This is a genomic window from Kitasatospora sp. NPDC051164, assembly GCF_044455625.1.
In the GTDB taxonomy this organism is placed as follows: Bacteria; Actinomycetota; Actinomycetes; order Streptomycetales; family Streptomycetaceae; genus Kitasatospora.
On sequence record NZ_JBITFB010000010.1, the window covers coordinates 1 to 112989 of the forward strand.

Consider the following 112989-nt stretch of genomic DNA (forward strand, 5'->3'; position numbering starts at 1 on the left):
CGCCGACGGCCGCATCGTCGACGAACTCCACACCCCCACCGCCGACACCGTCCTGGACCGCATGCGCCGCTTCGACGCCAAGGGCCGCACCAGCTAGGGGCCACACCAGCTGACACCGCGACAGCCCGAAGCCCCGAAGCCACCCGTCCCAACGAGCACCCCAGGACTGACAACCCCTCATGTTCCGCACCGCATTGCGCAATGTGCTGGCCCACAAGGGCCGACTGCTGATGACGACACTCGCCGTCATGCTCGGCACCGCCTTCGTGGCCGGCACGCTCGTCTTCACCGACACGCTCGGCAGCGCGCTCAGGTCCCAGAACTCCAAGAGCTACACCGACATCGCCGTCACGGTCAGCGACCGGGAGGCGGTCGGCCGCGGCTACGACCACGGCAGCAAGGCCGGCACCGGCCCCACCCTCACCGAGGACACCCGCAAGGCCGTCGCCGCGCTGCCCGGCGTGGCCGAGGCCCGCGGCGTGATCAGCGGCTTCGCCGGCATCGCCGACAAGAAGGGCGCGCTGATCGGCAACGGCTTCTCCACCACCGGCACCAACTACGTGCCGGGCGCCGACGGCACCGACCCGCGCTACCCGCTGGTCGAGGGGCGCGGCCCGAAGGACGCCACCGAGATCGCACTGGACGCCAAGACCGCCGAGAAGGGCTCCTACAAGGTCGGCGACACGGTGCGGGTGGCCGTCAACGGCCCGGTGATGGAACTCAAGCTCACCGGCACCCTGCGCACCAACGACCCGCGCGTGACGGCCGGCGGCTCGCTGGCCGCCTTCGACAGCGCCACCGCCCAGCAGCTCTACCTGACCCCGGGCCGCTTCGGCGAGCTGGACGTCAAGGCCAAGCCGGGCACCGACGACGCCGCGCTGCTCACCGCCGTCAAGCAGGCCGTCCCGCACGGCGACACCATCGAGGCCAGGACCGGCCGCGAACTGGCCGACAAGCAGGACCGGATGATCCAGCAGGGCACCAAGGGCATGAGCACCGCCCTGCTGGTCTTCGCGGGCATCGCGCTCTTCGTCGGCATCTTCATCATCGCCAACACCTTCACCATGCTGGTCGCCCAGCGCACCAGGGAACTGGCCCTGCTGCGCGCCATCGGCGCCAGCCGCAAGCAGATCACCCGCTCCGTCAAGATCGAGGCGGGCCTGGTCGGCCTGACCGCCTCGGTGGCCGGTCTGGCCGTCGGCATCGGGATCGCCGCCGGACTCCGGGCACTGCTGAACGGCCCGCTGGAGGCCAACCTGCCGGACGGCCCGCTGGTGATCGCCCCGGGCACGGTCATCGCCGCGATCGCGGTCGGTGTCCTGGTCACCCTGCTCGCCGCGTGGCTGCCGGCCCGCCGGGCCTCCCGGATCGCGCCGGTGGCGGCGATGAGCTCGGCCGAGCAGCCCGCCACCCAGAAGAGCCTGGTGGTCCGCAACAGCATCGGCCTGGCCCTCGCCCTGGCCGGCGCGGCCGGCCTGGCGGCGGGTGCGGCGAACAAGGAGGTCAAGCTGGTCGGCGTCGGCGCGGGCACGCTGCTGATCGGCGTGTTCGTGCTGACCCCGCTGCTGTCCCGGCCGCTGATCGCGCTGTTCGCCCCGCTGCTGCGCGGGCTGTACGGCACCCCGGGCCGGCTGGCCAAGGAGAACGCGATCCGCAACCCGCGGCGCACCGCCGCCACCGCCTCGGCGCTGACCATCGGCGTCACCCTGATCACCGCGCTGACCGTGGTCGGCGCCTCGGTGAACAAGGCCGTCGACAGGGCGACCGCGAGCGACCTCAAGGCCGACTTCACGGTCACCATGCAGAACTACTCGATGCTCTCCCCCGAGGTCGCCACCCAGATCGCCAAGGCGCCCGGTGTCAGCGCGATGAGCGTGGACCGCACCGTCCCGGTGACGATCGGCGCGACCGGAGCGGCCGGCACCGCCGTCCCCGGGACCGCGGACGGCGCCGACACCGAGTGGCTGACGAGCGTGGACGCCGCCGGCATCGACCAGCTGGCGACCATCAAGGTCAAGGAGGGCGACGCGGACGCCCTCAGGCAGGGCAAGCTGCTGGTGAGCGCCGGCTCCTCCGGGAACAGCCGCTACAAGGTCGGCGACACCCTCGCCGTCACCTACCCGGACGGCACCAAGGCCTCGCTGACCGTCGGCGCCGTGCAGGAGCCCAACAGCGCCCTGGCCGGGATCGTCGCCCCCGACGCCGTGGTCGGGCCGCACGCCGCGCCCGGCACCGGTCCGAACAAGGTCCTGGTCAAGGGCGCCGACGGCCCGACCGCGAAGCTGAAGCAGGCGCTGCGCGACGCCACCGGCGGCAACCCGCTGATCGCCGTCAAGGGCGAGAAGGACATCAAGGCGGAGAACCGCCAGATCGTCACCGACATCCTGAACATGATGTACGGGCTGCTCGGGATGTCCGTGGTCATCGCGGTGCTCGGTGTGGTCAACACCATGGCGATGTCCGTGTTCGAGCGCCGCCGGGAGATCGGCATGCTGCGGGCGATCGGCCTGGACCGGCTCGGCATCCGCCGGATGGTCCGGCTGGAGTCGCTGCTGATCGCTCTGTTCGGCGGACTGGTCGGCGTCGTCCTCGGCATCGTGGTCGCCTGGGCGGGCCTGCGCACCCTCGCGGACACGTTCAAGGGCCTGACCACCGAGGTCCCGCCGGTGCAGATCCTCTGCTTCCTGCTGGCGGCCGCCGTGGTCGGCCTGCTGGCCGCGCTCTGGCCGGCCCACAAGGCCGCGAAGCTGGACATCCTGGACGCCATCAAGAGCGAATAGCCCGGGCGGCGCACCGACAGGAGCCCCCCGGGGCGGTCCGAACGGACCACCCCGGGGGGCTCCTTCGCGTCGTCACGTGATCACATGGTCGCCGCATCGCGTCACGGCGTCACGTGACCGCGTCACGGCCCGGCGAACACCACGCCCTGGTTGGAGGGTTGCAGCGAGCCGGTGGTGAGCCCGGCCGCGGAGACCAGCAGTTGGACGACCGGCTTGCCGTCCAGGCCGATCACCTCGGTGGTCAGCGGCTTGGTCTCGTCCGGCGGGGTGAGCTGCAGACCGGCGACCACGTGGCAGGTCGGGTCGGCCTTGTCGCAGGAGTTCCACTTGAGGCCCGCGAAGGCGCTCGTCTTCGGCTTCAGGGTGGCCGCGGTCGGCGGTCCGGGGTGCGCCTCCCGCTTGACCGCGATCGTGTCCGCGCTGTTGTCGGGCCGCAGGCCGCCGTATCCCGGGTAGCCGAACAGGGTGCAGCTCCGGCTGCCCTTGTTGGTGAGGATCAGCATCGCCGAACCGGCGTCCTGGAGCTGGACGGTGGCTTCGAGTTCGTCGGCCTTGCACCGCGCGCCGGCCGACTGGGTCACCATCGGCCCGGCCGGTGTCGCCCCGGGGACGGTCACCTTGCCGGCGCTCGTCGGCGCGGCGGGCGTCGTCGCGGTGACGGTCACCGTCGGCGCCGGCTGCGCCCCCGTCCCGGCGTCGTCGTTGCACGCGGTCAGCAGCACGGCGGCGGCGAGCGCCGTCACACCGGCGGCCGCGAGCCTGGCAGGCCTACGAACGGTCATGTTCCCCCCACGGGTACGCGATCGGCACTTCCACCCCCAGCACGCCGCCCACGACCGAACCGGTTCCGGCTGTGACGGACTCATGACGAAACCGCCCCGCCCGGCGGGTGCCGGGCGGGGCGGTGAGGTGTGGTGGGGTGCGGTGGGGTGCGACCTGCCTGGTCAGGCGGCCGGCTTGGCGGTGGCGGGCTTGGCGGGCTTGCTCTTGCTGCCGCTGCCGCCGCCGAGGACGTTGAAGAAGACGGCCAGCGTCGGGATCAGGTAGAGGAGCCAGACGACCAGTTGCAGCACCGTCGGGTCGGGCTGGAAGTTGAACACGCCCTTCAGCAGGGTGCCGTACCAGCTGTCCTTGGGGATGGTGCTGGAGATGTCGAAGGCCGTGCTGTGCAGGCCGGGCAGCCAGCCGGCCTCCTGCAGGTCGTGCACGCCGTACGCGAGGACGCCGGCCGCGACCACGACCAGCATCGCGCCGGTCCAGGTGAAGAACCTGGCCAGGTTGATCTTCAGCGCGCCGCGGTAGAACAGCCAGCCGAGCACCACCGAGGTGAGCAGGCCGAGCGCGGCGCCGATCAGCGGGTTCCAGCCGTCGCCGGTGGCCTGCACGGCCGACCAGATGAACAGCGCGGTCTCCAGGCCCTCACGGCCGACGGCCAGGAAGGAGGTGACGACCAGGGCCGTGGTGCCCATCGCGATCGCCGCGTCCAGCTTGCCGTGCAGCTCGGTCTTCAGGTGCCGCGCGGTGCGCCGCATCCAGAACACCATCCAGGTCACCAGGCCGACCGAGATGATCGACAGCGAGCCGCCGAGCGCCTCCTGGGCCTCGAAGGTGAGCTGCGAGGAGCCGAACTGCAGCACCGCGCCGAAGGCCATCGAGAGCACCACGGCGGCGGAGACGCCGAGCCAGACCGGGGGCAGCTTGTCCCGGCGGTCGGTCTTGACCAGGTAGGCGATCAGGATGCAGACGACGAGGCTGGCTTCGAGGCCTTCGCGCAGGCCGATCAGGTAGTTGCCGAACACGCGGGCTCCTGGGGTGTCGAGGTGGTACTGGGGAACGCGGTCGGGGTGTCAGCCGAACAGGGCCTGGCCCCACCACTCCCCCGGCTTGCGCACGCCCGCCGGGCAGGCGAAGTGGGCGGAGCCGACGTGCTGGATGTACTCGTTGAGCTTGTCGCTCGCCGCCAGGCGGGTCTGCAGCGGCACGAAGGCCTTGCGGGTGTCGCGCTGGTAGGCGAGGAAGAACAGGCCGGCGTCCAGGCGGCCGAGGCCGTCGGTGCCGTCGGTGAAGGAGAAGCCGCGGCGCAGGATCATCAGGCCGTTGTTGGCGTCCGGGTGGGCGAGCGCGACGTGGGAGTCGGCGGGCATCGCCTTGAGGTCGGGTGCGTCGTGCTCCTTGGCCTTGCCGTACGGGGCGCCCTCGCCCTTGGTGCGGCCGAAGACGTCCTCCTGCTCCTTGAGCGAGGTGCGGTCCCAGGTCTCGATGTGCATCCGGATCCGCCGGGCGACCAGGTAGGAGCCGCCGGTCATCCACTCGGGGCCGTCGCCGGGGGCGGCCCAGACGTGGTCGGCGAGCTTCGCGGTGTCGGTGCCCGCGATGTTGTGGGTGCCGTCCTTGAAGCCCATCAGGTTGCGCGGGGTCTGCGCGTCCGGGGTGGTGGAGGAGGTCTTGCCGAAGCCGAGCTGGGACCAGCGGATGTTGACGGTGCCCATGCCGATGCGGGCCAGGTTGCGGATCGCGTGCACGGCGACCTGCGGGTCGTCGGCGCAGGCCTGGACGCAGATGTCACCGCCGCTGCGGGTGGGGTCGAGCTTGTCGCCCTTGAAGCTCGGCAGGTCGATCAGGCCCTCGGGGCGCTTGGCCTGCAGGCCGAAGCGGTCCACGCCGTCCTTCTCGAACAGGCTCGGGCCGAAGCCGATGGTGAGGGTGAGCCTGGAGGCGGGCAGGCCGAGGGCCTCGCCGGTGTCGTCCGGGGGCGCCTCGGGCAGGCCGGTGGCGGCGCCGGTGCCGACCTCGCGGCCGCCGGTCATGGCGGCGGCCGCCTTGGTCCACTCCTTGAGCAGCTTGACCAGGGACTCCCGGGTGGCCTTCTCGGAGATGTCGAAGGCGGCGAAGTGCAGCCGGTCCTGGACCGGGGTGGCGATGCCGGACTGGTGCTCGCCGTAGAACGGCACCTCGGCGCCGGCCGGGGCGGCGGCCACCGGGGCGGGGTCGTCCTGACGGGTGGCCGCGGCGACCGAGCCGACGGCGGCGGCACCGAGCGCGACGCCCGCGCCGGCCCAGCCGATGACGGCGCGCCGGCTGACCGCGCCCTTGGTCGCGGTGGCGTCGGTGGTGGCGTCGGTGGTGGCCGGCGTCCCGTTCTGCTGCTCGTTCTCGGCGTCCATCGGCGGGCGGGCCCTTCTCGGTACTGATCTGCTCGGCGTGCTGTGCGGTGCTGAACTGCTGTGGGGCGCTGAACTGCGCTGCGTTGAACGGCTGTGCGCTGAACTGCTGTGTGCTGAACTGCTGTGCGCGGACTCACGGATACCGCGGCGGCCGGTCGGGCCGCCACGGCGTCGGTGGGGTGGGTGCTTCCGGTGGCGGGTCGCCGGTTACTTGACGACCACGGCGGCGGCCAGCTTCGACAGCGGCTCGCCCAGCGAGTTGACCGCGTCGGAGAAGGTCTTGCGCTCGGCCTCGGTGACCTTGTCGTAGGAGGTGAAGGTGCCGTCGGCCTGCTTGTACTTGGCGAGCAGGGCGTTGATGGCGGCGAACTCGGAGTCCAGGGTCTTGGCCAGCTCCGGGTCCTTCTCGGAGGCGACCGGCTTCAGCAGCTCGTAGGCCTTCTGCGCGCCCTCGACGTTGGCCTGGAAGTCGGCCAGGTCGGTGTGGCTGTAGCGGTCCTCCTCGCCGGTGATCTTGTTGGTGGCGACCTCGTCCAGCAGTTCCTTGGCGCCGTTGGCCATGCTGGTCGCGGTGATCTCGGCCGCGGGGATCTTCTTCTGCCAGTCCTTGAGGTCGTTGACGAGCTGGTCGGCGAGCTTCTTCTCGTCGTCGCCGATCTTGGCGTCGGCCCAGAGCGACTTCTCCAGCTTGTGCCAGCCGGTCCACTGCTGGCCGGCCTCGACCTTGTCCTCGCGGGTGTCGGTCTTGGGGTCGACGTCGCCGAAGCTCTCGGCGACCGGCTCGGTGCGCTCCCAGCCGGTGCGCGAGGCCGCGTACAGCGACTTGGCCTTCTCCGGGTCGCCGGCCTTGATGGCGGCGGCGAAGGCCTCGACGGCCGGGATGGTGGCGTCGGCCTGCTCCTGGGCGTACGTGCGGTAGGCGTCGACGGCGGCGGCCAGGCGCGGGTCGGCGGGCGCGGCGCTGCCGCTGTCACCGGTCACGGTGATCTTCTGGCGGATGCCGTCGCCGACCATGCCGGGCTTGCAGGCGACCTCGTACGAGCCGGCCTTGATCTCGGCGTTGATGCTGGCCTTGGTGCCCGGGCCGATGTTCTCGCGCTCGGTGATGATCTTATCGCCGTCGCCGTAGACGTAGACCTCGGTGGTCTTGGAACCCTTGTTGCTGATGTCCAGGACGACGTGGCCGGCCGGGAAGGTGGTCTTGGAGACCTCGCAGGCGCTGTCGCTCGCGTTCACCTTGACCGCGTCGGAGGAGCCCGCCTTGTCGTCGTTCTTGGACGAGCAGCCGGCCAGGGTTGCGGTCGCCACGGCGAGGGAGAGCAACGCTGCTGCGGTGGAACGGCGACGGGCGGACATGCGGGCTCCAACGGAAAAGGGCATGGGAGTGCCAAGGCAGTGCGGTGGTCGGCGGGGCGGGCCCCGTCGTTAGCTAAGGCATACCTTACGTAAGGATGTCCGAACGTCTACACCCACCCCCCTGAACCGTTACCTTCCCGGTGTGCGGCGCGCGGCGGCCCGGGCGGTCCACCGGCCCTCGTGGCGGCTGATCCGGATCGGGTGGCCGAAGGTCGCGCTGATCAGCTCGGTCGTCATCACCTCGTCCACCGGCCCGGCGGCCACGCACTCGCCTCCGCGCAGCAGCAGGGCGTGGGTGGTGCTCTCCGGCAGCTCCTCCAGGTGGTGGGTGACCAGCACGCTGGCCAGGTCCGGGTGCTGGTGGCGCAGCAGGTCCAGGCTGTCGAGCAGCAGTTCGCGGGCGGTGAGGTCCAGCCCGGTGGCGGGTTCGTCGAGCAGCAGCAGGCGGGGGCTGGGCATCAGGGCGCGGGCGATCAGGGCCCGGCCGCGCTCGCCCTGGGAGAGGGTGGTCCACGGGGCTTCGGCCATCGCGCGCATGCCGAGCGTCTCGATCAGCCGCTCGGCCCGCTCGAGCACCTCCGGAGCCGGCTTGCGGTGCGGCTCGGGCTCGATGGTGTTGGTGTGCCCGGTCAGCACCACCTCGCGGACGGTCAGCGGCGAGCGCAGCGGGTGGCGCGGGTTGACGTGCCCGAGGTGGGCGCGCAGCTCGCGGATGTCGACCCGGCCGAGCCGGCGGCCGAGCACGTCGACCTCGCCGCGGGTGGGGTGGGAGACCGCGCCGAGCAGGGCGAGCAGGGTGGACTTGCCCGCCCCGTTGGGGCCGAGCAGCGCCCAGTGCTCGCCGGGGCGGATCTCCAGGCTGATCCCGCGCAGCAGGTGGCGGCCGTCGCGCACGACGTCCACCTCCCGGGTGCGCAGCAGCGGGCCGTCGAACGAGGGGGTGGGGGAACTCACGGTGGGGGGACTCCGATCGCGGCGCCGGGCAGGGTGCGGGCGGGGCGCCGCACCGGACGGTCCGGCGCCGTCCGTCCGCGTGCAGAGTACAACTGTCGGCCGGGGCGGGGTCGGTCCGTCCGACGGGTGGACGTGCCAGAACTCTGTTGCCCGAAGGGAGTTGGGAGGAGGATCGTGCCTTCGAGGGGACGTCTCGAAGGCACGCGGGGACCAGGGACGCGGGGACGCGGGACGCGGGGACGAGGGGGACGCGGGATGGGCGTGGATACCGGGCGGGCCGACACCCTGCACGGGCTGGTCGAGGAGCAGGCCCGCCGGGCGCCGGCCGCGGTGGCCGTGCGCTGCGGCGAGCGCGAACTGACGTACGGGCAGCTCGACGAGCGGGCGGACCGGCTGGCCGCCCTGCTGGCCGAGCGCGGACTGGCCCCGGGCGGCCGGGCGGCGGTCGCGCTGGGCCGGGGCACCGAGGTGTACGTGGCGCTGCTGGCCGTAATGAAGGCCGGCGCCGCGTACGTGCCGCTGGAGCCGAGCGCGCCCGACGCACTGCTGCGGCACGTCCTCACCGACGCCGCGCCGGACCTGGTCGTGACGGAGGAGGCGCACCGGGTCCGGCTGGCGGACGCGGGCGGCGCGCAACTGGTCTGCGTGGACTCGGCGGCGCGCCCGAAGGCGCCGTTCGCGCCGCCCCTGGTCGCGCCGGAGGACCTCGCCTGCGTCTTCTACACCTCCGGCTCCACCGGCCTGCCCCTGGGGACGCCAGTCGAGCACCGCAACCTGCTGGCCGCCCACGAGGGGTGGCGCACGGTGTACGGGCTGACCGCCGAGGACCGGATCCTGCAGACGGCGAGCCTGGAGTTCGACGTCTTCACCGCCGACTGGGTCCGCGCGCTCTGCACCGGCGCCACCCTGGTCGTCGCCCCGTACAACCTCACCCTGGACCGCACCGCCGACCTCGTCCTGCTGCCCGAGCTGGTGGCCGCCGAGCGGATCACCGTACTGGAGCTGAACGTCCGCACCGCGCGCCGACTGGCCGCCCTGCTGACGCAGCGCAGCGGCGCCCGGACCGGCGGCACCGGGACCGGCGGCACCCCGGCCGAGGGCGCGCTGCCCGGGGTGCGGCTGCTCACCGTGGGCGCCGAGAAGTGGTACCTGGACGAGCAGTTGGGCCTGCAGCGCCTGCTCGGCCAGGGGACCAGGGTGCTGAACGTCTACGGGCTGGCCGAGGCCACCGTGGACAGCACGTACTTCGACGCGCAGGGCACGGCCGTCGCCGACGGTGCCGAGCGGGTCTCGCTGGTCGGCCGCCCCTTCCCCGGCACCCGGGTGTACGTGCTGGGCCCGGACGGCACCCCGGTGCCGCAGGGGCGGCTCGGCGAGATCGCCGTCGCCGGCAGCGGCCTGACCCGCGGCTACCTCAACCGCCCGGTGGACACCGTCCGCCGCTTCGTGCGGGCGGACTTCGACCCGGACGGGCGGGTGCTGCTGACCGGCGACCTCGGGGTGCTGCGGGCGGACGGTGTGCTGGAGTTCACCGCCCGGGCCGCGACCGTGGTCGGGCCGCTCGGCGCGCAGCGGGCGACCACGGTGCTGGAGCGGGTCCGGGCGGCGGCCCGGGCCGAGGCGGCGCTGCGCGGGCACCCGGCGGTCCGGGAGGCGACCGTCGTCGAGGTGGAGCCCGCGCCGGGGCAGCGGCTGCTGGTCGGCTACGCGGTGACCGCGCCGGGAGTGGACGGCAGGGACGGCTGGTCGCTCTCGCAGTACCTGCGCAGGGAACTCGACGGCCGGTCGGCGCCCGCCGCCGTCGTCCCGCTGTCCGAGCTGCCGCGCACCCGGGCGGGCAAGCTGGACCGCGCCGCCCTGCCGCTGCCGGCCGTGCCGGCGTACACCGCCGCCCGCTCGGGCCCGGCCGGGTCCCACACGGCGGGGGCCCACCCGGCCGGGTCGCGGAAGGCCGGGTCCCGCCCGACCGGCTCCCGGAAGGGCGGCGGCAAGGCCGGGGGCGGGGGCGGCTCGGGGAGCGACTCGGGCTGCTCCGCCGTGGCGCTGACGGTGTTCGGGGCGCTCTTCGCCTGGGTCACCACCAACATCTTCTACCCGGGCTCCACGGACCTCTCGGCGGTGCCCTCCGACTACCACCTCGGGTTCGAGCTGCTCTACCTGTGCGAGAACCTGTCCTTCGGCGCCGGGATGGCCTTCCTGTTCCTCGGCCTCCCGGCGGTGCTGCGACAGGGCCGCTCGGTGCGGCTGTCCGTGCTCACCCACCTGTCGGTGTTCTGGCTGCTCGCCTCCTGGTGGCCGCAGGACAACCTCTACCGGCTCACCGCCGCCACGGACTGGCCGCGCGAGACCACGATGATCTTCGTCTTCAACGTCCCGCTGATGCTGGCGGCGGCCGTCGTGGTGACCTTCCTGCTGACCAAACCACGTACTCCCGCCAAGAACTGACGATACGTCATCGAAGCGCCTCGAACATCCCGGCCAGCCCGTCGTTCGCGGCGGCGACCAGCGCCTCGGCCGCGTCCAGCGCCTCGGCGTCCCGCCCGGCGAGGGCGAGGCCGACGACGGGCTCCGGGTCGTGGCAGGCGGTCGGGATCAGCGGCAGCAGGGTGACGCCGAGCCGGGCGCAGCGGGGCCGCAGCCGCTCCAGGTGGTCGTGCAGCGCCGCCGGGGCCAGCCGGGCGCCGAGCGGCATCCCGTCGAGGGTGCGGACCAGGTGGCCCGGACCGCGCACCCCGTCGAGGCGGGCGCGCAGCACGAAGGCGGCGGCCGGGCCGGTGAGCCGCAGGTTGATCTCGGTGGGGGCGAGCCGGCGCTGCCGGTCGGTGACGAAGTCGACGTCGTACCAGCCTCGGTAGCCCTCGGCTGCCAGCCGCTCCCCCACCGCCAGGGCGAACCGGCGGGCCGTCCCGGCGGCGTCGCGCGGCACCGTGCCGGGGCCGACGGTCACGCCCTGATACTGGGTGCCGGCCACGTCCATGACGCCCGTGCCGACCGGGTGGACGGTGCCGTCCGGGCCGACCAGCGCGTCGTAGGTGAGATCGCGCAGCCGGGCGGCCGGGCCCGGATCCACGTACTCCTCCAGCAGCAACTCGCCCTCGGGCGGCAGGATCTCGGCCCGGACCAGCCGCCGCAGCAGCGCCCCGCCGCCGCCCGCGGCGAACAGGTCGGCGGGCTCGACCACGACGGTGCCGTAGCCGCCGACGCCGTACGGGCTCTTCAGGACGGTGGTCAGACCCCGGACGGCGCGGACGGTCAGCCGGCGGGCGGCCCGGCGCCGGCCCGCCGGGCGCTCCTGGTCCGGCAGGCGGATCCCGGGGTGCCCGGGGGCGAGAGCGGCGAACAGGTCGTGCGCGGCGGCCTTGGACTCGTAGCGTCGGACGGCGGCCAGCTCGGGCCCTTCGCCCTGCGCGGCGGTCCGGCCCCAACGCACCACCGGGCGGCCGGAGTCGGCGATCCGCGCGGCCAGGGCGGGGCGGGCGGCGAGCGCCTCGGCGACCGTGCGGTCCGGCGCGACGCCACTGTGCACCTCGACCGGGCCCCAGGCCAACTCCCGGGCCAGCCAGTCGGTCCACTCCGGGGCGACCTCGGCGGGCAGTACCAGCAGCGCCGGTTCGGGGCTGTAGCAGACGGCCAGGCAGGCGTAGTGGTGCGCCTGCCGCAGCCGGCGCAGGCGCTGCGCCGCGTCCATGCCGGGGGCGAAGAACTGCGCGTTGAAGTCCGCGACGTCGCCCACGTGGACCGCCGCCCGCCCGCCGGTCCAGGCCCCCACCCATCCGTCCATGGACGCAGAGCCTAGAGCTTTCACGGGCCGAGCCACAGGTAGTCGATCGTCACGACCGCACGGTGGAGGGCTTGTTAATTTCTGATCACTTTTGACTATCCAAGGACACAACTTGGCAAAGTTATGACCTTTCCCCTAGCTGGACCTGACTGATCGCCGTCAATCTCTGACCCAGCTCCTTTCCCTGCAGCTAACCCCCACTGGAGTCAGAGTGACCCCCACGTCCTCCTTCCGCCGTGCCCGCGTGGCCGGAGCCGTCGCGATCGTCGCCGCCCTCGCCGGCGCGACCATCCCCGCCGCCACGGCCTCCGCCGCGCCCAACCCGCGCGAGGCCGCGATATCCCAGGCCCGCGTCAACGTGGCCCACAACGCCTCGGTGTTCGGCTTCGGCGCCGGCCAGGACCTCGTGCTCAAGGACGTCGTGCTCGACGCCGACGGCACCTCGCACGTCCGCTTCGACCGCACCTACCAGGGCCTGCCCGTGGTCGGCGGCGACCTGGTCGTCCACCAGGACGCCAAGGGCAAGCTCAAGGACACCTCCCGCGCGGCCGCCCACGACGCCGCCGTGAAGTCGACCGTCCCCAAGGTGCCCGCCCAGTCCGGCGCCGCCGACGCACTCTCCGCCGCCCCCGGCGTCCAGGACGCCGTCAGCACACCCGAACTGGTCGTCTGGGCCGCCGACGGCACGCCCCGCCTCGCCTGGCGCACCACCGTCGAGGGCACCGGCGAGCACGGCCAGCCGGCCGGCAGGGTCGTCGTCACCGACGCCACCACCGGCGAGCAGATCGAGGCCTACGACGCCGAGCACCAGGCCTCCGGCACCGGCAACTCCGAGTACACCGGCACGGTCACCATCGACACCACCCCGGTCAGCGGGGGCTACACCCTGACCGACCCGGTCCGCGGCACCGTCACCAAGGACGCCCACAACCTCGCCGCGAGCTCGATCAAGGCCTCCTCGGGCACCGCGTTCACCAGCGCCACCAACATCTGGGGCGACGGGAAGAAGTTCTCCACCGACCGCTCCACCGCGGCCGTCGACGCCCACGCCAACACCGCCTGGACGTACGACTACTACAAGAACACCTTCGGCCGGAACGGCATCAAGAACGACGGCAAGGGCGCCACCGTCTTCGTCCACGTCGGCACCAACTGGGACAACGCCCAGTGGTCCGACACCTGCTTCTGCATGATGACCGGCGACGGCGACGGCAGCCACGACCCCGAGCAGGTCGACCTCGACACCATGGGCCACGAGATGACCCACGGCGTCACCAGCGCCACCGCCAACCTGCGCTACAGCGGCGAGTCCGGCGGCCTCAACGAGTCCACCAGCGACATCTTCGGCACGATGGTGGAGTGGTACGCCAACAACAAGGTCGACACCCCCGACTACCTGTTCAGCGACCAGTCCACCCCGCCGTGGCTGCGCCGCTTCGACAAGCCCTCGCTGGACGGCCGCTCGGCCGACTGCTGGAGCAGCTCGGTCGGCAAGCTCGACGTGCACAACTCCTCGGGCGTCGGCAACCACTGGTTCTACCTGGCCAGCGAGGGCAGCGGCAGCAAGACCATCAACGGCTACACCTACAACAGCCCCACCTGCAACGGCTCCACGGTGACCGGCATCGGCAACCAGAAGGTCGCCAAGATCTGGTACCGCGCACTGACCGTCTACATGACCTCCACCACCAACTACAAGGGCGCCCGCGCCGCCTCGCTCAGCGCGGCCAAGGACCTCTACGGCGCGACCAGCACCGAGTACAAGGCCGTCGCGGCGGCGTGGAGCGGCGTCAACGTCAACTAGATTGTCAGGTCTAGTGGTTGAACCCCACGTGGCAGTGGTCGTGGTGGGTGTCGTCGGTGAAGAACCGATTGCCGGCACCCGGGATCGCCACCGGGCCACCCACGTTGTACGAACCGGCGGCGGCCGCGTCCCGCATGAAGGACTCGATCAGCTGCCGGGGCGTGGCCGGGTCCACCACGGCCATGCCGTCGATCCGCCAGACGTCGAAAGCCCGGCCCAGCGGATGGTCGCTGGGCCGGGTCGTCCCGAAGACGTCCAACGGATGGCCGGTCCGCACCACGCTCACCGACAGCGTGTACGGGCCGGCCATCCGCAGCATCGCCTCCGGCACGCTGTCGTGGACGGTGCCGCTGCGCAGGTCCGCCGCCGCCTCCGGCGGCAGCTCGATCCTCGGCTCGGCCAGCACCCGGGCCACCGCCGACGGCAATGCGTCGGCCGCCGGGCCCGCCACCCCCGGATGCAGCTCGGTCACCGTCCAGCGCGGCGCGGCCCGGCTCAGCCGCACGTCCACCGTCGTGCCGCCCCCGACCACCGAACCGTCCGGGCCCCGGGTCCACTGACGGCACACCACCAGCACACTCGCCGAATCGGCGAGGATCCCGCCGTACTGGGCGACGATCACCTCCAGGCTCGCCTCCGACGCCGCCGGCGCCAGCGGCCCCGCCTGGTCGGCCAGCGCGGGCGGCAAACCCAGCGCCGCCACCCTGGCCCGGGCCGCCTCCACCCCCTGCCCGCCGGGCGGCCAGGCACCGAGCGCCGCCACCAGCTCGACGGCCCGGCGCTTCACGTCCGGCTGGATCTCGGACGGGCCGGGCTGCCAGAGCGGCGGCTGGGGCAGCGGCGTGGGCGTCGGGGTGGGCGTGGGCGTCGGGGTGGGCGTGGGTGTCACGGTCGGTGTTCCCGGCGTCATCGTGCTCGAACTCGGCCCCGCCGCCTGCGGCTTGCCCCCGCTCGTACACCCCGCCACACCCAGCACCACCGCCGCCGCGCCCGCCCGCAGCACTCCGCGCCGGACCGTGCCCCGGCCGGCGTCTCCGCCCGTCATACGGTCAGTCATGCCGTCAGTATGCGACCCGGGGCGCCGCGACCGGCGGAGGCGTCAGCCCAGCCGGCCCCGGCCTCGGCGTCGGCCTCGGGAACGGCTGTCACACGGCGGCGGGCTGCGGGAGTCGGGTCCTCGCGCCGACAGCGAGGACCAGGCCGAGCAGACAGCCCGCCACCAGGCCGGCGCCGTGGTTGTTCCGCATCGCGCACAGGAACAGTCCCGCCGCGGGAATGAGCAGCACCGGCCAGTTGGCCCTGAGCCCGGGGCCCCGGAGGTCCCCGCGCAGCAGGCAGGTGACGGCGAGGGCCCCCAGCAGACCGCAGACGGCCACCGAGTCGCCGCCGCCGCGCGGCGACCAGCCGGACAGGCTCACCACGTGGGCGAGGACGCCGCTGACGAGGAAGACCGCCGCCGTCCGCCACCAGCCGAGCACCGACTCGGCGACGGCGCCGATCACGAGCAGGGCCGGCAGGTTGATCGCGATCTGCATCAGGCCGGAGGACTGCACCAGCAGCGCGGTGCCGGCCCGCCACCACTGCCCGTCGGACAGCGCATCCGGCTGCCGCATCAGATCGTCGATCACGGACGGCACCGCGTACTGGACCACGGCCATCACCGCCATGACGGCGAACAGCGCGGCGGTGACCCAGGGGCGACGTGCGAGGGCGGCGCGGACGACGGCGAGCACGTCGCCCGGCCCGCCGGCCTGCGCCGTGGTCGCGTCGGTGGACGCACCCGTGGATGCGCCCTTGGACGCGCCCGTCAAGCCCGCTGGGGATCCCGCCAGCACCAACGTCCGCAGCCCCGCGCCGATCACCACGGCAGCGCTCGCGTACAACCCGATCTCGTGCGGCGTCATCGCCGAACCCCCGTTGTCGAACAAGACCCGGGCGGTTCTGCCCGGTCACCCGGCCATCATCTCGACCGGGCCGGTTCCGGCGCCAGCTCGGACGATCATGGATCGGGCATGACAGCTGTCACAGCCGGAACCGGCAGCCGTCCGCGACCTGACCTACGGACGCGCCGGGGGCCGCAGGGCGTAGCCGTCCGCGGTCCGCTCGATCCAGGACGGCTCGCCGAGCTTCGCCCTCAGGACGGCCATCGGGTACCTCAGCTCCCGGGGGTGGAACGGTGCGTTGTAGACCTCCCACATGATCACGCGCGACTCGTGCACGCCCTCGCCCAGGGCGATCAGGCCGCGCAGCAGCTTGGTGTCGGCACGGGTGAGCTGCGCCGCGCGGCCGTCCACGGTGGCGATCCGGGTGTCCAGGTCGAGGATGAGGCGGCCGTCGAAGGCGGTCAGCGAGCCCTGCGGTTGCCGCGCCGGGTTCTGCCGGTCGCGGAGCAGGTCCGACAGGCTCCCGCCGTCGGCCGGGGCGCTGCCCTCCGGGCGGGCACTGCCCTCCGCATTCTCGCCGTCCACGCCGGCAGCCTAATCGGCGGCGCCCGAGGCCGACCAAGCAGCGTTCCAACCGGCCAGCTCGGCCGGGCGGTTGGTGATGATGCCGTCCACCCCGGCGTCCGCGAGGGCCTTCCAGCGGGCGGGCCGGTCGACCGTCCAGACGTTGACGGCGACCCCCGCGGCGTGCAGGTCCGTGACCACGCCGGGGCGGGCGGAGAGCGCGTCGTCCGAGGGGTTGTAGGCGGCCAGGCCGAGGTCGTGCGCGGTGGCGACCGGGTCGGCGTCCAGGGTGGCGCGGAGCAGGCCCAGCGGCAGTTCGGGGGCCAGCTCGCGGGTGTAGCGGAGGGCGTCCACCTCGAAGCTCTGGACGAGGACGCGGTCGGCCATGCCGTGGTCGCGCACCTCCTGCACGATCCGGGCGACTTCGTCGCGGGTGTGCGGCCCCTTGATCTCCAGCAGCAGCTTGCCGCCCCGGGTGTGCAGGTCCTCCAGCTGGGCGGCGAGGGTCGGCAGGCGGGTGCCCGTGTACGCCGGGGCGAACCAGGAGCCGGCGTCCAGCGTGTCGAGCTGGGCGGCGGTCAGGTCGCGGACGCGGCCGGTGCCGTCGGTGGTGCGGTCCACGGTGTCGTCGTGCAGCACGTACGGGACGCCGTCCTTGCTGGGCTGGACGTCGTCCTCGATCCACTCGGCGCCGGCCCGGCGGGCGACCTCGTCGGACACCAGGGTGTTCTCGGGCGCGGCGGAGGAGGCGCCGCGGTGGGCGTACACGGTCGGCGGCGCACCGGCCGGGCGCAGCCGGGCGTCGGACGCCGGGGCGGCCGACCGCGGTGCGGACTGCGGGGCAGGTGCCCCGGTGAGCGCGACGGCGCCGCAGGCGGCCCCGAGCAGCGTGGTGACGAGGACGGTCCGACGGCGGTGGCGGTGCCGGGGGTGCCGAATGGGTGTCATGCTCCCGCACGCTACGGGCGTCCGGCGGATCCGGCCCGACGACACCGGAATCCGGGGTGACATTACGGTAGGCGGAGGAACGGATGATCACCCCTGCGCCAGTGGCGCGAGCAGCGCCTCCGCCGAGGCCGTCCGCGCGTACAGCACCGACCGTCCGGCCCGGTGGGCACTGACCAGGCTGGCGTCCCGCAGGGCCGTCAGGTACTGGGACACGGCCGACGGCGACAGCCCGGTGCGCCGGGCGAGTTCGGTCGTGGACGCCGGGGCCGCCAGCTCCGTCAGCAGCCGGGTGCGGGAGCGGCCGAGGACGGCGGCCAGCGCCTCGGTGCCGGCCGCCGGGGCGGACGCCCACAGGGCGCCGATCCCGCGCGCCGGGTAGGCGAGTTGCAGCGGGTCCGGCGGGGCGAGCCGGGTGTAGAGCGCCGGGCCGGTGAACGCGGACGGGACCAGCAGCAGCCCGGCCCCGGCCGTCCGGCCCGACAGTGGGCGGGAGCGGTGGCGCAGCCGCAGGGTGTCCTCCGTCCAGCGGAGTTCGGTGTGCAGGTCGTTCAGGACCCGGGCCGCGCCGTGCTCGGCGGCCTGCCGGGCCCGGTGCAGCACGTCGGCGTCCAGGACAGCCCGGATCCGCGCCCAGTACGGGGCGAGCGCGAGCTCCCAGTACGCCTCGACCGCCTCGGTGAGCCGGCCCAGCCCGCCCGCCGGGTCGCCGTACAGGGCGCGCAGCCGGGGGCCGAGCCGGCCCCGGCCGTCCCGCAGCCGGTCGAGGTCGCGGCGCAGCCGCTCGGCCGGGGTGGCCCGGATCGCGGCCAGTTCCTCCGCCAGGGTGGGGGCGGGCCCGGCGGGGGCCGGGTTGACGAAGTCCGGCACGTACCCGGTGGGCGGGACGAGTTCGGCGAGCAGCGCGTACGCCGGGCCGAGCGCCGCCAGCCGGGGGCGCACCTGCTCCGCCCAGGGCCGGTGGACCGGGTGGGCGAGCCCCGAGCGCAGCAGCCGCAGGCTCGGGCCGACCTCCCACATCGGGGAGACCGCGAAGCGCATCCGCGCCAGGTCGCCCGCCGTGAACAGCAGCTCGGCCGCCAAGCGCCCACCCCCGCGGATTCAGACATGTTCGAATCTTTGGCGGTCAGGCTAGTGCATTGGCGATCATGACAGGCATGACCTCGGAGACCACCGTGAACACCACCGTGAACACCGCCCTGAGCACCGCCCTGAACACCCCCGTGTCCGCCGCCGCCTCCGGCACCTGGACCCTCGGCGACCGCGCCGTCCACCGCATCGGCTTCGGCACGATGCGCCTGCCGCAGACCGGCCCCGCACTGGTGCCGCACGCCGTGCCGCGCGACCGCGAGCAGGCCCTGCGGGTGCTGCGTCGCGCGGTCGAACTCGGCGTCAACCACATCGACACCGCCGCCTTCTACTTCTCCTCGCTGCGCTCCGCCAACGAGCTGATCAACCGGGCGCTCGCGCCGTACGGCGACGACCTGGTGATCGCCACCAAGGTCGGCCCGGCCCGCGGCCTCGACGGCCAGTGGGCGGAACACGCCCGCACCCCCGAGCGGCTGCGCGCCCAGGTCGAACAGAACCTGCGCGAACTCGGCCGCGACCACCTCGACCTGGTCAACCTGCGGATCCTCGGCACCGACTCCGTCGCCGAACGCTTCGGCGCGCTGGCCGAGTTGCGCCAGGCCGGGCTGATCCGCCACCTCGGCCTGTCCAACGTCCACCCGCACCAGCTCGCCGAGGCGCAGACCATCGCGCCCGTGTCCTGCGTGCAGAACCCGTACGGCATCGGCGCCTCGCTCGCGCAGGACGAACTGCTGCGCCTCTGCGGCGAGCAGGGCATCGCCTTCGTCCCCTTCTACGCCATCGCCGGCGCGGGCCGGGAGGGCGGCGCGGGGGCGGCCGAGCCCGCCCAGGTACGGGCGGTGGCCGAGGCGCACGGGGTGAGCACAGCGCAGGTGCGCCTGGCCTGGACGCTGCACCGCGGCCCGCACGTCCTGGCCATCCCGGGCACCGGCGACGAGGCGCACCTGGAGGACAACATCGCCGCCGGGGCGCTGCGACTGTCGGCGGAGGATCTCGCCCTGCTGGACGAGGCCCACACCGACGCCCACCCGGACGCCCACACGGACGCCCACACCGGCTGAGCCGGAACCGGGCGGGGCCCGGTTCGCGTCGCTCCGGGACGACCCGACGTTGATCCCTGTCGACTTGACGCTCAGCCCTGTCGACCGGACGTCGATCCCTGTTGAGGAGTCCCGGAGCATGACCGACACCACCGCCACCCGCTACCTCTACCTGGCCCGTCACGGCGAGGCCACGCCCGACGAGAGCGGGCTCACCGATGCCGGGCGCCGGCAGGCCGTCCTGCTGGGCCGGCGGCTGGCGGGCCGGCCGGTCTCGGCGGTGCACCACGGCCCGCTGCCCCGGGCCGCGCAGACCGCGCGGCTGGTCGCGGAGCAGCTGGACGGCGTGACGCCGGTGGTGTGCGAGGAGGCCGGCGACTTCGTCCCGTACGTTCCGGAGCGGGCGGAACTGCCCGAGGACAGCGCCGATTTCCTGCTGGAGTTCCTCTCGCACGCCACCCCTGAGGAGTGCGAGCGCGGTGCGGCGCTGGCGCCACGGGCGGTCGAGCGGTTCACCGGGCCGGCGGCGGGCGGCGAGGAGCGGCACGAGCTGGTCGTCACCCACGCCTTCCTGGTCGGCTGGCTGGTCCGGCACGCCCTGGACGCCCCGGCCTGGCGCTGGCTCGGCCTCAACGCCGCCAACGCGGCGCTGACCGTACTGCGGTTCACCCCCGGCCGCCCGTCCGCCGTCCTGCTGCTGAACGACCAGGGCCACCTGCCCGAGGAGCTGCGCTGGACCGGCTTCCCGCCCGCACTGCGCTGCTGACAGCGCCCCTGAGGTCTCGTCAACCCGCCGTCGACAGAATATGCAGACCGGTCTACTATCGCCGCATGGGAGTCAAGGGCGAGGAGACCCGGGCCCGGCTGATCGCCGGCACCAGGGACCTGATCGAGGCACAGGGCTACTTCGGCACCGGCCTCAACCGGATCGTGGCCGCCACCAGCGCGCCGCGCGGCTCCCTCTACTTCCACTTCCCCGGCGGCAAGGACCAGTTGGTGGCGGCCGCGCTCACCGAGGCCGGCCAGGAGGTCGAGGCGCTGCTCACCGCACTCGCCACCGAGGGCGCCGACACCGCCACCCTCGCCGAACGGCTCGTCGAGGCCTTCGCCGAACGCCTCGCACAGTCCGACTACACCAGCGGCTGCCCGATCGCGACCGTCGCCCTGGAGACGGCGGGCACCAACGAGCCGCTGCGGACCGTCTGCGCCGAGGTGTACGCGCGGTGGCAGCAGGTCCTGACCGGCCGACTGGAGGCCGAAGGCTACGGCCCGACCGAGGCCGAGACCGCCGCCGGCCAGACGCTCGCCCTCCTGGAGGGAGCGGTCCTGCTCGCCTCCGTCCGGCGCAGCCGCGAACCGCTGGACCACGCCCGGCACGCCGTCCGGCAGCTGCTCGGCAACCGCCACACGTAGGCGAGGGCGCGCCGCCGTTCGTGCGGCGCCTCCGCACGCCGTCGCATCCTCGCGCGTCCCCGCACGTCCAAAAAATATGCAGACCGGTCTACTGAATACCTGAACCCTGGAGCGCCCCATGACGTCCGCCCCGCACGCTCGTCCTCGGCGCCACCGGCTTCCTCGGCCGCTGGCTGGTCCTCGAACTCCTCGCCCGCGGCGAACCCGTGGCCGCCGCCGTCCGCGACACCGGCCGCGCCGCCGCCCTCCGCCGCTGGCTGCGCGCACAGCGGGCCGACGACTCGGCGCTCACCACCGTCACCGCCGACCTCACCCGCCCCGGCCTCGGCCTCTCCCCCGAGGACGACGCCCGGCTCGCCGACATCCGCGACGTCCACAACCTCGCCGCCCGCTACGACTTCGGCCTCACCCGCGCCCAGGCCGAACCCGCCAACGTCCACGGCGCCCTGCACGCGCTGCGGTGGTCCGCCACCCGCCCCCGGCTGCGCCGTCTGGTCCACCTCTCCGGCTACCGCGTCGGCCGCGACCCCGCCCCCCGGTACCCGCTCCCGGAGCGCGCCACCGCCGCGCTCTACACCCGCCTCGGCGCGTACGAGGCCTCCAAGCAGCTCGGCGACGCCGCCGTCCGCGTCACCGCGCCCCACCTCGGCGTACCGCTCACCACCGTCAACCCGAGCAGCGTCATCGGCCACTCCCGGACCGGCGAAGCCGGCCAGTACCTCGGCCTGGCCCAGCTGGTCCGCGAACTCCACCGCGGCCGCCTCCCCCTGCTGCCCGGCACCCGACGCACCTTCCTGCCCGTCGTCACCGTGGACCACCTGGCGCGCTTCCTGGTCGCCGTCCCCGACCACGACCGCGTCCCCGTCCAGGCCCACACCGTCCTCGACGCCACAACCCCCTTCCTCCCCGACCTGATCACCCTGCTCGCCACCCACCTCGGCGTCCGCCCACCCCGCGCCCTGATCCCCGTCCCCCTCGTCCGCCGCCTCCCCCGCACCCTCACCGGCGCCGACCCGGAAACCCTCACCTTCCTCTCCGAGGACCGGTACGACACCACCTCCGCCGACCACCTCACCACCGCAGCGGGCCTCGCCCACCCACCCCTCGCCCCCGCCCTGACCACCTGGGCGACCCGCCTCGTCGAGGAGGACTTCGGCGCACGGTAAAGCGGCACGGGAAGTCGGACAAGCCGACTTCCCGCGCAGGCCGCCACCGCAGGCCCCGGCCGGTCGTAGGTCCGTCAGTCGAAACGGGGACCGTACGCCTGAAGGACGATCGGTCGGATCTCGCCCTCGGCCAGGTCCAGGGTGCCGAATCCCCGCATCTTCACCTCGCGGCCCGTCACCATCCTGGTGAGGTACCAGTGCGAGAGGGGGGCAGGCTCAGGGGGGCGCCCTCGGCCACGATCCGACCGAGCCGGTCGCGGTCCTGGGGTGCGAGGTCGCCGAGTTCTTCCGGGGAACAGGTGTCCACTGCCTGGCCGGGCAGGCGGCGCCAGAAGTGATCCGCACTCACCCGCTCAGCCCAACGAAGTCCCGACGACCGGGTGGGGACGGTTCAGGCCTCGCCGGGGTGCCAGGCGGGCCATTCCCAGGGACGGTCGGCCCAGTGGACGCGTTGGGGGTCGCGCGCGTCGAGGTCCGGGAAGAGCTGATGGATGCGCGGTTCGAACTCCTCCGGCGCGAGCGGTTCCCAGCCGTGTCCCTCGAAGTGGACGAGCCGGTAGCGGCTGTCGGTCCGGAACTCGGCCACCTCGACCAGGGGTGCGGTCGTGCTGTTGGTCTCCATGACCCCAAGCATGTGGCGCGGTGGCAATCAACGCCCGTTCAGACCCCTCTTCCGGGTCATGTCCCGGCGTCGGCGCGCTCGTTGAGCACGGGAAGGTACGACGGGGGCCGACGGGGGGCCGCTGGAAGGACGAACACATGACTGGGCAGCCCACCGGAGGGCAGTGGCAGTGGCCGCAGAACGCGTGGCAGCCCCCTCCCGTCCCCACGCTTCCCCCGCCGCCGGTGCCTGCTCCGGCCCCACCGAGGCGCCGCTCGCGCAAGGCGTGGGCGGCCGCGGCGGTCGGGACGGGTGCGGTGCTGGCCTCGGTCCTGGTGATGTGCGGGCCGGGATCGGGCGACGACGTGCGGATGGTGGCGTTGCCGTCGGCCTCGCCCTCCGCCACGGCCCCGGGCTCGCACCTGCCGCCGGTGTCCCCGCCGCCTGCCACGCCCGCGCCTTCTCCGCTGCCGGCCCCGGTCCCGGGGGGCGGTGCGACGGGCACGATGGGCACGATGGGCACAACGGGCACGGCGACGGCGGCAACGGCGGCGACGGCGACGGCGGCCGATCCGGGGGCGGCGGACGCCCAGCACGGGTCGGCGAGCCCGCACCCGAAGACCGGCCGCAGCCCGCACGCCACTGCCCCGGCCCGGGGTACGTCGGGCGCGCCCGCCCCGGCGGTTCCGGGGTCGGGCGCGTCGGTGCCGGGCGTCGGACCGGGCACCATCTGTGACCAGGCCGAACGCGTCGGCCGCTGGCCGGCCGGCTCGGAGCAGGCCCGCCTCTGCCGAGGGGTCTACGGCTGAGCGGCCGGAACACCGGGAACCGCTGCCGCACCAGGCACCCCCGATACACCTGAAACCCCCAGCAGCCCCTTGTCCAGCCGCGGCGCCAGTACCCGAGCCAGCGTGTCGGTGATGTGCCCGGCGTCCCGGTACAGCACCACGCCCTCCAGGACCGCCGGGCAGGAGGTCCCGGTGCCGGGGCAGAGCAGTGGGCCGAGGTCGAGGGCCCGGACGCCGTACCGGGCGGCGAGCCCGCCGTCGAGCAGCGGGTCGGGTTCGAAGGCGGTGTCGCGCGGGAACGAGCAGGCGTCCGAGCGCCCGTCGGAGGCGGCGAGGCAGGTCGGGATGTCCTTGCCGGGCATCGGGGTGTCGCCGAGGTAGGCGAGCGGGGCGCCGAGCGCGGTGAGGCGGTCGAGGGTACGGGTCCAGCCTTCGGTGCGTTCCTCCTGGTTGCCGTAGCGGTTGAGGCCGGCCATCAGGACGAGGCGCGGCTTGGGTCCGGAGGTGAGCCGGGTGAGGGTGTGCTCGCGCCAGCGGTCGCATTCGTCGAAGGTGCGGCCGAGCACGTTGTTGCGCACGGTGAGGGTGGCCAGTGGGCAGCCGGGTTTGACGAGGACTTCCAGCGCCCAGTGCCGCTGTTCGGCCAGGGCGAGGGCGGCGGAGATCCACTGGCCGGCGTGTGAGTCGCCGAGCAGCACGATCCGGTCGGGGCTGTTGTCGGCGCCGAAGAGGCAGCGCGGGCTGGTGTCGGCGTTGAGCGGGATCTCGCAGCCCTTACCGGGTGGGAAGTCCTCCCGGGCGCGGGCCGGCGAGGGGGTCAGGGCGAGGACCCGGGTGCCGGGGGCGAGCAGGCCGGGCCCGTCGGCGGCTCCGGCGGGGGCGGCGGTGGGCCCGGTGGTGGCGGCTCCGAGGGCACGGACGGTGCCGCCGCCGAGGGTGAGCGCGGCGATCAGGGGGATGACGAGGGCGCTCGCGCCGACCGCGAGTCCGCGTCGGGGTGCCGGGCTGCTGCCGTAGCGCAGTGGCTGTTCGACCAGGCGCAGGGTGAGCCAGGCGGGGAGCGCACTGGCGGCGGTGAGCGCGGCCAGGGTGGCCCAGGGCAGCGCGCCGTACCGGGCCTGGGCGATGGTCAGCACCGGCCAGTGCCAGAGGTACCAGGCGTAGGAGAGGCGTCCGGCGGCGCGCAGCGGGCGGGTGGCGAGCAGCCGTCCGGCGTCGACGGCGCGGGGCGAGCCGTGTCCGGCGAGCAGGACGGCGGCGGTTCCGAGGACGGGCAGGAGTGCGGCGGAGCCGGGGAACGGCGTGCTGCGGTCGTACAGGAGGACCGGCGCGACGACGGCCGCCAGGCCGGCCCAGCCGAGCAGTCGGAGCGACCACCGCACCGGGCGCCGCGCGGTGCGGGAGGCGAGCGCCCCGCCGGCGAGGGCCGCGCAGGCGCCCGCCGCGAACTCCCAGAGCCGGCTGCCGGTGGAGAAGTAGGCGAGCGGCGCCGAGGTCTGTGTCCAGCGCAGGCACAGCACCAGCGAGGCGCCGCCGACGGCAACGGTGGCGAGGGTGATGGCGACGGTGCGGCGCCGCCCGTGCAGGTAGCGGGCGAGGCCGAGCAGCAGGATGCCCCAGAGCAGGTAGAACTGGTTCTCCACACCGAGGGACCAGAAGTGCTGCAGCGGGCTGGGGTCGCGTTCGGCGGCCAGGTAGTCGGTCTGCCGGCCGACGAAGCGCCAGTTGGCGAACTGGCCGGCGGCGGCGATCAGGTCGCGGGCGAGGTCGGTGCCGCGCAGCGGGTCGAGCAGGGCGCCGCCGGCGGCGGCGGTGGCGACCAGGACGGTGGCGGCGGCGGGCAGGATGCGCCGGGCGCGGCGGGCGGCGAAGTCCCACAGGCCGAGGGGGCCGCTGGTCAGCAGGCCGGTGATGAGGAAGCCGGAGATGACGAAGAAGATGTCGACGCCGACGTAGCCGCCGGTCAGGCCGGGGACGGCGGCGTGGAAGCCGAGGACGGAGAGCACGGCGATGCCGCGCAGCCCCTCGATGTCGGGGCGGAAGGCGGTGCGCCGGCGGGGTTGCCCGCTCTCGGCGACGGTGGCGCCCTTCGGGGCGGCGACCTGCCGGTCCACCCGGACGAGGTCGGGCAGCAGGTCGGAGGAGGCGACGGCGGATGATGACGAGGCGGACGGTGGGACGGCCGTGGACACGGCGGCGCTCCTTGCAGGGCTGGCAGCGGTGGTCGGGGCCGCCGGGCCGTTGGGGCGGCCGGGCGGAGTCCGCGCCGGTGGGGCGACGCGCAAGGAAACTCAGGGGGTGGAGCAGGGAATTGACTGAGTCTCAGAAGATCAGAAGATCAGCGGATCGGCCCAGCCCGACGCCAGCAGCCCACAGAGCAGCAGCACGGCGGTGACGGCGACGGCCTCGGCGCGTCCGAACCCGAGCTCGGAGCGGCTGCGTGCGGGGGCGACGACCTCACCGACGGTGGCACCCTTGCCACCATTCGCTCCGCCCGCTACCTTCGCACCGTTCAGGAGCGGCCACAGGGACCGGATCAGCGGGATCATGGTGTACGCGGTGAGCGCGAGCAGGGCGGTGAGCGCCCAGTACGGCCGCCAGCCGTGCAGCAGCGCGGCCCGGACCAGTCCGGCGGCGCCGGCAAGGACGACGAACCCGAGCCAGCCGACCCCGATCCGGGCGACCGCGCGGGCGAGTGAACTGCCGCCCGACACGGCGCCGGTGGGCACCCAGTCGGCGGAGCGGCGGCGCAGCGCGTGCGCGATGGCGACCACGTGGCAGAGCCCGCCGAGGAGTTGGACCCGGGTGACCTCGAAGCGCCAGCGGGTGCGGGACATCGCGGGCAGCAGCACGAGGGCGACCCAGATCGGCGGCAGGAAGGGGAGCACCTGCCAGGGTTCGATCTCCTCGGGCCGGAAGAACAGCATGATCAGGGCGGGCAGCGGCACGGCGAAGACGTTCACCGCGCTGGTGAGGTAGCCGAGGATGCCGTTCCAGAAGCAGAGCCGGGCGGAGCGGGAGAGCGGTCCGCGGCGGAAGTCCGGGTCGCGGACGAGGGCCAGGGAGCCGAGGCACCAGCGGTACTGCTGGCTGATGAAGGCGGGCAGGCCGGTGGGCGACATGCCCTTGGCGACCAGCGCGGGCACGTAGCGGGTGGCCCAGCCGGCGCGGGCGAGGGCGAGGCCGGTGTAGAGGTCCTCGCTGTGGTCGATCTCGGCGAAGCCGCCGATCCGCTGCAGGGCGGCGCGGCGGTAGAGGGCGTTGGTACCGCAGCAGACGGTGCCGTCCTGCGCGTCCCGGGAGGGCTGGATCCAGCGGTAGAAGATCTCCTGGGTGGCTCCCGCGGCGCGTTCGAGCCAGGACATGTTCGCGTCCGTGTCGAAGCACTGCGGGCTCTGCACGATGCCGACCCCGGGGCTGTCGAGGTAGGGCACCAGGTGGTGCAGGAAGTCGGCGCGGGGGCAGAAGTCGGCGTCCAGGACGGCGATGATCTCGCCGGTGCCCTCGACCAGGCCGTGGTTGAGATTGCCGGCCTTCTTGAAGCGGCCGCGGTCGGGGCGGGCGCGGTACTGGAAGCCGTAGGACTCGGCGAGTTCGCGCACCTCGGGGCGGTCCGCGTCGTCGAGGACCAGGACGGTCAGCTCGCCGGGCCACCGGACGGCGGCGGTGTGCCGGTAGGCGTTGTCGAGGACGGCCGGCGGTTCGCCGGCGGTGGGCAGCAGCAGGTCCACGCTCGGGTGGCGGGCGGGCTGCCAGGCGCGCAGCAGCAGGTCGTGCGAGTCGCGGGTGAAGCGGCGGGCTCGCTGGCCGTCGGTGAGCGAGAGCAGCCAGGTGACCGCGTTGAGCACGGTGAGCAGCAGGAACGGCCAGAGCAGCGGCTTGCTGAGGGCGAACAGGCCGAGCGTGGCGGTGGCTCCCGCGTAGGAGAGGGTGGCGCAGAGCAGCACCCAGCGGCGCTGCGGGCCGAAGTACCAGTAGAGCTCCTCGTCGTCGGGCGGGTCGGGCAGGCGCGGGTCGGGGTCCGCGGGTGTCCGGCGCGGACCGGCGTCGGGTGCGGGCATGGCGGTGCCATGGAGTACGGGCATGCGGAAATGGCCCCCCTGGGCATCGGACGGAACGTGGCCGTTCGACCTCAGCCTCTCACATTGGCCTAGACCAATCATGAACGAGGTATGACATCTCCGCATCGCCCCTGCTCAGTGACTTGACGCCGCATCACCTGCGGAATCCGGTCGAGCGCGCCTGAACCGAACCCCGACGACGGCCCGTTGACCAGGCCGCGAGCGCGGCCCCGCGTCAGGCGGTCTTCAGCTCCTTGACCAGGTGCTCGAACCGCAGGTCCGGCCGCAGCGGGATGCCGAAGCGCTCGTCGCCGTACGGGAACGGGCTGAACTCCCCGGTCCGGCGGAAGCCGCGCCGCTCGTACCAGGCGATCAGCTCGGCGCGCTGCTCGATCACCGTCATCTCCATCGCGCCGACGCCCCACTCCTCGCCGGCCAGCCGCTCGGCCTCGGCCAGCACGGCCCGGCCGACCCCGCCGCCCTGCAGGCCGGGGCGCACCGAGAACATCCCGAAGTACGCCCGGTCGCCGCGCCGCTCCAGCTGGCAGCAGGCGAGCAGCTCGCCGTCACGCTCGGCCAGCAGCACCAGTCCCTCGGGGTGGCCGACGGCCTCGGCGACGGCCTCGGGGTTGGTCCGCCGCCCGGCCAGCAGATCGGCCTCGGTGGTCCACCCGGCCCGGCTGGAGTCGCCCCGGTAGGCGGATTCGACCAGCTCGACGAGGGCCGGGACGTCGGCGGGCGTGGCGGCCCTGAAAGCGGGCTCCCCGACGGGCCGGGCGGTGTCGGTGGCGGTCTCGGTCATGGCTGGTCCCTTCCTCCGTACTGGGGTGCCGCCCGTGCCGGCCGGCCCGCGGGCATCGTGTCACAGCGTGCGGGCCGTCCCCGGGCCCGGGATCGGCAGAACCGGCAACGTGCGTTGCCGGTGGTGGCGATCCGGCACCTGCGACGCCGGTTCAGAAATGTGTTCCAAGATGCCTGGCGGCACTGGCGGGGACATGGCTACTCTGCGGTACGGCCGCGCCAACACCCGGCCGCACCGGGCCATTTGGGCCATCCCGCACCGGATCAGAGGAGTGCTCATGCCTCGCTCTTCCCGCTCCGCCCGCACCACTGGCACCGCCCACACTGCCCGCACCACCGGCACCACCCCCCGCCGCCGGCTGCCCGCCGTGGCCGCGCTCGCCGCCGCGACCGCCCTGGTCGCGGGCGTGGCCGCCCCGGCGTACGCGGCCGAGCCCGCCCCGGTCGCCCCCGTCGTCGAGGGCCGACCCGCCTTCCACCCGGACCGCGACTTCGCCGGCTCCACCGTCGCCGCCCACGAGGGCCGCGGCGCCACCGCGCCGCTCGCCTCCCTCGCCGTCACGCAGACCCCCGGGCTGGACGTCGCCAGCTACCAGGGCAACGTCAACTGGTCCTCGGTCGCCGCCAACGGCGCCAAGTTCGCCTACGTCAAGGCCACCGAGGGCACCGGCTACACCAACCCGTATTTCGCCCAGCAGTACAACGGCTCCTACAACGCCGGCCTGATCCGCGGCGCCTACCACTTCGCACTGCCGAACTCCTCCTCCGGCGCCACCCAGGCCGCCTACTTCGTGAACCACGGCGGCGGCTGGTCCGCCGACGGCAGGACCCTGCCGCCCGCCCTGGACATCGAGTACAACCCCTACGGCGCCACCTGCTACGGCCTCGGCCAGAGCGCCATGGTCAGCTGGATCCGCGACTTCAGCAACACCGTGCACTCCCGCACCGGCCGCTACCCCACCATCTACACCACCACCAACTGGTGGACCCAGTGCACCGGCAACTACGGCGGCTTCGGCGCCACCAACCCGCTCTGGATAGCCCGTTACGCCTCCACCGTCGGCACCCTGCCTAACGGCTGGGGCTACCAGACCTTCTGGCAGTTCGCGGACTCCGGCACCTTCCCCGGTGACCAGAACTACTTCAACGGCGCGGCCGACCGCCTCCGGGCCCTCGCCCTGGGCTGAGGCACCCGTGCCGGTGCGGGGCGCCGCAGCGCGCCCCGCACCGGCCGGAGTCGAGCCGAAGAGCCACCGGGCCCAAGCGGCCACCGGACCGAGGAGGTCGCCGGACCGAGGAGGTCACAGGGCCTTGAGGCCGTCCAGGAGCTGCCGGCCGCCGGGGCTGCCGAGGCCGGTGCACGGGTCCCAGCCGGGCCCGGAGGCGTACGCGCCGTTGCTGCCCCGGGTGACGTCCCGCAGGACCTTCGTCGCGAACTTCGCGTACAGCAGCGGGTTGAGGAAGCCGACCTGCGCGGAACCGGGCAGGGCCTGGTTGACCCGGGCGAGCAGGGCGGACCACATCGGGGCGGCGGCGCTGGTGCCGCCGGTCTGGTGGAAGTTCACACCGTCCACGCTCGGGACGACCACACCGGTCTCCGGGTCGGCGAGGGCGGCCACGTCCGGGACCCCGCGTCCCCGCCGGTGCAGCGGGTTGACCGAGGGCGGCACGTTGACGTGGTCCTGGTACGGCGGCACCGGGAAGATCGCGCTGACGCCGCCGCCGGTACGCCGGCCCGGACCGTCGTCCCAGACGGTCTCGCCGACGACCTGCCCCTGGCGCACCACCAGCCGGGTGCCGCCGACGGCGAGGACGTGCGGGTCGGAGGAGGGGTAGTCGGCGTGGGCGCGCTCGTCGTCGGCCTGGTCGCGGGAGCCGTCGTCGCCCGAGGCGCAGCAGATGCTGATGTTCCTCTCCGCCGCGCTCGCGAAGGCCCGGTCGATCCGGTCGACCGCGCCGGCGGTGAACAGGCTTCCGGCGACCAGCTCGGGGTTGCCGTAGCTGCAGGAGATCACCGTGGGCCGGTTGTCGGTGTCGTTGACGATCCGGGTGATCACGTCGACCCAGCCGCGCTCGGTGAACTTGGTGAAGTACACGACGATCTTCGCCTTGGGGGCCAGAGCGCCCACCACCGCGAGGTCGAGCATGATCTCGCCGGTGGTGTCCGACGTGCCGAAGTCGGCGTCCTGGCCCGGATCGTTGCCGGGGCTTCCGACGTTCGGGATCACCACGTCGGTGATGTCCGGCATCGGCTGGTGCAGGACGTCGACGAAGTAGTTCCGCAGGGCGTCGAGCGAGTAGCCCCCGGAGGGGACGCCCGGCGCGGTGTCCCCGTTGAAGGCGAGTACGGCGATGCACTGCCCGGTCCCGTCGGTGCCCTCGGGGTAGGCGTACGGGGCCTGCAGAGCCGGCGGGAGGAAGGCGCCCGGCCTCACCACCGGGGCGGCGTGGGCCACCGGGGTCGCCTCGGCGGTCCGGCGGATCAGCAGGCGGGAGCCGATCGGCCGGTCGTCCAGGCCGAACACTCCGGTGACGATGCCCTGCAGCTGGGCGGGCACGTAGACCTGGCCCTCCCGGCCGCGGTAGACCCGGGGCTTGCCCTGGGCGTCCTGGAAGCGGTAGCGGGCGAGGGTGACCCGGAAGGCGTCGGCGATGTCCTCGGTGGTGCCGGTCAGGTCGACGCTGCGGGCCAGCGGGTCCTCGTCGGAGAGGGCGAGGCGGTGCTCGGCGGCGAACGCCTCGAGCGTCTTGCGGTCGGTGTCGCTCCACCGGTGGGTGGCGGCGTACTCGTCGTCGGTGGGCACCGTGCGACGGGTCGGCGGTTGGAGCGCCAGCTCGTACACATCCGGGCGCGGGGGCGCGTCGGGGTCGCGTCGCAGGTAGACGGTGACGGTGAGGGGGGTTCGTGGGTCGGCCGGTCCGATGACCCGCGCTCCGCCGAGCGGAACGCGGGAGCTGTCCGGCAGCGCCACGTAGTGGGTGCTCGACATGATCGCTCCAGCGGTCGGGGTCAGCGCCGGGAGCTCGCGACGGTGGGTCGTGCGCTTTCGACTGTCCGTATACGGCACACGTTTATGTCGTACACGTACAGCGTCCCGCCGGTCCCGCGCGGCGTCAACCCGCATGGCGTCGAGCGCACCGCCCCCGGCCGGGACCGGGGGCGGTGCGGGCGGTCGGCGGATCGGCGCTGCCGCTCAGCCGTCGATGCGGTGCTGGCTCCAGAAGGAGGTCAGGTCCACGGTGGTGGCGGCCTGCGCCGCGGCCTTGAACTCCGCGGTGGTGGACACGCCGTACCAGTGCGACTGCGCGTAGTTGCGCAGCAGCGTGGTCATCGCGGTGTCGCCGATCGTCCGGCGCAGGTCGTGCAGGGCGCACTTGCCGTAGTCGTAGACGACCGTGGCGTAGCGGGAGGAGTTGGCGTCCCAGTAGGCCATCGAGTTGGTGATCTTCTCCGCCGACGAGGCCCAGGAGACGCTGTTCCAGCAGCCGTTGCCGGTCTTTCCGAGGGCGAGGTCGGTGGCGTAGTCGGTGAAGGCCTCGTCCAGCCAGGGCCCGTTGTACTCGTCGTCGCCGACGATGCCGTACCACCACTGGTGGCCGATCTCGTGGGTGAGCGCCGTGGTGCTGACCAGGTCGAGGACGAAGCCCGGGTACTCCATGCCGCCGAACCAGAAGCTGTTGTCGATCACCGCGTCCAGTTCGCCGTACGGGTAGGCGCCGAAGCGCTGGGCGTGGGCGTCGACGGCCGAGGTCGCGGTGGAGAGCATCGACTTGGCGTCCGCGCTGCTGATCCCCGCCACCGAGTAGACGTTGACCTTGATCCCGGCCGCCGAGGTGCCGGAGATCCTGGTGAACGGCCCGGCGCCCCAGGCGAAGTCGCGCACCTTGCTCGCGGTCGCCTTGGTGACGGTCCGGCCGGCCGCGCCGGGGGTGTCCACCGAGGTGCCGGTCGCGGGCACCAGCAGGCTCGTCGGGTGGTCCAGGGTGACGGTGAAGTCGGAGGCCACCGAGTAGAAGGACTCACCGTTGTTGGTGTACGGGTCGAGGTGCCAGCCGGCCGCGTCCCGGATCGCCAGCACGGGCAGGGCGTTGCCGAGGAAGTTGTACGCGCCGTCGTGGCCGAAGCGGTCCGCGCCGCTCGGCACGGTGATGCCGAGGTCGAAGCCGACGGTGCCGCTCTGGCCCTGCGCGAGCGGCGCCGGCAGGGTGATCTTGAGCGCCGTGCAGTTCACCGTGAGCGGGGAGGGCGTGCCGCCGGTCACGTTGGTCACCGTGATCGGGGTGCTGGGGCAGCTGCCGTGGGCGTTGTCCCACAGCCGCAGGTACACCTCGGTCAGCGGGGTGGGCGAGGCGTTGGTGAAGCTCACGCCCTCGTGCCCGGTCCAACTGCCGCCGGAGGCGTCACTGGTGAGGCTGACGGTGTAGCCGGGCGCGGCCGGGGTGCGGGTCGGGTCGCCGGGCTGGGGTGGGGTGGTACCGCCGGAGGCGTCCAGGGTGACGTCGTCCAGCACGAAGCTGGTCTGCAGACTGGAGTCCTCGACCCCGGTGAAGGAGAGCGTCCCGGTCTGGCCCGCGAGGGCGGAGACGTCGACGGTCTTGTGCACGTACCCGCTCTGGGCATCCAGGTTGGAGTACGTGGCCAGGGTGGTGGAGCCGAGCTTGACGGCCAGTTTGTCGTAGGCGGTGCTGGTGGTCGTCTCGGCGGTGTCGATGTGCAGCCAGAACCCGAGCGTCGCGGTGCCGCACCCGGCGGGGAGGGTGACGGACTGCGAGAGCGTGTCGGTGTGGGTGGAGCCGTAGCCGTCGAGCCAGGCGTAGGAGCCGCCGGAGTGCGCGCTCTGGCCGCTGTCGGCGGTGATCGCGCCGCTCGGTGCCGTCCAGGGCGAACTGCCGGACTCGAAACCGCCGTTGGCCACCACCTGGGCGGGTGTGCAGTCGGCGGCGCTCGCCACGTTGGGGGTGGCGAGCGCCGTGAGGCCGGCCGCCGCGAACAGGGCGGCGCCGGTCAGGGCGTGCAGGAGTCTTCTCATCGGAACCTCTCATGGGGGAGCGGGCCGGGAGGAGCAGCGTGACAGCAAACGCGTGCCGTTGAAAGGCTCATGACACCAGGTGAGACGGGAACGGGCCCCGACCAGGCCCGGAGCGAGACCGGTGCCGAACCCCGAGCGGGACCCCGAGCGGGACCGCCGCGGGCTCGGCACCGGCCCAGCACGGACTCAGCACCGGCTCAGCACCGGCTCAGCGCGGGTCGACCAGCTCCGGGGCGAAGACCGTGCCGAGCGGCTCCGGACCGATGTACTGCTGGCAGTTGCAGGGCCGCGCCTCGTACTGCAGCGGGCGGCGATCCGCGTCCCAGGCGGTCGGGGCCTCGACGACCTCGTGGCAGCGGCCCTGCTTGTCGTGCTTGGCCAGGTGGTGGGTGCAGCCGCAGACCGGCTCCGGCGGCCGGTTCCCCGCCTCGAGGGCCGCGTGCTGCCGCTCGGTGGCGGCGAGCAGCTCCATCTTGCGCTCGTGCCGCACCTTCAGTGCCTTCCGGGCGTCCTTGACGATCCATCCGCTGCCGTACAGGACAGCGGGCACCACCCACCACAAGTTGAAGACCTGGTCCATTGACTCTCCCCCGATCGGGCCGGTTCCGGCCGCTGATCATACTGCTGACCAGGGCTTACCGCCCCCGCCGGAAGGGCCGCCTCAGCGGATGACCGGCAGCACCGGCTGCACGCTGCGCCCGGTCGCCGCCTCGATGAAGGCCACCGGGTCGGCGACCTCCGCCAGCAGGGCACGGGTCGCGCGCAGGGCCGCGTCGGCGGGCGGCGGGCCGCCGACGGCCGCGATCAGGTCGAGCAGGTGAACGGTCGCCTCCATCAACGCCACCTCGCCGAGCGCGCCGACCGTCACGCTGCCGAGCAGCGGGTGCGCCACTGTCGCGCTCGGCGGCAGGTCGTCGAGCGCGGCCAGGGCGGCCGGGCCCTCGACCCCGAACCGGGCGAGCAGCAGCGCGGGTTCGGTCCGCCCCGCGGCCTGCTTCGCCGCGTCGGCGATCTGGCCGGCGGCGGTGTGCGCGAGGCCACCGGGCCGGTTGTAGGCGCGCAGGATCCCGGCGCCGGTGGTGATCTCGGCCGGCCCGTCGAGGACGGCCGTGCGCAGCCCGGTGAACATCTCCGGCACCGGCGCCGTGTGCGTGTACAGCTCCCGGACGGTCCACTCGGGCAGCCGGGTCGGCCGGTCCCAGTCCTCGGCGCTCAGGGCCGCGCCGCGCTCCGCCCAGGAGGCCCAGGCCTCCGCCAACATCGCGCGCACCGGGTCGTTCTGACTGATCATCGGTTCTCCTCGGGACAGTGGCTGCGAAACAGGGGCCGGGGACGGCCCCACGCTACCCGGCACCCCCGAAAACCACTTGCCGCCCCCGGGCCCCGACCACCACGATCGGCGCATGACCGACTCCGCCGCCCGCCCGCTGTCCGTGACCGCCGCCGCCCGCCCGACCGTGGTCCGACAGCAGCCCGGCCGCCCCCGGAGGCCCGACGCCGCACGCGCGTGAGGGCCGCGCTGGTCGCGGGCCTGCTCGCCGGGTACGGCGTCGCCGTCCCGGTGGGGGCTGTCGGGGCCTACCTGGTCGCGCTCACCGCACGGACCTCGCTGCGCACCGGCGCCTGCGCCGCCCTCGGCGTGGCCGCCGCGGACGGGCTGTACGCGCTCCTCGCGGCGGCCGGGGGCGGCGGTCTCGCACCGCTGCTGGAACCGGTCGCCCGGCCGCTGCGGATCGGCTCCGCCCTGGTCCTGCTGGCCCTGGCCGCCCGGACGACCCACACCGCGCTCCGTCACCGTACCGGGGCAGCCGCGACGCCCGAGCCGGCGCCGCCCGCCCCCGCCCGGGCCTTCCTCACCCTGCTCGGGATCACCCTGCTGAACCCGCTGACCGTGCTCTACTTCGCCGCTCTGGTCCTCGGCGGCGGGGGCCGGGACGACGCGACCTCCGGCACCCTCGCCCGGGCGGTGTTCGTGGCCGCCGCGTTCGCCGCCTCGGCGAGCTGGCAGCTGCTGCTCGCCTCGGGCGGCGCACTGCTGGGCCGTGCGCTGACCGGTCCGCGCGGCCGACTACTCACCGCACTCGGCTCCTCCACCCTGGTCGCCTGGCTCGCGGCCCGGCTGCTGGTCGGCTGACCAGCGGAATCGCCGGAGCGGCGGAGCGGCGGAGCAGCACCCGTAACGCCCGATTCATACCTTGTATCCTGGTTCTGTATCCGCTGAGTGACATCCGCTGCAGAGGGATCCGCTGAGCGACATCCGCTGATTGACATCCGCCGCGGAGAGATCCGCCGAGAGAGATCCGCCGCAGAGCCCCCGCCGGTCCGCCCGACCGGCTCGGGCACGGCCGACGACGTTGGCACCGACCCCGAGGAGCGCGGACATGGTTGAGCGGAACGACACCGAGAAGCGGGGGCGGCTGAGCCGCCCGCTGGTGCTCGACGCCGCCGTGGCCCTGGTCGACCGCGAGGGCCTGGCCGCGCTGACCATGCGCCGGCTGGCCACCGAACTGGGCGTCGAGTCGATGGCCCTGTACCGCTACACGCCGGGCAAGGAGGCCCTGCTCGACGGCCTGATCGAGGCCTACTTCACCGAGGTCAACGCCCGGCTGCGGACCAGCGCCGCGAGCGGCCCGCGCGAGCCCGAGCGGCACCGGCCCGAGCGGCGTCGGCCCGAGCAGCGCCTGGCCGTGTGGCGGCTGGAACTGCGCCGGATCGCCCGGTCCTTCGCCGCCGCGGCGCACGCCCACCCCGAGATCCTGCCGCTGGTCGCGACCCGCCCGCTGGCCGTCCCGATGACGCGGCGGCCCGCGCCGGTGCTCGAACTCACCGAGCACATCCTCGCCGTGCTCGGGCGAGCCGGCTTCGACGACGCGACCGCGCTGACCGTCTACCGCGCCTTCGTGGCCTGGAACCTCGGCTGCCTGCTGGTGGACAAGCGCCAGGTGGTCGACAACCCGGAGGAGCCGGACCCTGCCCTGCGGCTCGGCCTGCACCGGCTGCCCGCCGCCGAGTACCCGCGGCTGCGCGCCCTGGTGCCCCGCTTCGCCGACTTCGACGACGAGGGCGAGATGCTCAGCGGCCTGGACAGCCTGCTGGACGGGATGCCGCAGCCACCCCTTGACGCGTTCTACGGCGGCGACGCATCCTGAGGATACGAGGTACACGTCGGACATATCCGCTCATATCGGCGCCGTCGGGCGGGCCGCCAGAGACCGCTCCGGCCACGCTTCGACGGCGCCCGGAAGAAGTCCCCCATGTCCGCCGTTCCGAACGAACCACTCCACGATGACATCCTGCGCCTGCGCGTCACCGCCAGGGACCCGGAGACCCTGCGCGCGCTGCTCCGCGACACCCGACCCGACACCGGCGGACGCCCGCACGTCGAGGCGGACGGCCGCGTCGGCATCGACGTCTACGCCACGGCCGACCAGGTCCCGGCCCTCGAACGCGAGGGCATCACGGTCACCCGGACCGGCAACGCCAGCGAGGCCGGGCGCGCCGCCCAGGCCGAGGTCGGCAGCGGCGACCGGTTCGCCCCCGCCGACGCCGTCCCGCGCGGCCTGGCCGCCAAGCTCGCCGGCTGACCCGGGAGGCCCGCCATGCCGTACCTGAACGTCACCGAGGTCGAATCCGCCGTGACCAGCCTGGCCACCGCCTACCCCGGGCTCACCCAGCTCATCACCCTGCCCGACCAAACCTACGAGAACCGCACCGCCCACGCCCTGAAGATCGGCGGCCCCGCCCCCTTCCCCAAGCCGTGCCTGATGATGATCGGCGGTGTCCACGCCCGCGAATGGGGCAGCTGCGAGATCCTCATCCACCTCGCCGCCGACCTGCTGGAGGCCCAGCGGGACGGCACCGGCCTCGGCTACGGCGACACCGCCTTCACCGCCGACCAGGTGCAGGCCCTGCTCCGGCGCCTCGACCTGGTGCTCTTCCCGCTGGTCAACCCCGACGGCCGGCACTACAGCCAGACCGTCAAGTCGATGTGGCGCAAGAACCGCAACCCGGCCAACGCCGGCATCAACCCGCGCCCGGCCTGCATCGGCGTCGACATCAACCGCAACTACGACTTCCTCTTCGACTTCGCCACCGCCTTCGACCCGAACGCCAACCCCCAGGTGTCGGCCGACCCCTGCGACCCGCAGGTCTACGCCGGCCCGACCGCGTTCTCCGAGCCGGAGACCCGCAACGTCCGCTGGCTGCTCGAGCAGTTCCCGCGGACCAGGTGGTTCGTCGACGTACACAGCTACTCGCAGGACATGCTCTACAACTGGGGCGACGACGACAACCAGTCGATCGACCCCGACATGAACTTCCGCAACTCCCAGTACGACCACAAGCGCGGACTGCCCGACGACGACGCGTACGCGGAGTACATCCCCAAGACCGACCTCGACAGCGCCGTGCTGCTCGCCGACGCGTTCTGCCATGGCGTCCAGGGCGTGCGCGGCCTGACGTACAAGGCGATCACCGGCTTCCACCTGTACCCGACCAGCGGGACCAGTGACGACTACGTCTACTCCCGCCACTTCGTCGAACCCGACCGGGGCAAGGTGCTCGGCTTCACCGTCGAGTGGGGCACCGAGTTCCACCCGCCATGGGCGGAGATGGAAAAGATCGTCCTCGACGTGGACGCCGGGCTGCTGCAGTTCTGCCTGGCCGCGACCTGAACGACCCCGAGCCGGACGACCCCCGACGACCCCAAGCCACAGTGCCCGACAGCAGGGCGCCCGCCACGACCGACCGTGGCGGGCGCCTTGGGTGTGCGTGCTCAGGCGGCCCGGTGGAAGAAGAACGGGTCGATGGACGGCGGGACGCGGGACACGCCGTCGAGGTTGAGCAGTTGGTGGGTGGTGAAGTTGGCGTTGCGCAGGTACGTCACGCCGACCGGGAAGTTGGCGAGGTCCGGCGTGTTGTTGCCGGCGAAGATTCCGTAGAAGTCCTTTCCGACCGTGACCATCCGGATGTAGTCACCGAGGTACGGCAGCTGAGCGCCCGCTGACGGGACGTCGCCGGGAGCCTGGTGCAGCACGTGGCTGTCCACGGTCTTGAAGCCGTCGTCGGTCAACTCCAGCACCGTCGACCACTGGTTGTGGGCCAGTTCCTGGTGGACCAGCCCGACCAGGCCGTCGGAGTTCACCGCCAACGACGGGTTCTTGCCGTTGATGATGTCCTTGCGCGGCGCGGTCCAGGTCTGTCCCCGGTCCGCCGAGTGGCGGACGTGCAGGACGTAGTCGGTGGGGGCGTTTCCGCCGACGTTGTCGCAGAAGGCGACCCACACGCTGTTGGAGTCGGTGGGATCGACCGCGATGGACAGGTCCGCGCCGGTGCGCTCCTGGCCCAGCGTCCGCAGTTGCGAGTTGAACCGGACCTTCCGGCCGGTGACCACCCGCTGGCCCATCTCGCCGTCGACCGAGTCCAGCAGGTCCTCGAACGGGTTCGGTCCGATACCACCCTTGTCGTCGCGGGTCACCACGACGTCGAAGGTGAAGATGTCCCCCGGGCTGGTGCCGGTCACGCTCTGGAACGCGATGTACACCGTGCCGTCCGGGTGCGCGGCGATCCGGACCGGCGGCCCGTCGAAGAGCGTGCCGGGGCGCCGGTCGAGCCGGACCGGCGCGAACCCGGCCGGGCGCGGCCCGGTACCCGCGTCGCTGGACACGTCCACCGTGGCGGACCCGGCCGGCTGGGAGGCGTCGTTGTTGCCGACGTACACCCGGTCGGTGCTGTGGTTGTTCACCGCGACGGTGGTGGCGACCACCCAGGGCTGGTCCTCGTCGGTCCGGTCGACGAGCACGGACATCGGGGTGGCCGCGGTGATTCTCGGCGCGCGCAGGATCTGCATGTCGCCGGTCACGCCGTTGAGGATGCCCGTGTAGAGCTTGCCGCCCTGCGAGCCGAAGCCGGCGCTGATGTCCCCGGTGCCGAGGTCCCCGTTGCCCGGGACGACGCTGTTCAGCACCCAGGTGTTCCCACCGTCGGCCGAGACGTAGACCGGGGCGAGCGGACCGCCCATCGGGTCGGGGGTGAAGGCGGTCGCGACCATCTCGTTCGGGTTCTCCGGGTTGACCGCGAGGCTGGGTTCACTGTCCAGGAGCCGGTCGCCGCTCAGCGCCTTGGGGGTGATGTTGACGACCTTGATGGTGGGCATGTCGGCTCACCTTCCTTCCCGCAGTACGGCGAGCTTCTGCGCCGGCTGGCGGTCGTCGCGGTCGAGCAGCCGGAACGGCGCCTCCGCGGCCAGTTCGCTGCCCTTCTCCGTCGCGTGCAGGAGCCACAGGGCCTCCTGCCCGGCTTCCGGCTTGGGCACCTCGCGCCAGCGGACGTCCACACTGCTCGGGTAGAGGACGGTGGTCCGCCCGGGGGAGAGCTCGCCGCGATGGACGATCGAGACGTCGAGGGCGGCACGCCACCAGTGCGGCGCGTGCTCGGAGTAGGCCTCCTTTCCGAGGTCCTCCAGCCCGACCACCCTGGCGACCACCACGGCGTCGGCCACGGCGGCGTGCGCGACGATGTCCTCGTTCCGGATCCTGCGCTGCACCGACGAGAACGGCATCTCGTCGGCGGTGGTCGCGGCGAGCGCGATGTGGGACTGGACGGCCGCTGCGGGCAGCCGGCCGATCTCGGTGACACCCAGGCCTTCGCCGTAGACCAGGCCCTGGGTGAAGAACGCGGCCGTGTCACCGACCTTGAGCAGATCGGCGTCGGGCGCCAGTTGGACGGTGACCTCGCTGCCCGCGAGCTGCCTGAAGGCGTCGGGCGCGTGCAGCACCTCGTCCACCTTCACCACCGCCGTCCGTTCGTTGCGGTCCTCGACCGGAACGGCCGCCAGGGACGTACCGCCGACCCTGGTCACGGTGCCGCGGAAACTGAGCGGGGCCTGCCGGACGAGTGCGGTCAGCTGGTCGTGCTCGGCAGTCGATGTTGCGTCAGTCATGACGATCTCCCTCCCCCCCTCATCGCGCGGCGCGGACCGAGGAAGGGTGCGCCCGGCGCCACTCGATCCGCGCGCCGAGCAGGCAGGCGGCGGTGACGGCGGCCGCTAGCGCGACCACGAGCCACTCCGCCGCGCCGCTGCCGGCGTCCGGGTCGATGCCGAGGAGCGTCTCGATCCACTGCGGCCACACCAGGGCGAGCAGGAACAACAGTCCGGACAGCCCGCCGAGGGCCGTCTCCAGCCAGAAGCGGGGCCGGACCGGATTCGATTGTCGGAAGGGCATCACTGCGCCTCCCCTTCTCCAACCGCCCGGGCCGCGCCGCGACGCAGTGCGCGCCGTTCCCGTGCCGCCGCACCGTGGCGGCGGCACGGGCCGGCCGGGCCGGCCCGGGTCGGGGGTCGCTCCCCTCGGCGCCGCCGGTCGGGGGCGCGGTCGCCGTGGGAGATGGGTTGCTTCGATCCGCAGTGTCGGGCTGCGGTGGGAGTGCGTCGGGGAGGGCTCGCGGTGTGACGCTGCGTGCCACTCCCGGCGCTGTACGCCTACGAGGCACACGTACTTCGTATACGAGTCTGCGCGCCGCGCCCGGCCAGGTCAAGGGCGGGGCGGGGTCGGGCAGTCGGCGGACGGGGGCTCGGCTCAGATCCGGGCGCCGAGCATCCGCAGCACCAACTCACCGTAGCGGCGGCCGAGTTCCTCGGGCGTCTCGGTCGAGCGGTCGGTGTACCAGCGGGAGACGTCGATGCCCAGTGAGGTGACCGCGCGGGCCGCCGTCCGCACCTCCGAGACCTGGAACTCGCCGGCCGCCGCGCCCGCCTCGATCAGTGCGCTGACCTCGCGCTCGATGTCCAGCCGCAGTGCGGCGACCACCGCGTAGGCGTCCTCGGGCAGCGCGTGCAGCTCGTAGTTGACCACGCGGCCGACCGTCCGGGCCCGGGCGTGCCAGGCGGTGAACTGCTCGACCAGTCGCCGCATCCGCACCGCCGGGCCGCCCTCGCCGACCACCGCGTCCCGGACCAGGGCCAGCGTGGCGGCGTGCCCGGCCTGGCTGATCTCGGCCAGCAGCGCGGCCTTCGACTGGTAGTGGATGTACAGCGCGGCCGGGCTCATCCCGGCGGAGGTGGCGATGTCCCGGGTGGTGGTGGCGTGGAAGCCGCGCTCCGCGAACGACTCGACGGCCGCCTGGAGCAGCCGGTACGCCGCTTCGGGGCGGGTATCGGCGCCGGGCAGGGTCGGCCAGAGGTCGGCCATCGGGGTGCTGGTCATGGCGTCATCCTCCCAGAGAACCCACACGGGGACTCGCACAAACTTTCCCACCGGCCGGTCGGCGGGCTGTTGACAGGCTCCCGCACCGACACCATGCTGAGCAAGCGCTTAGTCAGCGATGGTAAGCCGGATCCTCGCGCGAAAGGCAGGACGCTCCGTGGTGCACTCCTTCAAGGGCCGGGTGGCCGTCGTCACCGGATCGAGCCGGGGCATCGGCCTCGGCATCGCGCGCGAACTGGTCGACCGCGGCGCCAAGGTCTGCCTCACCGCCCGCAACCCCGAGCCGCTGGCCGGGGCCGTCCAGGACCTGGGCGGCCCGGAGAACGCCATCGCCGTCGCGGGCAAGGCCGACGACCCGGCCCACCAGGAGGAGGCGATCGCCCGCACCCTGGAGGCCTTCGGCCGACTCGACCACCTGGTCAACAACACCGGCATCAACCCGGTCTACGGGCCGGTCCTGGACACCGACGAGGACGCCGCCGCCAAGATCATCGCCGTCAACGTGCTCGGCCCGCTGGCCTGGACGCGCCGCGCACACGCCGCGTGGATGGGCGAGCACGGCGGCTCGATCGTCAACGTCGCCTCGATCGCCGGCATCCGCGCCTCCGCCGGGATCGGCATGTACGGCGTCAGCAAGGCCGCGCTGATCCGGCTCACCATCGAACTCGGCGCCGAGCTGGGCCCGCAGGGCATCCGGGTCAACGCCGTCGCACCCGCCGTGGTCAAGACCAGGTTCGCCGAGGCGTTGTACGAGGGCCGCGAGCAGCAGGTCGCCGCCGCCTACCCGCTCGGCCGGCTCGGCGTCCCCGAGGACGTCGCGGGCGCGGTCGCCTTCCTGCTCTCCCCGGACGCCGGCTGGATCACCGGCCAGACCCTGGTCGTCGACGGCGGGGTCACGCTCGGCGGCGGACTGTGACGGCCGGGGCGTTCCACGACCAGGGCGTCGTGGTCACCGGCGCCGGGCGGGGCATCGGCGCCGCGCTGGCCCGGGCCTTCGCCGCAGCCGGGGCCCGGGTGGTGGTCAACGACCTCGACGCCGAGGCCGCCCATGCCGTCGCCGAGGACTGCGGCGGCACCGCCCTGCCCGGGGACGCCGCCTCCGCCACCGGCCTCGCCACGCTCGTGGACCGGGCCCGCGCGGCCCTCGGCGAGATCGACGTGTGGTGCGCCAACGCGGGCGTCGCCCCCGTCGGCGGGGCCGACGCGCCGGCCGCCGCCTGGGCCAGCGCCTGGGAGGTCAACGTGCTCGCCCACGTCCGGGCCGCCGAACTGCTGCTCCCCCGCTGGCTGGAACGCGGCGAGGGCCGCTTCCTGTCCACCGTCTCCGCCGCCGGGCTGCTCACCATGCTCGGCTCGGCCCCGTACGCCGTCACCAAGCACGGCGCGCTCGCCTTCGCCGAGTGGCTCTCCGCGACCTACCGCCACCGGGGCGTACGGGTGCACGCGCTCTGCCCGCAGGGCGTGCGCACCGACATGCTCGCCTCCACCGGAGCGGTCGGCGAGGCCCTGCTCGCGCCGACCGCGCTGGACCCCGAGGATGTCGCCGAGGCGGCCCTGGCCGGGCTGCTCGAGGACCGCTTCCTGATCCTGCCGCACCCCGACGTCGCCGAGTACTACCGGGTCCGGGCCACCGAACCGGACCGCTGGATCGCCGGGATGAACCGGCTCCAGCAGGGACTGGAGAGGAGTGAGGCACTGTGAGGGCCTGGCAGGTGGGAGAGCTCGGTGAGCCGGCCGCGGTGCTGCGGCTCGTCGAGGACGTGCCGCGACCGGTGCCGGGCCCGGGGCAGCTGCTGGTCCGGGTGCGGGCCGCCGCCGTCAACTTCCCGGACGCGCTGATGGTGCGCGGGCAGTACCAGGTGCGCCCGCCGCTGCCGTTCACGCCCGGAGTGGAGCTGTGCGGCGAGGTCGCGGACGGGCCGAGGCAGGGCGAACGGCTGATCGGCAACCCGGTGCTGCCGCACGGCGCCTTCGCCGAGTACGCGCTGCTGGACGCCGCGGCCGCCTTCCCGGCACCCGAGGCGCTGGACGACGCCGAAGCCTCGGCACTGCACATCGGCTACCAGACCGCGTGGTTCGCGCTGCACCGCCGGGCCCGGCTGCGCTCCGGCGAGACGCTGCTGGTGCACGCGGCGGCCGGCGGCGTCGGCAGCGCGGCCGTCCAGCTCGGCCGGGCCGCCGGGGCCAGGGTGATCGCGGTGGTCGGCGGGCCGTCGAAAGCGGAGGCCGCGCGGGCGCTCGGCGCCGACCTGGTCGTGGACCGGAAGGCCGAGGACTTCGTCACCGCCGTCAAGGAGGCCACCGGCGGGCGCGGCGCCGACGTGGTCTTCGACCCGGTCGGCGGCGACGCCTACACCGGCTCCACCCGGTGCGTCGCCTTCGAGGGCCGGATCGTGGTGGTCGGCTTCGCCGCCGGGCAGATCCCGGCGCCGGCGCTCAACCACGCGCTGGTGAAGAACTACGCGATCCTCGGCCTGCACTGGGGCCTCTACAACACCCACCACCCGCGCGCCGTCCGCGCCGCGCACGACGAGCTCACCAAGCTCGCCGAGCAGGGCACGGTCCGCCCCCTGGTGAGCGCCCGGGTGCCGCTGGCCGGGGCCGCGGACGCCGTCCAGCGGGTCGCCGACGGGCTGAGCACAGGCCGGATCGCCGTCCTGGGCGACTGACCCCGGCCCGCGCGGGCGGAACCGGCTGCCCGGCCGGTAATCCGGCTGCGCGGGCACCACGGCCCTGCCAGGATGCCGGGATGACATCCTTTTCCGCCGCTCGCGACTCATTGGAGGGCCTGGCCCTCGGGGACGGATTCGGGGAGCGCTGGTTCCCCCTCTTCCGGTCGCCCCAGGAGGCGTTCGAGCAGATCCGGGCCCGGCGCACGCCGGAGGAAGGGCCCTGGCACTGGACCGACGACACCGCGATGGCACTGTCGGTGTACGGGATCCTGACCGCCTTCGACGCGGTCCACCAGGAGCGGCTCGCCCAGGCCTTCGGGGCCTCCTACCGGGCGGACTCGGGCCGCGGCTACGGGCACGGCATGCACCTGCTGCTGCCCAAGCTGGCCGAGGCGCCCGGGAGTTGGCGCACCGAGGCGCGGGAGCTGTTCGACGGCCAGGGCAGCCTCGGCAACGGCGCGGCGATGCGGGTGGCCCCGCTGGGCGCCTGGTTCCACGACGACCTGGACGAAGCGGCGGAGCAGGCGGCGCTGTCCGCCGAGGTCACCCACGCGCACCCGGAGGGCGTCGCCGGGGCGGTGGCCGTCGCCCTGGCGGCAGCCCTCGCCGCGCGCGGCCGCTCCGGGCCCTCGCCCGCCCCCGCCGGCTCCCCCGCACCCGCTCCCGCCCTCGCCCTCGCCGGCGCCGAACTGCTCACCGAGGTCGCCGAGCGCACACCGGCCGGCGAGGTCCGCGACGGGCTGCACCGGGCCGCCGGGCTGTCCGCCGGCACCGAGCCGTGGCGGGCGGCCGACCTGCTGGGCAACGGGCAGCAGATCCGGGCGGGCGACACCGTCCCCTTCGCGCTGTGGTCCGCCGCGCACCACCTGGACAGCCTGACCGACGCCCTGTGGACCACCGCCGAGGGCCTGGGCGACGTGGACACCACCTGCGCCATCACCGGCGGTGTGGTCGCCGCCCGCACAGGCCTCGCCGACGTACCGCAGGAGTGGCTGGCCTGCCGCGAACCGCTTCCCGACTGGGTCGCCAAGGCCGAGGCGGAGGCCACTGTCTGACGCTCCATCGGGCCGGAGTCCGGTCCTGGGCCCAGTCGGCCGGGACCGGGCTCCGGCCTGATGCCGCACACCTCGCGCCTCGCTTCTCGCTTCTCGCTTCTCGTTTCTCGCTTCTCGACGGCGATCCGGAACCGACGGCGACCCGGGACCGGCGGTGTGACGACAGACCGTGACCGCCCGAGCGGCCTCATCGCCCGGCGACGATGACCTCCAGGGCCGGGCGGGGCGGGCGGCCGAGCAGGGTCGCGAGGTCGCCCGGCCCGCCCGGCCCGGCCAGGAAGCCGTGGGCGATCGCCGAGTAGGTGGCCACCACCATCGGCACCTGGAAGTCCAGCGCGTCCGAGGCCGCCACCGCCGTACGGGCCTCGGCCAGTCGGCCCGGCCGGTACTCGGCGCCGAGCGCCTCGGCCACCTCCGCACCGCCCAGCGCCCGCTCCCCCACCAGCTCGTACCTCCGGCCGGTGTGCTCCTCCGGCGCCAGAGCCACGTTCACCGCCGCTTCGGCGAGGTCGGCGCGGGCCACGGCCGCCAGCTTCCCGTCCCCGAGCGGCGCGGTGATCACCCCGTCCGGGCCCGGTGCGGCGACCGCGGCCAGCAACTCCGCGTACAGCCCGTTGCGCAGCACCGTCCAGCGCAGGGATGCCGACTCGCGCAGCCGCCGCTCGGTCCAGCGGTGGGCGAGGGCGAACGGCAGGTGGTCGCCGTCGCCCGACAGGCTGGTGTAGACCACCTGCTCGACGCCCGCCTGCTCCGCCGCCTCGATCGCCGCGCCGTGCCGCGCGATCACCACATCGTCCTCGGCGGCACCGGCCGAGATCAGCAACAGGGTCCGTACCCCGGCGAAGGCCTCGGCCAAGGTGTCCGGGCGGTCGAAGTCCACCAGCCGGGCGGGTGTGCCGCCCGGCACCTTCTCGGGAGTGCGGGAGCCGGCCACGACCCCTTCCCGTCCGGCGAGGCGCTCCAGCACGAGGGCGCCCAGGCCTCCGTTGACACCGGTGACGAGCAGCATGGGTTCCTCCAGGGGTGATCGGCGGTCGGCGACGTGACCATCCTCGATAGCCTGGGCGTTCGGCATAAGGAGGCACTTTCATGTCAGCAGGGCACAGCGCGGTAACCACCCCCCGCCCGGTGGTCTGGTGCGAGGACGGCGTGGACTGCGGGATCCGCGACCTGCTGGACCGTCTGGGCGACAAGTGGTCGGTCCTCACCGTCGTCGAACTCGCCCAGGGCGTACGGCGGTTCCGTGAGCTTCAGCGCGCGCTGCCGGGGATCTCGCAGCGCATGCTGACCCTGACGGTGCGCCGCCTGGAGCGGGACGGCCTGGTGTCACGGACCGTCCACCCGACTGTCCCGCCGCAGGTGGAGTACGAGCTGACGCCGCTCGGCCACAGCCTGACCCACCTGGTCCGGGCGATGGCGGACTGGTCCTACGGCCACCACGACGCGATCGTCGCCTCCCGTCGCGACTGGGACGAGGCCAATCCGGGCTCGGAGATCCGGTAGGACCTGCGCCGGGGCTCGCCCCTCGCGCCACGGCGCCGCTCGGCGGGGCCGCTCGGCGGGGCCGGTCAGAGGGCCAGGGCCCGGGCGTCGCCCATCACCACCACCGGGTGCAGCGCGGGGTCGAGGGCGAGGAGCAGTTCGCGCATGCGGTCGGCGGTCAGGCCGATGCAGCCGTGGGTGGGCCCGCCGTGGTCGACGTGCAGCCAGATGCCGCCGCCGTACCCCCCGCCGCGCGGGCGGCGCCGGTCGAGCGGGGAGGAGCCGGGTACCCGGTTGTAGTCGATGGCCACCACGTAGTCGAAGGCCCCCTCGAGTGGCTCGCCCGCGAATCCGGTGCCGGAGATGCTGAAGGCGTCGGAGCGGTCGTAGGGGAGCCGGGTACCCGGGTCGGGGAGGCGGCCACCGGCGTCGCCGAGGGTGAACACGCCGATCGGCGAGCGCAGGTCGCCCTCCCGATGGTCCGAGGTCCAGCCGTCCCGGGCGTTGCGGGTGGGCCAGGACGGGCCGGCCAGCCAGCCCGCACCGTCGTCGCGGTAGAGGACGGCGCGGCCGGTCGTGGCGTCGGGGCCGTCCCCGGTGACGACCAGCGCCTGCCTGCTCCCGGCGGGTACGGCTGCCAGCAACCGGGGCCCGACCCCGGGGAGTTGGCGCGGCAGCTCGGGAGGCGCGGGTCGGGCGGCCTGGGCCGCCGCAGGCGCTGGCGGTACGGGCTGCGCGGGCGCCGTGGGCGGTACGGCTGCGGGGGCGTCGGGGACGGCGGCGGCCGGTGGCACGGGCGGTCCGGCGGTGCCGGGCGCGCAGCTCACCAGGAGCAGCGCCAGCCCGGCCAGGGCGCGACGGGGTAGGGACATGGCGGTTCAGCCTTCGGGAAAGGGACTTCAGGAGAAGTACGTCAGGGGTGGAAGGAGGGGGCGGATCAGCCGCGGGGGGCCTTCGCCGGCGTGCTGTCGTTCCCGGCGGTCCGGATCGAGTCGAGCACCTGCCGCACCTGCTCGAGCGTCGGGTCGGACGGCTCGCGGAGGCACGCCGTCAGCTCGATCAGCGCGGGTACGCCGTTCCGGACGATGATGCGATGGCCCACGAGCTCCCGGGTGCCGCCGTTCATCACGCAGAACGCGTCGGGCGTCCCTTCGGTGAGGGTGGCCGGGCCGCCGGGGGTCTGCTGGATCCGGCCCTGGTCGTCGACCAGTTGGAGGGTGACGTCGGCACCGCCGGCGGCGAGCGGCCCGAGGGGGACGCAGAGGCCGCCGTTCGGCGGGCAGGACGACTTCCCGTCGAGTGGTTGGGTGGCCAGGAAGCCGATGCCCTCGCGGGGGTCACTGGTGATGCCGTTGCGGGCGTGCCAGCCGTTCGGCACCTCGACGACCGTGTCCGGGAGGGCCGGGAAGCGGATGGCTATCCCCGGGGGTGCGACCGGGGGTGTGACCGCGCCGGACGGCTCCCCCGACGGTGTGGACGAGGCCGAGGTCACGGCGGACGGCGTCCCCGCCGGCCCCGCGACCACCCCGCGCTCCGGCGCCGGCGCGACGGCGGGTGCGGCCGCGAGCGCCGCGGCGATCAGCCCGCCGGTCAGTCCGGCGCCGAGGCCGACGGCCCGCCGCCGGCGTCGGGTGTGGGCGGCGCGGGCACGGATCCGGTCCATGCGGTCCTCGGGTGCGGCCAGGTGCGGTGCGGCCTGCTGGAGCAGGAACCGCAGCTCCTGCTCCTCCTCGTCGCGGGCGGGCCCGTGGCCGTCCGGGTCCAGCAGGTCAGATCCGCTCACGGGGTCCTCCGTCCAGCAGCAGTTCCCGGGAAGGCAGCCGGCCGCGCAGGGCGGCCAGCGCGTGGTGCGTCCGGCTTTTGACCGTGCCGGTGCTGCAGCGCAGCACCTCGGCGGTCTCCTCCACGCTGAGGTCCTCGAAGAAGCGCAGCACGACCACGGCCCGCTGACGTGGCGCCAGCGCCCGGACGGCCTGGGCGACGACCTGCCCCAGCACCACGTCCTCGTACGGGTCCGCGCCCACCGACGGCCGGTCCGGCAGTTCGCCGTGCGGCAGTTCCCCGGTCCAGCGGCGGCGCCACCAGGAGACGTGGCAGTTGACCAGGACCTTCCGCAGGTACGCCTCGGGCCGGTCGATGGCGATCCGGTCCCACTTGGGCCAGACCTTGGCGAGTGCGGTCTGCAGCAGGTCCTCGGCCTGGTGCCGGTCTCCGGTCAGCAGCCAGGCCACGCGCAGCAGTTTCGGGCCGCAGGCGGCGACGAACTCCTCGAAGTCCGGTGTCGCGTCCCTCATCGTGCTGTCCCCGCCATGGTGTCCGCGCCGTTCCCGTCAGCTGTGGCGGCCTGGTCGGCCGCGTCCGTCGTGTCATCCTCACGGCTGCTGAACGCGATGGGCGACGCACCGGGTTGCCTGCTGAGCGAAAGAATTTTACGGCGGGGCGGAACGAGCAGGAACCCGGTGGCATCCGGGGTGGAAATCGGGAAGGCTCACCCGCATGGTCTCAGTACTGCAGAACGTGGCGATCGACTGTGCGGATGCCTACGAGCTGGCCCGCTTCTGGAGCAGGGTGACCGGCCGGCCGCTGCATCCGGAGGACGAACCGGGTGTTCCGGAGGCTCAGGTGATGCTGGCGGACGGCCCGGTCCTGTACTTCAACCAGGTGCCCGAGGCCAAGACGGTCAAGAACCGGATCCATCTGTGCCTGCGCCCGGAGACCTCGCGTGAGCAGGAGGTGGAGCGGCTGCTGGGCCTCGGCGCCACCTTCGTCAGCGATCACCGGAATCCCGATGGCTCCGGTTGGGCGATCCTCGCCGATCCCGAAGGCAACGAATTCTGCGTTCTGCGCAGCGCGTCCGACCGGGCCGCCACGACGTCCTGACGTCGCCGGGGCCGTGCTGACGTTGCCGGGCCGTCCGACGTTTCCGCGACCGTCCTGGCCGGCCCGGCTGTCCCGGCCGGCCTGCGGGCGGGTCCTCCCCGGACCTCAGCCGGTGACCTCGACCGTGACGTCGTAGGCGCGCTGCTCGGGCGGGCAGTTGAGGGCCTCGCCGCAGCTGGTGCGGGTGGCGGTGAGGTGGGCGCTGCCGGGGGCGTGGGCGGCGAAGGAGGCCGTGACGGTGCCGCAGCCGCCGCCGGGGCGGCAGGAGGGGGACGGGGCGGTGGTCGGGGTGCCGTTCGGGGTGACGACGTCGGGGGCGGAGCTGGTGGCGGCGGACCAGTAGGTGTTGTGGAGCGCGAGCGTGATGGTCGTGCCGACGGCGACCTTCACGGTGGTGTGGTCGGCGTGCTCGTCCACCGTGACGGTCGCCGGGCTCGGGGTGGTCGCGGCGGGGGCGGTCGCCGAGGGGCTCGTCCCGGTGGAGGCGCAGCCGGCCAGGGTGAGCAGGGCGGCGGCCAGGGCCATGGTGGCGGGTCTTCTCAGGTTCACGGTGGTTCCTTCTGCCGGTGTGCGAGCGGTACCGATGGGTGAGCGGTGCCGACGGTGTCGATTCGACGCACCGGGGGCCTGATCGGATCCCCGATTCCCGATTCCCGATCCCCGATTCCCGATTCCGGATCCCGACCCCGGATCCCGGTTCCCTCCGAACAGACGGACGGACAGACAGGCGGACAGACGGACAGACGGAAAACGGCACCGGGGCGGGCGCTGGGCCCACCCCGGTGCGTTCGGCTCGGTGATCGTCAGGAGACGGTCACGTCGTCGTAGTAGGTGTAGGTCGGGTCACCCGCGTAGTTGTCGTCGTGGTTGCTCAGGGTGAGCGTGTAGGAGTGGCCCGGGGTGACGGTGGCCGTCTTGTTGGTCCAGCTGCCGGTGGTGGTGCAGGTCTTGGCGAGGACCGTGGTGGTCGTGCCGGTGGTGTTGTCCTTCAGCGTGGCGGTGGCCCAGTCGTAGGTGACCGTGTCATTGCAGGTGTTGCTGTACCAGAAGGACAGCTTGCTGGAGCCGGTCGGCGCGGTGAAGGTCTGGGCGAGCGAGGAGTCACCGGTCGGGTTGGCGGAGCCGACCATGGCGCCGTAGCTGCCGCTGTGGGCGGCGCCGGTGGTGGCGGAGGTGGTGCCGGCGGCGGTCCAGCCGGTCAGGTTGCCGGTCTCGAAGGTGCCGTTGGCGACGGGGTTGCCGCCGCCACCGCTGGTGGACTCGGTCCAGCCGAAGCTGGTGCTGCCGGTGGCGCCGGTGGTGTCGGTGGCGGTGACCGTGACGCTGGAGGTGCCGGCGGCGGTCGGGGTGCCGGAGATCAGGCCGGTCGAGGAGTTGATCGACAGGCCGGCCGGCAGGCCGGTGGCCGAGTAGGTCAGGGTCTGGCCGGAGGCCGAGTCACTGGCGTTGATCTGCAGGCTGGCCGCGGTGCCGACGGTGCCGGTCTGGCTGCCCGGGTTGGTGACAGTGACCGTGTTGCCGTGCGTCAGGATGGCGTGCGAGATCGCGCAGGAGTTGGTGTCGTTGGACCAGCTGGCCTGCTCGGCGTAGCTGCCGAAGGAGCCGAAGGAGATGTTGGCGGCGCCGCCGGTGCTGCCGGGCTGGATCCAGGCGCACTCGTCGGAGTTCTCCTGGCCGTTGTAGCTGCTGCCGGAGACGTGGTTGGTCCAGCCGCCGGCCGGGTTCTGGTCGGACATCATCTCGTGCCACTCGTGGCCAAGGGTCATCGTCCAGCCGTCCAGCGTACCGGGCGAGTTGACGAAGCCGACGCCGCAGTTGGCGCCCGCGTCGATGTTGTACGGCTGGTTGGAGAACGCGATGTCGCCGTAGGGCGAGTTCGCCGCACCGCCGGTGAGGGTGGTGTCGCCGTTCCAGTCGTGCCAGGCGCAGTACCCGGTGCTGGGGTTCTGGTAGTCGTCCGGGTTGGTGCCGTGCGGCGACAGGACGATGTAGTAGGCGTCCCGGTTGGCCGCGGCGGTGGTGTTGCCGAAGTGGCCGGCGGCCTTGACCGCTTCCTGGGCGAGCTGGTTGCCGGTGGCCTGGCTCGGCGAGGCGGCCGCGTTGTCGTACCAGACGCCGGACAGCACGCCGCCGCTCTGGTACGGGATGAAGTTGGCGTTGGACGGGCAGCTGACGGCGCCGGTGGCGACGTTGGGGCCGTCGCACCACTGGGTCAGGTCGGCCGACCAGGTCTCGCCGTTGGTGCCGATGCCCTTGAACATCTGCTGGGTGGCACCGGCCGCGCCGGCCGAGTCGTTGGTGAACTTCGCGTTGCCGTTGGCGTCGGTGCTCTGGGTGCCCCACTGGGTGCCGTAGAAGATCAGGTAGACCTTCGAGTGCCCGCTCTGCACGCCGATGCCGTCGACGCCGCCGCCGTAGGACAGCGTCTGCTGACCGGTGGCCGCGGCCTGGTTGTGGGCGTCCAGCCACTTCTTGTAGTTCTCGTGCTGGGACATGCCCGGCACCGCACCGTGCCGGTACGGGTGGCCGTTCTGCGGGCTCCAGGGGTTGAACTCGTTGCCGGTGCTGCCCTGCGAGCTGGAGATGTCCTGCGCGGAGGCCGGGCCGGCCGCGCCGGCCAGGCCGGCGGCGGCGAGCGCGAGCGACGCTATTCCGGTGAGCGCCGCGTACTTCGCGCGTCCGATTCTGGGGGAGTGACCCATGGGTGAGGGTGCCTCTCTTCTGCCGATCGCCCTGCGGCTAGGGGGGAGGCCGCGAACGATCCCTTGTGGGGAAGGGAGCAACGGCGAATTCCGCCGGGAGTCGACTCCGTTCGGGCTCTTTCACCCACCGGGAATTGACTGTCCGTCGACTCGGCGCCGTCTGCTGGGCAGAAGGAAAGCAGTACTGATGAACACTGGTCAACGGCGAAGAGTAAGGACTGATTAAGAAACGCGTCCATGCAGGTAAAGGCGCAGATGGCCGGGGTGGGATGAACGCGGATCAACGCGCGTAGCTCATTCACTGAATGTGGATCGGAATACTGTTCCGCATTCGGCGGATCACCACTTTCCGGCGACTCCGACGATCGGTGAATCAGCGTCAGAAAATCCCGCCGCCGGCCGGTGCACTAACCCTCGTACGCCATCTCCGGGAAGCGCGGCGAAGGGCCCTCCAGCAGGTGGTCGTCGTGGTCGCGCAGCCAGCGGTCGAAGAAGGAGGCCACGTACGAGCGGGTGGCGAGTTCGGCGCGGCCCGGGCGGATGTCGCCGACGTCCGAGCGCAGCTGCTCCTTGGTCAGCGCGCCCTGCCGGGCGAGCTGCGGCAGCAGGGACTGGGCATCGGTGTACGAGCCGTGGCGGGAGCCGGTGAGGGTGAGGTCGGCGTGCCAGCCGGTGCTGTGCTGCCACAGGGCGTTCCAGCCGGGCTGCTTGCGGTAGTCCCCGGAGTCGTCACTGCCGGTGCCCATCAGCAGGAAGGGCCGGTCCAGGCCGTCCTCGGCGACGCTGGGCAGGAACACGCCGGTGTGGCCGTCCGGGCCGGGGAAGTGCAGTTGGCCGTCGAGGTTGATCCCGGCGGCGATCCGCGGGTCGTCGTGCATGCTCTGGAGGGCGGTGAAGCCGCCCGCCGAGTGGCCGACCATGCCGATCCGGTCGAGGTCGAGCGACCCGGCCAGACCGGCCGGCAGGCCCTTCCGGGCGCCCAGCCCGGCCAGCTCGTCCAGGACGAAGCGGGTGTCGTCCACGCGGGTGGCGAGGGCCTTGCGCAGCACGGCGCCGATGTCCAGATCCGGCCGGCCGAGCATGCCGGGCAGCACGGAGGAGGCCAACTCTCCGCCGGGGAAGGCGACTTCGGAGGCCTCGTAGGTGTGGTCGACGGTGACCACGACGTAGCCGCGCGAGGCGAGGTCCTCGACGAGCGCGGTCCCCCAGGTGCGCGGGTCGCCGAGGCCCGGCGAGTACAGCACCACGGGGCGACGGCCGCCGGGCAGCGCCGGGGCGTCCTCCCGGGCGTGGGTGCGGATGCCCGACCAGTCGGTGCGGTCCGGCGCAGTGCCGTAGTTGACCCGGGCGAGGCCCTCGGCACCGCCGAAGTGCGCCCCGGCGGCGGGCTCCATGTACGGGGCGCGGTCGGCGGGGCCGGCCGGGCGGGACGTCGGGTACCAGAGGCTGATCATCAGCTCGCGTCGGTGCCCGGGCTGCCAGGGGTCCTCGCGGCCGGCGTCGGTCAGGTGCAGCGAGGTCGTCCCGATCGGGTACGGCCCGGTGGGCTCCGGCAGCCATGCCCGCGCCTGCTGCCCGGCGCTCCCGCCCTCCCCCGCTGCCACCGCCGCGGGCGCGCCGACCGTGCCCAGCACCGCCGTCGCCGCCAGCAGAACCGCCGCCAAGGCCCGTCCCCCACTGCCCATGATGTGTCTCCTCGTGCCGATCGATCGAACACGCAGGACACTACGGGCGGAGACGGGCCTCCGCCGTCATACCAGGGAGCCAACCAGCCCCTGAATACCCGGGTATGACACCCCTAAGGGCTACCTCCGGTGCCGCGTCGGTTCCCCTGACGGCAGGTCAGTCCAGCCCGAGCGCTTCGGCGAACTCGACCGCCTCCCGGAGGATCGGCTTCATGCGGGGGTGACCCGTGCCCGGGGCTGCCGGGCCGCCCCCTCCCCCGCCTAGCGGTACTTCTTCAGCTCCCGGCGGGCCAGCGAGCGCTTGTGCACCTCGTCCGGGCCGTCGGCGAGGCGCAGGGTGCGGTTGCCGGCCCAGAGCTGGGCGAGCGGGGTGTCCTGGCTGACGCCGGCGGCGCCGTGGGCCTGGACGGCCTTGTCCAGGATCCACTCGACGGTGCGCGGCGTGGCGATCTTGATCGCCTGGATCTCGGTGTGCGCGCCCCGGTTGCCGACGGTGTCCATCAGCCAGGCGGTCTTGAGGACGAGGAGCCGCAACTGCTCGATGCGCACGCGTGATTCGGCGATCCAGTCCTGGACCACGCCCTGCTCGGCGAGCGGCTTGCCGAAGGCCACCCGCTCGCTCGCCCGGCGGCACATCAGCTCCAGCGCCCGCTCGGCGATGCCGATGCCGCGCATGCAGTGGTGGATCCGACCCGGGCCGAGCCGGGCCTGGGCGATGGCGAAGCCCGAACCCTCCTCGCCGATCAGGTGGTCGGCCGGGACGCGGACGTCCTCGAACAACACCTCGGCGTGGCCGCCGTGGTCGGCGTCGTCGTAGCCGAAGACCGTCATGCCGCGCTTCACCGTCACGCCCGGGGTGTCGCGCGGGACGAGCACCATGCTCTGCTGGCGGTGCGGCTCGGCGGACAGGTCGGTCTTACCCATCACGATGAACAGCTTGCAGTCCGGGTTCATCGCGCCGGTGATGTACCACTTGCGGCCGTTGATCACGTACTCGTCGCCGTCCCGCTCGATCCGGGTGGCGATGTTGGTGGCGTCCGAGGAGGCCACCTCGGGCTCGGTCATCGCGAAGGCGGAGCGGATCTCGGCGTCCAGCAGCGGCCGCAGCCACCGCTCGCGCTGCGCGGCGCTGCCGAACTGGGCGAGCAGTTCCATGTTGCCGGTGTCGGGGGCCGCGCAGTTGAGCGCGGGTGGCGCCAACTGCGGGCTGCGGCCGGTGATCTCGGCGAGCGGGGCGTACTGCAGGTTGGTGAGGCCGGCGCCGCGCTCACCCGGCACGCCCTTCTGGTCGACGAAGAAGAGGTTCCACAGGCCCTGCTTGCGGGCCTCGCCCTGCAGCTCGGCCACGACCGGCGGGACGGCCCAGGGCGCGCGGGCCGGGTCGGCGAGCTGGGCGGCGAGGACGGCCTCGGCGGGGTAGACGTGCTCGTCCATGAAGGCGAGCAGCTGGGCCCGGAGTTCGTCGGTCCGGGCGTCGTAGGCGAAGTCCATCGGTCAGTTCTCCTTGAGGGTGCTCAGGCCGTGCCGGGCGAGGATCGGGGCCATCTCGCCCGCGCGCTCGAAACCCGCGCCGAGGGTGCGGCCCTGCTGGAAGCGGAAGTGGATGCCCTCGGCGACGGCGGCGAGCTTGAACGAGGCGAAGGCCACGTACCAGTCCAGGTCGGCGGCCTCGCGGCCGGTCGCCTCGGCATACCGGGAGACGATCTCGTCGGGCTTCGGGAAGCCGGGGGCGGTCATCGCGGAGGGGATGATGCCGCCGCCGACGCCGGCCAGCTCGGTGTACATCACCAGGAGGCCGATGTCGGTGAGCGGGTCGCCGAGGGTGGACATCTCCCAGTCCAGGACGGCGGCGATGGTGTCATCCTCATCGACCAGCACGTTGTCGAGCCGGTAGTCGCCGTGCACGAGGGCGGGCGCGGGCGAGACGGGCAGCCGCTCGGCGAGCAGGGCGTGCAGCCGGTCCATCTCGGGCAGCTCGCGACTGCGGGAGGCGGCGAGCTGCTTGGACCAGCGCCGCAGCTGGCGCTCCAGGTAGCCGTCCGGGTGGCCGAAGTCCTCCAGCCCCACCTGAGTCGGATCGATCCGGTGCAGGGCGGCCAGGGTGTCGACCAGCCTCCGCCCCAGCGCATGCACCCGCAGCTCCCCGAGAGCGGCCAACGGGGCGGCATCCCGGTGCGCCGTGCCGGTGACGTGCTCCATGAGGTACCAGGACGCGCCGAGGACGTCCTCGGTGTGGTCGATCAGCAGCATGCGCGGGACGGGCACCCCGGTGCCCCGCAGGGCCGACATCACCCGGTACTCGCGGCCCATGTCGTGCGCGGTGGCCAGCACGTGCCCGAGCGGTGGCCGCCGCAGTACCCAGCGGGAGGCCCCGTCGGAGAGGACGTACGTGAGGTTGGACCGGCCCCCCTCGATCAGGTCAGCCCGCAGCGGTCCCTGGACAGTCCCGGGCAGCTCACGGTCCAGGTGGACACGGAGACGCGCCAGGTCCAGGCCGGGCGGGTCGACGGGAGTCTCGGGCATCGGGCGGCTCCTCGGATCGGCAGGGATTGACTAAGCGCTTGCTTAGCATTCAACCGAGAGCTGCCCCTGTCAATGCCACAACCCCCGGGCCACCCGGCCCAGGGGGTCGTCCGCACGGGCGCGACGCGAATCAGAGGCCGCTTTCCGCAGCGTCCAAGGCATCCAGGGTGGCGGGGTCGAGGGCAGTGGCGGGCTCCGCGGAAAGGTGCTCACGCCAGGGCTTGATCTGCACTCGCACGGCGGCGAAGGTGAAGGCCCGACTCTCATCGGGGACGAGTTCTCCGCCACGCTCGTCGAGAAGGACCAGCGGCTCGAACGGATCCGGCGGGCCGGAAGACGAACTCCCGTCGTGTCCCTCAGCGTTGCCCACGCCTCCGCGAGCGGTCCATGTCAGCCCCTTCCCGTGGGGGCCCTCAGCTACGGTCGGTCGACTCCCTGCTGCGATCCACCACCAGCGCGTTGAGTTCGGCCTGCTTGCGCTCGTCCAGTGAGTCGAGGGCTTCGTCGGTCAGCTCGACAACGGGGGTTGGGGACAGGTGCATGCGCCAGTTGCCGCGGGGCACCATGATCAAGATGAAGTCGATGAAGCCGTTGGCGATGGAGAACCCGGCGCCACCGCGTTCGAAGAGGCGGAGCAGGGGCTCGAACGGGTCTGGCAGCGGCGGCAGTTGCACCCCGGGCGCGCTGGTCAGGGCCACCCACTGGACGGCGGCTGCGCCGCCGTCCATGGCGTACGACGAGCCGCAGGCGTCGTCGATGAAGTCCTCGATGTCCGCGATCACCGCGGGGTCCGCACGAATGGCGGGGTTCACGATCTCCGCAAGGTCGAAGAAGGGCCACCGCCGAGGCTCTCCGTAGGCGTCAAGCCAGAGCGCGGCTCGACGGAAGTACTCCTCCATCAGTGCGGCGCGGGAGTAGGCCTTTTCATAGGCCTCACCGGGTGACTTCCAGTTGATGGCCTTGAGGCGATCGACCATCGACTGCACAGCGTCGGAACTCACTTGAGGTCGTAACCTTTCGCGCGGAGATGAGGCTTGATCGCGTCGACCAGGACATCGAGATTCGAAAGGTCTCCGGCGATCGGGATGGGCGGAACCTCGATTCGACCATCAACCCGGGGGCGGAAGGCCGCATGCGCGTTGTGGCCCGCCATGTCGCTCCACGCGATGGCGGTCAGACGGTCCACTACCGAATCAGCGGGATCATTCACACGCCCCCGCCCGCGAAGAGTCGTTCACTCTGCAACGGTCGGGTTTCGGGGGCGGAGGCGGGCCCAGCCTTCCGCGTCGACTGCGTCAAGGGCTCTGTCGTCCAACTCGACAACGGGGGTCGGGGACAGATGCTTTCGCCAGTTGCCGCGCGGCACCATGATCATGCCGAAGTCGATGAAGCCGTTGGCGAAGGAGAAGGCGACACCGCCGCGCTCGAAAAGACGGAGCAGGGGTTCAAAGGGGTCGGGCAGCAAAGGAAGGCTCAGCCCGGGGGTGTCGCGCAGGGCGGCCCACTGGATGGCAGCCATCGAGGATTCGACGGCGTACCCCGAGTTGGAGGCGTCGTCGACGAAGTTCTCGACATCCGCGACCAACGCCGGGTCGGCCCGCACAGCCGGTGCCACAATGGCCGCAAGATCGAAGAACGGCCACTCGTCGGTGTCCCCGAACGCGTTGAGCCAGAGTGCGGCTCGACGGAGGTACTCCTCCATGAGTGCTGCGCGAGAGAAGGACTTCTCGTGCGCCTCCCTGTAGGCCGCCCATTGGATGCCCTTGAGGCGCTCGGCCATGTACTGAACGGCGGTTGTGCTCACTTCAGGTCATATCCTCTCTCGCGAAGTTGGGATTTGATGGCGTCGACCACGATATCAAGATTCGAGAGGTCGTCGGCGACTGGTGTCGTGGGCGCTTTGAGGCCGAAGATCTCCCAGTGGGCGAGAGACCCGTCCGCCGATATCTCTCCGGGGTGAAAGCTCTTTGGCGCCAGACTGTGCGCGCCGAAGTGTTCGGGGTGGGGGATCGGCTTGTCGCCCACCCAGGCGTCCGGGTGACTGGAGAGGTAAGGGAGGCCGGCTTCGAAAAGCTTTGCCTCGACATACTCATGGGCGATGGTGCCACGCAAGGCGGGAATGCTCCCGGGTTTGATGAATCCACCCACGGCGGCATTCCACGGGGTGGAAATCTCTGCAACCGGTGAGAAATGGACGTCCTTTAGAACGTTGCCTTCGCCCGGCCCCACCTGGACATCGTGGCGGTTGATCATGAGGTTGTCCTTGGCGACCTGGACGATTCGGGGATCGACACCGGTCTCCTTGGCGACCTCGATCACATCGTCCGTCCTGGTGCGGTAATCCTCATAGCGCTCCACGGCTAGCCGGTCCGGCGAGTTTTCCGGAGGGGACGCATAACGAGAGCCGGAGTCCGATATCCAGGGCTCCGGTGGGGCGCCCTTCGTGTCGGACCAGCCGTTCGCCTCTGCCCCGGTGAATCCGGGGCGGCGCTTCGGAGTGCTGCTCCCGGGTGCGGCGGCGCCGCCGACGGCGCCGAGGACGAGGTCCAGCGGCATGACCGGGCCGGTCTTGAAGGCGGTGTCGTAGCCGTAGGTGAGGCCGGCGCCGGTGACCATGCGGCCCGGGAGGGTATCGGCGGCGTTGGCGACCTTGGCCAGGCCGGCGAGGGCGACGGAGGCGCTCTCCGCGCGCTCGGCGGCGTTGGCGACCACGCGCCCGCCGGCGCCGAGACCGGCACCGGCGCCGCCCATGATGCCGCCGGTCTTCTCGGCATCGACGGCCTCCTTGAGGCTGTAGCCGCCGTCGTCGTAGAACTCGACGCGGATGGGCTGGGCGACGGCGACGTCCACGACGATCGCTTCGACGGCACCGAACACGACGCCGGTGAGGACGGTGGCGGCGATCATGGCGATGGTCTCGGAGACGGCTACGCCGAGGCCGGCGGCGGTGGCGACGATGCCCGCGGCAGCGGTGACCGCGACGCCTTCGGAGATTCCGACGGTGAAGAAGGCGAGAGCGGTGCCGGCGACCAGGGTCGCGCCGACGATCGCGGCCTCCTCCTCCAGCTTCTTGATCGCCTTGTCGACCTCGTGGGCGAAGTCGCGCAGGGCTTTGGCCAGGCTGCGGCAGGCGTCGGCGGTGTCGGGGAGCCAGCCCTTGCCCTTGCCCGCGCTGTCCTGGCCCCCGTAGTACTGGCTCCAGAATTTGCCGAAGGCGTCGATCGCCGGGCCGTGGTTGTTGGCGACGATCGCGGCCGCGGCCTGGTTGGTGGGCGCGGTGACGTTGTCGATGACGGTGGCCATCGCCTCCCACGCGTCGGCGACCTTGCGGAGCTTGTCAGGATCGGCGTCGGGCCACCACATCCCGGTGAGCTTGCGGACGGCCTTCGCCGCCGTGGACTCACCCTCCCGCCGCCCCCGTCCGGAAGGAGGCGGCGATCATGGCGTCATGTTCTTCCGCGCGTGGTTGTCGGCGCCGGTGTGGTTGTCGGCATGGACGACCAGACCGTCGTGGATGCTGGTGAGCCCCTTGACCAGGACGTCGAGCGCGGAGAGCACCTTGTCGTGCGGGCCGTTGTAGGCCTGGGCGAACTCGTTGCCCTGCTTGTCGCCGCCCCACGGGCTGCCGGCCTCGGTGAGGCTCTGCTTGAGCTTGTCGAGGGCTTCCTTGAGCGCCTTGCTCTGGTTCTCGAACGTCGGCGCGGCGTCCTTCAGGTCCCCCGGCCGGATCTTGAACTCCGGCCCGCCGGCTTTCGCCCCGTCATCCACCATGGCGTTTCCCCCACGCGCTCGTCGACCTCGATCACTCCCGTGACAAGATCGACGAACGACGCGACAAGGTTTCAGCCTGATCGCGTGATACCGGTCACGTTCGTGACGAGGCGTTCGGCGGCGGTCAGTTGCCGCCGAACTCGCCTGCGGCAGCGGCGGCAACGAAGGATCGCCATGCATCGATCGGGAAGGCGAGCACAGGCCCTTCCGGGCACTTCGAGTCGCGGACAGGAACGACGCCGGAGAAGTCGGGCGAGACCTCGACGCAGGACCCGCCGTTGCCGGAGTGCGACGACTTGAACCAGGAAGCGCGGGACAGGTCTGGCCGGATCATGGGTCAAAGTTCCTCTCGGGCCTTGCGGATCAGGTCAAGGGAAGCAGCTCTGGTCAGCGCTTCCACCTGCAACCGATGGTAGGCCGTTTCCCACTCCCTGACAGTCTTGTCTTCCCGCACGACAAAGCCGTGATCCGCAGATTCCGTGTAGCCGACCACCGAACGGTCGGCAAACGTCAGCAATGTGACGAACGCGCGGAACGGGGCATGCTCGGCCATGGCGAACGGAGCCACCTGAAAGATCACATGGGGCTTCATCACCATCTCGACCAGGTGATCGAGCTGGGAACGCATGGTCGCAGCGCCGCCCACCGGGCGCCGGATGCAACTCTCGTCTATCACTGCATGGATGACCGGCGGCTTGGCACGCTTGAGAAGCCCCTGCCGCTTCATGAGGAACTTCACTCGCTCCTCGGCCTGGTCAGGCGTACTACTCCCCCGCTGTACTGCCGCCGCCTCGATCGCGGATGCGTAGGCCTTGGTCTGGAAGAGCCCGGGGACGAGGTTCGGTTCGTAAATCCTGATCTCGGACGCCCGGGCCTCCTGCGCGGCATGCTCGGGGAAGCCCTCCAAGAACCCCTTGCGCCTCATCCCCAGCCACATCAGCTCCAGCGTCTGGCCCGTCCCGAGCGCCTTGTCGGCCGCCCTGACAAAGGCTCGGCTGGTGGATTTGCGGCCTGTTTCCACCGCCGAGATGTAGCTGTCCGAGTAGCCCATGGCTGCGGCCAGGTCTTGCTGGGTCCAGCCCAGTGCCTCGCGCGAGCTGCGAAGCAGGGCGCCGAAGGACTCTCGCGGGGATGACGTTGGATCAAGCTCTCTGCGGTTCAAGGCTCACACCCGATTCCACTTGAGACGCAGGCAAGTTGAACGATTGCCAAGCTTAGCCGACAGTGGGCACACCTGGTAGTCGAGTTACTACGGAGAGGAGTGGACGATGGCCAGTCCCACGTCCTGCAACAACCCCACCCCGCCCTTCCGGGTCGTGATGTACCTGGCGCGGAGCGGTTCCGGCTTCCCCGAGCACGAGTTGAGCGTGTGTGAGGCCTACGCCGGGGCCTTCAACTGGGGCATCGACCTGATCGTGGTGGACGACGAGGTGAACCGGAAGGGGCCGGAGCACCGGCCCATGCTCCGGGCCGCCTTGCAGCGGGTCCTCGACAGGCAGGCCGGCGCGATCCTCGTCCCCCACAAGGCCGCGATCTCGCCGATCGAGGGCGAGTTCGACGACTTCTCCAAGCGTGTGGAGAAGGCCTCCGGGTTCATCCAGGTGGCGACGCGGCGATGACCGACGGCCCCACCACCCCCACGGAGCTCGAGATCCGCGTGATCGACTCCCGGAGCCCGCACTTCTTCACCCTGGAGTGCTGGGCCCTCTGGGACCAGGTTCGCAACGACTACGTCCGCGTTCCCGGCTCCTCGGACCGGATCCGGCGCTTCTACACTCTCGCGGCTGCCGAGGCGTTCCAGCGGAGTCTCGGACACCGTCCAACGTAGGCCCGCCGCTTGGTGGTTCACCTCGGCAGGCGCAACCTTTCCCGCCCTCTCACACGTCGATCAAGATGTTCTAATGATCGAACTCTAGGGCGATTTTCGGAGGTACGGTGCGGCTTGCTCGTGGCGCGACCGGTCTGCTGGCGGTGGGGGTCGTTTCGGCTCTCGTCCTGACCACGGGATGCTCCGACACCAGGAGCAGACCCACCGCCACCGGCACCACCCCCTCGAGCCCCCCACCCACCACCCCGAGTGGGGCCCCCTCCGACACCCCCGCCCCCACCCCGACCCCGGTGCCGACCTGGGACGGCCAGGTCAAGGTGCTGGGTGACGGCTCCACCTCCGACACCGGGCCGCAGCCCAAGCAGCCCGTGCCCGAGAAGCTGAAGCCCGGTGAGAAGCCGCCGCAGTTCGTCGTCTTCTCCTGGGACGGGGCTCTGGAGGGCGACGACCACCAGTTTTCCCACTTCCGCAAGCTGGGCCTGGAGAACAACGCCCAGATGACGTTCTTCCTGAGCGGCATCTACACCCTGCCCAAGTCGAAGCGCACGCTCTACCACCCGCCGCAGCACGACGCCGGCGCCACCGCCATCGACTTCGCCACCGACGGCCATCTCAAGGACACGCTGGAGCAGCTGCGCCTGGCCTGGCAGGACGGCAACGAGATCGGCACGCACTTCAACGGGCACTTCTGCGGCCCCAAGAGCGGTGGCGGCGGGGACTGGTCCACCGACGAGTGGAAGAGCGAGCTCGACCAGGCGGTCTCCTTCGTCACCAACTGGAAGACCAACACCGGCTACAAGGACCTCCCGCCGCTCCCCTTCGACTACACCAAGGAGCTGGTCGGCGGACGTGCCCCCTGCCTGGAGGGCCAGAAGAACCTGCTCCCGGCGGAGAAGGCGGCGGGCTTCCGCTACGACGCCAGCTCGCCCGGCGAGTTCCAGGTCTGGCCCGTCAAGAAGGAGGGCATCTGGAACTTCCCCCTCCAGATGCTGCCCTACCCGGGCACGTCGGCCCAGGTCCTCTCGATGGACTTCAACTTCCTCGCCAACCAGTCCGGGAACACCACCAAGGGCGACCCGAAGAAGTACGACGAGTGGGAGAAGAACACCCGGGACGGCTACCTGGCCGGCTTCGAGCGGGTCTACAACGGCAGCCGGGCGCCGCTCTTCATCGGCAACCACTTCGAGGACTGGAACGGCAGCATCTACATGCAGGCCATCGAGGACGTGATGAAGGGCGTCTGCAAGCGCGAGGAGGTGCGCTGCGTCTCCTTCCGCCAGGTCGCCGACTGGCTGGACGCCCAGGACCCCAAGGTGCTCGACAAACTGCGCCAACTCGACCCCGGGCAGCCGGCCGACTGGTCCCGCCTGGTGAAGTGACCGGCCCCGTGCGGCTGCGGAGCCCGCAGCCGCACGGCCCGGCCTACCGCCCGCCCGCCGGCCCGCCCGCCGCCTTCATGTACGAGGTCCAGATCCGCGCGGGCAGCGCCGAGTCGGGGGTTTCCGGCGCCGCCCCGCCCAGTCCCTCCAGCGAGAGCAGCTTCATGTCCCGCAGGTCCGCCCGGAACACGGTGACCGCCGTCGACAGCTGCCCGTTGTAGCCGACGATCCACCCCGCCGTCCGGTCCGCCGTCGTGCCGGGCTTCGCGGCCAGGTCCGGGCCGACCTCCGCCGCCGGCGCGGCACTCCCGCCGCGGACGGCGCCCTTGAGCGCGGCGTCCACCTCGCCCGCCACCGCCGCCGGCAGTGCCCGCGCGGCGGCCGGCAGGCGCAGCGCGAGCGGCGCGCCGTTGCGGGTGATCCGGAGCACCGAGTACGGGTCCGTCCGGTTCCCGCCGGCGGCGAAGGCGGTGTACGCGTCCGCCGTCCTGATGGCGCTGGGGGTGGAGTTGCCGGCCGCGAAGGCCGGTACCAGTTCGCCCATGCTGCCGGGGAGCAGGCCGAGGTCGGCGGCGGTCTTCTGGACCCGGTCCAGGCCGATGTCCATGCCGAGTTGCATCATCGGCCCGTTGACGGACTGCTCCACGGCACTTCTCAGACTCACCGGGCCCCAGTCGCGCTTGCCGTCGTTGGCGGTCTTCACGATCTTGCCGTCGCGTCCCCAGTACGGCCCCTCCGGGGTCATCACGTTCACCCCGTTGTCCCCGTTGTAGGTGGTGGTGGGCGTGATCGGGGTGCGATTGCCGCCGCGTCCGCGCTGGACGCCCTGGCTGAGCCCGGTGGCGTACACGACCGGGGTGAAGGCCGAACCGATCGGCACCGTCGAGGTGTTGGCGTTGTTGAAGCCCTGTTTCAGGTAGTTCGGGCCGCCGTAGAGCGCGACGATCCTCCCGTCGAGGCCGACCGAGGCGGCACCGACCTTCAGGGCTTTGTCGGCCTCGCGATTGTCGGGGTCGATCCCCTTGGTCGCTTCCTGCACCGCGACGGCCAGCGCGTCGACCCTGGGCTTCTCGAAGGTGGTGAAGATCTGGTGGCCGCCGAGGTCCAGCTGGGCCGGCGTGATGTCGCTGTGGCTCTCCACGTAGGACCGGGCCGTGTCGACGAGGTACCCGACCTGGCCGCCCAGGCCCGCCGACTTCGGCTGGGCTTTGGGCTCGGGGAACACCGTGTACCGGGCGCGTTCGGCGCGGGACAGCTTTCCGACCTCGACCTCCCGGTCCAGGATCCAGGACCACCGTTCCTCGGCCCTCTTCCGGTTCTCCGCGCCGAGCGCCGGGTCGTACTGCCCCGCGCCCTTCAACAGGGCGGCCAGGAAGGCGCCTTCGCTGGGGTCGAGCTGCGAGACGTCCTTGCCGTAGTACGCCGCGGCGGCGCGTTCGATGCCGTAGCTGCCGCGGCCGAACCAGCTGCTGTTCAGGTAGCCGGCCAGGATGTCGTTCTTGCTCATCCGGTCGTCCAGCTTGATCGCGATGACGGCCTCTCTGAGCTTGCGCGCGTAGTCCTGGTGCTGGTTCAGGTAGATGTTCTTGACGTACTGCTGGGTGATGGTCGAGCCGCCCTGGGTGTCGCCGCCCGAGAGCATCGACCAGAACGCGCGGCCGATACCCTTGACCGAGATCCCGGGATCCGAGTAGAAGGTCTCGTTCTCTGCGGCCAGCACCGCCCACCGCACCGACTCCGGCACCTGTTCCAACGGCACCTCCTGCCGGTTGGTCTCGCCGATGCGGGCCATCTCGGTGCCGTCCGCCCAGAAGTAGACGTTGTTCTGCTGGGTGGCGAAGGAGTTCAGGTCGTCCGGCACCTTCGTGGTCGCGAAGAACCAGGCCAGCCACCCCGTCAGCGGCAAGGCCCCCACCCCGGCCACCAGGAGCAGCTGCCGCCAGGACGGGAGCCAGCGGCGGACCCCGCGCCGCCGCTGGCGCGGATAGTCGAGCCACCGCAACGGCCGCCGTCGCCGGCGTCGCCGCCGTCCGGGCTTCTCCTCCTCGGCCCCGCCACCTCGCTGTGGACGCACAGTCCGCTCTCCGCTTCGCTCATCCGACGGCCCTCTCGAACAGTTAGACGAGATGAGGGCGGCATTCCGGCGGCGGGGAAAGGATGTGATCGTCGTCATACCGCGCGCGACGGCGCGTCGGAACCGGACCGGGCCTCCGCCGCAACCGCTCCGGCCGACCGTCAGAATGGCGCCATGAGGTTGATCCACACCGTGATCGGTGCGCTGCTGCTCCTGCTCGTCGTCGGCAGCATCCTGCGCACGCTGGTCGTCCCGCGCGGGCTCTACTCGTCCCTGGTGAACCGGCTCTGGGCGGTGCTGCGGGGCGTGCTGCGGCTCTCCGCCACGCCGTTCGGCGGTTACCGCGCACAGGACCGGGCGCTCACCTGGCTCGCGCCGCTGGTCCTGCTGGGGATGCTCGGGCTGTGGCTCAGCGGGATGATGGTCGCCTACACGCTGCTGCTGCACGGCACTTCCGACCTCGACTGGTCGACCTCGATCCGCGAGGCCGGCTCCAGCCTCTTCACCCTCGGCTACGCCAGCGGCGAGCGGCTGCAGCTGTCCGCGATCGACTTCATGGCCGCCGCCAGCGGCCCGCTGGTGGTCGCCCTGCAGATCGCCTACCTGCCGACCCTCTACGCCGCCTACCAGCGGCGCGAGACCGAGGTGACCCTGCTGCAGTCCCGGGCCGGCGAACCCGCCTGGGGCCCCGAGCTGCTGGCCCGCCAGTCCCTCGTCGACACCGAGAACGCGCTCCCCCAGCTCTACCGGGACTGGGAGCGCCTCGCCGCCGACATCGGCGAGAGCCACTCCAACTACCCGGTGCTGCTCTCCTTCCGCTCCCCGCAGCCGAACCGCAGCTGGGTGGTCGGCCTGATCGCCGTGATGGACGCCGCCGCGCTGCACCTCGCCCTGTGCCCGCGCACGGCGCCCGCCGAGGCCCGGCTGGTGATCCGCGCCGGGTTCACCGCGATGCGCGACATCGCCCGCGCGCTGCGGATCCCCTTCGACCCGGACCCGGACCCGGAGGTCCCGATCCGGCTGACCTACGCCGAGTACCTGGGCGCCGTCGCGATGATCATGGCGGCCGGCTTCCGCCGCGAACGCCCGGTCGAGGACGCCTGGGCGCACTTCCACGGCTGGCGCGTCAACTACGAGGCCGTCGCGTACGAACTGGCCCGCCGCAGCGACGCCGTCCCCGCGCTCTGGACCGGCCCGCGCGACTTCCGCGCGGCCGTCATCCCCCCGGCCCGGCCCACCGACCGCCGCCCGTCCGGGTCCCCGCCGGCCCTGCCGCCGGCCTGACCGGCCCGACACGCCCGGCGCACGAACGACACCCGAACGAAGGACGCACGAACGACCGACGCCGGGCGGGGCACCGAAGCGCCCCCCCCGGCGTCACCGAGTCCGCGAGGCCTCAGACCTGCACCGGTCCGCCGACGGCCAGCGAGCGCTCGGCCGCGGCGAGGATCTCCACCACCCGCAGCCCGAAGTCCGCCCCGCACGGATGCGGCTCGCCGGAGGCTGCCGCGGACTGCAGGGCGTCCAGCGCCCGGTGCAGCGCGGCGAGCGGACCCTCACCGTGCTCCGGCAGGTGTGCCACGCCGTGCTCGCCGCGCAGCTCCAGGCCCGTCCCGCCCGCCGCGACCGGCGCCGTCAGACTGAGCGCGAGCGTGCTGGATGCGCCGCCGGCGTGCCGCAGCACCAGGTGCACGGTGTCCAGCGGGCCCGCCACCGCCGTCACCTGCCTTGCGTCGCCGAGCACCGGCAGCAGTACGGACAGCGCGTGCGGGCCGACGTCCCACAGCGAGCCCTTCTCCTTGCGCCACGGCGAGGCCGCGTACGGGCTGGAGCTGCCCGGCGCGAACACCGAGCCGAGCCAGTCCGAGCGGCCGGTGTACCAGCCGCCCAACGCCGCCTGCTCCTCGAGCCACGGGATCTGCGGGCCGCCGAAGCGCACCGTGAAGAACACCACCGAGGCGACCTTGTGCGCGCGGACGGCCTCGGCCACGGCCTCGGCGTCCGGCACGGTCAACGCGACCGGCTTGTCCAGCAGCAGGTGGCAGCCGGCCTCGGCGGCCCGCACCGCGAGGCCCGCCTGCACCGACGGGGGCAGCGCGATGGAGACCGCGTCCACGTCGGCCAGCAGCCGGTCGAGGTCGGCGTACCCGGGCACACCGTGCGCCGCGCCCAGGGTTTCGGCCGCCTCCGGGCGGCGGCCCCAGACACCGGCGAACTCCAGCCCGGGATGCTCCGCCAGCACGGGCGCATGCACCCGCTCCGCCCAGGGGCCGGTGCCCAGCAGTCCGATCCGCACGATGTCTCCGTTCCTCGGTGGTGCTGAAAAACTCAGCCCTGCACGCGGGCGTCAGCCCTGCGCGTGGGCGTCCAGCCCTGCGTGCGAGCGTCAGCCCTGCACGCGGGCGAGCGTAAAGCCGTCGTAGCCCTTGCTGCCGACCGTCTGCACCGAGGTCGCGGTGACCCTCGGCTCGGCCGCGATCAGCTCGTGCAGGGCCCGGGTGCCGAGCACCGCCGGGTCGGTGCTGTCCGCGTCGGCGACGGCGCCGCCGCGCACCACGTTGTCGACGATGATCAGCGAGCCGGGCCGGGTCAGCTGGAGCGCCCGGCGGAAGTACTCGGGGTTGCTCGGTTTGTCCGCGTCGATGAAGACCAGGTCGAAGGGCTCCACGCCCTGCTCCACCAGCGCCGCGAGCGAGTCGGCGCCCCGGCCCAGCCGTACCTCGGCGACCTTCTCCAGTCCGGCGGCGGCCAGGTTCCCCCGGGCGACCTCGGCGTGCTTCGGGTCGATCTCCAGGGTGATCAGGGTGCCGTCCGCGGGGAGCGCCCGGGCCAGCCAGATCGCGCTGTAGCCGCCGAGCGTGCCGACCTCCAGGATCCGCTTCGCGCCCTGGGTCAGCGCCAGCAGGTGCAGCAGCTTGCCCTGGTTGGGGGCCACCGCGATGTTCGGCAGCCCGGCCGCGTCGGCGGCGGCCGCCGCGGCCTCCAGCGCCGGATCGTGTCCGACCAGCTGCTCGGAGAAGTACGCGTCCACCGCGTCCCAGGTCGGCTGCAACGTCATCGGGCCCTCCGGAGTGCAAGATCGGCAGGTACTCCGCCGATGCTACTCCGAGGGCCCGATGGCTCCGGGACGGCCGTCAGTCACGTCCCGTGGCGTTCTGCTGGGTTCCGTTCCGTTACTCCGGGACGGCGGTCCTGGCGGCTGCCGCGGCCGCGGCCGCCTCCTCCGCCTCGATCTTGGCGTGCGTCTTCGCGGCCCGACGCTTCATGATCCAGGCCGACAGGCCGCCGATCACGACGGCTGCCGCCAGACCGGCCCAGGAGAAGCGGGACAGCCACGGCTCGATGCTCTTGCCCACCTTGTACACCAGCAGCGTCGTGCCGCCGGCCCAGACGACGCCGCCCAGCACGTTGGCGATCAGGAACTTCCAGTACGGCATCTTCAGCGCGCCTGCCAGCGGACCGGCGAAGATGCGCAGCAGGGCGATGAACCGGCCGAAGAAGACCGCCCACATGCCCCACTTCTGGAACGAGCGCTCCGCGGTGGCCAGGTGCGAGGGCCCGAAGTGCTTGGGGAACTTGCGTCCCAGCTTCTCGAAGAGCGGCTTGCCCCCCTTACGCCCGATCGAGTAGCCGATCGAGTCGCCGATGATCGCACCCGCGATCGCGCAGCCCGCGACGCCCCACGGGCTCACCACGCCCTTGACCGCCATCAGGGACGCCGTGACCAGGGCGATCTCGCCGGGCAGCGGGATGCCCAGCGATTCGATCCCGATGATCAGGCCGACCACGGCGTACACCGCCGTCGGTGGAATGCCCTCGATCCAGGCGTCGATGTGCAAGGCCAGTACCTCCGTGGCAGGACGGGACCGGCCGCGCTCCCCGTGGAGCTGCGGGCCGGTCCCGGCAGTGGTCCGATGGCGGCAACGCCGCCGTTCCCCCTCAGGGCAGCGTAACGTGCCGGGCGGTCTGTCCCCCCGGCCGATAACCCGTGGTTTTCGACGTGCGGCCGCACGCCATGGTTCCAGTCCGACCGGCATTTCTTCAAGATTCGGCAAAGTACCTCTGCCCTCGGGAGACCTCGGGAGACCTCGAGAGGCCAAAGACTTCGGCCGCCCTCCGCCACCTTCGGCTGACGCCGGCCTCGGCCCGCCTCGGTCGGATCATGCGCGGCACCGCGTCGAGCACCAACGCCCGGACCTCCGCCGGCCGCAGGTCCTGAGGACTCGGAGTGACGGCGGGGAGGTACAAGCGGAACAATTTGATTCCGCAAATCGCGGCGCTCATCAAATCGACTCGCGCCAGATGCTCCGGCAAGGCCGCCCCATCGGACCAGTCGGCCTCGCCGCCGGGTCGATCGGCCCGACGATGGGCAACCAGTGGGTAGCTTCCTTCGACCCGGTGTTCTGGTTCTTCCACTGCAACATCGACCGCCTCTGGCTGAGCTGGCAGACCCGCGTCGGCGCGACCACGCCGACCGGATTCCGAACCACGCTGGGGCAGGACCCGGACTGGCCCACGGATCCGCTCGGCGGCGCGCTGCCACCGTTCACCGCGACCACCGCCCAGACGATCGAAACCGAGGTCTCGTACGATCGGCTGGAACTCGCCGACCCCGCGGAGGGCGTGTTGGAGAATCTGTCCGGAAACATCGAGGCCGCCCGCACCTTCGCGTTCCGGAGCGCCAACCCTGTTTCGGTGCGGGTCAAGGGGATCGACCGGCTGAACATCCCGGGTTCGTTCATCGTGAGTTTGCTCGCGGACGGTGAGCCGATCGCGAAGCGCTTCTTCTTCCAACCGGACAATCCGCGGAACTGCGAGAATTGCGCGCAGCACGGCCTCGTCAACATCGACTTCCGGATGACACAGGAACAGCTTCTCGACCGGACGCTGTCCGTCCGCATCGACGTTCCCGGGCAACCCGAGGAAATCGGTACGGCCTTCCCGCTCTCCCAAGCAGGAAATCCCACCCTGGGCACCCGGTCCACCGGCATTGATCAGGTGTTCGACGACTGCATGCTGTCCTACGACGGCTTGCTGTCCTAGGACTGCTTACTGTCCTACGACTGCTCGGGCCGCTCGGCGAAGTCCAGGACGGTGACGGACGGACGGCCGGTGGCCAGTGGCGGGATGGTCAGCGCGAGCGGCAGCAGGACGCCGACCAGACCGCGTCCGCCGGTCGGCCGGACGTCCCGCACCGCCGCCACCGCCGGACTGGCGGTGCGGAGCTTGTCCCGCTCACCCGCGTCCATCGCCCACGGCATCGGCGGCGGCTGGTAGCCGCGGGCATGCATCTTCCCGTTCAGGGTGAGTCGGCTGAACCAGCGCGGCACGGCGTCCAGCACGAGCGAGCCGCCCGGGAACCGCTCCGCGCAGCCCGCGATCAGGGATCTCACCCGGGCCGGCGGAAGGTACATCAACAAGCCTTGTGCGCTGACCAGTACCTCACGGTTGCCGTCCACCTCGTCGGCCCATCCCAGTTCCGCGGCGTCGGCGGCCAGGTAGCGCTGGCGCGCGCCGGGCGGCAGCAGCTCCGAGCGCAGCGCCACCGCCTCCGGCAGGTCCACGCTCAGCCAGCGGGCCCGCCCGTTGTCGACCCGCCAGTACTGGGTCTCCAGGCCATCCCCCAGGCAGACCACGGTGCCGCGCGGCTCCCGGGCCAGGAAGTCCGCCACCTCACGGTCGAAGCAGGCCGCGCGCAGCGCCTGCAGCTGGCTCACCACCGCGTTCTGCCCGAACCGCTCCGCGAACGGGAAGTCGATCCGGCCGACCAGCTCGACCGCCTTCGGGTCCGGCAGCACGGTGTCCGGCCGCCGCGCCTCCACCGCCCGGTGCCACAGCGTCCACAGCGCCGTCTCCGGCACCGCCTCCAGCTCGGGCCGCTCCGCGCCGCCAGTCATCGCTCGCTCCTTCGACGTGCTCCCCGGATGCCCGCGCGTGTGCCACGCGTACCCCGCGGGTGCCGAACGGGTGCCGCGCGGGTGTCTCGCGCTCGGGCATGAACCCGCCGATTCTGACACCCGGTCCGGACCGCCCCACCCGCCGACGCGCCGCTCGACCGGCGGCAGGAGAAGTCGACGTGGCCGACTTCTCGCGCACCACACCCGGCTCGGCTCATCCGACGCTGAAGGCACCGTCCGGCGGAGGCGGGGAATCGGTGGCGTCCGCATCCGTGACCGGGGCCGTGCGGCCGACCAGAGCCGCCAGGTCGCTCCCCTCCACCAACCGGGCCGGGAAGATGTCACCCGCGAACAACCGGGCCAGCTCCGCCTCCGGCAGCGGCGCCGTCGAACCGGCCAGCAGCACATTGCCGTACCGCCGCCCGCGCAGCACCGACGCCTCCGCCACCAGGCAGACGTACGGGAACACCGCCCCTACCGTCGCCGCCTGCGCCCTGGCGAACGCCAGCGGCGGGCCGTCCGCCAGGTTGGCCGCGTAGCAGCCGCCCTCACGCAAGGTGTCCGCCGCCAACCGCAGGAACTCCACAGACGTGAGGTGCGCCGGGGTGCGGGAGCCACGGAAGACGTCGGCGATCACCAGGTCCTGCGAGGCCGCCGGGACGTCGGCGAGGGCCGCCCGGGCATCGCCGACGGTCGCGGTGACGTCCGCGCCGGGCCCCTGCCAGGGCAGCCGTTCGGCGACCAGCTCCAGCAGCGGCCCGTCCACCTCCACCACCCGCTGCCGCGAACCCGGCCGGGTGGCCGCCAGGTAGCGGGGCAGGGTGAGCGCGCCGCCGCCGAGGTGCAGCACGTCCAGCGGCTGCCCGGCGGGGGCCAGCGCGTCCGCGAGGTGGCCGAGGCGCCGGGTGTACTCGAACTCCAGGTGCGTCGGATCGGCGAGATCGACATACGACTGCGGGGTGCCGTCCAGGGTCAGCAGCCAGCCGCCGTCGCGGTCGATGTCCGGCATGAGCTTGGCGAAGCCGAGGTCGGTCCGCCGCCCGACCGGCACCGGCTCGTCGTGCTCGAAGGTCACGCGCTTTCCCCGGTCGGCCGCACGTCCTCCGGCTGCACGTCCACCGACTGCACGTCCACCGGCTGCACGTCCACCGGCTGCACGTCCAGGTAAGCCGCGAGCCAGTGATCCAGCTCGGCGAACACCTGGGTGCGAGCCTTCTCCCCGGAGAGCACCAGGTCGTGCATACCGCCCTCGATCCGGACGATCGTCACGTGCCGGCCGAGCCTCGGCCCCTGTGCGGCGATGTCGTCGGCGCGCAGCACCGCGTCCGCGTGGTGCAGCGCGTTGTGCCACTTCGTGGTGGCGATGGACTTGGTCGAGGCCATCAGCAGCACCGGCACGTCGATGCCCAGCCCGTGCCGCAGCCGCCGGTGCCCCTGGTGGATCGCCGACAGCCAGCCCGCGAACAGCGGGAAGCCCTCGGCGGGCTTGAGCGTGAGGTCGAAGTCCCACTCGCCCCTGTGGTCCTTGTGCAGGCTGTGCGTGTAGTGCGGGTTCAACGTCGACGGCAGCACCCGGGTCGGCGCCAGCCGCCCGATCGCCGTCACCGCCGGCCCGCCGACGCTCCGTACGACCGGTGACGTCGGCATCGACAGGAACGGCGAGTTGAGGAACAGCCCGTCCACCAGGCCCTGCCCGGCCCGACGCCCCGCCCACAGCGCACCGACCAGCCCACCCGTCGAGTGCCCGTTCACCAGCAGCTGCCGGTGCCCGTCCACCTCCCGGATGATCCGCACCGCCTCGTCGATCTCCTCGTCGTACTCCACGAGGTCACGGACGAAGTTCGGCGACTGGTGCGGGCGCAGCGAACGGCCGTACTTGCGCAGGTCGAGCGCGTAGAACGAGAACCCGAGCGCGGTGTAGTGGTCGGCCAGGTTGGTCTGGAAGAAGTAGTCGTTGTACCCGTGGATGTAGAGCACGGCCCGCTGCGCGCCGGGGACCAGCCGACGCACCAGCGTCGCGCACACCGCCCCTTCGGCATCCGGCCGCAGCTCCAGCTCCGCCGCCTCGTAAGGGGCACCCAGGACGTCTTCCCGAAACTCCATCTGCGCCGCACCGATCCTCTGCTCCGCCCGCCGATGTGGCAGGTGACCACCCGTTCCGAGCCAGACGATACCGGCCGGTAGGTGCCCGGCGCTCGGCGGTGGCCGGTCGGTCGGCGGGGGTGTCCGAGGGAGGAGCCGCCGGCGCACAGCAGCGCGTGGCCGACGGCGATGGCCAGGGTCGACGTGCCGATGCCACCGAGGCCGGTGACGGTGACCGCCGGCGGGCGAGCCTCGATCGTCACCTGCGCGGTGTCCGCCTGGACGACCGGCTGTGGAGGTTGCCCCCGGTCGTGCTGTCGTGCACCGGCTCACGGTGCGCTCCGCGCCTCCGTCCCACTCCTCGTACGCCTGCTGTGCGCCGGTGGTCGTGTGGAACGCTTCCCGGACAGGGCAGGCGAGTTGGGGAGTGCACATGGATCCGTCGCTGTACCGGTCGGCCACCGAGGCGATGGCCGCGCCGCCGGAGAAGCTCGCGTACGTCGCCGGGTTCGACCGGTGGGCTCAGCGGCCGGACGCGCTGCTCACGGTGGACACGGATCCGGCATCAGCCGACTACGGGAGGGTGCTGAACTTCGCCGAACTCCCCACCCTGGGCGACGAGTTGCACCATTTCGGCTGGAACGCCTGTTCCAGCGCCCTGGCCCATGCCTGCCACGAGAATCCGGAGCGGCGGTTCCTGCTGCTCCCCGGGCTGCGCTCCTCGCGCCTGCACGTCATGGACACCCGGCCCGACCCCGTCCGGCCGCGTCTGGTGAAGACCGTCGAGGCCGCCGAACTCGCCGCCAAGGCGGGCTACTCGCGTCCGCACACCCTGCACTGCGGCCCGGAGGGGGTGTTCCTGTCGTGCCTCGGCGCCGGTGAGGGCACGGACGGACCGGGCGGGGTGGCGATCCTCGACCACTCCACCTTCGATGTGCTGCGCGCCTGGGAGACGGAGCGCGGGCCGCAGCACTTCGCGTACGACGTCTGGTGGCACCTCGGCACCAATGTGGGGGTGACCAGTGAGTGGGGCAGCCCGTGGATGGTCGAGGACGGGGTGGTGCCGGAGCTGCTGCTGGGCCGCAAGTACGGGCACGCACTGCACTTCTGGGAGCTGGACTCGGGGCGGCACCTGCAGCGGATCGACTTCGGCGACCAGTACCAGATGGTGTTGGAGCTGCGTCCGGCGCACGATCCGCAGGCGGAGTGGGGGTTCGCCGGGGTGGTGGCGAACGTCGAGGACCTCTCCTCCTCGGTCTGGCTCTGGTACCGGAACGGGCCGGCGTTCACCGCGCGCAAGGTGATCGACATCCCCGCCGAGCCGGCGAAGGCCGAGGACCTGCCGCGCGCGCTGCAGCCGTTCGGCGCGGTGCCGCCGCTGGTCACCGACATCAATCTGTCGGTGGACGACCGCTGGTTGTACGTGTCGGCTTGGGGCACCGGCGAGCTGTTCCAGTTCGACGTCTCGGATCCCTTCCACCCCCGGCTCGCCTCCTCCGTCCGGCTGGGTGGGGTCGTCGCCCGCACCCCGCACCCGGCCGAGCCGGGACGGCCGTTGAGCGGGGCGCCGCAGATGGTGGAGATCAGCCGGGACGGCCGGCGGCTGTATCTCACCAACTCCCTCTACGGCGCCTGGGACGACCAGTTCTACCCGGACGGCATCGAGCCGTGGATGGTCAAGCTGGACGCCGACCCCGAGGCGGGCGGGCTGAGCGTCGACGAGCGTTTCTTCCCGCACGGCGCGGATTTCCGGGGCCTGCGCGTTCACCAGACCCATCTCGCGGGCGGCGACGCGTCCTCGGACTCCTACTGCTTCCGCTGAGCGCTGCAGCGCCTGGTCGTACCGGGCCTTGCCAGGAGCCCTTGCCAAGACCCCTGCCGACTACCGGGACTGCTCGGCGGGCGAACCGGGGGGCGAACCGGCGGGTGAGCCGGTCGTCCGCTCGGACGGGTCGGTCTGGAACTCGGTGGCCACCCAACTGGCCAGCAGGCGCAGCGATTCGGCCGAAGACGAGCCCGGTTCGGCGTGGTAGGTGACCAGTACCTGGTCCGAGTCCCCGGCCGGACGCAGGGTCTCGTACTGCAGGCTGAGCCCGCCGACCACCGCGTGGTGCAGCCGCTTGGTGCCGTGGCCCTTGTCCTGGATGTTGTGGGTGGCCCAGAGGCGGCGGAAGTCCTCGCTCTTGACGGAGAGTTCGCCGATGAGCGAGGCCAGCCGGGGGTCGTCCGGGTCGCGCCCGGCGTCCAGGCGCAGGATGCCGACGACGTCGCTGGCCTTGCCTTCCCAGTCCTGGTAGAGCTCGCGCGCGGCCGGGTCGAGGAAGACGTTCCAGGCCATGTTGCGCTGCTCGGGCGGCATCGCGGCGAAGTCGCCGAGGAGAGCGGTGCCGAGGCGGTTCCAGGCGATGATGTCGAGGCGCCGGCCGAGCACGTACGCGGGAACGCCGTCCATCGCGTCCAGGAGCTGTTGCAGCGCGGGCCGCACCAGCTGCGCCCGGGCGGCGGCCCGGCCGGAGCGGCGGCGGGCGGGCTTGGTGAGCCGGCCGAGGTGGTCGCGCTCGGCGGGGCTGAGCCGCAGCACCCGGGCGATGGCGTCCAGCACGGCGGTGGAGACGTTCTCGCCGTGGCCCTGTTCGAGCCGGGTGTAGTAGGCGGTGCTGACTCCGGCGAGCTGGGCCAGTTCCTCGCGGCGCAGCCCGGGGACCCGACGCCGGGTGGTGGTGTCCCGCAGGCCCACGTCCTCGGGCCGCAGCCGGGCACGGCGGGATCGGAGGAACTCGCTGAGTTCGGTGCGCTGGTCCATGTCTGCAGTATGCGGGCGATCCGGTGCGCCGGGGGGCGGGTGAGGGTGATACTGCCGTGCGTACCTTCCGCGGGCGTACGTCCGGCCCGCCTACGTTCCGCCCGCCTACGTTCCGCTCCCCTACGTCCCGGGTTCGTACGAAGACCTCTGGTCTGGTTGGCCCGATCGCGCCGCAGCAGTCTTGAGGGCATGACGAACGAGACGACGAGCACGACGAGCATGACGAGCACCACGAGCACGACGAACACCCGCACCGTCGCCGCCTACGCGGCGCAGCGGCCCGACGCCCTGCTGGCGAAGACCACCGTCACCCGCCGGGCCGTGGGCGAGCACGACATCGTGATCGACATCAAGTACTCCGGGATCTGCCACTCCGACATCCACCAGGTCCGCGAGGACTGGGGCACCGGCATCTTCCCCATGGTGCCGGGCCACGAGATCGCGGGCGTGGTCAGCGAGGTCGGCCCCGGCGTGACCCGCTGGAAGGTCGGCGACCGGGTCGGCGTCGGCTGCTTCGTCGACTCCTGCCGCGAGTGCGACAACTGCCTCGCCGGCCTCCAGCAGTACTGCACCCGCGAGGGCGGCGTCACCTTCACCTACAACAGCATGGGCACGGACGGCCTGCCGACCTACGGCGGCTACTCCTCGGAGCTGGTGGTGGACGAGGCGTACGCGCTGAGCATCCCCGACAACCTGCCGCTGGACGCCGCGGCGCCGCTGCTGTGCGCGGGCGTCACGCTGTACTCGCCGCTCGCCCACTGGGGCGCGGGCCCGGGCAAGAAGGTCGCGATCGTGGGCCTCGGCGGCCTCGGCCACATGGGCGTCAAGCTCGCCCACGCGATGGGCGCCGAGGTCACCGTGCTCAGCCAGTCGCTGCGCAAGCGCGAGGACGGCCTCAAGCTCGGCGCCGACCACTACCGGGCCACCTCCGACCCGGCGACCTTCAGTGAGCTGGCGGGCAGCTTCGACCTGATCGTCAACACCGTCTCGGCCGACCTCGACCTCAGCGCCTACCTGCTCCTGCTGCGCACCGACGGCACCATGGTGCAGGTCGGTGCGCCGGAGAAGCCGGTCTCGGTCAACGCCCACGCGCTGATCACCGGGCGCCGCTCGCTGGCCGGGTCGATGATCGGCGGGCTGCCGGGGACCCAGGAGATGCTGGACTTCTGCGGTGAGCACGGCATCACCGCCGAGATCGAGCTGATCCGGGCCGACCAGATCAACGAGGCCTACCAGCGGGTGCTGGACGGCGACGTCCGGTTCCGCTTCGTGATCGACGCCTCGACCATCTGATCGACGCCTCGCGACGATCCGACGGAGCTCGCACGAGCCCGTCAGCAGGTGCCCCGCGTCCTGGTGCTCTCCCGTCACCAGGCGCGGGGCACCCGCGTTTCAGACGGAGGCCGTCTTGGCCGCCTGCCGCTCCTCGCGGCGGTCCAGCCGCCGCTGCCGGCCACGGCGCAGCGGCTGGTCGGGCAGCCAGCCGAAGGTGAGGCAGGAGCCCACCACCCCGAGCAGCATCCCGATCAGGAAGCCGCCCAGGTTGGAGGTGACCCAGCTGGCCAGCGAGGCCAGCACGGCGAGGATGGAGTAGAACAGCCGCTGCGCCGGGTTGAACAGGATCAGCAGGCCGCACAGCACCATCACCGCCGGCACCAGGTACCCGGCCAGTCCCTGCATCCCGATGTGCAGGACGACGGGCAGCGGGGCCCGCAGGGTGAACAGGATCTCGGCGCCGCCGAGCAGCACCAGCAGCCCGCCCCAGAACGGTCGCCTGCCCCGCCAGTCGCGCCGCTTGACCGGGCGGGTGGCGGGCTCGCCGGCTGTGGGCTCGGCGTCCGCGGCTGTGGCGGCAGCGGGCTCGGCGGCGGCCGTGGCAGCGGTGCCGGGCGTGGCGGCCGTCCCCTCGGCCGCCACCCCCTCGGCCCGTGCCGCGGTGCTCTCGCCGGTGCCGGTCGGCTCCGGTGCGGACTCCGCCATGCTCAGCAGCCCTGGGAGCTGAAGCTCAGCCGCAAATTGGGAAGTTTGAACCCGACGGCGGTGCTCGCGTAGTTGTGCTGCTTGAGGTGCGTCAGCAGGACGGTGTCGGCCTGCTGGCCGAAGACGCCCGGGTTGCCCTTGCCGACCGGTCCGGCCTTGTCGAAGGTGCTGGCGTCGCCGCCGATCTCGATGTTGGTGAACTCCGCGTCGCCGGACAGCAGATCGGAGTCGGTGGTGAGGTTGGTGGCGGAGACGGGGGTGCCGCCGTCGCCCGCGTGGATCACCAGGTTGATGCCGCCGAGGTCGACGCTCTGGCACAGGTTGGTGATCTGGGCGCTCTTGATCGCCGACACGGCGACCAGGACCTGGCCGCCGGTGGAGCCCGCGTTGGGGCTGTCGGGGATCATCGAGTCCAGCGCGCCGAACTGTGCGAAGCCCTGGCCGTCCAGCTTGTCGGCGGTGATGGTGAACGGCATGCCGGAGATGGAGAACTGCGCGGCGAGTACGCCCTGGGCGGTGAGCGCCATCAGGACGCCCCCGGCGGCGATGGCCGGCACGGCCATCAGGACGGTGCGCTTGAGCCGTACCCGGCCTCTTCTCGGGCCGGCCGGCTGTGGGGTCTCGGCCGCCGCGGCGGCGTCCTCGGACATGGCCATGTGTGCTCCCTGTGGGTGGATTGGGTGTGCAGGCACTGGCATGTTGCCCTGGCGCGGACAGCGTTCCGCGGCCCGACCGGATCACCCGCCCCTCGGCAGCGGGGCGGGTCAGGTCGGAGCGCGGTAAGTAACTGGGAAGCTACTGCCGGGTATTGGCCGGGTCAATACGGGTGCACGAAGGATCTTCACCAATCCCGGGCCCGAGCCGCTCGGCGGCTCCCGCCGGGCCGGTCCGCTCGACCGTGCCCGCCACCCCGAGCCGCTCGGCGGCCTCCGCCGGACCGAGGAACGGAGCCAGGCAGAACATACTCAATACCGGTAGCAGTTCCGGTAGTTGATCGGTCCGGCCGGAGTCGATCCGGCGGTAGAGCGCGCTGTAGACGCCGCCCACCACGGCGTCCACCATCTCGTTCACCGTTACGCTGCCCGGCAGTTGGGGCACCTCGGCGAAGAACGCCCGGAACCTGGTGAGGAGTTGATCCCTCTCGCGCCGCCCCTCCGGGCCGACCGCCTCGACCTCGATCACCGCCATGGTGGCGAACGAGGGTGTCCCGGCGAGCAGTTGGAGCATCGCGCCGAGCGCCTGCCGGATCCCCCGGCACCAGTCGGATTCGGCCGCGAAGGCCGCCGCCATCCGCCGGAGCACCACTCCGGTGCCGTACCGGTGCGCGGCCAGGAAGGCGTCCTCCTTGCCGCTGAACAGCTCGTAGAAGACCGGCCTGGTCACACCCGCCGCGCGGCAGATGTCGCTCACCGTCGCGTGCTGGTAGCCGCGTTCGGCGACGGTCCGGACCAGCCCGTCCAGCAGCCGCTCGCGCTGGGTCGCGGCGACCACGCCCGCGGGCTGCCGGCGCGGGCCGGGCTTGATCGAGCGGGCGGGGTCGCGGCCGGTCCGCGCACCCGGCAGCAGGACCACGTCGGCACTCCGGAGGTAGTTCCGATCCATCACCAACTCCTGTGTCCTGTATTGACATTGACGCAACACCGGGTTTACAACACTGACAGGTTTCCAACCGGTGGGCGAGCAGGCCCCCACCGGCCGACCTCCAGGGGCTCCCATGGTCCGGGCGAACCGCCCGGACCACCGGACCACGGCGGGCGCGGGCCCGCGGCGGTGGCAGCCGCCGACGTGCACCCCCACAGCACCGCACGTCCGCACCGACTCTGCGCAGTGCCGCTGTGTCCCGCACCACCGGACGTCCACATCCGTACATCCACATCCGTACGTCCGTGCAGCGCCGTACACCGATACACCCGTACACCGCTGTACGTCCGCACACCGCCGTACCGCACGAGCGGGCCCGTGGCGCCGGGCCCGCCCGCACCGCGGCCCCGCCGGAGAGCCCCCGGTACGCCATGCACCTCCCCCGTCGTGCACACCACCACACCCGCACGCCGGGATTCCCCCACCCGTCCCCCGGACGGAGAGAGGTACCCTCATGCGCATCCGTCGCACCCTCGCCACCGCCGCACTCGCCGCACTCGCCCTCACCGGCGCGGCCGTGGCACCCGCCGAGGCCGCCACCGCCGTACTCACCACCGGCAGTTCGACCGGCCCGGCCGTCGCCGTCGGTGACGTCCTGTCCGCCAACCTGGCCTCCGGCAGCTACGCGACCTTCTACAACAGCGCCACCGGGACGAGCGGCATCAAGTGTGCCGCCTCCTCCTTCTCGGCGACCGTGACCGCCAACCCGGCCGCCCCGGGCAGCGCCGTCGAGCAGCTCAACACCCAGACCTTCGGCTCCTGCACCTCCAACGTCCTCGGTGTCACGGGCGTCAGGAGCATCACCGTCACCAACCTGCCGTTCACCAACACGGTCAGCGACGCCCCCGGCTACCCGGTCAAGCTCACCCCCGGCGCGGCCGGCGCGATGGGCACCACCGTGGTGCTCAGCACCATCCTGGGCAGCATCAGCTGCAACTACCAGAACGCCACCGGGATCAACGGCACCGCCTCGAACACCGGCAGCACCATCGGCTTCTCCGCCCAGCCGTTCACCCTCGTGTCCGGCCCGGGCCTGTGCTTCTCGACGGGCTACTTCAGCGCCACCTACGGCCCGGTCACCGACACCTCCGTCGCCGGCAGCCCGGTCCTCGTCGTCAACTGACGGTCCGCGCCGACTGACGGTCCGCACCGCCCGCCGGTCCGCACCGTCGGCTGACGCGCAGCCCCACCCCAACCACGGCGGCGTACGGCACCGGCACCACGCCGTACGCCGCTGAGCCGTGCCCGGGCACACCGGGGCACCGGGGCACCGGGCGGGACACCGAGACAGCGAAGTGACCGGCCGGTAGGGTGGCGCCGCACACGGACGGCGAACCTTGAACAGGGCGGGCACATGGGCAGCGACGGATCGACGGCACGTGGCACGGGCTTCTTCACCTCGGTCGCGGACGCCGCCGAGCAACTCGCCGCCACCGGCTACCTCGCCTCCCCGGCCGTCGCCACCACCGTCTTCCTCGCCGACCGGCTCGGCAAGCCGCTGCTGGTCGAGGGACCGGCCGGGGTCGGCAAGACCGAGCTCGCCAAGGCGGTCGCCGCGATCGGCCGGGCCCGGCTCGTCCGGCTGCAGTGCTACGAGGGCATCGACGAGGCCCGCGCGCTCTACGAGTGGAACCACGCCAAGCAGCTGCTGCGGATCACCGCCGGCCGCGACGAGGGCTGGGAGGAGGCCCGCGGCGACATCTTCGGCGAGGAGTTCCTGCTCACCCGCCCGCTGCTCACCGCCATCCGCGGCGAGGAGCCGACGGTGCTGCTGATCGACGAGATGGACAAGGCCGACGTCGAGGTCGAGGCGCTGCTCCTGGAGGTGCTCAGCGACTTCCAGGTCACCGTCCCCGAGCTCGGCACGATCACCGCCACCCGCCGTCCCTTCGTCCTGCTCACCTCCAACGCCACCCGCGAGCTCTCCGAGGCGCTGCGCCGCCGCTGCCTCTTCCTCCACCTCGACTACCCGGACGCCGAGTTGGAGCGCCGGATCGTCCGCCTCAAGGTGCCGGGACTGGACGACACCCTGGCCGAGTCGCTGGTACGGATCGTCGGCGCGCTGCGTGCGATGGAGCTGCGCAAGGCACCGTCCGTCGCCGAGACCATCGACTGGGCCCGCACCCTGCTCGCCCTGGGCGCGGACACCCTCGACGAGACGGCCGTCCGGGACACCCTCGGGGTGATCCTCAAGCACCAGGACGACATCCGGAAGGCCGCCCAGAAGCTCACCCTCGCGTGACCGCCGCACCCCAGGGCGCCGGCCCCGCCGCGCCTCAGGCCACCGACACCGCCGCCCGCCTCACCGGCCTGGTCCGCGCCCTGCGCGGCCACGGCCTGCGGATCGGCCCGGCCGAGACGGTGGACGCCGCCGCCGTCCTCGACGTCCTCGGTTTCACCGACCGCGAGCAGATGCGGGCCGGCCTGGCCGCCGCCCTGCTGCGCTCCGACGGCCAACGGGTGGTCTTCGACGCCACCTTCGACCTGTTCTTCCCCCTCGGCGTCGGCACCCCCGAAGCCGTCCGAGCCGACCCGCCACCGGTCCCCGAGGACCCCGAGCCGCCACGATTCGGCCGCCCCGACCCGCTCCGCGACGACCTGCGCGAACGCCTCGCCGCCGCCCTCGCCGCGGACGACCGCGCCGCCCAGGCCCGGCTCGCCGGCGAGGTCGTGGCAGCCTTCGGCCGGTACGGCGCCGGCGGCGCACCCGGCACGCCCGGCTCCGACGGCTGGTCCGCCCAGCAGGCGCTCGGCCGGCTGGCCCCCGAGACGCTGCTGGCCCGGATCCTCGCCGCCCTGCGCGGCCGCCCCGGCCCGGCGGACGTCTCCGACCTGGTCCTCGCCGACGAGATCCGCCGCCGCATCCGGGACTTCCGCGCCCAGGTCACCACCGAGGCCCGCCGTCGGGTCGCCGAACTGCGCGGCCCCGAACGGATCGCCGAGCGCGCCGTCGCCCCCACCGCCGACCGGATCGACTTCCTGTACGCCGGCCGCGACCAGCTCGCCGAACTGCGCCGCACCGTCCACCCGCTGGCCCGCAAGCTCGCCACCCGCCTGGCCGCCCGCCGCCGCCGCGCCGCCCGCGGCCGCATCGACCTGCGCCGCACCCTGCGCCGCTCGCTCACCACCGGCGGCGTACCGCTGCGCCCCGCCTACCGGCTGCGCCGCCCGGCCCGGCCGGAACTGGTCCTGCTCTGCGACGTCTCCGGCTCGGTGGCGGGTTTCGCCGACTTCACCATGCTGCTGGTCCAGGCGATGAGCGAACAGTTCAGCAAGGTCCGGGTGTTCGCCTTCGTCAACCGCACCGCGGAGGTCACCGACCTGCTCAGGAACGGCGACGACCCGGCCCGCCTGGCCGCCCGGATCCTCGCCGAGGCCAAGGTGATGGGCTACCACGGCAACAGCGACTACGGCTCCGCCCTCGGCGACTTCGCCGACCACCACCTGGACGCCGTCGGCCCCCGCACCTGCGTCCTGGTCCTCGGCGACGCCCGCAACAACCACCGCGACCCCAACCTCGACGCCCTCCGCCGGATCGCCGGCCGGGCCCGACGGGTCTTCTGGCTGAACCCCGAACAGCCGTCCCTCTGGCCGACCGGCGACTCCGCCGCCCACGCCTACGCCGGCGTCGTGGAGATGCACTCCTGCCGCAACGCCCGCCGCCTCGGCGAACTGATCGCCCGCCTCCTGCCGGTCTGACCCCCGCCCGGGCCCGGACGGGGGTGCCGGCGGGAACGGGCGTCAGTCCAGCGACTTCAGGAAGTCCAGCAGCGCCTCGGTGACCTCGGCCGGGCGCTCCTGCTGCGTCCAGTGCCCGGTCTCCGGGAGCCGGACGTGCCGGTGCAGCCGAGGGGTCACGTGCTGCAGCAGGTACGCCACCACTTCACGCGGCACCATCGCGTTCACCAGGTCCTGCTCGCCGGTCACGTACAGCGCGGGCGCCTCGATCCGCCGGCCGGTGAACGCCGCCATCAGCTCGTTGTTCCGGTCGATGTTGCGGTACCAGTTGAGTCCCCCGGTGAAGGCCCGCTCGCCGTGCAGGGCGTAGTCGGCCGCGAAGGCGTCGATGTCCGCCTCGGTGAGCCAGGAGGGCAGCCGCTCCGGCTCCGGGATGGTGTCCAGCAGGCTCCCGCCCTCGGGGGCGACCCACGGCTTCGGTTCCCCGTCCGGGTAGGTGCCGCCGAGGATGCGGCGGAACGAGGCCTTGGGGTCGGCCGCCAGCTCGGCGTCGGCACGGCCGGGTTCCTGGAAGTAGATCTGGTAGAAGCCGTCGCCGAACTTCTCCCGGGAGGCCGCCAGCGGCGTCGGCCCGGACGGCAGCGGCGGCACGCTCAGCCCGGCGACGCCCCGCACCAGGTCCGGGCGCAGCGCCGCGGTGGCCCAGGCGACGGGGGCGCCCCAGTCGTGCCCGACCACCACCGCCTGCTCCGCCCCGAGCGCGCCGATCAGCGCCGTCACGTCGCCGACCAGGTGCAGCAGGCTGTACGCGTCCACGTTCTCGGGCTGCTCGCTGCGGGCGTAGCCGCGCTGGTCGGGCGCCACCACCCGGTAGCCGGCCTCGGCGAGCGGCGCGAACTGGTGCCGCCAGGAGTACCAGCTCTCCGGGAATCCGTGCAGCAGCAGGACCAGCGGCCCCTCCCCCTGCTCGGCGAGGTGCAGCCGCACCCCGTTCACCTCGACCTCGCTGTGCTTGATCGACTCGTACGACACGAAACTCACCATCCGCTAGGAAACGTCCGTCCGCTTCCGAACCTGCCCCGCCGACCGCCGTCGGAACCCCTCCTCGACCCCTCGTCCGCCCCGGACACAAGCAGCCGAGGCCGCCCCGGAATCCGGGACGGCCTCGGCCTCATCTGAAGCGATGGAGTGACTGAGCGTCAGTTCACCGTGTAGCTGTACGGGATCGCCGCGAGCACCGCACCGGTGGTGTTCAGGACGTTGTTGGCGGTGGCCACCCCGGTCGGGCCGGACACCAGGTACAGCACACCCTTGACCGTGCTGCCCTTCGGGCCGGTCGGAGTCAGGGTCACCTGCAGCGAGCCGGTGGCGCCGGGCGCGACGGTCACCGGGCTGGCGGCCTGGGCCGAGGCGTCCACCGAGGCGGCGTACGGGTCACCGGTGCTGGAGGTCAGCGCCGGGTCGAAGGCCTGGGTGTGCGCGGTGGCCGTGATGGTGGAGGTGCCGGTCGGGGCGCCGCCGTTGCCGAACGGGCCGATCTGCTGCACGAAGGTGCTCCAGTTGCCCGGGACGACCGGCTGCTCGGCTGTGCCGTTGTCGGTCACGACCGAGATGGTCGAGCCGTTCTGGGCCTTCTTCAGGTCGCCGAACAGGTCCGGCGAGCCGGTGGTGGCGCTCAGCTCGATCTGCGCCGGCGTCGAGGACGCCGCCACGGCCTTGAGCTGGTCGGTGCCCGGCGGCACCAGGAAGGACGGCACCGTGGAGCTGAGGCTCAGCGGCAGGTTGACGCTCGCCGAGGCGCCCTGCGGCACCAGCGGGACGTCCACCCGGCGGTCCAGGCGGCCGTCGGCGGCGATCTTCTGGGCCGCGACGGTGTTGTTGGTGTAGTTCACCTGGACGGTGACCGGCTTGCCGGCCGCCAGCTTGGTGTGCGCGTCGTTCGGCAGACCGGCCGCGGTGGCCTGGTTCTGGTTGAACGCGACGGTGCCGGTGAAGTCCTGGGCGAGCTGCTGGCCGCTGACCGGGCCGAGCACGTTCAGGACGAACCGCCAGCGGCCGGCGGCCGGGTTGACGGTGGTGGCCGAGACGCCGGCCGAGGTGCCGGTCAGGTTGCCCTGGGCGTCGAACTGGCCGTTGCCCTCGATGTCGATCGGGGTGCCGTTCGGGCTGATCAGCGCGCCCTGCATGAGCAGGTTGGCGTCCTTGCCGACGGTGACGCCGACCCGCAGGTCCTTCTGGCCCTTCGGGACGTCGAAGCCGTAGGTGAAGCTCTGCGTCGGCGAGGCGCTGCGGCCGTTGCCACCGGTGATGGAGCCGGTGAAGGTGCCCTTGCCCTGGTTGACCGGGACGAGGCTGCGCAGCGTGACCGGGACGCTGGTGGTGCTGCCGTTGGAGCTGGAGACGGTGATCGCCTCGCTGGAGTCACCGCTGGTCGCCGGGGTGGTCAGCTGGACCTTGAGGGTCTTGGTCTGACCGGGCTGCAGCTCGGTGGTGCTCGGGCTCACGGCGCCGGCCGGCACCGCGCGCTGGGTGGCGGTGCCCAGCTGGACCGGGCCGGTGAAGCCGGCCTTGCCCGCCGGGGTGTAGAGGATCGCGGTCCACTCGCCGGCCACCGGGTGCGGGACGTCGACCAGGCCGAAGTTCGCCGGGGTGGCGCCGCCCTGCGGACGGGTGTTGGTCTCGAAGCGGCCCGACGGGTCGAGCAGCGTCATGCGGACGACCGGGCCGTTGGTGACCGGGTTGGGCGCACCGTGCCAGGCGATCGAGGCCGCGAGGCGGTCCGCGCCGGCCGGGACGGTGAACTTGACCTGCTTCTGCACCCAGTTCGTACCGTTGGTGGCGTACTTGAAGGTGTCCGTCGAGGACGAGTCCAGCTGGACGGTCTGCTGGTTGCTCGACTGCGGGGCGAAGCCGCGGGTCGCGGCGCTCACCGTCTGGGGCTCGTCACTGGTGTTGGTGACGGACACGTCGGTGCTGTGGGTCGAGCCGGGGGTGCCGGCGATGTCGACCTGGCCGGTGTTGACCACGACGGTGTTGGCGCCGTCGGTGCCGTCCCCGTCGTCGTAGCCGCGGGCGGCCTCGACGGCGGCGCGGACGTTCAGCAGGCCGGCGCCCTGCTCCTCGGCGGGGACGCCGAGGTCGCTGGCGGTGCCGGTGAGGAACTTCTTCACCAGCGCCGGGGTGGGCGAGTCGCCGCCGTGGGTGTCGCGGTAGGCCTGGATGACCAGGGCCGCGGCACCGGTGACGAACGGGGCGGCCTGGCTGGTGCCACCGAAGGGCTGGATCGGCGAGGCCTTGCCGTTGAAGCCCGAGCAGTCGGTGTACTTGGTGAGGTCGGGGGAGCAGAGCGCCCAGTCCGACTCACCCGGCGCGACCAGGTCGACGGTGCGGCCGGCCTGGGTGAAGCCACCCGAGGACAGCGCGGAGATACGGCTGTTGTTCCAGGTCTTGTTGGAGAACTGGGAGGCCGCGTAACCGGTCTGCTGGTAGTTCTGGTTGTCGGTGGAGGCGCCGACCGAGATCACGTACGGATCGGTGGACGGCGTACCGACGGTACCGCTGATGCCGGCGTCACCGGAGGAGACGGCGACGGTGACACCGGCCTTGACGGCCTGCTCGTTGAAGAGCGAGATGGTGTCGTGCGCGCCGCTGTCCGGGGTGACGTTGCCGCCGAAGGACTCGTTGAGCACGTCCACGTGGGCGACCCGCACCGCGTAGTCGATGGACTGCAGGATCGACGAGTTGGACATCAGCTCGCCGCCGGCCTTCAGGGCGACCAGGTCGGCGTCCGGGGCGAGGCCGCGGATGCGGATGTTGCAGCCGGCCGGCAGCGGGTGCGAGGCGTTGACGAACTGCGAGACGTCGTAGGTCTGGCGGCCCTGGGCGATGACCGCCGAGGCGTCACCGAAGGCCTCCGCCGCGCCGGTCGGCGCGTCCCAGCCGTCGCCCGCGAAGTCCTTGTAGTCGACCACAGCGTGCGAGCCGTCGGCCCGGATGAAGTCCGGGTTGTTCGGGTCGAGGCCGTCCGCGATGTAGGCGACCTTGACGCCCTTGCCGGTGGCGAGGTTCTCCACACCGGGCTTGCCGTTGCCGGTGTAGGCCCGGACCGAGTACAGACCCTCGGGCTCCAGCAGGGGCTTGCTGGGGTCGGAGGGGCAGACCGTGTTGGTCGCGTTCTCCTCGGCGCCCTGGCCGTTGCTGCCCGAAACGGCCTGCGGAGCGGCGGCGGCCTTGGGCGCCTTCGCGCCGTCGGCGGCCGCGGAGTCGGCGGCGTCCTTGGTCTGCTTCGCCTTGCCGGCGGCTGCCGGGGCGACCTGGACCTGGGTGTCCGCCACCACGGAGGAGACGGCCGGGTCCGCCTGCAGCTGGGCGCGCAGGGCGGGGCTGACCGTGGCCGAGAAGGCGTTGCCGACCACGAAGCTCTTGATGTTGGTACCGCCGGCCGCCTTGACCTTGTTCAGCAGCGGCGCCTGCGAGGAGGCGGTCTTCTGCTGACGGGCGCCCAGGTGACCGTGGTCGGCCGGGGCGTCCGCTATCTGGTCCTTCAGGATCACGATCACCGGCACCGGGGGCCCGTCCGCGGACGCCGCCTGGGCGTTCTGCGGGTCCGGGGTCGGAGCTGCGTTGGCGCCGGTCCCGAAGCTCAGGACCATGGACGCGGCGGTGACCGTGACGGCAGCTGCTAGCTGGGTTTTCCGCCAGCCGATCATGGACATCCTTTCGTCTGTTTTATGGCTGACGCAATCCAACGCACCTGAACGCGATCACGACAAGGGGGTAAATCCCCATCAGAAAGTAAAGTTGACCATCACTCGGTAAAATTCGCGGGCGGAAATCGGGCCGAATCCACATCTTTCAGCCAATCGGCCTCGCCCGGCACCGGACGCTCCCGCACCCGGGATTCCCGTGGCGAACTCCGGACACTGGCGAAACCTCGCCACCGGGCTGACCACATGTCGACACCGCGACATTCCCTTCCCCGCCGTCCGCTGCCGAAACCAGACCCGGCGCGGCGGGGAGGAGGCGCTCTGCACCAGGGACATCAGGTAGGCCCGGCACCAGCCCATTCAATTGGTCACTTTTACTGTATAAACAGTTTTCTCCGGAGGCGATAATGTGCGCCGCCAGGAGATTCCGGATGACCGTCCGTCATGGCCGCGCTCGCGAGGCGCGCCGTAGGCGAACGACTCGGCCACACCACGATGCCGCTCTACACGTACATGCCGGGAAAGGCCGGACGACTCGACCTGACGTACGACCGCGCACTGGCCCGACTCCCGGCCGATCCACCGCCCACGGACGACCGGCGCGCGGCCGTCACCGCCGACGCCCGCGTCGCCGGCGGCACCCCGGACGGCCACCGGGAGGCCTACGCCACCGGCCTCGACATCCAGCTCGACGGCAGCTCGGCGGGAGTGGGCGGCTCGACGGCCCTTCCGTGAAAAGTCGTCATGCGTAAAGCCTTCCCCAACTCCTGGCCAATCTGGCATGTTTCCTTCAATTCCTGTGCGCTCCCCCTCGCGCACGGGCCGGATCGGAGGACACGTGTCACCCCTGATATCCCGGCGGCTCGGCCGCCCGGCCGCCGCCCTCGCCGTCGCCTCGGCCATGGCGCTCGCCACCCCCACGGCATTCGCGACCGCCGCCCGCACGAGCACCACACCCGCCGTCCCCGGCAGCGCCACGGCAGCCGCCGCCCCGACGGCCGCGCAGGCCCCCACGACCGCCACGGGCACCGCCACCAGCCCCGGCACCGCCGCCGGTTGGGCCGCCGGCACCCGCGCCTACCTGGTGATCAGCGCACCCGCCGACATCGCCGCCGCCAAGAGCGCCGTCGCCGCGAAGGGCGGAACGGTCTTCGCGAGCTACGACACGATCGGCGTCATCGTCGCCCACTCGACCGGCACCGGCTTCGCCGCCGCGCTGCGGACCGTCCCCGGCGTCCAGCAAGTGGGCGCGACCCGCACCTCCGACGTGCCGGCCGACGCCTACAACCCGGCCCTGCCGGCCAACCCCGCCCAGTCGGCCACCACGCTCACCGAGTCCAACCGCTGGGACATGACCCAGATCAAGGCCGACCAGGCCTGGAACGTCACCACCGGCTCCCCCTCCGTCAAGGTCGGCGTGCTCGACACCGGCGTGGACGACCAGCACCAGGACCTCGCACCGAACTTCGACGCCGCCGACTCGGTCTCCTGCGCGTACGGCAAGCCCGACACCCGCACCGGCGCCTGGCGCGACGTGGACACCCACGGCACCCACGTCGCCGGCACCATCGCGGCCGCGAAGAACGGCAAGGGCGTCATCGGCGTCGCGCCGGGCGTGAAAGTCGCCTCGGTCCGGATCGCCGAGCCGACCAGCACCCTGTTCTACGCCGAGAACACCGTCTGCGGCTTCATCTGGGCCGGCGACCACGGCTTCAAGGTGACCAACAACAGCTACTACACCGACCCGTGGCAGTTCAACTGCCCGAACGACCTCGACCAGGCGGCCGTCATCGAGGGCGTCAAGCGCGCCCAGGAGTACGCCGAGGGCAAGGGTTCGCTGCAGGTCGCGGCGGCCGGCAACGCCGACTACGACCTGGCCGCCAAGACCACCGACACCGCGAGCCCGAACGACTCCACTCCGGTCACCCGGACCATCAGCAACGCCTGCCTCGACATCCCCACCGAACTCCCCGGCGTGGTGACCGTCGCTGCCACGGGCAGCGGCAGCGGCAAGGCCTCCTACTCCAACTTCGGCCGGGGTGTCATCGACGTCGCGGCGCCCGGCGGCGACGGCGCGACCGCCGTCTACTCAACCCTGCCCGGCGGCAAGTACGGCACCAAGAGCGGCACATCGATGGCTTCCCCGCACGTCACCGGGGTGGCCGCGCTGATCGCGAGCACCGACCCGTCGCTCACCCCGGCCGACATCCGGGCCCGTCTGGCCACCCAGGCCGACGACCTGGCCTGCCCCGCCGGGGACAGCCGCTGCACCGGCACCACCGCGAACAACGCCTTCTTCGGCGAGGGCCAGGTCGACGCGCTGAAGGCGGTCGGCGGCACGACCCCGCCCACCGGGAAGTACTTCGAGAACCCTGCCGATGTGGCGATCGCCGACAACACCACGGTGGAGAGCCCGATCGCCGTCACCGGTGTCACCGGCAACGCGCCCGCGGCGCTCAAGGTCGGCGTGGACATCAAGCACACCTACCGCGGTGACCTGGTCCTCTCCCTGGTCGCCCCCGACGGCACGGTCTACCTCCTGGAGGACTTCCCGGACAACGACAGCGCCGACAACGTCGCCAAGACCTACACCGTCAACGCCGCCGCGAGCGCGGCGAACGGCACCTGGAAACTCCGGGTGAAGGACGGCGCCTCCGGCGACACCGGCACGATCGACACCTGGAACCTCACCTTCTGACCCACCCTCGGTGCCTCGCCGCCCGCCGCCCGGCTATCCGCGCCGGGCGGCGGGAATCGCCAGCAGGACGCCGAGCACCAGCAGGGTGGCGTACCCGACGGTCTCGTGGCCGTCGGGCACCAGGAAGCGGACGAAGCCGAACAGCCGGAAGCCCCCGATCCAACCGGACAGCAGGCCGGAGGCGCCGCCGAGGATCAGCACGAAACCGAGGTAGCCGAGCAGGGTCTTCATACCCCCGACCCTAGGAATCCGCCACCGCCCGGACATCCGACTTTCGGCGCGACCGGGCACCACCAAAGTCGTGGGCCCGCGGCCACCCGGTCCGGAGCACCGTCCGGAGCTCGGCACGAAGCACCGTCCGAAGCTCGGCACGAAGCACCGTCCGAAGCACCGGACGGAGCAGCAGGCACGGCGGCCCGGCGGCGGCCCGGGTACGTTCGCCGTGTGCAGCCCACGCGCATATCGAAGAAGTCACCGTACGTCACCAGGGCCGCGGCCGGTGCCGCCGCCTCGGCCGCCCTGGTACTCGCCATCGGCGCTCCGGCGGCCCTCGCGGCCTTCGGGCAGGACGCCGCCGGCGCCGCCGGTGTCGTCGGCGGGCAGCGGCTCGGCAGCCCGGACGTCCAGGTCGCGCCGCTCGCCGGGGCGCCCGCGCTGCCGTCCGCGCTGTCCGGCCGGTCCTGGCTGGTCGCGGACGCCGGGACCGGCGAGGTGCTCGCCGCCCGCAACGCCCATCTGCCGCTGCCCCCGGCCAGCACGCTCAAGATGCTGTTCGCGGACACCGTGATGCCCAAGTTCGACCGCTCGCTGGAGCACCTGGTCACCCCGGCCGAGCTGGCCAACCTCGGTGCCGGCAGCAGCCTGGTCGGTGTCAAGGAGAACCTGCCGTACCGGGTCGAGGACCTCTGGCGGGGCGTCTTCCTCAGCTCCGGCAACGACGCCGTCCACGTCCTCGCGCACATGAACGGCGGGCTCCAGCAGACCGTCGCCGAGATGCAGGCCCGCGCCGGGTCACTGCAGGCGAAGGACACCAAGGTGGTCTCCCCCGACGGCTACGACATGGACGGCCAGGTCACCTCCGCCTACGACCTCACCCTCTTCGCCCGCGCCGGGCTGCGCAACGCCGACTTCCGCTCCTACTGCGCCACCCGCACCGCGCACTTCCCCGGCGGGCTGGACAAGGTCACCGGCCAGCGCACCAGCTTCGACATCGCCAACACCGACCGGCTGCTCGGCAAGTACCCGGGCCTGATCGGCGTCAAGAACGGCTACACCACCAACGCGGGCGCCACCTTCACCGGCGCCGCCGAACGGGGCGGCCGGACCCTGCTGGTGACGGTGATGCACCCCGAGGCACAGGGCAAGGTCTACGACGAGGCCGCCAGCCTGCTCGACTGGGGCTTCGCGGCGGCCGGCAAGGTCCAGCCGGTCGGGCAGCTGGTCGAGGACACCGGCGCCCCGGCCTCCTCCCCCGCGGCCTCCGCCTCCCCCGGGGTCCCGGAGGCCGCGGCCGGCTCCCAGCTGCCGCCGTGGTCCCGGGCACCCGTCCTCAGCGGCGACGGCCCCGGCATGGCCCCCGCCGTCTGGACGGCCGCCGTCCTCGGCACCACCCTCGCCGTCTGGGCCACCGCCCGTACCGCCGCCCGCCGACGCACCGCGCCCGCCCACGCCCCGGCCACCGCCCGCGCCTCCTCCGCTGCCGCCACCACCCCTGCCTCCGCTGTCCCGGTGCACCGCGGCGGCGCGACCGCCGTGGGCGGCGCCACCGGCATCGGAGGCCACGGCCGGCGCCGGCTGACCCGCCGCGCCCGCGCCATGCTGCGCACCGCCCGCACCACTCGCACCCGCCGGACGCGCTGAGCCCGCCGACCTGCGGCCCGGTCCGCGGCCGGTCCCCTCTAGACTTCCGGCCATGACCACCCCCGACCCCTCCGCCGCGGACCGGCTCGCCCGGATCGTCCAGCTCTCCGCCGGGAGCTACCTGCTCGTCACCACGTACAAGAAGGACGGCACCACCGTGCCGACCCCGGTGTGGGTGGTCCGTGACGGGGAGGCGCTCGGCATCTGGACCGTCGCGGACTCCTGGAAGGTCAAGCGGATCCGCAACCGCGCCGACGTGCTGGTCGGCCCGTGCGACGTCAAGGGCCGGCCGACCGGTGCGCCGTACCCGGCGACCGCCGAGATCCTCGGCCCCGAGCGCACCGCCGCCTACCGCACGCTGCTGCGCCAGAAGTACGGCCTGCTCGGCGTGCTCACCCTGCTCGGGAGCCGGCTGCGGCGCGGCGAGCGCGGCACCGTCGGCATCCGGATCACGCTGGCGGACTGACGACGGGTACGGGTACGGGCCCGTCGGCACGCCACCGGGCCTGCCGGGCCTGCCGGGCCTGCCGGGGGTGTCGCCGGTTCGGCCGGGGGCGGTCCGGGGTGGCAGGCTTGGCGGCCATGGGAGAGAACGAGGGCGCGCCGACCCTGCTGGTGGTGGACGGCGCGAACGTGGTCGGGTCGGTGCCCGACGGCTGGTGGCGGGACCGACGGGGCGCCGCCGAACGGCTGCGGGACACGCTGGTCGCCGTCGCCGGACGGGGGCTGCCGGACCGCCCGGGCCCGCTGGAGGTGGTCCTGGTCGTGGAGGGCGCGGCCCGGGGCCTCGCCGGGCTGCCGGAGGTTCGGGTGGTGGAGGCGAGCGGCAGCGGGGACGACCGGATCGTCGAGCTGGTCCGGGCGGCCCGCGCCGACCACCCCGAGCGGGACTGCCTGGTGGTCACCGCCGACCGCGAACTGCGCGCCCGTGTCGGCGCGTTGGGTGCCACGGTGACCGGGCCGCGCAGTGTGCGGCCCTGAGGTTCGGCCCTGATCACTCCCAGGGCCAGGCGGCGGCTTGGCCGCGTTCGAGCAGCGGGATGAGTGTGAAGGACGCGTCGCTGAGGCCGCCGAAGGTGTAGCGCCGCGGGCCCGGGGCGGTGTGGCCGGTGGCGTAGCCGGCCAGGTTCCAGGTGTAGACCGGGACGTCCTCGGGGACGGGTTCGAAGACGTCGTACGGCGCCCAGTGGGTCTGCTCGTCGGTCACCACGACCACCCGGTCGTGGTCCCGGTAGTGCGTGCGGACCGCGGCGGCCGTGGAGGTACCGCCCAGGTTGCGGAAGCGCCGCAGGGTCTGCAGCACCGACGGCTCCGGTTCGACCACCCGGCTGCCGCTGCCGAACTGGACGAGGTCGGCCTGTTCGGCCCGCAGGGCGAGCGCGGTGCCGAAGATGGCGGCCGTGTCCGCCCGGTTGAGCTGGGTCCGCGCCGAGGGCAGGTCGAACATCGAGCCTGAGCGGTCCACCAGCACCAGTGTGCGGCCCGGCAACGCGGGCACCCTGGCCAGCGAGTGGCCGAGGGCGGTCTCCAGGGCGCCGGCCCAGCGCGGCGAGCGCGTGGCGCGGTGGGCGGCCAGGAAGCGGAACGGGAACTGCCGGGACCGCCGCACCTCCTCCGGGTCGGCGACCCGGCGGGCCACCTCCGCCGCCACCTCGTCGCCCACGCCCGCCTCGTCGAAGTTGCGCAGGTTGCGGACCAGCGCCATCGGCCCCATCGAGGGGATGACGGCCTCCCAGACGGCGGCGTCCAGCGGGCCCCGCAGCCAGCCGGCCAGGGCCTCCCAGGTCATTCCGGCCTCGGCGAGGCGGTCCGCGCCGCCGGGGTCGGTGACCCGTGCGCGGCGGTCGGCCTGCGGAACACCGAGCAGGGCGTGGTGGGCGCTCAGCAGGCCCTCGTCGGCGGGCGGCAGGGCGCGCTCCGGGTGGTGACGGCGGTCCAGGGCGTAGCGGAACAGCGCGCCCTGCCAGGGCTTGGCCGGGTCGGGCGCGGGGTGGGTGAGCTCCAGGACGTCGCCGAAGCGGTAGCGGTGCGAGGGAGTGTCGTACTTCAGCAGGGCGCGGCCGGTGTAGAGGCGGCGGACGGCGTCGCCGATGCCGCGGCGCAGCGGCTGGGGCAGCCGGCGGCCGTACCGGGCGGTCCAGTGGGCCAGCAACTCCCCCGGCTCGTCGGGCCGTTGCAGCACGGCGTCGACGGCCTGCCGGGAGTACCCGGCGGCGCCGGCGGCGCTCCGCGCGTGGACGAACTCGGCCGCCCCGACCAGTGCGGCGGTCCGGATCCGGGCCTCGGCGCGCAGCCAGCGCAGCAGGCCGAGGGTCCACAGCGGGTCGCTGACGGCCTGCTCGCGGATCAGGCGGAGGTAGCGTTCGTCGCGCTCGACGGCCGCTTCGTAGAAGCTCTCCTGCCCGAACAGGTGGGAGACGGCGAGGAGGAACAGCTCCGACTTCGGCTCCCGGACGTACCCGGTGCCGCCCTGGTGGTTGATGACCGCCCCGCCCGGGCCGAGCGTCCCACTGGGGGCGGCCTTCCTGCGCGAGATCACCGGAGGCGGTGCACACCGCAGGTGCCGGACCTCCGGGATCGGCCACTGGCCGTCGGTGGCGAGTGGGGAGGACACCCCGCGCCTGGTGAGTCCCGGTAGTTCTCGCTGGATCTCGGCCCTGGTGGCGGCCTTGGTCCGTTGGCGGCTGAACCGGGTCATGCAGAAGTCCCCCTGGTGGGTGGTCAGGCTGAGGCGCGGAGGGGTGGAGAGAGGCGGGGATGGCGGGGCTGAGGTGCGGGGCCGAGGTGTGCGGGCGCACGCCGGGACGGCGCCTCCCGGGATCAGAAGTGGCACCGGTGGCACTTGTTTTTGTCAGGAAGTAACCGGGGCCGGGCGCATCGGGAGGCGCCGTCCCGGACGCTACCGGGTCGGGCCCCGGTCCGTCATCCGAATTGTTCGGCTGGTTCGCGCGGGGACTTCGCCGGGGGATTCGCCAGGGGATTTCGGAGCGTACGGGAACCGATCCGGGGGTCCGTCCGACTGCTGTGGGGTGAGTGCGAAATCGCCGGGTGTCCGGCCGTTGAGTGTGCTGGCGGGGTTCGCCCTGCTGCTGGTGGTGGTGTTCGTGGTGGCCTACGGGGTGGGCCGGCAGGTGGGGCCGGTGGCGCCCGGGCTGCGGCCGGGCAGCGGGGGCGGGGCGTCGCCGGGGATGGACGGGCACGGCATGGGCGGGATGCGATGAGCGCCGTCGCGGGGACCGACGCCGACGCCCTGGTGTCCACCGATCTGGCGGTGGGCGGGATGACCTGCGCGGCGTGCGTGGGCCGGGTGGAGAAGCGGCTGGGCCGGATCGACGGGGTGACGGCCGGGGTGAACCTGGCGACCGGGCGGGCCCGGGTCCTGCACCCGGCCGACGTGTCGGCCGCCGACCTCGTGGCGGCCGTCGAACGGGCGGGCTACACCGCCGCGTTGGCGCCGGCCGGGGTCCCGGTCGGGGCGGCGGCGGAGGAGCCGGACGAGCGGTGGCGGCTGCTGGTGACGGCGCTGCTCGCCGTCCCGGTACTGGTCCTGTCCATGGCGCCCGGGCTGCAGTTCACCGCCTGGCAGTGGGTGTGCTTCGCGCTGGCCGTCCCGGTGGTGACCTGGGGCTCGGCCGCGTTCCACCGCCGGGCCTGGCAGGGGCTGCGGCACGCGGCGGCGACCATGGACACCCTGGTCAGCCTGGGTGTGGTGGCCTCCTTCGGCTGGTCGGCGTACGCACTGGTGTTCGGCGGGGCCGGGGATCCGGGCATGCGGATGCCGTTCTCGCTGACCGCCGACAGCGGCGGCACCGCGCACGTGTACCTGGAGGCGGCGGTCGGGGTGCCGCTGTTCGTACTGGCCGGGCGTCTGCTGGAGGGCCGGGTGCGCCGACGCAGCGGTTCCGCGCTGCGGGCGCTGGCCGAGCTGGGCGCCAAGCAGGTGTGCCTGCGGCAGGCGGACGGCGAGGAGCGTCTGGTACCGATCGAACTGCTGCTGCCCGGGCAGGAGTTCGTGGTGCGCCCGGGCGAGCGGGTGGCCACCGACGGGGTGGTGGTCGAGGGCGGTTCGGCGCTCGACCTGAGTCTGCTGACCGGGGAGAGCGTGCCGGTCGAGGTCGGCCCCGGGGACCGGGTGGCGGGCGCGACGGTGAACGTCGGCGGCGCGCTGGTGGTCCGGGCCACGGCCGTCGGCGCGGACACCCAGCTGGCCCGGATCACCGCCCTGGTGGCGGACGCCCAGGCCGGGAAGGCGCGGGCGCAGCGGCTGGCGGACGCGGTGGCCGGGGTGTTCGTGCCCTGTGTGCTGACGGTCGCGGCCTCCGTGCTGGGCTTCTGGTTGGGCGCGGGCGCGGCCCCACAGGCCGCGGTGACGGCGGCCGTCGCGGTGCTGGTGGTGGCCTGCCCGTGCGCGCTCGGGCTGGCCACGCCGACGGCGCTGCTGGCGGCGACCGGGCGGGGCGCGGAGCTGGGTGTGCTGGTGCGCGGCCCGGAGGTGCTGGAGAGCCTGCGCCGGGTGGACACCGTGGTGATGGACAAGACCGGGACGCTCACCACCGGCCGGATGGAACTGACCGCGGTGACCACGGCCGAAGGAGCTGCGGCCGAGGGCACTGGGGCCGACAGCGCCGCGGCCGACAGTGCGGCGGCCCACGGCGGTCCGGCCCACGGCGCCGGCGAGGAGGAGGTGCTGCGGCTGGCCGGCGCGGTCGAGCACCGCTCCGAGCACCCGATCGGCCGGGCCGTCGCGGCGGCGGCCCGGGAACGCTGCGGCGACCTGCCCGCCGTGGACGGCTTCGCGGCCGCCACCGGCCTCGGGGTGTCCGGGACGGTCGAGGGCCGGGCCGTCCGAGTGGTCCGCCCGGACGGCATCGCGCTGCCCCCGGCCCTGGCCGAGGCGGTGACCCAGGCCGGGAACGCGGGCCGCACCGCCGTCCTGGTCGAGCTGGACGGGTGCCCGGCGGCCGTCCTGACGGTCGGCGACACGCTGCGCTCGGGCAGCTGGCGGGCGCTGCACCGGCTGCGCGGGATGGGCCTGGAGACCGTCCTGCTGACCGGGGACGGCCCCGGCGCCGCCCGGGCGGTGGCGCAGGAGCTGGGCATCGAGCGGGTGCACGCCTCGGCCTCGCCCGAGCACAAGGCCGAGGTGGTGGCCGAACTGCGCGCCGCCGGACGGACCGTGGCCGTGGTCGGCGACGGCGTCAACGACGCGGTCGCGCTGGCCTCGGCCGACCTCGGGGTGGCACTGGCCTCGGGCAGTGACGCCGCGATCGGCGCGGCCGGACTGACCCTGGTCCGCGGCGACATCGAGGCGGTGGTGGACGCCGTACGGCTGGCCCGGCAGACCCTCGCGACGATCCGGGCCAACCTGCTGTGGGCTTTCGGCTACAACCTGGTGCTGATCCCGCTGGCCGCGGTCGGGCTGCTCAACCCGATGCTGGCGGCGGTCGCGATGTCGCTCAGCTCGTTGCTCGTGGTGGGCAACAGCCTGCGGCTGCGCACCTGGGAGCCGGGGCGGGGCGGTTCGGCGCGCGGGACGGGCCTCGACCGCCGGAAGGGGGCCCGGCGATGAGCGCACGGGAAGGAAGCCCGGCGACGACCGCGCGGAAACGGGTCTCGGCGATGGGTGCGCTGGAGCGGCTGAAGGTCGTCGGCCCGCCGGTCGGCGCGGCGGCGCTGGCGCTGGTCCTGCTCACCGGGTGGACGGCGGTGGGCGGGGCCGGCCGGACCCGCCCGGTGGAGGCCGGGCCGGGCTGGGTGCTGCTGCCGACGGCGGGCGCGGCCACGGCCACGTCGGCCTTCTTCACGATCCGCAACCCGGGTGACGTGCCGGACGAACTGACCGGCACCAGCTGGGAGTTCGGCGGGAGGATCACCCTGAAGCGGCACCTCCACCAGGGCGCGGCGGGCCGCTGGGAACCGGCCACGGCCCTGCCCGTACCGGGCGGCGGCGAGCTGGCGATGTCCCCGGAGGACGCGGACCTGATGATCGCCGACCCGCCGCCGCTACGGGCCGGCCAGTGGGTGGAGTTCACCCTCGTCTTCCGCCACAGCCCCGAACTACGGCTCAGGGCCCAGGTACTGGCACCGGCTGACCGGCCGCGCAACTAACCGACGGGCTCCATGCGCCGGCCCCCGGCGGGCGACAGCCGTTCGGCTCTGTCTCCCGCCGGGGGCCGGGAGCCCCGCCGTGGTCGCCTCACTCGTGCGGGACGACCGCCACCGGCGCCTCCGCGTGATGCAGCACCGCGTGCGCGACCCGGCCGAGCCGGGGGCCGAACTCGGCCGGGCGGTGGCGTCGGCCGACGACGACCAGCGCGGCCCCGGCCGAGGCCTCGACCAGCGCGCGGGCCGCGCCCAGCCGGACGTCCTCGACCACCGCGACGTCCGGGTACTGCTCGCGCAGCCCGGCCAGGGCCAGCGAAAGCAGCTTCGCCTCCAGCGCCTCCAACTGGGCGACCTCACCCTCCGGGACAGCCCCGCCCGCGTAGCCGAACAGCGGCGGCAGGTCCCAGCCGTGCACCGCCCGGACCCGGGCACCGCGCAGGGCGGCCTCGCGGAAGGCGAAGGCCGACACCTCCTCCGCCGGGCTGTGCCCGTCGACGCCGACCACCACCTCCTCCGCCGCCGCCTCCGCACCCTCCTGGGCGTCGCGCACCACGACCACCGGCACCGGGCTGCGCCCGGCCGCCGACCTGCTGACCGAACCGAGCAGCAGCCCGGTGAAGCCACCGAGGCCGCGCGAACCGAGCACCAGCAGGTCGGCGTCCGCGGCGGCGGCCACCAGGCCGTCGACCGGCGCGTCCAACACCGCGTCGGTCTCCACGGCCAGCTCCGGGTGGCGCCCGCGGATCTCCTCGGCCGCCTCGGCCAGGGTCCGCTGGACGGCGTCGGGCAGGTCGTCGGGCTCGGCGTAGGAGGACACCCCGTCGGTCAGCCACGGCCACGCGTACACCAGCCGCAGCGAAGAGCCCCGGCGCACCGCCTCCGCCGCGGCCCAGTGCACGGCGGCCGTGCTCTGCTGCGAACCGTCGACTCCGGCCAGCACGGTCGACGTCGACTCGCTCCGCTCGCTCATGAACGTTCCTCCAGGTGTCGTCAGTCGGCGGTTCGGCACGGGACACGGCGCGCGCTGACGCCCCGTCCGCCTCCCCATCCTGGCAGCGGCGCCCGGCCCCACGACAGAGGCCGCAGGGCCCTCGGCCACGGGACGAAAGGCCCGCCCGACGGAGCCTACGACCGACCCCGCCGTGCACCCCGCCGACACCCGGGCACTACCGTGAACGGGACATTCCCGCTGGTCGGACGGCGCCCGCGCCGGGCCGGAGCAGAGGCCGGGGCAGGGGTGGTGGGCCGGCGGCCTCGGTGGGCTTCCCGTCGAACCACCCGGCGATGCACACCTTCCTGGGGGGGTGCCGGTGCGGGTGCACGGCGAGGTGTTCGGCAACCTCTACCTGACCGACAAGCGCGGCGGGCTGGACTTCGCCGAGGACGACGAGGCGGTGATCGCCACCCTGGCGGTCGCGGCCGGGGTGGCGATCGACAACGCCCGGCTGTACGAGGAGACGCAGCAGCGCCAGCGCTGGCTGCGGGCGAGCACCGAGATCACCCGCAGCCTGCTGTCGGGCGCGCCGCGCCTGGAGGTGGTCGAGCTGATCGCCCGGCGGGCCCGGGAGATCTCCGGCGCCGAGCCGGCTGACGTGTCGGTGGCGCTGGCCGGCCCGCGGGAGCGGGCCGAGGAGCTGACCGTGGAGGTCGCGCTGGGCGGCACCCCGTCGGCGCGGCTGGGGGTGACGGTGCCGGTGGACGGCACGCTGTCCGGCGCCGCGTACGTCTCCGGTTCGCCGGTCGCCAGTGACGAGCCGGCCTGCGACGCGCGCTTCCCGGCCGGCCCGGCGGGCCGCTTCAACGGGCTGGGTGCGGCGGTGGCGGTGCCGCTGGGCACCGGCGCCGGGTACGGGCGGGGCGTGCTGCTGCCGGCCCGGGCGCAGGGGCAGCCGGCTTTCGGGCCGGAGGAGACCGGCCCGCTGCCGGGCTTCGCGGACCAGGCCGCGCTCGCTCTGGAGTTGGCCGAACGGCGGCGCGACGCCGAGCAGTTGAACCTGCTGGAGGACCGTGACCGGATCGCCCGGGACCTGCACGACCTGGCGATCCAGCGGCTGTTCGCGACCGGGATGACGCTGCAGAGCGCGGGCCGGCTGATCGAGAGTCCGGCGGCCGCGGACCGGGTCGCCCGGGCGGTGGCGGACCTGGACGAGGCCACCAAGATCATCCACTCGACCCTCTTCGGCCTGCGCGCCCACAGCGAGCCCGACCACGGCCTGCGCGCCCGGGCTACCCGGGTGGTCACCGATGCGCAGGGACCGCTCGGCTTCGCACCCCGACTGAGCATGGAGGGCCTGCTGGACACCGACGTGCCGCAGGAACTGGCCGAGCACGTGGTGGCCGTCCTGGCCGAGGCACTCAGGAACGCCGCCCGGCATGCCCGCGCCTCCCGGGTCGAGGTGACATTGCGCGCCCTCGCCGGGCGGGTGGTGCGGACCGTCACGGACGACGGCGTGGGCGTGCCCGAGGGCGGACGGCGCAGTGTCCTGCGCAACCTCGCCGAGCGAGCCGCCCGGGTCGGCGGGTCCTTCACCGTCGGCCCGGGCGAGGACGGCGGAGCCCGGCTGGCGTGGGAGGCCCCGATCGGGCCGTGAGGCCCCCGTGGGAGGAGGTGAGCATCAGGCAGGCGAGGTCGGGCAACCGGGAGCGCAGCTCGCGGCAGACCGAGACGCCGTCCCCGTCGCCCAGGCGGACGTCCAGCACGGCGACGTCGGGCCGCAGCGCCGGCACCCGGACCAGCGCCTGCTCGGCGGTCGCCGCCTCGCCGACCACCTCCAGGTCCGGCTCACCGTCCAGCAGGTCGTGCACGCCTCGGCGCACCACCTCGTGGTCGTCCAGCAGGAACACCCGTACGGGTGCCGGGGCCCCGGCGCCCTCGGCCTTGGTCGCCATCGCGCGGCTCCACCTTCGTCACCCCCGCCCACTCCCAGCGGGGCCCAGGGCATCATCGCCCACCGCGCGGCCGGGTCCCAGGGCCGAAGGGCCCCATTGCGTCGGGCTCGGCGGCTCTGCCACCACCTACCCACCCGCCTACCCAACACCCGCCCCGGCCCCGGGCCCCGACCGGGACCTCCCGACCGAGAGCTCCCGACCGAGAGCTCCCGGCCACACCCCTATCCGCTCGGGCTGCGCTCGCCCGGCTGCGGAGGCCCGGTCGAGAACCACCGGAACGCCGCCGTCCCGACGTCCCCGGACACCCGGCCGACGAACGCCCCCACACCACCCGCGCCCCGGGTCCCGCCGCCGCCCCGCACCCCGCCCGGCCTGCCGGAACGCCATCCGCACACCCCTACGGAACCACCCACCGATCCCATCCTCGGGCGCCCGAGCTGTGAGGGCGGAGTGCGCGAACCCGCCCGATTCCGTGCCCTTCAGTGCCGATCGACCGTCAAGTAGCCTGCGCGCACCGACGAACCGCCATCGCCGCTTTCGACGGACCGCCATCGCACCGCCCTCGAAGCGCCTTCGCACCGCCATCGCACCGCCCTCGAAGCGCCTTCGCACCGCCGAATGGCCACGCCCCGCCCTCGCCCCGGAGGTACGCCGATGCCCCTGGCCCAGACCGCCACCCCCGCCCGGCTGCGCTTCTCCGTCCTCGGCCCACTCGCCGGCGAGGCCGGCGGCCGCCCGCTGGCCCTCGGGCCGCTGAAGCAGCGGCTGGTGCTGGCCGTGCTGCTGAGCCGCGCCAACACGGCCGTGCAGGTCGACCTGCTCACCGACGCGGTCTGGCCCGAGGAGCCGCCGCGCACTGCCCGGAAGAACCTCCAGGTCTACATCTGCACCCTGCGCACACTGCTCGGCCGTGAGGACGGTCCCGACCGGCTGGTCCACTCGGCCGGCGGCTACCTGCTGCGGGCGGCCGAGCCCGAGCTCGACCTCCTGCGGTTCCGCGCCCTGGCCCGGGCCGGCCGGGCGGCCGCCGACGGCGGTGCGCTGGCGCCGGCCGCCCGGCTGCTGCGCCAGGCCCTCGACCTGTGGCAGGGCGCGCCGCTCGCCGACCTGCGGTCCTCGCCCGCCGTCGAGGCGGAGGCCCGGCGGCTGGAGGCCCGCTGCCTGGGTGTTCACGAGGACTGGGCGGAAACGGAGTTGGAGCTGGGCAACGCCGCCGCCGTCGCCGAGGAGCTGGCCGAGCTCGCCGAGCGCCACCCGCTGCGCGAGCGCCTCCAGGCGGCCCGGATGAACGCGCTGCACCTCTCCGGCCGACAGGCCGAGGCGCTCGCCGTGTACGACACCCACCGTCAGCTGCTCGCCCGCGAGTTGGGCCTGGAGCCGAGCCCCGCCCTGACCGCTCGCTACCGGGAGCTGCTCGCCCGTGGCCGGAGCGGGCCCGCTGCGGCCCGCCCGGAGCGCGGCGCCGCCCCGCACGGCGTCCTGCTGCCCGCCGACACCGCCGACTTCACCGGGAGGAGCGTCGAACTGCGGCAGTTGATCGCCGAGTTGGGCGAGGGCGGCGGACGCGTCACGGTGCTCTCCGGGCCGGCCGGCAGCGGCAAGACCGCGCTCGCCGTGCACGCCGGCCATCTGCTCGCCGACCGTTTCCCGGACGGCCGGCTGCTCGTCCGGCTGCGCACCGGCGACGGCGCCCCGCGCCCGCTGCCCGAGGTGCTCGCCGAACTCGCCACCCTGACGGCCCTCTCCACCCTCTCCACCCGATCCGGCGCCGCCCCCGTGGATCCCGCCCCGGCCGACCCCGGCCAGGCCGCCGCCCTGTGGCGCGCCTCGCTCGCCGGACGCCGGATGCTGCTGATCCTGGACGACGCCCCGGGCGAGTCCGTGGTCCGTGAGCTGCTGCCGGGCCACGGCCCGAGCGCCGTCCTGGTCACCTCCCGCAGCCAGCTCGCCGGCCTGGCCTCGGTGCACCGGATCACCGTCCCGCCGCTGGCCCCCGCCGAGGCCTTGGAGCTGCTCGGCCGCATCGTCGGCACCGGCCGGATCGGCACCGACCGTGCGGCGGCCGCCCGGATCGTGGACGCCTGCGGGCTGCTGCCGCTCGCCGTCCGGGTGGCGGGCACCCGGCTGGCCGTGCTGCGCCACCTCCCGCCGGCCGAGTACGCGGCGCGGCTGGAGGATCCGGCGGGCGCCCTGGACGAGCTGGTCGCCGGGGACGTCACCGTCCGCGCCCGCCTCGACTCCGGCTGGCGTGACCTCACCGACCAGGGCCGGCTCGCCCTCGCCCGGCTCGCCGCCCTGCCGCTGTCCCTGCTCTTCACCCTCCCGGAGGCCGCCGCCGCCCTCGGCCGCCCCGAGCGGCTGGCCCTGCGCACCCTGGAGTCGCTCACCGACACCGGGGCGGTCACTTCCCCCGTCGGCGAGGTCACCGCCCACGCCGCCCTCTACGCGCTCCCCCGGCTCACCCACCTGCACGCCCGCGAGCGCGCGGCCGCACCCCTGGACAACACATCCTGACGCACCGTCAGCATCCTGATCACCCCAGCGTCAGCAGGTCCAGCATGTCCCCGCGCTCCTCCTCCAGCCCCCACAACCCCAGCAGCACGCCCGCCGCCCCCGTGTGCAGGTCCGCCGAGAAGCGCCGCAGCCGCATCCCCGGCACCAGCAGCCCCTCGGGCCGTGCCACCAGGTGCCACTGCAGCCGCGCCACCTGCCCGGCCACGGCCTCCGGTGTCCCGCCCAGCCGGTCCAGCGCCAGCGTCAGCCCGGCCCGCCCCCGGAACAGCCCGGGCTCCCGGATGAACCCGGGCGCGCAGACCTTCCGGACGTCCGCCAGGAACGCCTCCCCGCCGGGCAGTTCGGCCGCCTCCAGGTACTCCCGCAGCACCAGGGCGATCCCGCTGCTCCCCCGGTCCAGGTACGCCAGCCGCCGTCCGGCCTCCAGCACCTGCAGCGACCCGTCCGGCACCCGGACGCACTGCGCTGTCGCCCGTTCCAGCGCGAGGCGCGCCGAGTCCAGCAGCCACGGCTCACCGGTGCGGCGGTACAACCGCAGCTGCAGCAGCGCGATGCCCGCCAGCCCGTACAGCAGCCCGGCCGCCGGGGGCGCGTCCAGCCCGTCCACCGTCTCGCCCCGGACCACCGCCGCCAGCTCGCAGGCGTCGGCCAGCGCGTCCGCCGCCTCCCGCCGGCTGTCCAGTGCCTCCGCCAGCCGTAGCCGGGCGAGCGCGGCACCGGCCCGGCCGCCGAACAGGCCGGCCTGGCGCGCCGGACGGGCCGTGCGCGCCCGGGCGACCAGTTCCTGCGCCGCCTCCGGCCGCCCCACCCGGGCCAGCACGACCGCGACGCCGAGCGGGCCGTCGTACAGCCCGGCCGTGCCCGGCCGGGCTCCGCGTCGGCGCAGCGCGGCGACCAGCCAGTCCGCGTACTCCTGCGGCCAGTCGGCGCCCGCGCGGTGCAGCGCGTACAGCACCCCGGCGGCGCCGTGGGCGACGCCCGTACCGCCGTCGGCGAACCCGGCCACGTCCCCGGGGAAGAGCCGGTCCGGCCGGTCCGGGGTGGCTCCCGCGTGGATGCCCGCGATCAGCTCACGCCGCGCCGGGGTCCAGGAGGGGCCGTCCAGCAGCTCGCGGCCCCGCCGCTCGCTCGCCGATTCCGTGCACGCCGTCAACGCCGTCCGCGCCCCTGCCGCTGCCCCTGTTCCTGTTCCTGTTCCTGGCCGCACCGGCCCCTCCTCCGGCCCGAGTCCGAACCACTCCCGCGCCCGCCGTTCCAGCGCCGCGAGCTTCCCCGGGTCGCGGTCGGCCAGCTCCAGCACCGGCATCAGCAGCATCAGCCAGGTCGCCCACAGCATGAACCGGTCCGCCTCGGCGCCGTCGAGGCCCGGCGGGATCCGCAGCCCGGCCGCGCCGGCCGTCGGCACCCGCCGGTCGTCCAGCTCCGCCGCGTACTCGAAGTCCACCAGCACCACCGAACCGTCCGGCCGGAGCATCACATTGGCCGGGTGCAGGTCCCCGAACCGCACGCCTCGCCCGTGCAGCGCGCCGAGCGCCCTCTCCAGCGCGGCGACCACCCCGCCGACCCACTGCGCGTACTCGGCGCGCTGCTCGGCCGTGCAGTTCTGGTGCACCAGCGGGTAGCGCCGGATCGCCTCGGTGAACAGCTGGACGCCCTCGATGTGCTCCTGCACCAGGAAGGTGTGCTCCCACACCGTCCGCACCTCGTGCAGCCGTGGCACGCAGTCCAGCCCGGCCAGCCGTTCCAGCGCCCACTGTTCGCGCCGCAGCCGGGTCGGCGCGTCCGCGCCGGCGGTGTCCAGTCCGGCGTACGGGCGGGCCTCGCGCAGCACCACCCGCTCCCCGGTGCCCGGGCGCTCGGCCAGGTAGATCCCGCCGGCGCCGGAGAACTGCAGCACCTCGAGGATCCGGTACGGCAGGTCCCCGGCGGCCGCGTCCCGCGCGGCCAGGTGCGGGCGCAGCAGCTCGGGCGGCTCGACCCACTCCGGGAGCCGGAACACCGGCTCCCGCGAGTCCGGCACCAGTTCCCCGGCGGGGTCGCGCAGCGCGGGCACCGGCCGGCCGGTCTCGTCCTGGCACCACAGTTCGACGAACGCGCCGTAGCGCGCGTACACCGGGGCGGTGCCGATCCGCAGGTCGGTCAGCACGTACGGCCCGGGGCGCCCCTCCAGAGCTTCCGCCAACTCTGCTGCCAGCCGCGCGAATTGCTCATCTGACCCCGGGTAGACGGTGATGAACTTGCCGCCGCTGCCGCGCCCGGTGAACTTGCCGTTCGCCACCCGCAACGCCGCCGCGCTGCGCAGGAATTTGAACGCCACCCGGTGCGTGCGGCAGATCCGCGCGACGACGGCCAGTGTGCCCTCGGCGCCGCCCTCCACCGCCGACACGTGCAGCTTCCAGCCCTGCTCCGGCAGCCGGACACCGTCGGGCCGCAGCACCGTCCACAGTGCGCGCTGCTCGCGCCGCCAGCCGTCGAGCGGCTCACCGAGCCCCAGCGGGTAGCGGCTCGCCCGGTCACGCAGCCGCCCGGGGGTGTCGTAGTACGTCGGGTCGGCGAGGCAGTACAGCTGGGTCTCGTGGGCGCCGGCCATGGCGCGCCTCCTCTTCCGGTTCCGGGCGGGCCTGGGGACGGGGTCCGGGGATGGGTCAGACGGCGGGGATCGGCACCGGCCCGCGCCGCACCGGCGGCGCCCAGGTGACCACGGCCGCGCAGACCGCGATGGCGATCGCCAGCAGGCCGAAGGTCCGGGTGCCGCCGAGGGAGCCGAGCAGGATGCCGCCCACCAGCGGGCCGAACGGCTGGATCAGGGTGGACAGGAAGCCGGCGGCGCTCTGCACCCGGCCGATCCGGTCCGGCGGCGCGGCGAGCAGCATGCCGGAGACGAAGCCGATGCTGGCGACGGTGGACAGGCACATGCAGGCCGCGCAGAGCAGCCCGATCAGCAGCGGCACCCTGGTCACGGTCAGCACCCCGGCCGTCAGCGCGGACGCCCAGCAGGCGAGCGCCACCAGGCTGCCGTCGCGTGCCCGGGCGCCGAGCCGGGGGGCGAGCAGCGCACCCGCCAGGGCCCCGGCGGCGGTGCAGGAGACGACCGTGCCGCCGCCGACCCCGGAGTGCCCGCCGTCGGAGGCGACGGCCAGGGTCGCGAACATCAGCGCACTGAACGCGAAGTTCATCCCGAGGCCGAAGATCAGCAGCAGGGTCCGCAGGTAGGGCTGCTGCCAGATGAAGGCCAGCCCGGCGGTCAACTCCTGCTTGCTGAACACCGATCCGCTCTTCTCGGCGGGCGTCGAGCGGGTCCGCATCAGTGCCACGCAGATCGTGGACAGCAGCAGTCCGATGCCCTCGGCGAGGAACGGCAGCACCGGGTGCCAGGCGAACAGCGCGCCGCCGCCGAGCGGTCCGATCAGCCGGGCCGCGGCGCCGCGCGCCTGCATCCGCGAGGAGGCCTCCCGGGCCTGCTCGCGCGGCACCACGGCGCGCAGCAGGGCGCCGGCGGAGGGCCCGTAGACGCTGGAGATCAATGCCCCGGCGGCGGCGACCGGCAGGACCAGCACCAGCGGGGCGTGCCCCCGCAGCACGGCGACGACCAGGGCGCTGACCGCGAGCAGGCTGCCGACATCGCAGATCCGCATCAGCCGGCGCCGCTCGATCCGGTCGGCGAGCACACCGCCGGGCAGCATGGTGAGCAGCAGCGCGCCGACCGAGACGGTGCCGATGGCGCCCGCCCGGGCGGCCGATCCGGTCTCCCGCAGGACCAGCAACGGCAGGGCGATCGAAGCGAGTTGGGAGCCGAGCGAGGCCAGCAGGCCGCCGACCCAGAGCAGCCGGAAGTCCCGGTTGCGGGCGAGCGGGGTGGGCTCCATGGCCGTCCTCCGGGGTGGGGGTGGTGGCAGATCGGGCCGGGGCGGCCCCGTGTCGACGGGACCGCCCCGGAAGCCTTGCGCTACGGCCGGCGACCGGTGCCGGTCAGGCGGAGGTCTCGGCGCCGCCGACGTAGCTGATCAGGCTGAAGCAGTTGCCGTCCGAGGACTCGGCGAGGACCTTCATCGACTGCAGGTCCAGGACGTTGGCGGCGTGCGCCTCGACCTCCGGGGTCTCCTCGCCGTTCTCGCCGATGTTCTGGTCGACGTTCTGGTCGATGTTCTCAGCCATGGTCGAACTCCCTTCCACAGGTAAGCCGTTACGGTGGCGACGGGCGGCTGCCCGCCGTGCCGACCACATGGTGGGCGGGGCCGGCTGCGCCCGGCTTCGGAGCCGGTTGGGCACCGGTATGCCCGCAGGTCGGGACGCCGCCGCCGGCGCCCGCCCCACGCCACAGAGCCCGGCCGGCCCCGCCGAACCCCGCCCCGCCTGCGGCCATACCGGTCGCCAGGCGGTCCCGAACCGGGCTCGAAGCCGCCCCCGCAACCCTGACCCGGCACGCCCGAACACGCCGCACGCCCGAACGCCTCGCACGGCCGCGAACACCCGCATCGCCCGCGCCCCGTACGCCCCGCACAGCGGAGGACGACCGAAGGACGGCCCCATGCCCTGCCCACTCTGCGCCCAACTCGTCGCCACGAACGACCAGTTCTGCCCATCCTGCGGCACACCGCGGGCCGCCGCCCTCGACCTGGTCGCCGAGGAGCGCAAGCTGGTCACGGTGGTCTTCTGCGACCTGGTCGACTCCACCGCCCTGTCCGGCGCGCTCGATCCGGAGACGCTGCGCGAGGTAATCCTGCGCTACTTCGAGCGGATGCACCGACAGATCGAGGCGCACGGCGGCACCCTGGAGAAGTTCATCGGAGACGCCGTGATGGCCGTCTTCGGCGTCCCGGTGATCCGCGAGGACGACGCCCACCGGGCGCTGGCCGCCGCGCTCGCCATGCTGGAGGACCTGGAGGATCTCAACACCGAGCTGGACGCCACCCTCGGGGTCCGGCTGGACGTCCGGATCGGCGTCAACACCGGTCAGGTGGTGGCGGGTTCGGACGCCTCGGCGCGTCAGGCGCTGATCTCCGGCGAGACCGTGAACATCGCCGCCCGGCTGCAGACCCAGGCCTCCCCCGGCCAGGTGCTGATCGGCCCGCAGACGCTGCGCGCGGCCGGCCCGGCCGCCCAGGTGGACGAGGTCGGCCCGCTGCGGCTCAAGGGCAAGGCCGAGCCGGTCACCGCCTACCGGCTGGTCGGCCTGGACGAGGACGACCCGGAGCTGCTGCGCCGTTTCGACGTCCCGCTGGTCGGCCGGGAGCGTGAACTGGCCGATCTGGACGCCGCGTTGGCCCGGGTGGCAGGCGGCTCGGGTGCCGAGCTGCTGCTGGTGGCGGGCGAGGCCGGGATCGGCAAGACCCGTCTGGTGCGCGAGTGGCGCGAGCGGGTGGGCCGGCGTACCGCGCGCTGCGGCACCGCCCGCTGCCGCAGTTTCGGCGAGCAGGGCGTACTGGCGCCGCTCGCCGAGGCCGTCCGCACCCTGCTGGACGAGCCGGAGGGCGCCGCTCCGGCCGAGGCGCTGGCCCGGCTGGACGAGGCGACCGCGCCGGGTGTCGGCGCCGGGCAGTCGCTGGAGCTGCTGGCCGCGATCCTGCGCGGACGTACCGTGGAGCGCCCCGCCGTCCTCGTCCTGGACGACTGCCAGTGGGCCGGTCCGGCGCTGCTGGACGCCGCCGAGCGGCTGACCGCCGCTCTCGGTTCGGCCCCCGTGCTGCTGCTGTGCCTGGCCCGCCCCGAGCTCCCGGCCGTCCGCCCGGAGGTGCCGACGCTGCCGGTCGGCGGCCTGTCCTGGGACGAATCCGCGCTGCTGGCCGCCCAGTTGACCGAGCTGAGTGCCCACCAGGAGGCGGTGCCCACCCGGCTGCTGGAGCGCGCCGAGGGCAACCCGCTCCACCTGGAGGAGCTGCTGGCCGCCCTCACCGAGGCCGAGGGGCCCGCTCTGGCCGACGAACTCCCCCCCGCCGGACGGGCGTTGCTCAGTGCCCAGATCGACGGGCTGGAGCGCGACGAGCGTGCCACGCTGGACCTCGCCGCCGTGCTCGGACGCGCGTTCACCGCCGCCGAGCTGGCCGAACTCGCTCACGGCGGCACCGACCAGGACGCTTTCGCCGACCCCGAGGACGATGTCTTCACCGGCCCGATCGACGGCCTGCCGGTCGGCCCGCCGGCCGACGGCGACGGCACCCCGCCCCGGCTGCACGCCGCGCTGGCCCGGCTGGCCGAGCGCCGCCTGGTCGAACCGACCGGCACCGGCTACCGGTTCAGCAGCGGCCTGGTCCAGGAGTCGGTCTACCAGTCGATGTCCAAGCGGGCCCGCGCCGAGCGCCACGAGCGCGCCGCCGACCTGCCGGCCGTCCGTTCCGCCGGGGACGCCGCCGTCGGCGGCCACCTGGAACGCGCCCACCGCTACCGGCTGGAACTCGGCCTGCTGGACGCCCGCACCGACACCCTGCGCACCCGCGCGGCCGCCGCCCTCGGCGCCGCCGGGGCGGGCGCCCTGGCCCGCGCCGACCTGCCCGCCGCCACCGACCTGCTGGAGCGGGCCGTCCGGCTGCACTACCCGAACGAGCGCGCCGCCGGCCCCGTCCTGCGCCGCCTCGGCGAGGCCCGCCTCGCACTCGGCCGCGCCGACGAGGCGCTGCCCGTCCTCGCCCAGGTGCGCGACGCGGCCGCCGACCCGCTGGACGCCGCACACGCCCGGCTCGCCCTGGCCGCCCGGGGCCTGCCGCCCGGCCAGGACCAGCCCGCCGCCACCGCCCGCGCCGTGCTGCCGCTGTTCACCGGCACCGGGGACGACCTCGGCCAGGCCCGCGCCCGGTTGCGGCTGGCCGAGGAGCACCTGCTGGCGGGCCGGCATACCGAGGCCGGGCAGCTGCTGGACCAGGCGCTCGACCAGGTCTGCCGCACCGACGCCGAGCTGGACCGGGCCGCCGTGCTGGCCGCGCTGGCCGCCGCGCTGCTGACCGGCCCCGAGCCCGTCCCGAACGCCACCTTCCGACTGCGGGCCCTGCTCGCCGAGCACGGCACCGGCCGCCGGACCGTCCGGGTCGCGCTGAACGGCCCGCTGGCCGTCCTGCTGGCCCTGCGCGACCGCCCCGCGGAGGCCGAGCTGCTGCTCGCCGAGGCCAACGGCCTGGCCGGGGAGCTGTCGCTGGCCGAGGCGATGGTCGCGCTGCCCGCGCTGACCGCCCAGGCCGCGGCCGCCACCGGCCAGTCCGGCCAGGCCCTGGACCTGCTGGCCGACGCCGCCGAGATCGCCCGCCGTCAGGGCACCGCCGCCCCGCTGCCGCGCCTCGCCCTCGCCACCGCCCGGGTCCTGCTGGACGTCGACCGCCCGGCCCAGGCCGCCCGCCACCTGGACGGCGCGGACGCCACCGTCGCACTGGCGCCGGTGCTCGCCATCGAGCTGGACGCGCTGCGCGGCCGGCTCGCCGCCGCCCGGGGCGAGGCCCAGCCGGCGCTGGACCTCACCGCGGCCGCCCTGCGCGCCGCCGAGGCCACCGAGTCGCTGCTGCTCCAGGCGCTCACCGCGCTCGACCGCGCGCACGCCCTGCTGCTGCTCGACCGCCCCGCCGAGGCCGCCGAGGCCGCCGCCACCGCCCGGGACCGGTTCGCCGCCAAGGGCCACCTGCCCGGCGTCCGGCGGGCCGAGCGGCTCGGGGGCACCCGGTGAACGGCCCGGCCGGCCTCACCTGGAGCCTGCGCGACCGCGCCCCCGCCGACCTGCCGGTGCTCGCCGACCGCCTCACCGACGACACCGACGACACCATCGGCAGTGACGGCGGCAACGGCGGCAACTCCAGCGGCAAGGGCGTGCGGGTCTGTGTGGTCGACTCCGGCGTCGAGCCGGACCACCCGCTGGTCGGCCCGCTGCAGGGCTCCTGGGCAGTCGTCAAGGACCCGGTCACCCGGGAGCTGACCGTCCGCCCGGACACCGCCGGCGACACCTGCGGCCACGGCACCGCCTGCGCCGGCATCATCCGCCGCACCGCCCCGGACTGCGAGCTGTACAGCGTCCGGGTGCTCGGCGAGCGCTTCACCGGCACCGGCGACATGCTGATCGCCGGACTGCGCTGGGCCGTCCGGCAGGGCTTCGACGTCGTCAACCTCAGCCTCTCCACCACCCGGACCCGCTTCCTGGAGGAGCTGCACGCGATCGCCGACGACGCCTTCTTCGCCCGCACCGCGATCGTCGCCTCCGCCCACAACACCCCGGTGGAGAGCTTCCCCTGGCGGTTCTCCTCGGTCATCTCGGTGGGCAGCCACCAGGAGGACGACCCGGCCCTGCACCTGTACAACCCGGCGCCGCCGGTCGAGTTCTTCGCCCCCGGCCAGAACGTCCGGGTGCCCTGGCTCGGCGGCGCCACCATCCGCACCACCGGCAACAGCTTCGCCACGCCGTACGTGGCCGGGCTCTGCGCCCGCATCCTGTCCCGGCGGCCGAGGCTGACCACCTTCCAGCTGAAGAGCGCGCTCTACCTGACCGCGGCCAACGTCCAGGTCCCGACCACCCCCACCCCGGAGGCGCCCGATGACCCTCAGCACTGACCCCGCCGTCGATCCGCTGGCCCGCGAGCTGCTGCAGTCGGTGGTGGATGTCGCCCGGGCGATCTTCGGCGCCCAGGCGGGCTCGGTCTGCCTGCTCGACGAGACGGCCGGGGAGCTGGTGTTCCAGGCCGTCTCGGGGCG

General features: G+C 73.3%; 100 protein-coding genes and 3 pseudogenes (1 of these 103 only partly in view). 43 read left to right on the plus strand and 60 right to left on the minus strand.

Annotated elements, in window-relative coordinates; translation table 11 throughout:
• Both ACIBEC_RS16375 and ACIBEC_RS16380 read left to right on the plus strand, forming a co-directional pair.
• Nucleotides 1–97: pseudogene (locus ACIBEC_RS16375) on the plus strand (ABC transporter ATP-binding protein); the annotation flags it as partial.
• Nucleotides 98–179: 82 nt separating this feature from the next.
• A complete protein-coding gene (locus tag ACIBEC_RS16380) occupies nt 180–2780 on the plus strand; it encodes an ABC transporter permease (protein WP_360507103.1) in 2601 nt (866 codons plus the stop codon).
• A 122-nt stretch (nt 2781–2902) separates the two neighbouring features.
• Here the strand turns inward: ACIBEC_RS16380 and ACIBEC_RS16385 are convergent, their stop codons facing one another.
• From ACIBEC_RS16385 to ACIBEC_RS16405, 5 genes are all read right to left on the minus strand, one after another.
• Nucleotides 2903–3562 (minus strand): DUF4232 domain-containing protein, encoded by a 660-nt coding sequence (locus ACIBEC_RS16385; RefSeq protein ID WP_360507100.1) that lies wholly within the window; start codon nt 3560–3562, stop codon nt 2903–2905.
• A 162-nt stretch (nt 3563–3724) separates the two neighbouring features.
• The gene (efeU, locus tag ACIBEC_RS16390) at nt 3725–4579 is read right to left on the minus strand and encodes an iron uptake transporter permease EfeU (protein WP_360507098.1); all 855 of its coding nucleotides are present in this window, start codon (nt 4577–4579) and stop codon (nt 3725–3727) included.
• Nucleotides 4580–4627: 48 nt separating this feature from the next.
• Nucleotides 4628–5944 (minus strand): iron uptake transporter deferrochelatase/peroxidase subunit, encoded by a 1317-nt coding sequence (gene efeB, locus ACIBEC_RS16395; RefSeq protein WP_360507095.1) that lies wholly within the window; start codon nt 5942–5944, stop codon nt 4628–4630.
• 207 nt (nt 5945–6151) lie between these two features.
• The gene (gene efeO, locus ACIBEC_RS16400; protein WP_360507093.1) at nt 6152–7300 is read right to left on the minus strand and encodes an iron uptake system protein EfeO; all 1149 of its coding nucleotides are present in this window, start codon (nt 7298–7300) and stop codon (nt 6152–6154) included.
• A 129-nt stretch (nt 7301–7429) separates the two neighbouring features.
• The gene (locus ACIBEC_RS16405) at nt 7430–8254 is read right to left on the minus strand and encodes an ATP-binding cassette domain-containing protein (protein ID WP_360507090.1); all 825 of its coding nucleotides are present in this window, start codon (nt 8252–8254) and stop codon (nt 7430–7432) included.
• A gap of 255 nt (nt 8255–8509) precedes the next feature.
• On the opposite strand from ACIBEC_RS16405, the gene ACIBEC_RS16410 reads away from it, so the two are divergent.
• Complete coding sequence (locus ACIBEC_RS16410) at nt 8510–10699, plus strand: AMP-binding protein (protein WP_360507086.1); 2190 nt, start codon at nt 8510–8512, stop codon at nt 10697–10699.
• Nucleotides 10700–10706: 7 nt separating this feature from the next.
• Here the strand turns inward: ACIBEC_RS16410 and ACIBEC_RS16415 are convergent, their stop codons facing one another.
• Nucleotides 10707–12035 (minus strand): hypothetical protein, encoded by a 1329-nt coding sequence (locus ACIBEC_RS16415; protein WP_360507083.1) that lies wholly within the window; start codon nt 12033–12035, stop codon nt 10707–10709.
• 211 nt (nt 12036–12246) lie between these two features.
• On the opposite strand from ACIBEC_RS16415, the gene ACIBEC_RS16420 reads away from it, so the two are divergent.
• Nucleotides 12247–13839: a M4 family metallopeptidase gene (locus ACIBEC_RS16420; RefSeq protein ID WP_360507080.1), complete on the plus strand. Its 1593-nt coding sequence runs from the start codon at nt 12247–12249 to the stop codon at nt 13837–13839.
• Nucleotides 13840–13849: 10 nt separating this feature from the next.
• Here ACIBEC_RS16420 and ACIBEC_RS16425 read toward each other — a convergent pair whose 3' ends face one another.
• From ACIBEC_RS16425 to ACIBEC_RS16445, 5 genes are all read right to left on the minus strand, one after another.
• Nucleotides 13850–14896, minus strand: a complete 1047-nt coding sequence (locus ACIBEC_RS16425; RefSeq protein WP_360507077.1) for a hypothetical protein — start codon at nt 14894–14896, stop codon at nt 13850–13852.
• Nucleotides 14897–14984: 88 nt separating this feature from the next.
• Nucleotides 14985–15743, minus strand: a complete 759-nt coding sequence (locus tag ACIBEC_RS16430; protein WP_360507075.1) for a rhomboid family intramembrane serine protease — start codon at nt 15741–15743, stop codon at nt 14985–14987.
• Nucleotides 15744–15896: 153 nt separating this feature from the next.
• On the minus strand, nt 15897–16307 hold the full coding sequence (locus ACIBEC_RS16435; RefSeq protein WP_360507072.1) for a hypothetical protein: 411 nt from the start codon (nt 16305–16307) through the stop codon (nt 15897–15899).
• A gap of 9 nt (nt 16308–16316) precedes the next feature.
• A complete protein-coding gene (locus ACIBEC_RS16440; RefSeq protein WP_360507070.1) occupies nt 16317–17234 on the minus strand; it encodes a glycerophosphodiester phosphodiesterase family protein in 918 nt (305 codons plus the stop codon).
• 87 nt (nt 17235–17321) lie between these two features.
• On the minus strand, nt 17322–18314 hold the full coding sequence (locus tag ACIBEC_RS16445; RefSeq protein ID WP_360507068.1) for an ArsR family transcriptional regulator: 993 nt from the start codon (nt 18312–18314) through the stop codon (nt 17322–17324).
• Nucleotides 18315–18388: 74 nt separating this feature from the next.
• On the opposite strand from ACIBEC_RS16445, the gene ACIBEC_RS16450 reads away from it, so the two are divergent.
• The 4 genes and pseudogenes from ACIBEC_RS16450 to ACIBEC_RS16465 form a co-directional block, all read left to right on the plus strand.
• Nucleotides 18389–19381 (plus strand): aldo/keto reductase, encoded by a 993-nt coding sequence (locus ACIBEC_RS16450; protein WP_360507065.1) that lies wholly within the window; start codon nt 18389–18391, stop codon nt 19379–19381.
• A 118-nt stretch (nt 19382–19499) separates the two neighbouring features.
• Nucleotides 19500–20126, plus strand: coding sequence for a histidine phosphatase family protein (locus tag ACIBEC_RS16455; protein ID WP_360507062.1), 627 nt, complete (start codon nt 19500–19502; stop codon nt 20124–20126).
• Between the two features lie 65 nt (nt 20127–20191).
• Nucleotides 20192–20773: a TetR/AcrR family transcriptional regulator gene (locus ACIBEC_RS16460; protein ID WP_360507060.1), complete on the plus strand. Its 582-nt coding sequence runs from the start codon at nt 20192–20194 to the stop codon at nt 20771–20773.
• A 149-nt stretch (nt 20774–20922) separates the two neighbouring features.
• A pseudogene (locus ACIBEC_RS16465) lies at nt 20923–21939 on the plus strand (SDR family oxidoreductase); the annotation flags it as partial.
• Nucleotides 21940–22330: 391 nt separating this feature from the next.
• On the opposite strand, the gene ACIBEC_RS16470 reads toward ACIBEC_RS16465, so the two are convergent.
• Nucleotides 22331–22561, minus strand: a complete 231-nt coding sequence (locus ACIBEC_RS16470; protein ID WP_360507057.1) for a hypothetical protein — start codon at nt 22559–22561, stop codon at nt 22331–22333.
• Nucleotides 22562–23055: 494 nt separating this feature from the next.
• Between ACIBEC_RS16470 and ACIBEC_RS16475 the strand changes: the two genes are divergently transcribed.
• Nucleotides 23056–23349 carry a hypothetical protein gene (locus tag ACIBEC_RS16475; protein ID WP_360507054.1) on the plus strand — a complete coding sequence of 98 codons (294 nt, stop codon included), beginning with the start codon at nt 23056–23058 and terminating at the stop codon, nt 23347–23349.
• Here ACIBEC_RS16475 and ACIBEC_RS16480 read toward each other — a convergent pair.
• The 3 genes from ACIBEC_RS16480 to ACIBEC_RS16490 form a co-directional block, all read right to left on the minus strand.
• On the minus strand, nt 23340–25520 hold the full coding sequence (locus tag ACIBEC_RS16480) for an acyltransferase family protein (protein ID WP_360507051.1): 2181 nt from the start codon (nt 25518–25520) through the stop codon (nt 23340–23342). The two genes, ACIBEC_RS16475 and ACIBEC_RS16480, sit on opposite strands and share 10 nt — an antisense overlap.
• A gap of 138 nt (nt 25521–25658) precedes the next feature.
• Complete coding sequence (locus tag ACIBEC_RS16485; RefSeq protein WP_360507048.1) at nt 25659–27413, minus strand: cellulose synthase catalytic subunit; 1755 nt, start codon at nt 27411–27413, stop codon at nt 25659–25661.
• A 211-nt stretch (nt 27414–27624) separates the two neighbouring features.
• Complete coding sequence (locus ACIBEC_RS16490; protein ID WP_360507045.1) at nt 27625–28191, minus strand: GNAT family N-acetyltransferase; 567 nt, start codon at nt 28189–28191, stop codon at nt 27625–27627.
• A 277-nt stretch (nt 28192–28468) separates the two neighbouring features.
• Between ACIBEC_RS16490 and ACIBEC_RS16495 the strand changes: the two genes are divergently transcribed.
• Nucleotides 28469–29377 (plus strand): lysozyme, encoded by a 909-nt coding sequence (locus tag ACIBEC_RS16495; RefSeq protein ID WP_360507042.1) that lies wholly within the window; start codon nt 28469–28471, stop codon nt 29375–29377.
• Between the two features lie 114 nt (nt 29378–29491).
• Here ACIBEC_RS16495 and ACIBEC_RS16500 read toward each other — a convergent pair whose 3' ends face one another.
• From ACIBEC_RS16500 to ACIBEC_RS16515, 4 genes are all read right to left on the minus strand, one after another.
• On the minus strand, nt 29492–31180 hold the full coding sequence (locus tag ACIBEC_RS16500) for a S53 family peptidase (RefSeq protein ID WP_360507039.1): 1689 nt from the start codon (nt 31178–31180) through the stop codon (nt 29492–29494).
• Between the two features lie 204 nt (nt 31181–31384).
• Nucleotides 31385–33220 (minus strand): M1 family aminopeptidase, encoded by a 1836-nt coding sequence (locus ACIBEC_RS16505; protein WP_360507036.1) that lies wholly within the window; start codon nt 33218–33220, stop codon nt 31385–31387.
• A gap of 208 nt (nt 33221–33428) precedes the next feature.
• Nucleotides 33429–33800 carry a hypothetical protein gene (locus ACIBEC_RS16510; RefSeq protein ID WP_360507033.1) on the minus strand — a complete coding sequence of 124 codons (372 nt, stop codon included), beginning with the start codon at nt 33798–33800 and terminating at the stop codon, nt 33429–33431.
• Nucleotides 33801–33881: 81 nt separating this feature from the next.
• Nucleotides 33882–34511, minus strand: a complete 630-nt coding sequence (locus ACIBEC_RS16515; protein ID WP_360507030.1) for a maleylpyruvate isomerase N-terminal domain-containing protein — start codon at nt 34509–34511, stop codon at nt 33882–33884.
• A 216-nt stretch (nt 34512–34727) separates the two neighbouring features.
• On the opposite strand from ACIBEC_RS16515, the gene ACIBEC_RS16520 reads away from it, so the two are divergent.
• From ACIBEC_RS16520 to ACIBEC_RS16535, 4 genes are all read left to right on the plus strand, one after another.
• Entirely contained in the window at nt 34728–35354 is a 627-nt protein-coding gene (locus tag ACIBEC_RS16520) for a LysE family transporter (protein ID WP_360507027.1), read from the plus strand.
• Between the two features lie 247 nt (nt 35355–35601).
• Entirely contained in the window at nt 35602–36369 is a 768-nt protein-coding gene (locus tag ACIBEC_RS16525) for a TetR family transcriptional regulator (RefSeq protein WP_360507024.1), read from the plus strand.
• A 105-nt stretch (nt 36370–36474) separates the two neighbouring features.
• Nucleotides 36475–36804 (plus strand): hypothetical protein, encoded by a 330-nt coding sequence (locus ACIBEC_RS16530; protein WP_360507021.1) that lies wholly within the window; start codon nt 36475–36477, stop codon nt 36802–36804.
• Nucleotides 36805–36819: 15 nt separating this feature from the next.
• On the plus strand, nt 36820–37893 hold the full coding sequence (locus tag ACIBEC_RS16535; protein ID WP_360507019.1) for a M14 family metallopeptidase: 1074 nt from the start codon (nt 36820–36822) through the stop codon (nt 37891–37893).
• Nucleotides 37894–37994: 101 nt separating this feature from the next.
• Here ACIBEC_RS16535 and ACIBEC_RS16540 read toward each other — a convergent pair whose 3' ends face one another.
• The 4 genes from ACIBEC_RS16540 to ACIBEC_RS16555 form a co-directional block, all read right to left on the minus strand.
• A complete protein-coding gene (locus tag ACIBEC_RS16540; protein ID WP_360507017.1) occupies nt 37995–39374 on the minus strand; it encodes a hypothetical protein in 1380 nt (459 codons plus the stop codon).
• Between the two features lie 6 nt (nt 39375–39380).
• Nucleotides 39381–40160 (minus strand): hypothetical protein, encoded by a 780-nt coding sequence (locus ACIBEC_RS16545; RefSeq protein WP_360507014.1) that lies wholly within the window; start codon nt 40158–40160, stop codon nt 39381–39383.
• Between the two features lie 19 nt (nt 40161–40179).
• On the minus strand, nt 40180–40443 hold the full coding sequence (locus ACIBEC_RS16550) for an ABC transporter permease (RefSeq protein ID WP_360507011.1): 264 nt from the start codon (nt 40441–40443) through the stop codon (nt 40180–40182).
• 354 nt (nt 40444–40797) lie between these two features.
• Nucleotides 40798–41424 (minus strand): TetR/AcrR family transcriptional regulator, encoded by a 627-nt coding sequence (locus tag ACIBEC_RS16555; RefSeq protein ID WP_360507008.1) that lies wholly within the window; start codon nt 41422–41424, stop codon nt 40798–40800.
• Between the two features lie 118 nt (nt 41425–41542).
• Here ACIBEC_RS16555 and ACIBEC_RS16560 point away from each other — a divergent pair, with 118 nt between their 5' ends.
• The 4 genes from ACIBEC_RS16560 to ACIBEC_RS16575 all read left to right on the plus strand — a co-directional run bounded on the left by ACIBEC_RS16560 (nt 41543) and on the right by ACIBEC_RS16575 (nt 45151).
• Entirely contained in the window at nt 41543–42340 is a 798-nt protein-coding gene (locus ACIBEC_RS16560; RefSeq protein ID WP_396287954.1) for an SDR family oxidoreductase, read from the plus strand.
• Nucleotides 42337–43125, plus strand: a complete 789-nt coding sequence (locus ACIBEC_RS16565) for an SDR family oxidoreductase (RefSeq protein WP_360507002.1) — start codon at nt 42337–42339, stop codon at nt 43123–43125. The genes ACIBEC_RS16560 and ACIBEC_RS16565 overlap by 4 nt, the downstream gene beginning before the upstream one ends.
• Nucleotides 43122–44093: an NADPH:quinone oxidoreductase family protein gene (locus ACIBEC_RS16570; RefSeq protein WP_360506999.1), complete on the plus strand. Its 972-nt coding sequence runs from the start codon at nt 43122–43124 to the stop codon at nt 44091–44093. Before ACIBEC_RS16565 ends, ACIBEC_RS16570 begins: the two co-directional genes overlap by 4 nt.
• Nucleotides 44094–44173: 80 nt before the next feature.
• Entirely contained in the window at nt 44174–45151 is a 978-nt protein-coding gene (locus ACIBEC_RS16575; RefSeq protein ID WP_360506996.1) for an ADP-ribosylglycohydrolase family protein, read from the plus strand.
• Nucleotides 45152–45338: 187 nt separating this feature from the next.
• Here ACIBEC_RS16575 and ACIBEC_RS16580 read toward each other — a convergent pair whose 3' ends face one another.
• Nucleotides 45339–46160, minus strand: a complete 822-nt coding sequence (locus tag ACIBEC_RS16580; protein ID WP_360506994.1) for an NAD(P)H-binding protein — start codon at nt 46158–46160, stop codon at nt 45339–45341.
• 80 nt (nt 46161–46240) lie between these two features.
• Here ACIBEC_RS16580 and ACIBEC_RS16585 point away from each other — a divergent pair, with 80 nt between their 5' ends.
• Complete coding sequence (locus ACIBEC_RS16585) at nt 46241–46654, plus strand: helix-turn-helix domain-containing protein (RefSeq protein WP_360506992.1); 414 nt, start codon at nt 46241–46243, stop codon at nt 46652–46654.
• Between the two features lie 65 nt (nt 46655–46719).
• Here the strand turns inward: ACIBEC_RS16585 and ACIBEC_RS16590 are convergent, their stop codons facing one another.
• From ACIBEC_RS16590 to ACIBEC_RS16600, 3 genes are all read right to left on the minus strand, one after another.
• The gene (locus tag ACIBEC_RS16590; protein WP_360506989.1) at nt 46720–47505 is read right to left on the minus strand and encodes a L,D-transpeptidase family protein; all 786 of its coding nucleotides are present in this window, start codon (nt 47503–47505) and stop codon (nt 46720–46722) included.
• A gap of 65 nt (nt 47506–47570) precedes the next feature.
• Nucleotides 47571–48416: a hypothetical protein gene (locus tag ACIBEC_RS16595; RefSeq protein ID WP_360506987.1), complete on the minus strand. Its 846-nt coding sequence runs from the start codon at nt 48414–48416 to the stop codon at nt 47571–47573.
• Nucleotides 48403–48927, minus strand: coding sequence for a SigE family RNA polymerase sigma factor (locus tag ACIBEC_RS16600; protein WP_360506984.1), 525 nt, complete (start codon nt 48925–48927; stop codon nt 48403–48405). Before ACIBEC_RS16600 ends, ACIBEC_RS16595 begins: the two co-directional genes overlap by 14 nt.
• A gap of 202 nt (nt 48928–49129) precedes the next feature.
• Between ACIBEC_RS16600 and ACIBEC_RS16605 the strand changes: the two genes are divergently transcribed.
• Entirely contained in the window at nt 49130–49513 is a 384-nt protein-coding gene (locus ACIBEC_RS16605; protein ID WP_360506981.1) for a VOC family protein, read from the plus strand.
• Between the two features lie 105 nt (nt 49514–49618).
• Here ACIBEC_RS16605 and ACIBEC_RS16610 read toward each other — a convergent pair whose 3' ends face one another.
• The 13 genes from ACIBEC_RS16610 to ACIBEC_RS16670 all read right to left on the minus strand — a co-directional run bounded on the left by ACIBEC_RS16610 (nt 49619) and on the right by ACIBEC_RS16670 (nt 61356).
• The gene (locus ACIBEC_RS16610; RefSeq protein ID WP_360506978.1) at nt 49619–50062 is read right to left on the minus strand and encodes a hypothetical protein; all 444 of its coding nucleotides are present in this window, start codon (nt 50060–50062) and stop codon (nt 49619–49621) included.
• Nucleotides 50063–50316: 254 nt separating this feature from the next.
• The gene (locus ACIBEC_RS16615; protein WP_360506975.1) at nt 50317–52215 is read right to left on the minus strand and encodes a putative Ig domain-containing protein; all 1899 of its coding nucleotides are present in this window, start codon (nt 52213–52215) and stop codon (nt 50317–50319) included.
• A 407-nt stretch (nt 52216–52622) separates the two neighbouring features.
• Nucleotides 52623–53900, minus strand: coding sequence for an esterase (locus tag ACIBEC_RS16620; protein ID WP_360506972.1), 1278 nt, complete (start codon nt 53898–53900; stop codon nt 52623–52625).
• A gap of 261 nt (nt 53901–54161) precedes the next feature.
• Entirely contained in the window at nt 54162–55391 is a 1230-nt protein-coding gene (locus ACIBEC_RS16625; protein ID WP_360506969.1) for an acyl-CoA dehydrogenase family protein, read from the minus strand.
• 3 nt (nt 55392–55394) lie between these two features.
• Complete coding sequence (locus ACIBEC_RS16630; RefSeq protein WP_360506966.1) at nt 55395–56423, minus strand: phosphotransferase family protein; 1029 nt, start codon at nt 56421–56423, stop codon at nt 55395–55397.
• A 130-nt stretch (nt 56424–56553) separates the two neighbouring features.
• Nucleotides 56554–56793, minus strand: a complete 240-nt coding sequence (locus ACIBEC_RS16635) for a hypothetical protein (protein WP_360506963.1) — start codon at nt 56791–56793, stop codon at nt 56554–56556.
• A 43-nt stretch (nt 56794–56836) separates the two neighbouring features.
• Entirely contained in the window at nt 56837–57409 is a 573-nt protein-coding gene (locus tag ACIBEC_RS16640; protein ID WP_396287955.1) for a hypothetical protein, read from the minus strand.
• An 11-nt stretch (nt 57410–57420) separates the two neighbouring features.
• Nucleotides 57421–57609, minus strand: a complete 189-nt coding sequence (locus tag ACIBEC_RS16645; protein WP_360506958.1) for a hypothetical protein — start codon at nt 57607–57609, stop codon at nt 57421–57423.
• Between the two features lie 48 nt (nt 57610–57657).
• Nucleotides 57658–58227: a hypothetical protein gene (locus ACIBEC_RS16650; RefSeq protein ID WP_360506955.1), complete on the minus strand. Its 570-nt coding sequence runs from the start codon at nt 58225–58227 to the stop codon at nt 57658–57660.
• Nucleotides 58224–59786 carry a hypothetical protein gene (locus ACIBEC_RS16655; RefSeq protein ID WP_360506953.1) on the minus strand — a complete coding sequence of 521 codons (1563 nt, stop codon included), beginning with the start codon at nt 59784–59786 and terminating at the stop codon, nt 58224–58226. Before ACIBEC_RS16655 ends, ACIBEC_RS16650 begins: the two co-directional genes overlap by 4 nt.
• A 75-nt stretch (nt 59787–59861) precedes the next feature.
• A complete protein-coding gene (locus ACIBEC_RS16660) occupies nt 59862–60194 on the minus strand; it encodes a WXG100 family type VII secretion target (RefSeq protein ID WP_360506950.1) in 333 nt (110 codons plus the stop codon).
• 124 nt (nt 60195–60318) lie between these two features.
• Nucleotides 60319–60528, minus strand: a complete 210-nt coding sequence (locus ACIBEC_RS16665) for a DUF397 domain-containing protein (RefSeq protein WP_360506947.1) — start codon at nt 60526–60528, stop codon at nt 60319–60321.
• 3 nt (nt 60529–60531) lie between these two features.
• Nucleotides 60532–61356 (minus strand): helix-turn-helix transcriptional regulator, encoded by an 825-nt coding sequence (locus ACIBEC_RS16670; protein ID WP_360506944.1) that lies wholly within the window; start codon nt 61354–61356, stop codon nt 60532–60534.
• Nucleotides 61357–61462: 106 nt separating this feature from the next.
• On the opposite strand from ACIBEC_RS16670, the gene ACIBEC_RS16675 reads away from it, so the two are divergent.
• From ACIBEC_RS16675 to ACIBEC_RS16685, 3 genes are all read left to right on the plus strand, one after another.
• On the plus strand, nt 61463–61813 hold the full coding sequence (locus tag ACIBEC_RS16675) for a hypothetical protein (protein WP_360506941.1): 351 nt from the start codon (nt 61463–61465) through the stop codon (nt 61811–61813).
• The gene (locus ACIBEC_RS16680; protein ID WP_360506938.1) at nt 61810–62022 is read left to right on the plus strand and encodes a hypothetical protein; all 213 of its coding nucleotides are present in this window, start codon (nt 61810–61812) and stop codon (nt 62020–62022) included. The genes ACIBEC_RS16675 and ACIBEC_RS16680 overlap by 4 nt, the downstream gene beginning before the upstream one ends.
• A 167-nt stretch (nt 62023–62189) precedes the next feature.
• Nucleotides 62190–63401, plus strand: coding sequence for a hypothetical protein (locus tag ACIBEC_RS16685; RefSeq protein ID WP_396287963.1), 1212 nt, complete (start codon nt 62190–62192; stop codon nt 63399–63401).
• A 43-nt stretch (nt 63402–63444) separates the two neighbouring features.
• Here ACIBEC_RS16685 and ACIBEC_RS16690 read toward each other — a convergent pair whose 3' ends face one another.
• Nucleotides 63445–65475 carry a transglycosylase domain-containing protein gene (locus ACIBEC_RS16690; protein ID WP_360503092.1) on the minus strand — a complete coding sequence of 677 codons (2031 nt, stop codon included), beginning with the start codon at nt 65473–65475 and terminating at the stop codon, nt 63445–63447.
• A 174-nt stretch (nt 65476–65649) separates the two neighbouring features.
• Between ACIBEC_RS16690 and ACIBEC_RS16695 the strand changes: the two genes are divergently transcribed.
• On the plus strand, nt 65650–66759 hold the full coding sequence (locus ACIBEC_RS16695) for a hypothetical protein (protein ID WP_360503089.1): 1110 nt from the start codon (nt 65650–65652) through the stop codon (nt 66757–66759).
• A gap of 112 nt (nt 66760–66871) precedes the next feature.
• Here the strand turns inward: ACIBEC_RS16695 and ACIBEC_RS16700 are convergent, their stop codons facing one another.
• From ACIBEC_RS16700 to ACIBEC_RS16710, 3 genes are all read right to left on the minus strand, one after another.
• Complete coding sequence (locus tag ACIBEC_RS16700; protein WP_360503087.1) at nt 66872–67771, minus strand: Gfo/Idh/MocA family oxidoreductase; 900 nt, start codon at nt 67769–67771, stop codon at nt 66872–66874.
• A 90-nt stretch (nt 67772–67861) separates the two neighbouring features.
• Nucleotides 67862–68533 (minus strand): O-methyltransferase, encoded by a 672-nt coding sequence (locus ACIBEC_RS16705; protein ID WP_360503084.1) that lies wholly within the window; start codon nt 68531–68533, stop codon nt 67862–67864.
• 115 nt (nt 68534–68648) lie between these two features.
• Entirely contained in the window at nt 68649–69314 is a 666-nt protein-coding gene (locus ACIBEC_RS16710) for a DedA family protein (protein WP_360503082.1), read from the minus strand.
• A gap of 463 nt (nt 69315–69777) precedes the next feature.
• Between ACIBEC_RS16710 and ACIBEC_RS16715 the strand changes: the two genes are divergently transcribed.
• Nucleotides 69778–70518: a tyrosinase family protein gene (locus ACIBEC_RS16715; protein ID WP_396287956.1), complete on the plus strand. Its 741-nt coding sequence runs from the start codon at nt 69778–69780 to the stop codon at nt 70516–70518.
• Between the two features lie 14 nt (nt 70519–70532).
• Here ACIBEC_RS16715 and ACIBEC_RS16720 read toward each other — a convergent pair whose 3' ends face one another.
• From ACIBEC_RS16720 to ACIBEC_RS16730, 3 genes are all read right to left on the minus strand, one after another.
• On the minus strand, nt 70533–71372 hold the full coding sequence (locus ACIBEC_RS16720) for a class I SAM-dependent methyltransferase (protein ID WP_360503077.1): 840 nt from the start codon (nt 71370–71372) through the stop codon (nt 70533–70535).
• Nucleotides 71373–71586: 214 nt separating this feature from the next.
• Entirely contained in the window at nt 71587–72381 is a 795-nt protein-coding gene (locus tag ACIBEC_RS16725) for a fused MFS/spermidine synthase (protein WP_360503102.1), read from the minus strand.
• A 62-nt stretch (nt 72382–72443) separates the two neighbouring features.
• Nucleotides 72444–73475, minus strand: a complete 1032-nt coding sequence (locus ACIBEC_RS16730) for an alpha/beta hydrolase (protein WP_360503075.1) — start codon at nt 73473–73475, stop codon at nt 72444–72446.
• A gap of 412 nt (nt 73476–73887) precedes the next feature.
• Between ACIBEC_RS16730 and ACIBEC_RS16735 the strand changes: the two genes are divergently transcribed.
• Complete coding sequence (locus tag ACIBEC_RS16735) at nt 73888–75276, plus strand: selenium-binding protein SBP56-related protein (RefSeq protein WP_360503073.1); 1389 nt, start codon at nt 73888–73890, stop codon at nt 75274–75276.
• Between the two features lie 60 nt (nt 75277–75336).
• Here the strand turns inward: ACIBEC_RS16735 and ACIBEC_RS16740 are convergent, their stop codons facing one another.
• Nucleotides 75337–76257: a helix-turn-helix transcriptional regulator gene (locus ACIBEC_RS16740; RefSeq protein WP_360503071.1), complete on the minus strand. Its 921-nt coding sequence runs from the start codon at nt 76255–76257 to the stop codon at nt 75337–75339.
• A gap of 219 nt (nt 76258–76476) precedes the next feature.
• Here ACIBEC_RS16740 and ACIBEC_RS16745 point away from each other — a divergent pair, with 219 nt between their 5' ends.
• Nucleotides 76477–77550 carry an NAD(P)-dependent alcohol dehydrogenase gene (locus tag ACIBEC_RS16745; protein ID WP_360503068.1) on the plus strand — a complete coding sequence of 358 codons (1074 nt, stop codon included), beginning with the start codon at nt 76477–76479 and terminating at the stop codon, nt 77548–77550.
• 99 nt (nt 77551–77649) lie between these two features.
• On the opposite strand, the gene ACIBEC_RS16750 is transcribed toward ACIBEC_RS16745, so the two are convergent.
• The 3 genes from ACIBEC_RS16750 to ACIBEC_RS16760 form a co-directional block, all read right to left on the minus strand.
• Complete coding sequence (locus tag ACIBEC_RS16750; RefSeq protein WP_396287964.1) at nt 77650–78174, minus strand: DUF6114 domain-containing protein; 525 nt, start codon at nt 78172–78174, stop codon at nt 77650–77652.
• A gap of 65 nt (nt 78175–78239) precedes the next feature.
• Nucleotides 78240–78893 (minus strand): DUF6230 family protein, encoded by a 654-nt coding sequence (locus ACIBEC_RS16755; protein ID WP_360503066.1) that lies wholly within the window; start codon nt 78891–78893, stop codon nt 78240–78242.
• Between the two features lie 139 nt (nt 78894–79032).
• Entirely contained in the window at nt 79033–79839 is an 807-nt protein-coding gene (locus ACIBEC_RS16760) for a TetR/AcrR family transcriptional regulator (protein WP_360503063.1), read from the minus strand.
• Nucleotides 79840–80332: 493 nt separating this feature from the next.
• Here ACIBEC_RS16760 and ACIBEC_RS16765 point away from each other — a divergent pair, with 493 nt between their 5' ends.
• The 3 genes from ACIBEC_RS16765 to ACIBEC_RS16775 all read left to right on the plus strand — a co-directional run bounded on the left by ACIBEC_RS16765 (nt 80333) and on the right by ACIBEC_RS16775 (nt 83577).
• On the plus strand, nt 80333–81001 hold the full coding sequence (locus ACIBEC_RS16765; RefSeq protein WP_360503061.1) for a Tat pathway signal sequence domain protein: 669 nt from the start codon (nt 80333–80335) through the stop codon (nt 80999–81001).
• Between the two features lie 231 nt (nt 81002–81232).
• Nucleotides 81233–82120, plus strand: a complete 888-nt coding sequence (locus ACIBEC_RS16770; protein ID WP_360503058.1) for a MoxR family ATPase — start codon at nt 81233–81235, stop codon at nt 82118–82120.
• Nucleotides 82117–83577 (plus strand): VWA domain-containing protein, encoded by a 1461-nt coding sequence (locus ACIBEC_RS16775; RefSeq protein ID WP_360503055.1) that lies wholly within the window; start codon nt 82117–82119, stop codon nt 83575–83577. The genes ACIBEC_RS16770 and ACIBEC_RS16775 overlap by 4 nt, the downstream gene beginning before the upstream one ends.
• Before the next feature lie 42 nt (nt 83578–83619).
• Here the strand turns inward: ACIBEC_RS16775 and ACIBEC_RS16780 are convergent, their stop codons facing one another.
• Nucleotides 83620–84588 carry an alpha/beta hydrolase gene (locus tag ACIBEC_RS16780; RefSeq protein ID WP_360503053.1) on the minus strand — a complete coding sequence of 323 codons (969 nt, stop codon included), beginning with the start codon at nt 84586–84588 and terminating at the stop codon, nt 83620–83622.
• A 167-nt stretch (nt 84589–84755) separates the two neighbouring features.
• Nucleotides 84756–88265, minus strand: a complete 3510-nt coding sequence (locus ACIBEC_RS16785; protein WP_360503050.1) for a S8 family serine peptidase — start codon at nt 88263–88265, stop codon at nt 84756–84758.
• A gap of 441 nt (nt 88266–88706) precedes the next feature.
• On the opposite strand from ACIBEC_RS16785, the gene ACIBEC_RS16790 reads away from it, so the two are divergent.
• Entirely contained in the window at nt 88707–88997 is a 291-nt protein-coding gene (locus ACIBEC_RS16790; protein ID WP_360503047.1) for a hypothetical protein, read from the plus strand.
• 166 nt (nt 88998–89163) lie between these two features.
• Nucleotides 89164–90960, plus strand: a complete 1797-nt coding sequence (locus tag ACIBEC_RS16795; RefSeq protein WP_360503099.1) for a S8 family serine peptidase — start codon at nt 89164–89166, stop codon at nt 90958–90960.
• Between the two features lie 33 nt (nt 90961–90993).
• Here ACIBEC_RS16795 and ACIBEC_RS16800 read toward each other — a convergent pair whose 3' ends face one another.
• Complete coding sequence (locus tag ACIBEC_RS16800; protein ID WP_360503044.1) at nt 90994–91191, minus strand: hypothetical protein; 198 nt, start codon at nt 91189–91191, stop codon at nt 90994–90996.
• Nucleotides 91192–91404: 213 nt separating this feature from the next.
• Here ACIBEC_RS16800 and ACIBEC_RS16805 point away from each other — a divergent pair, with 213 nt between their 5' ends.
• The 3 genes from ACIBEC_RS16805 (at nt 91405) to ACIBEC_RS16815 (ending at nt 93801) form a co-directional block, all read left to right on the plus strand.
• On the plus strand, nt 91405–92820 hold the full coding sequence (locus tag ACIBEC_RS16805; protein WP_396287957.1) for a D-alanyl-D-alanine carboxypeptidase family protein: 1416 nt from the start codon (nt 91405–91407) through the stop codon (nt 92818–92820).
• A gap of 52 nt (nt 92821–92872) precedes the next feature.
• Nucleotides 92873–93286: a PPOX class F420-dependent oxidoreductase gene (locus ACIBEC_RS16810; protein ID WP_360503041.1), complete on the plus strand. Its 414-nt coding sequence runs from the start codon at nt 92873–92875 to the stop codon at nt 93284–93286.
• 116 nt (nt 93287–93402) lie between these two features.
• Nucleotides 93403–93801: an NTP pyrophosphohydrolase gene (locus ACIBEC_RS16815; RefSeq protein ID WP_360503038.1), complete on the plus strand. Its 399-nt coding sequence runs from the start codon at nt 93403–93405 to the stop codon at nt 93799–93801.
• Nucleotides 93802–93814: 13 nt separating this feature from the next.
• Here the strand turns inward: ACIBEC_RS16815 and ACIBEC_RS16820 are convergent, their stop codons facing one another.
• Nucleotides 93815–95518 (minus strand): TROVE domain-containing protein, encoded by a 1704-nt coding sequence (locus ACIBEC_RS16820; RefSeq protein ID WP_360503036.1) that lies wholly within the window; start codon nt 95516–95518, stop codon nt 93815–93817.
• Nucleotides 95519–95879: 361 nt separating this feature from the next.
• On the opposite strand from ACIBEC_RS16820, the gene ACIBEC_RS16825 reads away from it, so the two are divergent.
• The 3 genes from ACIBEC_RS16825 to ACIBEC_RS16835 are packed head-to-tail and all read left to right on the plus strand — an operon-like array spanning nt 95880 to nt 98928.
• Entirely contained in the window at nt 95880–96041 is a 162-nt protein-coding gene (locus tag ACIBEC_RS16825; RefSeq protein ID WP_360503033.1) for a hypothetical protein, read from the plus strand.
• Complete coding sequence (locus ACIBEC_RS16830; protein WP_360503030.1) at nt 96038–98389, plus strand: heavy metal translocating P-type ATPase; 2352 nt, start codon at nt 96038–96040, stop codon at nt 98387–98389. The genes ACIBEC_RS16825 and ACIBEC_RS16830 overlap by 4 nt, the downstream gene beginning before the upstream one ends.
• Entirely contained in the window at nt 98386–98928 is a 543-nt protein-coding gene (locus tag ACIBEC_RS16835; RefSeq protein WP_360503028.1) for a copper chaperone PCu(A)C, read from the plus strand. The genes ACIBEC_RS16830 and ACIBEC_RS16835 overlap by 4 nt, the downstream gene beginning before the upstream one ends.
• Nucleotides 98929–99016: 88 nt before the next feature.
• Here ACIBEC_RS16835 and ACIBEC_RS16840 read toward each other — a convergent pair whose 3' ends face one another.
• The gene (locus tag ACIBEC_RS16840; protein ID WP_360503025.1) at nt 99017–99895 is read right to left on the minus strand and encodes a universal stress protein; all 879 of its coding nucleotides are present in this window, start codon (nt 99893–99895) and stop codon (nt 99017–99019) included.
• Between the two features lie 334 nt (nt 99896–100229).
• On the opposite strand from ACIBEC_RS16840, the gene ACIBEC_RS16845 reads away from it, so the two are divergent.
• Nucleotides 100230–101516: a histidine kinase gene (locus ACIBEC_RS16845; protein ID WP_360503022.1), complete on the plus strand. Its 1287-nt coding sequence runs from the start codon at nt 100230–100232 to the stop codon at nt 101514–101516.
• Between the two features lie 13 nt (nt 101517–101529).
• Here the strand turns inward: ACIBEC_RS16845 and ACIBEC_RS16850 are convergent.
• A pseudogene (locus tag ACIBEC_RS16850) lies at nt 101530–101814 on the minus strand (response regulator transcription factor); the annotation flags it as partial.
• 654 nt (nt 101815–102468) lie between these two features.
• Between ACIBEC_RS16850 and ACIBEC_RS16855 the strand changes: the two are divergent.
• Complete coding sequence (locus ACIBEC_RS16855) at nt 102469–104328, plus strand: BTAD domain-containing putative transcriptional regulator (RefSeq protein ID WP_360503019.1); 1860 nt, start codon at nt 102469–102471, stop codon at nt 104326–104328.
• A 19-nt stretch (nt 104329–104347) separates the two neighbouring features.
• Here the strand turns inward: ACIBEC_RS16855 and lanKC are convergent, their stop codons facing one another.
• From lanKC to ACIBEC_RS16870, 3 genes are all read right to left on the minus strand, one after another.
• The gene (gene lanKC, locus ACIBEC_RS16860) at nt 104348–106918 is read right to left on the minus strand and encodes a class III lanthionine synthetase LanKC (protein ID WP_360503016.1); all 2571 of its coding nucleotides are present in this window, start codon (nt 106916–106918) and stop codon (nt 104348–104350) included.
• Between the two features lie 55 nt (nt 106919–106973).
• Nucleotides 106974–108194: an MFS transporter gene (locus tag ACIBEC_RS16865; protein ID WP_360503013.1), complete on the minus strand. Its 1221-nt coding sequence runs from the start codon at nt 108192–108194 to the stop codon at nt 106974–106976.
• Between the two features lie 103 nt (nt 108195–108297).
• Nucleotides 108298–108483, minus strand: coding sequence for a hypothetical protein (locus ACIBEC_RS16870; protein ID WP_360503011.1), 186 nt, complete (start codon nt 108481–108483; stop codon nt 108298–108300).
• 373 nt (nt 108484–108856) lie between these two features.
• On the opposite strand from ACIBEC_RS16870, the gene ACIBEC_RS16875 reads away from it, so the two are divergent.
• The 3 genes in view from ACIBEC_RS16875 to ACIBEC_RS16885 are tightly spaced (each overlapping or abutting the next) and all read left to right on the plus strand, a layout consistent with a single transcriptional unit that may run on beyond the window.
• Nucleotides 108857–111973, plus strand: a complete 3117-nt coding sequence (locus ACIBEC_RS16875; protein ID WP_360503008.1) for an adenylate/guanylate cyclase domain-containing protein — start codon at nt 108857–108859, stop codon at nt 111971–111973.
• Nucleotides 111970–112848 (plus strand): S8 family serine peptidase, encoded by an 879-nt coding sequence (locus tag ACIBEC_RS16880; RefSeq protein ID WP_360503005.1) that lies wholly within the window; start codon nt 111970–111972, stop codon nt 112846–112848. The genes ACIBEC_RS16875 and ACIBEC_RS16880 overlap by 4 nt, the downstream gene beginning before the upstream one ends.
• Nucleotides 112832–112989: the start of a GAF domain-containing protein gene (locus ACIBEC_RS16885; protein WP_360503003.1), read on the plus strand. It continues 394 nt past the right edge of the window; 158 of the gene's 552 nt are visible here — the first part of the coding sequence; the start codon lies at nt 112832–112834; the stop codon falls past the right edge of the window. Before ACIBEC_RS16880 ends, ACIBEC_RS16885 begins: the two co-directional genes overlap by 17 nt.

What these genes read in the sequence shown, in the direction of transcription:
- ACIBEC_RS16380 (WP_360507103.1), top strand. Translation starts at nt 180, where the DNA reads ATGTTCCGCACCGCATTGCGCAATGTGCTGGCCCACAAGGGCCGACTG.
- ACIBEC_RS16385 (WP_360507100.1), bottom strand. Translation starts at nt 3,562, where the DNA reads ATGACCGTTCGTAGGCCTGCCAGGCTCGCGGCCGCCGGTGTGACGGCG.
- efeB (WP_360507095.1), bottom strand. Translation starts at nt 5,944, where the DNA reads ATGGACGCCGAGAACGAGCAGCAGAACGGGACGCCGGCCACCACCGAC.
- efeO (WP_360507093.1), bottom strand. Translation starts at nt 7,300, where the DNA reads ATGTCCGCCCGTCGCCGTTCCACCGCAGCAGCGTTGCTCTCCCTCGCC.
- ACIBEC_RS16410 (WP_360507086.1), top strand. Translation starts at nt 8,510, where the DNA reads ATGGGCGTGGATACCGGGCGGGCCGACACCCTGCACGGGCTGGTCGAG.
- ACIBEC_RS16415 (WP_360507083.1), bottom strand. Translation starts at nt 12,035, where the DNA reads ATGGACGGATGGGTGGGGGCCTGGACCGGCGGGCGGGCGGCGGTCCAC.
- ACIBEC_RS16425 (WP_360507077.1), bottom strand. Translation starts at nt 14,896, where the DNA reads ATGACTGACCGTATGACGGGCGGAGACGCCGGCCGGGGCACGGTCCGG.
- ACIBEC_RS16430 (WP_360507075.1), bottom strand. Translation starts at nt 15,743, where the DNA reads ATGACGCCGCACGAGATCGGGTTGTACGCGAGCGCTGCCGTGGTGATC.
- ACIBEC_RS16440 (WP_360507070.1), bottom strand. Translation starts at nt 17,234, where the DNA reads ATGACACCCATTCGGCACCCCCGGCACCGCCACCGCCGTCGGACCGTC.
- ACIBEC_RS16450 (WP_360507065.1), top strand. Translation starts at nt 18,389, where the DNA reads ATGACCTCGGAGACCACCGTGAACACCACCGTGAACACCGCCCTGAGC.
- ACIBEC_RS16455 (WP_360507062.1), top strand. Translation starts at nt 19,500, where the DNA reads ATGACCGACACCACCGCCACCCGCTACCTCTACCTGGCCCGTCACGGC.
- ACIBEC_RS16460 (WP_360507060.1), top strand. Translation starts at nt 20,192, where the DNA reads ATGGGAGTCAAGGGCGAGGAGACCCGGGCCCGGCTGATCGCCGGCACC.
- ACIBEC_RS16470 (WP_360507057.1), bottom strand. Translation starts at nt 22,561, where the DNA reads ATGGAGACCAACAGCACGACCGCACCCCTGGTCGAGGTGGCCGAGTTC.
- ACIBEC_RS16475 (WP_360507054.1), top strand. Translation starts at nt 23,056, where the DNA reads ATGGGCACAACGGGCACGGCGACGGCGGCAACGGCGGCGACGGCGACG.
- ACIBEC_RS16485 (WP_360507048.1), bottom strand. Translation starts at nt 27,413, where the DNA reads ATGCCCGTACTCCATGGCACCGCCATGCCCGCACCCGACGCCGGTCCG.
- ACIBEC_RS16490 (WP_360507045.1), bottom strand. Translation starts at nt 28,191, where the DNA reads ATGACCGAGACCGCCACCGACACCGCCCGGCCCGTCGGGGAGCCCGCT.
- ACIBEC_RS16495 (WP_360507042.1), top strand. Translation starts at nt 28,469, where the DNA reads ATGCCTCGCTCTTCCCGCTCCGCCCGCACCACTGGCACCGCCCACACT.
- ACIBEC_RS16500 (WP_360507039.1), bottom strand. Translation starts at nt 31,180, where the DNA reads ATGTCGAGCACCCACTACGTGGCGCTGCCGGACAGCTCCCGCGTTCCG.
- ACIBEC_RS16505 (WP_360507036.1), bottom strand. Translation starts at nt 33,220, where the DNA reads ATGAGAAGACTCCTGCACGCCCTGACCGGCGCCGCCCTGTTCGCGGCG.
- ACIBEC_RS16510 (WP_360507033.1), bottom strand. Translation starts at nt 33,800, where the DNA reads ATGGACCAGGTCTTCAACTTGTGGTGGGTGGTGCCCGCTGTCCTGTAC.
- ACIBEC_RS16515 (WP_360507030.1), bottom strand. Translation starts at nt 34,511, where the DNA reads ATGATCAGTCAGAACGACCCGGTGCGCGCGATGTTGGCGGAGGCCTGG.
- ACIBEC_RS16525 (WP_360507024.1), top strand. Translation starts at nt 35,602, where the DNA reads ATGGTTGAGCGGAACGACACCGAGAAGCGGGGGCGGCTGAGCCGCCCG.
- ACIBEC_RS16530 (WP_360507021.1), top strand. Translation starts at nt 36,475, where the DNA reads ATGTCCGCCGTTCCGAACGAACCACTCCACGATGACATCCTGCGCCTG.
- ACIBEC_RS16535 (WP_360507019.1), top strand. Translation starts at nt 36,820, where the DNA reads ATGCCGTACCTGAACGTCACCGAGGTCGAATCCGCCGTGACCAGCCTG.
- ACIBEC_RS16540 (WP_360507017.1), bottom strand. Translation starts at nt 39,374, where the DNA reads ATGCCCACCATCAAGGTCGTCAACATCACCCCCAAGGCGCTGAGCGGC.
- ACIBEC_RS16545 (WP_360507014.1), bottom strand. Translation starts at nt 40,160, where the DNA reads ATGACTGACGCAACATCGACTGCCGAGCACGACCAGCTGACCGCACTC.
- ACIBEC_RS16550 (WP_360507011.1), bottom strand. Translation starts at nt 40,443, where the DNA reads ATGCCCTTCCGACAATCGAATCCGGTCCGGCCCCGCTTCTGGCTGGAG.
- ACIBEC_RS16555 (WP_360507008.1), bottom strand. Translation starts at nt 41,424, where the DNA reads ATGACCAGCACCCCGATGGCCGACCTCTGGCCGACCCTGCCCGGCGCC.
- ACIBEC_RS16560 (WP_396287954.1), top strand. Translation starts at nt 41,543, where the DNA reads ATGGTAAGCCGGATCCTCGCGCGAAAGGCAGGACGCTCCGTGGTGCAC.
- ACIBEC_RS16575 (WP_360506996.1), top strand. Translation starts at nt 44,174, where the DNA reads ATGACATCCTTTTCCGCCGCTCGCGACTCATTGGAGGGCCTGGCCCTC.
- ACIBEC_RS16580 (WP_360506994.1), bottom strand. Translation starts at nt 46,160, where the DNA reads ATGCTGCTCGTCACCGGTGTCAACGGAGGCCTGGGCGCCCTCGTGCTG.
- ACIBEC_RS16585 (WP_360506992.1), top strand. Translation starts at nt 46,241, where the DNA reads ATGTCAGCAGGGCACAGCGCGGTAACCACCCCCCGCCCGGTGGTCTGG.
- ACIBEC_RS16590 (WP_360506989.1), bottom strand. Translation starts at nt 47,505, where the DNA reads ATGTCCCTACCCCGTCGCGCCCTGGCCGGGCTGGCGCTGCTCCTGGTG.
- ACIBEC_RS16600 (WP_360506984.1), bottom strand. Translation starts at nt 48,927, where the DNA reads ATGAGGGACGCGACACCGGACTTCGAGGAGTTCGTCGCCGCCTGCGGC.
- ACIBEC_RS16605 (WP_360506981.1), top strand. Translation starts at nt 49,130, where the DNA reads ATGGTCTCAGTACTGCAGAACGTGGCGATCGACTGTGCGGATGCCTAC.
- ACIBEC_RS16615 (WP_360506975.1), bottom strand. Translation starts at nt 52,215, where the DNA reads ATGGGTCACTCCCCCAGAATCGGACGCGCGAAGTACGCGGCGCTCACC.
- ACIBEC_RS16620 (WP_360506972.1), bottom strand. Translation starts at nt 53,900, where the DNA reads ATGGGCAGTGGGGGACGGGCCTTGGCGGCGGTTCTGCTGGCGGCGACG.
- ACIBEC_RS16625 (WP_360506969.1), bottom strand. Translation starts at nt 55,391, where the DNA reads ATGGACTTCGCCTACGACGCCCGGACCGACGAACTCCGGGCCCAGCTG.
- ACIBEC_RS16630 (WP_360506966.1), bottom strand. Translation starts at nt 56,423, where the DNA reads ATGCCCGAGACTCCCGTCGACCCGCCCGGCCTGGACCTGGCGCGTCTC.
- ACIBEC_RS16655 (WP_360506953.1), bottom strand. Translation starts at nt 59,786, where the DNA reads ATGTGGTGGCCCGACGCCGATCCTGACAAGCTCCGCAAGGTCGCCGAC.
- ACIBEC_RS16660 (WP_360506950.1), bottom strand. Translation starts at nt 60,194, where the DNA reads ATGGTGGATGACGGGGCGAAAGCCGGCGGGCCGGAGTTCAAGATCCGG.
- ACIBEC_RS16665 (WP_360506947.1), bottom strand. Translation starts at nt 60,528, where the DNA reads ATGATCCGGCCAGACCTGTCCCGCGCTTCCTGGTTCAAGTCGTCGCAC.
- ACIBEC_RS16675 (WP_360506941.1), top strand. Translation starts at nt 61,463, where the DNA reads ATGGCCAGTCCCACGTCCTGCAACAACCCCACCCCGCCCTTCCGGGTC.
- ACIBEC_RS16680 (WP_360506938.1), top strand. Translation starts at nt 61,810, where the DNA reads ATGACCGACGGCCCCACCACCCCCACGGAGCTCGAGATCCGCGTGATC.
- ACIBEC_RS16695 (WP_360503089.1), top strand. Translation starts at nt 65,650, where the DNA reads ATGAGGTTGATCCACACCGTGATCGGTGCGCTGCTGCTCCTGCTCGTC.
- ACIBEC_RS16705 (WP_360503084.1), bottom strand. Translation starts at nt 68,533, where the DNA reads ATGACGTTGCAGCCGACCTGGGACGCGGTGGACGCGTACTTCTCCGAG.
- ACIBEC_RS16715 (WP_396287956.1), top strand. Translation starts at nt 69,778, where the DNA reads ATGCTCCGGCAAGGCCGCCCCATCGGACCAGTCGGCCTCGCCGCCGGG.
- ACIBEC_RS16720 (WP_360503077.1), bottom strand. Translation starts at nt 71,372, where the DNA reads ATGACTGGCGGCGCGGAGCGGCCCGAGCTGGAGGCGGTGCCGGAGACG.
- ACIBEC_RS16725 (WP_360503102.1), bottom strand. Translation starts at nt 72,381, where the DNA reads ATGCCGGACATCGACCGCGACGGCGGCTGGCTGCTGACCCTGGACGGC.
- ACIBEC_RS16730 (WP_360503075.1), bottom strand. Translation starts at nt 73,475, where the DNA reads ATGGAGTTTCGGGAAGACGTCCTGGGTGCCCCTTACGAGGCGGCGGAG.
- ACIBEC_RS16735 (WP_360503073.1), top strand. Translation starts at nt 73,888, where the DNA reads ATGGATCCGTCGCTGTACCGGTCGGCCACCGAGGCGATGGCCGCGCCG.
- ACIBEC_RS16740 (WP_360503071.1), bottom strand. Translation starts at nt 76,257, where the DNA reads ATGGACCAGCGCACCGAACTCAGCGAGTTCCTCCGATCCCGCCGTGCC.
- ACIBEC_RS16745 (WP_360503068.1), top strand. Translation starts at nt 76,477, where the DNA reads ATGACGAGCACCACGAGCACGACGAACACCCGCACCGTCGCCGCCTAC.
- ACIBEC_RS16755 (WP_360503066.1), bottom strand. Translation starts at nt 78,893, where the DNA reads ATGGCCATGTCCGAGGACGCCGCCGCGGCGGCCGAGACCCCACAGCCG.
- ACIBEC_RS16760 (WP_360503063.1), bottom strand. Translation starts at nt 79,839, where the DNA reads ATGGATCGGAACTACCTCCGGAGTGCCGACGTGGTCCTGCTGCCGGGT.
- ACIBEC_RS16765 (WP_360503061.1), top strand. Translation starts at nt 80,333, where the DNA reads ATGCGCATCCGTCGCACCCTCGCCACCGCCGCACTCGCCGCACTCGCC.
- ACIBEC_RS16770 (WP_360503058.1), top strand. Translation starts at nt 81,233, where the DNA reads ATGGGCAGCGACGGATCGACGGCACGTGGCACGGGCTTCTTCACCTCG.
- ACIBEC_RS16785 (WP_360503050.1), bottom strand. Translation starts at nt 88,265, where the DNA reads ATGATCGGCTGGCGGAAAACCCAGCTAGCAGCTGCCGTCACGGTCACC.
- ACIBEC_RS16790 (WP_360503047.1), top strand. Translation starts at nt 88,707, where the DNA reads ATGGCCGCGCTCGCGAGGCGCGCCGTAGGCGAACGACTCGGCCACACC.
- ACIBEC_RS16795 (WP_360503099.1), top strand. Translation starts at nt 89,164, where the DNA reads ATGGCGCTCGCCACCCCCACGGCATTCGCGACCGCCGCCCGCACGAGC.
- ACIBEC_RS16800 (WP_360503044.1), bottom strand. Translation starts at nt 91,191, where the DNA reads ATGAAGACCCTGCTCGGCTACCTCGGTTTCGTGCTGATCCTCGGCGGC.
- ACIBEC_RS16810 (WP_360503041.1), top strand. Translation starts at nt 92,873, where the DNA reads ATGACCACCCCCGACCCCTCCGCCGCGGACCGGCTCGCCCGGATCGTC.
- ACIBEC_RS16815 (WP_360503038.1), top strand. Translation starts at nt 93,403, where the DNA reads ATGGGAGAGAACGAGGGCGCGCCGACCCTGCTGGTGGTGGACGGCGCG.
- ACIBEC_RS16820 (WP_360503036.1), bottom strand. Translation starts at nt 95,518, where the DNA reads ATGACCCGGTTCAGCCGCCAACGGACCAAGGCCGCCACCAGGGCCGAG.
- ACIBEC_RS16830 (WP_360503030.1), top strand. Translation starts at nt 96,038, where the DNA reads ATGAGCGCCGTCGCGGGGACCGACGCCGACGCCCTGGTGTCCACCGAT.
- ACIBEC_RS16835 (WP_360503028.1), top strand. Translation starts at nt 98,386, where the DNA reads ATGAGCGCACGGGAAGGAAGCCCGGCGACGACCGCGCGGAAACGGGTC.
- ACIBEC_RS16840 (WP_360503025.1), bottom strand. Translation starts at nt 99,895, where the DNA reads ATGAGCGAGCGGAGCGAGTCGACGTCGACCGTGCTGGCCGGAGTCGAC.
- ACIBEC_RS16855 (WP_360503019.1), top strand. Translation starts at nt 102,469, where the DNA reads ATGCCCCTGGCCCAGACCGCCACCCCCGCCCGGCTGCGCTTCTCCGTC.
- lanKC (WP_360503016.1), bottom strand. Translation starts at nt 106,918, where the DNA reads ATGGCCGGCGCCCACGAGACCCAGCTGTACTGCCTCGCCGACCCGACG.
- ACIBEC_RS16865 (WP_360503013.1), bottom strand. Translation starts at nt 108,194, where the DNA reads ATGGAGCCCACCCCGCTCGCCCGCAACCGGGACTTCCGGCTGCTCTGG.
- ACIBEC_RS16870 (WP_360503011.1), bottom strand. Translation starts at nt 108,483, where the DNA reads ATGGCTGAGAACATCGACCAGAACGTCGACCAGAACATCGGCGAGAAC.
- ACIBEC_RS16875 (WP_360503008.1), top strand. Translation starts at nt 108,857, where the DNA reads ATGCCCTGCCCACTCTGCGCCCAACTCGTCGCCACGAACGACCAGTTC.